This is a genomic window from Anaerococcus sp. mt242 (assembly GCF_016798225.1).
In the GTDB taxonomy this organism is placed as follows: Bacteria; Bacillota; Clostridia; order Tissierellales; family Peptoniphilaceae; genus Anaerococcus.
The window spans coordinates 1-107,587 of record NZ_JAEUYX010000005.1; the positions used below are offsets into that span (position 1 = coordinate 1).

The 107,587-nt window shown below is 32.2% G+C and carries 99 protein-coding genes and 2 pseudogenes; 53 read left to right on the forward strand and 48 right to left on the reverse strand.

All coding sequences use genetic code 11. From position 1 onward, the window contains the following. Positions 1-74: 74 nt before the first annotated feature. Both JNO63_RS03545 and JNO63_RS03550 read right to left on the reverse strand, forming a co-directional pair. Positions 75-368 carry a hypothetical protein gene (locus JNO63_RS03545; RefSeq protein WP_203127118.1) on the reverse strand — a complete coding sequence of 98 codons (294 nt, stop codon included), beginning with the start codon at positions 366-368 and terminating at the stop codon, positions 75-77. A gap of 144 nt (positions 369-512) precedes the next feature. Continuing rightward, entirely contained in the window at positions 513-902 is a 390-nt protein-coding gene (locus JNO63_RS03550) for a hypothetical protein (protein ID WP_203127119.1), read from the reverse strand. A 432-nt stretch (positions 903-1,334) separates the two neighbouring features. Here JNO63_RS03550 and JNO63_RS03555 point away from each other — a divergent pair, with 432 nt between their 5' ends. Continuing rightward, positions 1,335-1,658, forward strand: a complete 324-nt coding sequence (locus tag JNO63_RS03555) for a hypothetical protein (RefSeq protein WP_203127120.1) — start codon at positions 1,335-1,337, stop codon at positions 1,656-1,658. A gap of 85 nt (positions 1,659-1,743) precedes the next feature. Continuing rightward, on the forward strand, positions 1,744-2,289 hold the full coding sequence (locus tag JNO63_RS03560) for a hypothetical protein (RefSeq protein ID WP_203127121.1): 546 nt from the start codon (positions 1,744-1,746) through the stop codon (positions 2,287-2,289). Positions 2,290-2,699: 410 nt separating this feature from the next. Here the strand turns inward: JNO63_RS03560 and JNO63_RS03565 are convergent, their stop codons facing one another. After that, positions 2,700-2,957 carry a glutaredoxin family protein gene (locus JNO63_RS03565; protein WP_203127122.1) on the reverse strand — a complete coding sequence of 86 codons (258 nt, stop codon included), beginning with the start codon at positions 2,955-2,957 and terminating at the stop codon, positions 2,700-2,702. A 185-nt stretch (positions 2,958-3,142) separates the two neighbouring features. On the opposite strand from JNO63_RS03565, the gene JNO63_RS03570 reads away from it, so the two are divergent. Genes JNO63_RS03570 through JNO63_RS03580 form a run of 3 tightly spaced genes read left to right on the forward strand, consistent with a single transcriptional unit; the run spans position 3,143 to position 5,578 of the window. Beyond that, complete coding sequence (locus tag JNO63_RS03570) at positions 3,143-4,321, forward strand: M20 metallopeptidase family protein (RefSeq protein WP_203127123.1); 1,179 nt, start codon at positions 3,143-3,145, stop codon at positions 4,319-4,321. An 11-nt stretch (positions 4,322-4,332) separates the two neighbouring features. Beyond that, positions 4,333-5,142: a DUF3100 domain-containing protein gene (locus tag JNO63_RS03575; RefSeq protein ID WP_203127124.1), complete on the forward strand. Its 810-nt coding sequence runs from the start codon at positions 4,333-4,335 to the stop codon at positions 5,140-5,142. Next, the gene (locus JNO63_RS03580) at positions 5,123-5,578 is read left to right on the forward strand and encodes a hypothetical protein (protein ID WP_203127125.1); all 456 of its coding nucleotides are present in this window, start codon (positions 5,123-5,125) and stop codon (positions 5,576-5,578) included. Before JNO63_RS03575 ends, JNO63_RS03580 begins: the two co-directional genes overlap by 20 nt. 161 nt (positions 5,579-5,739) lie before the next feature. Here the strand turns inward: JNO63_RS03580 and JNO63_RS03585 are convergent, their stop codons facing one another. The 8 genes from JNO63_RS03585 to JNO63_RS03620 all read right to left on the reverse strand — a co-directional run bounded on the left by JNO63_RS03585 (position 5,740) and on the right by JNO63_RS03620 (position 11,217). Then, positions 5,740-5,904: a hypothetical protein gene (locus tag JNO63_RS03585; protein WP_203127126.1), complete on the reverse strand. Its 165-nt coding sequence runs from the start codon at positions 5,902-5,904 to the stop codon at positions 5,740-5,742. Further along, on the reverse strand, positions 5,897-6,523 hold the full coding sequence (locus JNO63_RS03590; RefSeq protein ID WP_203127127.1) for an ATP-binding cassette domain-containing protein: 627 nt from the start codon (positions 6,521-6,523) through the stop codon (positions 5,897-5,899). Before JNO63_RS03590 ends, JNO63_RS03585 begins: the two co-directional genes overlap by 8 nt. Next, on the reverse strand, positions 6,523-7,047 hold the full coding sequence (locus tag JNO63_RS03595; RefSeq protein WP_203127128.1) for a stage II sporulation protein M: 525 nt from the start codon (positions 7,045-7,047) through the stop codon (positions 6,523-6,525). Before JNO63_RS03595 ends, JNO63_RS03590 begins: the two co-directional genes overlap by 1 nt. Beyond that, a complete protein-coding gene (locus tag JNO63_RS03600) occupies positions 7,022-7,975 on the reverse strand; it encodes a hypothetical protein (RefSeq protein ID WP_203127129.1) in 954 nt (317 codons plus the stop codon). The genes JNO63_RS03595 and JNO63_RS03600 overlap by 26 nt, the downstream gene beginning before the upstream one ends. A 740-nt stretch (positions 7,976-8,715) precedes the next feature. Continuing rightward, positions 8,716-8,943 (reverse strand): uberolysin/carnocyclin family circular bacteriocin, encoded by a 228-nt coding sequence (locus JNO63_RS03605; protein ID WP_203127130.1) that lies wholly within the window; start codon positions 8,941-8,943, stop codon positions 8,716-8,718. 260 nt (positions 8,944-9,203) lie between these two features. Then, positions 9,204-10,103 carry a helix-turn-helix domain-containing protein gene (locus JNO63_RS03610; RefSeq protein WP_203127131.1) on the reverse strand — a complete coding sequence of 300 codons (900 nt, stop codon included), beginning with the start codon at positions 10,101-10,103 and terminating at the stop codon, positions 9,204-9,206. Positions 10,104-10,202: 99 nt separating this feature from the next. Further along, positions 10,203-10,415: a hypothetical protein gene (locus tag JNO63_RS03615; RefSeq protein ID WP_203127132.1), complete on the reverse strand. Its 213-nt coding sequence runs from the start codon at positions 10,413-10,415 to the stop codon at positions 10,203-10,205. A 40-nt stretch (positions 10,416-10,455) separates the two neighbouring features. Continuing rightward, positions 10,456-11,217, reverse strand: a complete 762-nt coding sequence (locus JNO63_RS03620; protein ID WP_203127133.1) for an AIM24 family protein — start codon at positions 11,215-11,217, stop codon at positions 10,456-10,458. Positions 11,218-11,357: 140 nt separating this feature from the next. Here JNO63_RS03620 and JNO63_RS03625 point away from each other — a divergent pair, with 140 nt between their 5' ends. Together JNO63_RS03625 and JNO63_RS03630 are read left to right on the forward strand one after the other, a co-directional pair. Continuing rightward, the gene (locus JNO63_RS03625) at positions 11,358-11,654 is read left to right on the forward strand and encodes a DUF2089 family protein (protein WP_238390468.1); all 297 of its coding nucleotides are present in this window, start codon (positions 11,358-11,360) and stop codon (positions 11,652-11,654) included. A 1-nt stretch (position 11,655) separates the two neighbouring features. After that, positions 11,656-11,973 carry a hypothetical protein gene (locus JNO63_RS03630; protein WP_203127134.1) on the forward strand — a complete coding sequence of 106 codons (318 nt, stop codon included), beginning with the start codon at positions 11,656-11,658 and terminating at the stop codon, positions 11,971-11,973. A 184-nt stretch (positions 11,974-12,157) separates the two neighbouring features. Here the strand turns inward: JNO63_RS03630 and JNO63_RS03635 are convergent, their stop codons facing one another. From JNO63_RS03635 to JNO63_RS03675, 9 genes are all read right to left on the reverse strand, one after another. After that, positions 12,158-12,580 (reverse strand): histidine kinase, encoded by a 423-nt coding sequence (locus JNO63_RS03635; RefSeq protein WP_203127135.1) that lies wholly within the window; start codon positions 12,578-12,580, stop codon positions 12,158-12,160. A 14-nt stretch (positions 12,581-12,594) separates the two neighbouring features. Continuing rightward, positions 12,595-12,810, reverse strand: a complete 216-nt coding sequence (locus tag JNO63_RS03640; RefSeq protein ID WP_238390469.1) for a helix-turn-helix transcriptional regulator — start codon at positions 12,808-12,810, stop codon at positions 12,595-12,597. 110 nt (positions 12,811-12,920) lie between these two features. Then, a complete protein-coding gene (locus JNO63_RS03645) occupies positions 12,921-13,109 on the reverse strand; it encodes a hypothetical protein (RefSeq protein ID WP_203127137.1) in 189 nt (62 codons plus the stop codon). Continuing rightward, the gene (locus tag JNO63_RS03650) at positions 13,106-14,725 is read right to left on the reverse strand and encodes an ABC transporter ATP-binding protein (RefSeq protein ID WP_203127138.1); all 1,620 of its coding nucleotides are present in this window, start codon (positions 14,723-14,725) and stop codon (positions 13,106-13,108) included. The genes JNO63_RS03645 and JNO63_RS03650 overlap by 4 nt, the downstream gene beginning before the upstream one ends. Next, positions 14,712-15,713, reverse strand: a complete 1,002-nt coding sequence (locus tag JNO63_RS03655; RefSeq protein ID WP_203127139.1) for an ABC transporter ATP-binding protein — start codon at positions 15,711-15,713, stop codon at positions 14,712-14,714. Before JNO63_RS03655 ends, JNO63_RS03650 begins: the two co-directional genes overlap by 14 nt. A 9-nt stretch (positions 15,714-15,722) precedes the next feature. Continuing rightward, positions 15,723-17,702, reverse strand: a complete 1,980-nt coding sequence (locus tag JNO63_RS03660) for an ABC transporter permease subunit (RefSeq protein WP_203127140.1) — start codon at positions 17,700-17,702, stop codon at positions 15,723-15,725. An 11-nt stretch (positions 17,703-17,713) separates the two neighbouring features. After that, entirely contained in the window at positions 17,714-18,676 is a 963-nt protein-coding gene (locus JNO63_RS03665; RefSeq protein WP_203127141.1) for an ABC transporter permease, read from the reverse strand. A 349-nt stretch (positions 18,677-19,025) separates the two neighbouring features. Beyond that, on the reverse strand, positions 19,026-21,230 hold the full coding sequence (locus JNO63_RS03670) for an ABC transporter substrate-binding protein (RefSeq protein WP_238390470.1): 2,205 nt from the start codon (positions 21,228-21,230) through the stop codon (positions 19,026-19,028). A gap of 437 nt (positions 21,231-21,667) precedes the next feature. Continuing rightward, positions 21,668-23,716 carry a peptidoglycan amidohydrolase family protein gene (locus JNO63_RS03675; protein ID WP_203127143.1) on the reverse strand — a complete coding sequence of 683 codons (2,049 nt, stop codon included), beginning with the start codon at positions 23,714-23,716 and terminating at the stop codon, positions 21,668-21,670. Between the two features lie 227 nt (positions 23,717-23,943). Between JNO63_RS03675 and JNO63_RS03680 the strand changes: the two genes are divergently transcribed. Beyond that, a complete protein-coding gene (locus tag JNO63_RS03680) occupies positions 23,944-24,918 on the forward strand; it encodes a hypothetical protein (protein WP_203127144.1) in 975 nt (324 codons plus the stop codon). A gap of 857 nt (positions 24,919-25,775) precedes the next feature. Then, positions 25,776-26,438, forward strand: a complete 663-nt coding sequence (locus JNO63_RS03685) for a deoxynucleoside kinase (RefSeq protein ID WP_203127145.1) — start codon at positions 25,776-25,778, stop codon at positions 26,436-26,438. A 110-nt stretch (positions 26,439-26,548) separates the two neighbouring features. Here the strand turns inward: JNO63_RS03685 and JNO63_RS03690 are convergent, their stop codons facing one another. Further along, on the reverse strand, positions 26,549-28,015 hold the full coding sequence (locus JNO63_RS03690) for a hypothetical protein (RefSeq protein WP_203127146.1): 1,467 nt from the start codon (positions 28,013-28,015) through the stop codon (positions 26,549-26,551). A 170-nt stretch (positions 28,016-28,185) separates the two neighbouring features. Then, positions 28,186-28,878: an MBL fold metallo-hydrolase gene (locus JNO63_RS03695; protein ID WP_203127147.1), complete on the reverse strand. Its 693-nt coding sequence runs from the start codon at positions 28,876-28,878 to the stop codon at positions 28,186-28,188. Between the two features lie 132 nt (positions 28,879-29,010). Here JNO63_RS03695 and JNO63_RS03700 point away from each other — a divergent pair, with 132 nt between their 5' ends. Continuing rightward, positions 29,011-29,268: a type II toxin-antitoxin system Phd/YefM family antitoxin gene (locus JNO63_RS03700; protein ID WP_203127148.1), complete on the forward strand. Its 258-nt coding sequence runs from the start codon at positions 29,011-29,013 to the stop codon at positions 29,266-29,268. A gap of 86 nt (positions 29,269-29,354) precedes the next feature. Then, positions 29,355-29,657, forward strand: a pseudogene (locus tag JNO63_RS03705) (type II toxin-antitoxin system death-on-curing family toxin); the annotation flags it as partial. A 26-nt stretch (positions 29,658-29,683) separates the two neighbouring features. Here the strand turns inward: JNO63_RS03705 and JNO63_RS03710 are convergent. The 25 genes and pseudogenes from JNO63_RS03710 to dnaA form a co-directional block, all read right to left on the reverse strand. Beyond that, a complete protein-coding gene (locus tag JNO63_RS03710; protein ID WP_203127150.1) occupies positions 29,684-31,156 on the reverse strand; it encodes an aldehyde dehydrogenase family protein in 1,473 nt (490 codons plus the stop codon). Positions 31,157-31,322: 166 nt separating this feature from the next. Beyond that, positions 31,323-32,288 carry a CAMP factor family pore-forming toxin gene (locus JNO63_RS03715; protein WP_203127151.1) on the reverse strand — a complete coding sequence of 322 codons (966 nt, stop codon included), beginning with the start codon at positions 32,286-32,288 and terminating at the stop codon, positions 31,323-31,325. 11 nt (positions 32,289-32,299) lie between these two features. Next, a complete protein-coding gene (locus JNO63_RS03720; protein WP_203127152.1) occupies positions 32,300-34,063 on the reverse strand; it encodes a CAMP factor family pore-forming toxin in 1,764 nt (587 codons plus the stop codon). A 51-nt stretch (positions 34,064-34,114) separates the two neighbouring features. Beyond that, complete coding sequence (locus tag JNO63_RS03725; RefSeq protein WP_203127153.1) at positions 34,115-36,943, reverse strand: lectin like domain-containing protein; 2,829 nt, start codon at positions 36,941-36,943, stop codon at positions 34,115-34,117. A 56-nt stretch (positions 36,944-36,999) separates the two neighbouring features. Continuing rightward, on the reverse strand, positions 37,000-40,044 hold the full coding sequence (locus tag JNO63_RS03730) for a lectin like domain-containing protein (RefSeq protein WP_203127154.1): 3,045 nt from the start codon (positions 40,042-40,044) through the stop codon (positions 37,000-37,002). A gap of 165 nt (positions 40,045-40,209) precedes the next feature. Then, positions 40,210-40,422, reverse strand: a complete 213-nt coding sequence (locus tag JNO63_RS03735) for a hypothetical protein (protein ID WP_203127155.1) — start codon at positions 40,420-40,422, stop codon at positions 40,210-40,212. A gap of 67 nt (positions 40,423-40,489) precedes the next feature. Next, positions 40,490-41,389: a helix-turn-helix domain-containing protein gene (locus tag JNO63_RS03740; RefSeq protein WP_203127156.1), complete on the reverse strand. Its 900-nt coding sequence runs from the start codon at positions 41,387-41,389 to the stop codon at positions 40,490-40,492. Between the two features lie 247 nt (positions 41,390-41,636). Continuing rightward, the gene (locus tag JNO63_RS03745) at positions 41,637-42,308 is read right to left on the reverse strand and encodes an ABC transporter ATP-binding protein (RefSeq protein ID WP_203127157.1); all 672 of its coding nucleotides are present in this window, start codon (positions 42,306-42,308) and stop codon (positions 41,637-41,639) included. Beyond that, the gene (locus JNO63_RS03750) at positions 42,295-43,818 is read right to left on the reverse strand and encodes a hypothetical protein (RefSeq protein WP_203127158.1); all 1,524 of its coding nucleotides are present in this window, start codon (positions 43,816-43,818) and stop codon (positions 42,295-42,297) included. Before JNO63_RS03750 ends, JNO63_RS03745 begins: the two co-directional genes overlap by 14 nt. A 69-nt stretch (positions 43,819-43,887) precedes the next feature. After that, the gene (locus JNO63_RS03755; protein ID WP_203127159.1) at positions 43,888-44,553 is read right to left on the reverse strand and encodes a hypothetical protein; all 666 of its coding nucleotides are present in this window, start codon (positions 44,551-44,553) and stop codon (positions 43,888-43,890) included. 136 nt (positions 44,554-44,689) lie between these two features. Further along, positions 44,690-44,950, reverse strand: a complete 261-nt coding sequence (locus JNO63_RS03760; RefSeq protein ID WP_203127160.1) for a hypothetical protein — start codon at positions 44,948-44,950, stop codon at positions 44,690-44,692. A 179-nt stretch (positions 44,951-45,129) separates the two neighbouring features. Beyond that, positions 45,130-46,296 carry a hypothetical protein gene (locus JNO63_RS03765; RefSeq protein ID WP_203127161.1) on the reverse strand — a complete coding sequence of 389 codons (1,167 nt, stop codon included), beginning with the start codon at positions 46,294-46,296 and terminating at the stop codon, positions 45,130-45,132. A 134-nt stretch (positions 46,297-46,430) separates the two neighbouring features. Further along, positions 46,431-46,967 carry a hypothetical protein gene (locus JNO63_RS03770; protein ID WP_203127162.1) on the reverse strand — a complete coding sequence of 179 codons (537 nt, stop codon included), beginning with the start codon at positions 46,965-46,967 and terminating at the stop codon, positions 46,431-46,433. A gap of 52 nt (positions 46,968-47,019) precedes the next feature. Next, positions 47,020-47,730, reverse strand: coding sequence for a C39 family peptidase (locus JNO63_RS03775; RefSeq protein ID WP_203127163.1), 711 nt, complete (start codon positions 47,728-47,730; stop codon positions 47,020-47,022). 500 nt (positions 47,731-48,230) lie between these two features. Further along, positions 48,231-49,706, reverse strand: coding sequence for a hypothetical protein (locus JNO63_RS03780; RefSeq protein WP_203127164.1), 1,476 nt, complete (start codon positions 49,704-49,706; stop codon positions 48,231-48,233). Between the two features lie 9 nt (positions 49,707-49,715). Further along, positions 49,716-49,928, reverse strand: a pseudogene (locus tag JNO63_RS03785) (ribonucleotide-diphosphate reductase subunit beta); the annotation flags it as partial. A 996-nt stretch (positions 49,929-50,924) separates the two neighbouring features. Further along, entirely contained in the window at positions 50,925-51,713 is a 789-nt protein-coding gene (locus tag JNO63_RS03790) for a SigB/SigF/SigG family RNA polymerase sigma factor (protein ID WP_203127165.1), read from the reverse strand. 2 nt (positions 51,714-51,715) lie between these two features. Beyond that, positions 51,716-52,051, reverse strand: a complete 336-nt coding sequence (locus JNO63_RS03795; RefSeq protein ID WP_203127166.1) for an anti-sigma regulatory factor — start codon at positions 52,049-52,051, stop codon at positions 51,716-51,718. Between the two features lie 3 nt (positions 52,052-52,054). Further along, entirely contained in the window at positions 52,055-52,357 is a 303-nt protein-coding gene (locus JNO63_RS03800) for an STAS domain-containing protein (protein ID WP_203127167.1), read from the reverse strand. Continuing rightward, on the reverse strand, positions 52,350-54,812 hold the full coding sequence (gene gyrA, locus JNO63_RS03805; protein WP_203127168.1) for a DNA gyrase subunit A: 2,463 nt from the start codon (positions 54,810-54,812) through the stop codon (positions 52,350-52,352). Before gyrA ends, JNO63_RS03800 begins: the two co-directional genes overlap by 8 nt. 8 nt (positions 54,813-54,820) lie before the next feature. Beyond that, entirely contained in the window at positions 54,821-56,722 is a 1,902-nt protein-coding gene (gene gyrB / locus JNO63_RS03810) for a DNA topoisomerase (ATP-hydrolyzing) subunit B (protein ID WP_203127169.1), read from the reverse strand. A gap of 16 nt (positions 56,723-56,738) precedes the next feature. Then, on the reverse strand, positions 56,739-57,818 hold the full coding sequence (recF, locus tag JNO63_RS03815) for a DNA replication/repair protein RecF (protein WP_203127170.1): 1,080 nt from the start codon (positions 57,816-57,818) through the stop codon (positions 56,739-56,741). Further along, positions 57,818-58,024 carry an RNA-binding S4 domain-containing protein gene (locus JNO63_RS03820; RefSeq protein WP_203127171.1) on the reverse strand — a complete coding sequence of 69 codons (207 nt, stop codon included), beginning with the start codon at positions 58,022-58,024 and terminating at the stop codon, positions 57,818-57,820. The genes recF and JNO63_RS03820 overlap by 1 nt, the downstream gene beginning before the upstream one ends. 17 nt (positions 58,025-58,041) lie before the next feature. Further along, on the reverse strand, positions 58,042-59,154 hold the full coding sequence (dnaN, locus tag JNO63_RS03825; RefSeq protein WP_203127172.1) for a DNA polymerase III subunit beta: 1,113 nt from the start codon (positions 59,152-59,154) through the stop codon (positions 58,042-58,044). Positions 59,155-59,378: 224 nt separating this feature from the next. Beyond that, a complete protein-coding gene (gene dnaA, locus JNO63_RS03830) occupies positions 59,379-60,779 on the reverse strand; it encodes a chromosomal replication initiator protein DnaA (RefSeq protein ID WP_203127173.1) in 1,401 nt (466 codons plus the stop codon). Between the two features lie 692 nt (positions 60,780-61,471). On the opposite strand from dnaA, the gene rpmH reads away from it, so the two are divergent. The 5 genes from rpmH to jag are packed head-to-tail and all read left to right on the forward strand — an operon-like array spanning position 61,472 to position 64,333. Then, entirely contained in the window at positions 61,472-61,606 is a 135-nt protein-coding gene (gene rpmH, locus JNO63_RS03835; RefSeq protein ID WP_019191371.1) for a 50S ribosomal protein L34, read from the forward strand. Positions 61,607-61,664: 58 nt separating this feature from the next. Next, positions 61,665-62,015: a ribonuclease P protein component gene (gene rnpA, locus JNO63_RS03840; RefSeq protein ID WP_203127174.1), complete on the forward strand. Its 351-nt coding sequence runs from the start codon at positions 61,665-61,667 to the stop codon at positions 62,013-62,015. Beyond that, positions 62,005-62,220 (forward strand): membrane protein insertion efficiency factor YidD, encoded by a 216-nt coding sequence (yidD, locus tag JNO63_RS03845; protein ID WP_203127175.1) that lies wholly within the window; start codon positions 62,005-62,007, stop codon positions 62,218-62,220. The genes rnpA and yidD overlap by 11 nt, the downstream gene beginning before the upstream one ends. Positions 62,221-62,265: 45 nt before the next feature. Next, positions 62,266-63,036, forward strand: coding sequence for a YidC/Oxa1 family membrane protein insertase (locus JNO63_RS03850; RefSeq protein ID WP_203127176.1), 771 nt, complete (start codon positions 62,266-62,268; stop codon positions 63,034-63,036). After that, a complete protein-coding gene (gene jag / locus JNO63_RS03860) occupies positions 62,996-64,333 on the forward strand; it encodes an RNA-binding cell elongation regulator Jag/EloR (protein WP_238390471.1) in 1,338 nt (445 codons plus the stop codon). The genes JNO63_RS03850 and jag overlap by 41 nt, the downstream gene beginning before the upstream one ends. Before the next feature lie 229 nt (positions 64,334-64,562). On the opposite strand, the gene JNO63_RS03865 is transcribed toward jag, so the two are convergent. Then, a complete protein-coding gene (locus JNO63_RS03865) occupies positions 64,563-65,663 on the reverse strand; it encodes a hypothetical protein (protein WP_203127177.1) in 1,101 nt (366 codons plus the stop codon). A gap of 494 nt (positions 65,664-66,157) precedes the next feature. On the opposite strand from JNO63_RS03865, the gene mnmE reads away from it, so the two are divergent. From mnmE to JNO63_RS04050, 37 genes are all read left to right on the forward strand, one after another. After that, complete coding sequence (gene mnmE, locus JNO63_RS03870) at positions 66,158-67,525, forward strand: tRNA uridine-5-carboxymethylaminomethyl(34) synthesis GTPase MnmE (protein WP_203127178.1); 1,368 nt, start codon at positions 66,158-66,160, stop codon at positions 67,523-67,525. Beyond that, positions 67,515-69,416: a tRNA uridine-5-carboxymethylaminomethyl(34) synthesis enzyme MnmG gene (gene mnmG / locus JNO63_RS03875; RefSeq protein ID WP_203127179.1), complete on the forward strand. Its 1,902-nt coding sequence runs from the start codon at positions 67,515-67,517 to the stop codon at positions 69,414-69,416. Before mnmE ends, mnmG begins: the two co-directional genes overlap by 11 nt. A gap of 1 nt (position 69,417) precedes the next feature. Next, positions 69,418-70,041: a 16S rRNA (guanine(527)-N(7))-methyltransferase RsmG gene (gene rsmG, locus JNO63_RS03880; RefSeq protein WP_203127215.1), complete on the forward strand. Its 624-nt coding sequence runs from the start codon at positions 69,418-69,420 to the stop codon at positions 70,039-70,041. 106 nt (positions 70,042-70,147) lie between these two features. Next, entirely contained in the window at positions 70,148-70,957 is an 810-nt protein-coding gene (locus tag JNO63_RS03885; protein ID WP_203127180.1) for a CPBP family intramembrane glutamic endopeptidase, read from the forward strand. Positions 70,958-70,995: 38 nt separating this feature from the next. Continuing rightward, a complete protein-coding gene (locus tag JNO63_RS03890; RefSeq protein ID WP_203127181.1) occupies positions 70,996-72,216 on the forward strand; it encodes a nicotinamide-nucleotide amidohydrolase family protein in 1,221 nt (406 codons plus the stop codon). Beyond that, a complete protein-coding gene (locus tag JNO63_RS03895) occupies positions 72,194-73,150 on the forward strand; it encodes a ParA family protein (RefSeq protein ID WP_203127182.1) in 957 nt (318 codons plus the stop codon). The genes JNO63_RS03890 and JNO63_RS03895 overlap by 23 nt, the downstream gene beginning before the upstream one ends. Continuing rightward, positions 73,151-74,116, forward strand: a complete 966-nt coding sequence (locus tag JNO63_RS03900; RefSeq protein ID WP_203127183.1) for a ParB/RepB/Spo0J family partition protein — start codon at positions 73,151-73,153, stop codon at positions 74,114-74,116. After that, the gene (locus JNO63_RS03905; RefSeq protein WP_203127184.1) at positions 74,103-74,666 is read left to right on the forward strand and encodes a cyclodeaminase/cyclohydrolase family protein; all 564 of its coding nucleotides are present in this window, start codon (positions 74,103-74,105) and stop codon (positions 74,664-74,666) included. The genes JNO63_RS03900 and JNO63_RS03905 overlap by 14 nt, the downstream gene beginning before the upstream one ends. Beyond that, positions 74,663-75,136 (forward strand): DUF4446 family protein, encoded by a 474-nt coding sequence (locus JNO63_RS03910; protein WP_203127185.1) that lies wholly within the window; start codon positions 74,663-74,665, stop codon positions 75,134-75,136. The genes JNO63_RS03905 and JNO63_RS03910 overlap by 4 nt, the downstream gene beginning before the upstream one ends. A gap of 101 nt (positions 75,137-75,237) precedes the next feature. Further along, on the forward strand, positions 75,238-76,221 hold the full coding sequence (pta, locus tag JNO63_RS03915; RefSeq protein WP_203127186.1) for a phosphate acetyltransferase: 984 nt from the start codon (positions 75,238-75,240) through the stop codon (positions 76,219-76,221). Positions 76,222-76,243: 22 nt separating this feature from the next. Then, entirely contained in the window at positions 76,244-77,689 is a 1,446-nt protein-coding gene (locus JNO63_RS03920; RefSeq protein WP_203127187.1) for a DUF1538 domain-containing protein, read from the forward strand. Beyond that, positions 77,689-78,297: a transcriptional regulator gene (locus JNO63_RS03925; protein ID WP_203127188.1), complete on the forward strand. Its 609-nt coding sequence runs from the start codon at positions 77,689-77,691 to the stop codon at positions 78,295-78,297. The genes JNO63_RS03920 and JNO63_RS03925 overlap by 1 nt, the downstream gene beginning before the upstream one ends. A 76-nt stretch (positions 78,298-78,373) precedes the next feature. Further along, positions 78,374-78,682 carry a thioredoxin gene (gene trxA / locus JNO63_RS03930; protein ID WP_203127189.1) on the forward strand — a complete coding sequence of 103 codons (309 nt, stop codon included), beginning with the start codon at positions 78,374-78,376 and terminating at the stop codon, positions 78,680-78,682. Then, positions 78,682-79,566 (forward strand): NAD(P)/FAD-dependent oxidoreductase, encoded by an 885-nt coding sequence (locus tag JNO63_RS03935; RefSeq protein WP_203127190.1) that lies wholly within the window; start codon positions 78,682-78,684, stop codon positions 79,564-79,566. Before trxA ends, JNO63_RS03935 begins: the two co-directional genes overlap by 1 nt. Positions 79,567-79,694: 128 nt before the next feature. After that, positions 79,695-80,165 carry a MarR family winged helix-turn-helix transcriptional regulator gene (locus JNO63_RS03940; protein WP_203127191.1) on the forward strand — a complete coding sequence of 157 codons (471 nt, stop codon included), beginning with the start codon at positions 79,695-79,697 and terminating at the stop codon, positions 80,163-80,165. 2 nt (positions 80,166-80,167) lie between these two features. After that, the gene (gene ftsH, locus JNO63_RS03945) at positions 80,168-82,171 is read left to right on the forward strand and encodes an ATP-dependent zinc metalloprotease FtsH (protein WP_203127192.1); all 2,004 of its coding nucleotides are present in this window, start codon (positions 80,168-80,170) and stop codon (positions 82,169-82,171) included. A gap of 219 nt (positions 82,172-82,390) precedes the next feature. Next, positions 82,391-83,377 carry a signal peptide peptidase SppA gene (gene sppA / locus JNO63_RS03950; protein WP_203127193.1) on the forward strand — a complete coding sequence of 329 codons (987 nt, stop codon included), beginning with the start codon at positions 82,391-82,393 and terminating at the stop codon, positions 83,375-83,377. Then, positions 83,370-83,852 carry an RDD family protein gene (locus JNO63_RS03955; RefSeq protein ID WP_203127194.1) on the forward strand — a complete coding sequence of 161 codons (483 nt, stop codon included), beginning with the start codon at positions 83,370-83,372 and terminating at the stop codon, positions 83,850-83,852. Before sppA ends, JNO63_RS03955 begins: the two co-directional genes overlap by 8 nt. Before the next feature lie 177 nt (positions 83,853-84,029). Continuing rightward, the gene (locus JNO63_RS03960) at positions 84,030-86,558 is read left to right on the forward strand and encodes a ribonucleoside-diphosphate reductase subunit alpha (protein ID WP_203127195.1); all 2,529 of its coding nucleotides are present in this window, start codon (positions 84,030-84,032) and stop codon (positions 86,556-86,558) included. Positions 86,559-86,630: 72 nt separating this feature from the next. Continuing rightward, positions 86,631-86,891: a type II toxin-antitoxin system RelB/DinJ family antitoxin gene (locus JNO63_RS03965; RefSeq protein ID WP_203127196.1), complete on the forward strand. Its 261-nt coding sequence runs from the start codon at positions 86,631-86,633 to the stop codon at positions 86,889-86,891. Between the two features lies 1 nt (position 86,892). Then, positions 86,893-87,153 carry a Txe/YoeB family addiction module toxin gene (locus JNO63_RS03970; protein WP_338014978.1) on the forward strand — a complete coding sequence of 87 codons (261 nt, stop codon included), beginning with the start codon at positions 86,893-86,895 and terminating at the stop codon, positions 87,151-87,153. A gap of 13 nt (positions 87,154-87,166) precedes the next feature. Further along, positions 87,167-88,225: a ribonucleotide-diphosphate reductase subunit beta gene (locus JNO63_RS03975; protein ID WP_203127197.1), complete on the forward strand. Its 1,059-nt coding sequence runs from the start codon at positions 87,167-87,169 to the stop codon at positions 88,223-88,225. A 157-nt stretch (positions 88,226-88,382) separates the two neighbouring features. Further along, on the forward strand, positions 88,383-88,982 hold the full coding sequence (locus tag JNO63_RS03980; RefSeq protein ID WP_203127198.1) for a TetR/AcrR family transcriptional regulator: 600 nt from the start codon (positions 88,383-88,385) through the stop codon (positions 88,980-88,982). Next, entirely contained in the window at positions 88,979-91,033 is a 2,055-nt protein-coding gene (locus JNO63_RS03985) for an efflux RND transporter permease subunit (protein ID WP_203127199.1), read from the forward strand. The genes JNO63_RS03980 and JNO63_RS03985 overlap by 4 nt, the downstream gene beginning before the upstream one ends. 9 nt (positions 91,034-91,042) lie before the next feature. Then, the gene (locus tag JNO63_RS03990) at positions 91,043-93,352 is read left to right on the forward strand and encodes a hypothetical protein (RefSeq protein ID WP_203127200.1); all 2,310 of its coding nucleotides are present in this window, start codon (positions 91,043-91,045) and stop codon (positions 93,350-93,352) included. 233 nt (positions 93,353-93,585) lie between these two features. Continuing rightward, complete coding sequence (locus JNO63_RS03995; protein WP_203127201.1) at positions 93,586-93,909, forward strand: ATPase V; 324 nt, start codon at positions 93,586-93,588, stop codon at positions 93,907-93,909. After that, complete coding sequence (locus tag JNO63_RS04000; protein ID WP_203127202.1) at positions 93,896-95,830, forward strand: V-type ATP synthase subunit I; 1,935 nt, start codon at positions 93,896-93,898, stop codon at positions 95,828-95,830. The genes JNO63_RS03995 and JNO63_RS04000 overlap by 14 nt, the downstream gene beginning before the upstream one ends. Further along, positions 95,830-96,303 carry a V-type ATP synthase subunit K gene (locus JNO63_RS04005; RefSeq protein WP_203127203.1) on the forward strand — a complete coding sequence of 158 codons (474 nt, stop codon included), beginning with the start codon at positions 95,830-95,832 and terminating at the stop codon, positions 96,301-96,303. The genes JNO63_RS04000 and JNO63_RS04005 overlap by 1 nt, the downstream gene beginning before the upstream one ends. Positions 96,304-96,318: 15 nt before the next feature. After that, positions 96,319-96,870 carry a V-type ATP synthase subunit E gene (locus JNO63_RS04010; RefSeq protein WP_203127204.1) on the forward strand — a complete coding sequence of 184 codons (552 nt, stop codon included), beginning with the start codon at positions 96,319-96,321 and terminating at the stop codon, positions 96,868-96,870. Between the two features lie 9 nt (positions 96,871-96,879). Further along, complete coding sequence (locus tag JNO63_RS04015; RefSeq protein WP_203127205.1) at positions 96,880-97,941, forward strand: V-type ATPase subunit; 1,062 nt, start codon at positions 96,880-96,882, stop codon at positions 97,939-97,941. Next, a complete protein-coding gene (locus JNO63_RS04020) occupies positions 97,934-98,245 on the forward strand; it encodes a V-type ATP synthase subunit F (protein ID WP_203127206.1) in 312 nt (103 codons plus the stop codon). The genes JNO63_RS04015 and JNO63_RS04020 overlap by 8 nt, the downstream gene beginning before the upstream one ends. Positions 98,246-98,256: 11 nt before the next feature. Beyond that, positions 98,257-100,014 carry a V-type ATP synthase subunit A gene (locus JNO63_RS04025; RefSeq protein ID WP_203127207.1) on the forward strand — a complete coding sequence of 586 codons (1,758 nt, stop codon included), beginning with the start codon at positions 98,257-98,259 and terminating at the stop codon, positions 100,012-100,014. Further along, a complete protein-coding gene (locus tag JNO63_RS04030; protein WP_203127208.1) occupies positions 100,014-101,381 on the forward strand; it encodes a V-type ATP synthase subunit B in 1,368 nt (455 codons plus the stop codon). Before JNO63_RS04025 ends, JNO63_RS04030 begins: the two co-directional genes overlap by 1 nt. Positions 101,382-101,390: 9 nt before the next feature. After that, positions 101,391-102,119 carry a V-type ATP synthase subunit D gene (locus JNO63_RS04035; protein ID WP_203127209.1) on the forward strand — a complete coding sequence of 243 codons (729 nt, stop codon included), beginning with the start codon at positions 101,391-101,393 and terminating at the stop codon, positions 102,117-102,119. Positions 102,120-103,169: 1,050 nt separating this feature from the next. Beyond that, on the forward strand, positions 103,170-103,793 hold the full coding sequence (locus JNO63_RS04040; protein ID WP_203127210.1) for a hypothetical protein: 624 nt from the start codon (positions 103,170-103,172) through the stop codon (positions 103,791-103,793). 659 nt (positions 103,794-104,452) lie between these two features. After that, entirely contained in the window at positions 104,453-106,057 is a 1,605-nt protein-coding gene (locus JNO63_RS04045; protein ID WP_203127211.1) for a Na+/H+ antiporter NhaC family protein, read from the forward strand. 98 nt (positions 106,058-106,155) lie between these two features. Then, entirely contained in the window at positions 106,156-107,520 is a 1,365-nt protein-coding gene (locus JNO63_RS04050; protein ID WP_203127212.1) for a hemolysin family protein, read from the forward strand. Positions 107,521-107,587 lie beyond the last annotated feature (67 nt).

A 107,587-nucleotide genomic window follows, 5' to 3' on the forward strand; every position in this document is an offset into this window, starting at 1 on the left:
CACAGATATAAATCTATGCCTGATGTTAAGTCCAACTTTTTGGGGTCACCTTAGAGGCTTGGGTTATTTTTATTTTAAAGACTTACTAGTATATTTAAAATTATAGCTAGAACTACTGATATAACAAACATTAAAGGAACTACAAGCCCTATAAATCTTTCTCCTTTAATCTTATCAAAGCTTTTATTTACTATATAATAAGAGGAAAAATAAGCTAGGGTAACTACTGTAAAAAACGAGCTTATAAATATCAGATCATAACCCCTCATCACATATCCTGATATTAAAAATATAAGTGTAGGTATGTAAAGATATCCTAGCCCATTTAAAAATGTCATGTTTTTCTTATTTACTTTTACTTCTTTCAATTCTTTCCCTCCTTTTGATTTTACTATTTTGCTCACTATCCTTAGTTACTTTGATTATTTCAAAGCATTTTTCTTTTGTTTTTATAGTTTTTGCTAATAATTCTTTCTATTATGGTTATAGCAACTATAAAAACTTAAACCAGGCTATGTAGACTGATTTAAGATGTGATTTTTTGTATATAAATATTTAATAAACTCTTCTATCAAAAACATTCCTGTAATGGCATATAGACCAATAAGTTTATTATATTCCCACAAAGATGCCTTATCTAAATTAAAAATCAATCCAGATTCAAAAATAAAAGATGAAACTAAAAAGATAAAGACTTCTATTACAAATGATGCTATACTTAGTAAAACTTTTTTCTTTAAATTAAGTTCAGGCCTAAATCCATTATTTAAAAGTAAAATAGGAATCCATGCTAAGATTATTAACGTTATTATCACAATATTATTCATTGGTATGTAATTTACAAAAAAGTTTACAAAAAGAAATATTACTCCAATTAATGATGTAAATATTTTTCTTACCATGCTTCTATATACCCGTTATTAGGATGAGCATCATTTATATTTACTATTTCTGCAATTATTGTTCCTGAATCAGCTGCCCACATTTTTTCCTCATAAATTCTCTTTTAATATTACAACTTTCTTTACATATTTAATATTATATATTTATAAAATATTGAATTCAATAAGGATTAATAATATGTATTTATAAAATATTAAACTATCAAAAATAGTATTACATATAAATTTGATAAATAAAAAATGTTTACATTTTATTCTTTTGATCTTTTTTGACTAAGTAGAGTATACCCTATTTAGTCTGTTAAAATATACATATAAAATAACTATTGTTTAAATAATCTATTAAAATTAATTAAATTTAGTATTTAAAACATATCTTTTTGGGTACATCTTGATTGAAAGGTGTTAATTAAACAATAACAAAGGAAGGTTATGGATAATAAAATTAGAGCAATAGCTGATGCTATATTAATAATTATATTTATTGCACAAGGTGTTTATTTGAGAGATAAATATAATATATTATCAAAAAAAGTAGATAATTTAAGTAAATTAATATCAGAAATGAGTGGCGATGTCGATTACAAAACCTTGAAAAAATTAAATTTAACAGATGAAGATATAGCAAAAATAATTAAACTCATTAATGATGGAAATAAATTAGAAGCAATAGAGTATCTGAATGATTTAAAAAATCTAAGCCATATCGAAGCATACAATATTATTAATAATTTAATTGGAAGTCAAGGTGAATAATTCTTTATCAATATTGAAAGACAAGTTACTTAAAATAGCATCTAGTATATTATTAATTGGATTTATATTCTAGTTTTCAAATCCATTGATCTCACAAGCTAAAGCTATAGATGAAATTGAAAAATGTACAAATGAATATTCTCAGATAGAAAATTTAAGTATGGATGATTTATCTGATTACGTTTACAGAGTAATTTTATCAGAAAAAGAAATATATGATAAAAACTTAGTAGATAATCAAAGCGAGATGGCATTAGTTTATAGAAATAATGGTATAGATGTTGGTCAAATCGAAGATAAAGCAAATGATAGCTTATCTGTAAGTACTAAATCAATCACTATTAATGGAAGTTGTGTTTGGGCTGTAACAAAAGCTTTAACAAAAATAGGTTTAATAGCTGCTGGCGGATATGCAATAGGTAAATTAACTACAATAGCAGAAACATTGGGCAGTTTAAAAGATGCCGCTTACTTAATAGCTTTAGCTATCAAAGATCGTAATTTAAAATCCTATTTACAAGGTGTTGGAATCTCAAATTCAGATAAAATAGATATTATAATTGGAGCTGCGACTCAAATAGCATTATCTGTTACTGGAGTAGGTGAAGTAAAGAAAAATTGTTGGAATTGATTTATAAACAACAATAATTTAAATATATGATAAAAATATAAGAGGGTAAAATGAGCTGAACCCCAAAATCCGGAATACGGATGGAGGGGTTCAGCTCATAAAATCCTGCTTTTTTTTGAAACTATCAATATACCCTTAGAATCAGGCAAATAAAAAACCCAAGTTTACGATAAAACTATTTTCTAATGGTTATTTTAAAATCGTCTGGTCTGTTACACGTGTTTGCGATTTTAAAAATTTCCTTATCCAATAGTCTTAAAAACTTGGGTTCAGTGTTTAATTTAAAAGCAAATTTCTTTAATTACTCTTATTATAAGCAAATTTTTGAAACTGGAGACGATACTCACTTTTTCTTTCGGAGTTTCAAAGCGAAATGCTTTTTATATTTATCTCAATATCTAATATTTTTATTAAAGAAGATTTTCTTTTGCGTATTCAATTATATCGTCAGATTCGTACATTGCTTTTCCATCTACAACTAGACATGGTACTTGTACCTTACCTCCGACTTCTTCTAATTTACGAGCATTTTCCTCGCCGCAGGTTACATCTTCTATATTATAGGATGGAAACTTGATGATGTCATTATCTCTAAAAAAGTCTAACACCTTCAAGCAGAATGGACAATCTGGCTTAAAGTAAAGTTCGAAATCGTGTTCTCTTTCCATTGGACTATCCTCCTATCTTTCTAGTTGAAAATATATTTTCTTATTAATATAATACCCAGGAGTTTTTATTCTAAACATCGTTTTCCTAGTTTTTTAATTTTTTAATGTTTTCGCTTAATTAAAATATTTGACAATATATTTTCAAAAACTATAATTTAAATATAGTTTTATTTATGGAGGTTATTATGGATTACATAGAACTTGCAAAGGCTAATGAAGACCTTTGTATAGAAATGAGACGCGAGCTACATAAAATTCCTGAATTGGAATTAGAATTACCAAAAACAGTTGCCTACGTAAAATCAAAATTAGATGATTTTGGCATCGAATACAAGGAATATGTAAATGGCAATGGTCTTTCTGCCCTAATAGAAGGAAGTGAAGCTGGCAAATGTCTTGCAATTAGAGCTGACATGGATGCTTTGCCAGTTGCTGAAGAAACAGGACTTGAGTTTGCATCTACCCACCCAGGCAAGATGCACGCATGTGGTCATGATTCTCACACAGCAATAGCCTTAACTGCTGCAAAAATTTTAAATGAAAACAAGGATAAATTAAAAGGATCTGTAAAATTTATCTTCCAACCAGGAGAAGAAATCCCAGGTGGTGCAAAACCAATGATTGATGAAGGAGTTTTAGAAAATCCAAAAGTTGATTTCATAATCGGTATGCACGGAGGACATTTGGCAGAAATTCCACGCGGATCTATTGCCTTTAAGGAAAATGAAATGATGGCTGCTATGGATAAGTTTACTATAGAAGTAAATGGTAAAGGCGGACATGGAGCAAGCCCACATCTTGCTATCGACCCAATAGTTATTTCTGGGGAAATCCTAATGGGACTTCAAAAAATTATTTCAAGAGAAATTGCCCCAGTAGATAGCGCCCTAGTTTCTGTTTGTAAAATAAACGGTGGTTTTACCCAAAATATCATCCCAGATAAGGTAGAAATGATGGGAACAGCTAGATCTCTTAGCGAAGATGTAAGAGATATTGTAGAAAAAAGAGTTATTGAAATTTCAGAGGGCATTGCCAAAACCTACGGTGGATCTGCTGATGTAAATTACGAAAGATTTTACCCAGTACTTAACAATGACCCAGAATTTACTGGCCAGGTTAAGTCTATAGTAAGTGATATCCTGCCAGAAGATGTATTTGACCTTAGAAAACCAGTTATGGGTGGAGAAGACATGGCCTTTTACCAACAAGAAGTTCCTGGCTGCTTTATGTTTTTATCAAACCTAGGAGAGCACTCAGATGGAGTTTGCTATCCAAACCACAACTCCAAATTTAACCTAGACGAGTCCCTATTCTACAAGGGTGTTGCTACATTTATTGCATCTGCCTTTGAAATATTAAAATAGAAAGAGATTTTATGCACAAATTTAAAATAAAAGATGACCTAGGCATGCATATTACAGTCCTGATTTTGGCTATAATAAGCATCCTAATCGGTCCAAAAAACTTAAATGTCGGAGGAATAACAATAGTATTTTCTCCCCTGATTTGGGCAATGGTTCTATCATTTGCCGTTTATATGTCACCAATTAAAACTTTAACAGAAAAAGAAGCTCCAGCAGCAAACTCCATGATGAGTATCATGCTTGCAATTTTAATTGCAAAACTAGGAGTAGCTAGTGGATCACAACTTGAAGCTATAAAAGAAGCAGGCCTTGCTCTTGTTTTACAAAACTTTGGTAACTTGGGTACAATTATTATTTCTCTACCAATTGCCATGCTACTTGGCCTAAAAAGAGAATCTATCGGTATGTGCCACGCCCTAAGTAGGGAATCAAATGTAGGTCTTATCCAAGATAATTACGGTGCCCAATCTCCAGAATTTAGAGGAGTAATGGCAGTTTATATTATAGGAACAATTTTAGGGCCTATAATTTTAAGTATTATTACATCAATTACAATTTCTCTAGGAATTGTAAGCCCACAGGCAGCAGCTATGGGTACTGGAGCAGGATCTGCATCTATGATGACAGCAGGACTTTCTGCACTGATTGCAAACTATCCGCAATATGAGGCAGAAATGACAGCCTTTGCTGGACTTTCAAACCTAATTTCCAGTGTAATTGCTCTGCCACTTGGTATATTTTTGGGATTGCCGCTTACAGAATTTTTATACAAGAGATTTGATAAGCTAAGAGGAGGAAAAAATGCAAAAGTTCAAAACTGATTTTCCATCCATAATCATAGCCCTATTTTTTACAATAATTGCTTGTACTGTTGCAAATATGATTGGCTATGAAAGTCTGGGCAATTCTCTACCAGGCATCTTAGTTTTGTCAGCTATTACCCTAGGAGGATATTTCTTATCCTATGTAGTGCCACTTAAAAAAGTTTCGGCAGTACTTTGGATTTCAATCATTGCAATCCTTATTTCAAGCCCAATCTCACCAATATCTGATTTTGTAATAAAAAGTGTCGATAGTCTAAATATCAACGCAATTATTACACCAATCCTAGCCTACGCCGGAGTTATAATCGGTAAAGACTGGGGAGCATTTAAGTCAGTTGGGATAAAGGGAGTGATAGTTTCTATTTTTGTAATCATAGGAACATTTTTAATCTCAGCCCTACTAGGTGACTTCTTTATGGGTATATTTAATTAATTGAATATTAAATCCAAGAATAACTCAAGTTTTTTATAAATTTTAACAAGCTTGAGTTATTTTTATCATATACATATAGAATGTTTTTAATATTACTAGTTCTTACTAATTCTTCTAGCAATACTTAAGACAGAGATTATATTAATTCTCGAATGATAAATCTATTTTCGTATTTGCTTTTTTTTAGTCATAATGCTTGAAATAATAATAGATGAAATTATTGCAAATACAGCAGTGGCTATTATTTGGGCTCTTTTATTATCTTTGAGGATAAATAAAGCTATAAGGTAAACTACTACAACTAATATTAAAATCTTCTTATTCATATTTTTCTCCTAAATTTATTGATCTTGTTGATAAGTCTAATATTGTATCTTTAACATGGCTTGAAAATATAGAAGCAGACTTATTATCCTCTATATTTTGCTTAATTAAAGCTATTGCTTTTTTTCGACTGGATATATCCAAACTGTTTAAAGGTTCATCCATAAGTATAATTTTCTTATCTAAGGCTAAAAATGTTGAGAAATATAGTTTATATTTCATCCCCAAAGAATAAGTCCCTATTTGATACTCTGGATTTATATCTAAATCTAAGTAATCTATATAATTATAAACCTTATCTACAAAAATTTGGTCTTTCTTCCACAAGGCCTTAACCCATAGGATAAAATCTTTTGCTGACATTATTTCAAAAAAATTTGGCTGAGAAGGTATGTAGCTAATATAATCTTTTAACATTGCCTGTGTTATCTTTTTATTATTTAGATAACACTCTAAATCTGGACAATAATTTAACCCGGATAAAATCTTTAGAAGTGTGGTTTTACCAGATCCATTTTTTCCGTTTATACATAAAATTTCTTTCTCATCTAGCTTAAAAGAAAATTTATCAAATATAAGTTTATCATCATATGAGAATGTTAAATCTTTTATTTCTAGCATTATATTCTAACTCCAATATTACTTTCTATTAATGCTGCAATTATTAGTAAAAATAATATTATAAGAATCCCTAAGAAAAAATATCTTAACTTAATAACTTTTGTATCATCATGGGTAACGTTATATATAAATTTAAATGTCTCATATGATAAAGCCGTAGCTAATAACAATGCACATGTTTCAAAAACAAAATGAGGAAGTATATGCTCAATTATAGGACTCATACCATATTGATTTATAACTCCTATAATAACTCTACCTAAAACTACGCTATTGCTGATTAATATAAAATTACCAAAAATACCAAAAGTAAAAATTCCTAATACTATAATCAATATGGCAGATATACTATTGTGGGCTAATAATTCCCAAAAGCCCATAATTTTAGGCTCTATACTTATTTTCTCATTTCTAAAAATTATAATTCCTAAAAAAAGAGTCAAAATATAAAGAACAGTTGCAAAAATAAATTGATTCTTGTAATAGGAAACTCCTTCTTTAATCGATAACATTAATCCTTTCAAGTATATTGCCTCCCTTTGTTATAGTAGCATCCATTTGTTTGTCTATTAAGCTTCCAGTAATTATAAATATCACAACTAGAAAAAGTAAGTAGTATATATTTAAAAACTCACTTATATATTCAATAATCAATATGAGCATAGGAATTATTGTAAAAGGTAACTTAAATAAATTTTGCATCTTCTCATCTATGAAAGAACTTTCTTCGCTATTATCTAAACTAGTGTCTAATTGGGAAGAAATAGCAAAGTTTAAAAATCTAGAAAATGTTGCTAGCTTACAATTGAATATTTGTATTCTCGGTGCAAGAAAGATAATTATAAATATAAGCATTAAAGCAAATATTTTATTATCAATATAAATAATGGAAAACACTGCCTGTAAGATTATCTGTACAAACAGCATTTTTTTTGTGTAATTATTTAAACAATTAACTCTATTATTATAAATATCTAGGATAGGCTTTGAAGCTAATCTAAAATAATATACGTCAGTTCTTATATCATAGTTCGTAAATTCATTAGCTAATGTTACATACAAGGATCTAATAAAATTGGAATTAGATATATAAAAAAGCCATATTATAAGGGTAATCTTAATCATATCATTTTTCTGATTATTTAGTATCATAAGCTCTATTAAGGTAACTACCATGTACTCTGGAATTTTTAAAACTTGACTAGCTAGATTATCTAGTGAAGCAGAATATATTCTTTTTATCAAAGGTAATTTATCATCTGATTTTATATATTTATTAGAAACTATATTACCATCTAAAATTAAAATTTTATTAAGCCAGATATCCCTATAATTTCTAAGATTATTTATTATATTAATAATTACATATAAAATTAAAACAAGTAAAATAAAAAATTTGTATTTAAAAAAATAATACTTGTAAATACTTATTGGTCTTTTAATTGATTCCATTAAGTCACTAAGTAAAACATCTTCCTCAAAAGAATTACTATTAATTATTAATTTTATAATATTTATTGTCTCCCCAACTAAAGAAAAAACGAGAGATACAATGAGATATGTAAATACTATAGCAAAAATAACTTTAATTACCTTAATAAATAAAGCAAGGCCTGAATTATAGTTTTTCTTAATTTCCTTATTAACTGATCCTATTTTTGAAAAATAGGATAATATAAATACAGGTACAATATAAAATACTAGCTTCCTATCCCATACCACTGCTCCTACTATAATAGGAATTAAACTAGATATATTAAATATAAAATCAATTATATATATGGGAGTGATTGTTTTTTTCAAAAAACTAGGATAAGTAGTAGAATTAATCCTATATAAATCCAAATTATTTTGTAAAAAATTTATATTAGTCTTATTAGTAGTTGATAAATTCACAAATATAACCATCAAGATTAATATTTTTACTAAGTTAATGTTTATATTAAAAATTTCTATGTTATTTAAAAAATAATATAGAAATATAGAGGTAAATAACAACGTAAGAAATTCTTTTGCAAAAAAAACTATGTAGCAAGGCTTTTGAGTTTCTAAAGAAAAGAACTTTTGATAAAAACTAAATTTACTTTTCAAATTAATTTTCCCAAGTATAGAAAAAAGTAGCAATTTAATCTCCTAAGGGTAAAAATATATAAATAGTGGTGCAGATTTTATTAAATTATTTTAAGTATTTTTTACCAAGCAACGGCTTTAACCATACTTTTTTTAGCTAATGTTTTTACAGTTTGTTTAAAGGTTGCCCACCCCATTGTCATAAGAGCAGTAGCCCCACCAGATGCTATACTTGAGATAATTCCTAAAACTGTTACTAATGTTCCTGCGCCTAGTACCACATTAACAACTGTAGTTGCTATTGCTGTTGGTACTCCTAAAGTTGCTGCTACAAGCATAATTAATTCCATATTTTTTCTCCTTATTATTATATTTTCTGCACCACTAGATATAACTAAGTTAAATAACTAAATATTATTTTATAAACTATATATTGATATTGGTATTTGTGATATATCTGAACGATTGTTAGGTATAACCATGACACAAAGCAGTAGTAAAGCTGCAATTAATTTATTTTTTCTTAATTTCATTTTTTATCCTTTCTTTACTTTTTACAATTCTATTATAATTTCTTTTACAATAAAAAAAAACCCACTTTTTTGTGGGCCTATGGAGCATTTATTATATTTTTTATGCTTTTTTCTATTAAAATTCTAACGTTATCTTTTAACAATAGACTACATAAATCTAGGGATTTATTAAGTTCTATCTCATAGTCAGGATCATTAAGTTGATACATAGATAATCCTTTTAGGTAATAAAATAACATAATTCTTTTAAAGTCATTGTTGGCTGAGCTTTGAGCTAAAGACTTATCACAAATTATTATTGAATTATTGTAATCTTTACATACATAATAGTATCTTGCCAAATTATACATCAGATTTATGTAATTAGGATCATATTTTTCTAATTTATCCATAAGATAATCTAATATTTCTTTGCATTTTTCTATCTTATCGATATATAGATAATATTCAGAAAGATTGATTAGTATCCTAGATCCAATTGTATTAGGACTTCTATTAGATTTTTCTTTTAAATCCTCATCTTTTAAGTTTAAGGCAAGCAGGAGGTACTCTTTAAATTTATCATAGTCTCCAGTAACTTCTTTTTCATAAATCCCTTTATAATAATATATGTACTGATTTAGATTTGTATAGTATAGCTCTGATAAATTTTCTCTGATAGATATTAGCTCTTTTATTTTTTCTTCTATTCTATGAAAATTTGTATTTTCTAAATCATAATCTATTTTTCTTATAATTTTACTAGCTTCCTCCCAACTAGATCCTTTATCTTTCATTAATACTATTTCAAAATCTATGTCTAAAGCATCTAATATTTCTATAAACGAATCAAGCCTAGGGTTGTTGTAATTGTTTTCTATTCTTCTAACTGATTCTATGTTTATTCCCGATAATTCAGCTAGCATTCGTTGGGACATATTCTTAGATTTTCTAATCCTCTTAATTTCATTACCAATATTTTTATAATTTTGATTCATATAGTTTCTCCATCTTAAAAAATATTTTTTAGATAACATTTACACATATATACTATATAAAAAAATCGCTAGATCACTACTATCAATCTTTTTACTTATTTATTCACTTTCAAATGTTCTAGAAAAATCAGAAAACCACTTTAATTCTTTTTCTGCAGTTTTCTCATCCCGGCCGTATTGGCCAATTAGAAATTCTTTAAAATTTTCTACACTTGATAAATCTGCGTCCAAAGGCTCACTTTTTAATGCGCCCCAATGATCTATGGCTAGCTGGCCATTTTTATTCCATATATCTCTTATTTTAAAATCCATATCATACACCTTTACTATAATATAGATACCCACATTAAATTTATAAATCTACTGGTGCCATAAGGACTTTTCCTGTACCGCGGTAAACATTTACAAAGCCTTCTCCGCTGGCAGCAGATCCTATTAATGACCTTGTTGTTCGCTCAACAGTAAATTTAAGTGAAGAAGACCAAGCAATAGCAAAAGATCCGTCTATCCTTAGTTCATCATTATCAAGTTCAACCTCAATTAACTCATTTCTTGCGACTGGTGATTCCAAAGCCACCACTCCATTACCAAATAAACCTAAGTTAAACAATCCTTCTCCACCAGCAACTGCAGATGAAATTGAAGATCTGGCTACTGTTTTGTGGTCTAGGGATGATTCGCAAGCTAGGAAATATCCGTCTTCTAAAACTAGGCCACCATCCCAATTATCAACATCTAGTAAAATTATGTATTTATAAGTTGGTTCTAAAACTACCATACCTGAGCCGTGGTATTCTGGCTTTATGGCAGATTCGTTAGTTACAGATGATCTTATACTTTTGCTAAAAAAATCTCCCACACCCTTGATACCTGTACCAGCATTTACATCACCAACCATCCATTGCATAGCTCCTTGTTGGAGGGTAACTGGATTTACTGATAAGTCACAAACTAATTGTTTGAGCCTAACCCCCATTTGGGCGGCAAAATATTCCTTTTGAGCAGTTTCCTTAGTAACTGATAAGTCTCTTTTGTATTCTGCTATCCTAAAAGCCCCCTGCTGGTCAGTAATCATTATGTCATCATTATCTATAAAATTATTAATCTTAAACACATCTGCCTCCTTTTGCTTTTATTGTACCAAAAATTTGTTAATTTTGTATATAACTTAACTTTAAATAAAAATGCATTTTACTTAATATTTGATTTTAATATTATTCAAGTGTATATTGAATATAATTAAAGGAGAGATATATGGCTATAGATGTAATTCCTGACTGGATGAGTAATTTAGATGATGAAGATATAAATTTTATTAAAAACTTTTTACTTGCATCGGGTTCTTTAAAAGAAATAGCAAAGCAGTATGAGGTTACTTACCCTACTGTAAGGCTTAGATTGGATAAACTTATTCAAAAGATTGAGATTAATGAAGATAATGCCCAAGATCCATATGTGGGTCTGGTTAAAAAACTTGCTGTAAATGACAAAATTGATTTTGATACAGCGAAGATTCTAATAAATGAATATAGGAAAAGGAAAGGAGTCTAGTATGCGAAATACTAATTTTTACTTATTGATAACTTTGTTAGTTTTTATAGGAGTTATATTTGTTCAAGTTAAACTTTCATCTACTGATAGTAAGTTCTTTGGTTTGATATTGCCTGGTATAAGCTTTATATTATTATCTTTAGGTTCACTAACCTACGATAGCATTGGAGTAAGTAATAATAGTAGTATTTTAAGTCAATTCTTTGGTTTTTTGATTGCAAATATCCCAACATTTATATTCTTAGCAATATACTTTGGAGTACGCGAGAAAAATCGTGTTAATAAGCAAATAGAAAAAATGAATATAAAAGATTTATAAATAAAAAAGACGAACCTTGAAGTTAGGGTTCGTCTTTTGTAATATCAAATAATAAGACTGGCAAAAGCACTCTATTATTGCTAATTTGTTCCTATAATATTATTCTTTACCTTTAAATCATAAGGATAAGTGGGATTTTTACTAGATATAAATATCTTTAAGTATATAATTTAGCGGCACCTTATTAGTCAATTATCATATACCAGTCGTTAGATTTAATATTTTCAAAATTTATTTTATTATTAGAAAAAATTTTACCATTAAATGGAATCTCATAGCTTAATTTTTTTCCAAGATGAACTATGTCTATGATAGCCTTGTTATCCTTGGTATCAAAATTTAAAGATTCTATTTCATTTGCTGGTAGCAAGCTGAAGTCTCCCTTAGTGGAATTAGAAATTTCTTTTTCGTATATGCCCTTATTAGTAAAATTTATTATAAAGGTTCTATTAGAATCAAAAACATTGTAGCTTGTTGAAGCTAAAAGTTTACCCAGTCCTTTGATTGGTCCATTGTGCTTTATAGCAACTAAGTAAGCATCATTTTTTCCAAAATTTTCTACCACTTTATTATCTATATTATTTTTGTCATTGAAAAAAAGTCCCATATTTCCTCCTCTTTTTAATCAAAAATAAATACTTGTTTGATATCTTTATCCAAAACTTTGCATATTTTGTAAGCTGTCTCTAAAGTTGGGCTTATAGTTTTATTTTCATAGGCCATAATCGATCTTCTTTTTAGACCAACAGCCTTGGCCAAGCTATGTTGAGATAGGCCTTTTTCCTTTCTAAATTCGGCAATTCTATTTTCTATTTTTACTTCAACTTGTTTTTGCAATACTAGCTCCATTATGGTTACATTTATAGTACTAAATTTGTTACATTTATAGTACCATTTTATATTTCTCTTGTCAAAAAAAGACTCCAACGTATATGGAGTCTTTGTCTTTATAAAAATATGGTCAGCATCAGCAAAGGACCTACTACCAAAAGTAACCCTGGTAAAAATACCTTCATTGCTGCTAAAAACATTGCTAATTTATCATCTTTTTCTAGATTATTTTCATCTAACAAGTTTTCTTTTTCATAGATTTCATCGGCGTTTTTGCCGCTAAATCTATCTATAGGCTTTTTCATAGAGCGCTCATTTCTTCTAGGTCGTGCTCTTCTTTATTTTTTAAAGCTTGATTTTTATCATAAGCTCTTTGTTTTTCTTCTTCGCTTACTTCCATCAAGTGACAAGCTACATAGTGGCCCTTGCCATAATCTTTTAGTTGTGGTTGGTAAGTTTTACATATATCCATAGCATATTGACATCTAGTGTGGAAACGGCATCCTGATGGTGGATTTACTGCTGAAGGAATGTCTCCCTCAATTGTTTGCAGTTCTTGACCTTGGTCCACATCTGTTCTAGGAATTGCTTGTAAAAGAGCTTTTGTATATGGATGCATTGGATTATCGAATATTTGCTCTGTGTTTGCAAGTTCTACCAAAACTCCTAGATACATTACCCCGATACGGTCAGAAATGTATTTTACAACTGAAAGGTCGTGGGTTATAAATAGGTAGGTCAAATTGTTTTGATCTTTTAAGTCTTGAAGTAGATTTATAATTTGTGATTGGATTGAAACGTCAAGGGCAGATACTGCCTCATCGCAAACTATAAAGCTTGGTTTTAAGGCTAGGGCTCTTGCAATACCGATTCTTTGTCTTTGTCCACCTGAGAATTGGTGAGGATATCTGTGTAAGAAATATGGTGCAAGTCCACATTTTTCCATAGTTTCTTGGATGTATTCGTTATATCCTTCATCTTTTCTTGATTTGAATAAATCGTGTCCTAGGACACCTTCACCTATGATATTTCCAACTGTCATCTTTGTATCTAGCGATCCATAGGGGTCTTGGAAAATCATTTGTAGGTCTTTTCTCATCTCACGCATTTCTTCATCGTTTAGTTTTGAAAGGTCGATACCATTGTCTTTTTGGCTTTCTAGCTCTTCAAAGCCTTCTTTTTCTTTTAGGGTATCTCTATATGCTTCGATATTGTTGTATTTTTCCCCAACTACTTTTGAAAGTTCAGTTCTTTTTGCAATTAATTCCTTATATCTTGGGTCGTTATCACGTTTATTGTAATATTCGTCCCATTCTCTAGATCTCATTTGGAGTTTTTGCTCAAATACATCTATATCAGCAATAATTTTTGCACGTTCACGAAGTCTTGTGTAGTAGTCATTTAACAGACTTTGAACCTTATCTAGGTCATCAGATGCTAAAAGTCCACCAGCAATTCTTATCATATTTAGATATTTTTCTTCGATCTCGCGGCGTTTAAACATTGCCTTTTCATTGGCTGCTGCACGAGCTTCATCGTCAGCTGCATTTTCAAGCTCAGCATAGATATCATTTAGCTCATCATTTGCATTTTTGTAGCTTGGAAACTGGCTAGATATATTTTTTATCATGGTGCCCATATATTCTGGGGCAACATCTTCTAAAGTTTTTCCGTAATATAGGGTTATTCCCTCTGTTTGGTCATAAATTTGTAAAAGTGTTCTACCAAATGTTGATTTACCACATCCGGATTCTCCTACTAGACCTAATGTTTCACCTTCATAGATGTCAATAGAAATTGATTCATTGGCATGAACATAGGAACTAGGTCCTTTGTTAAATAGACCTTTTTTCTTAAGAGGGAAATATTTTTTAAGATGTCTTATCTTAAATAGGACCTTTTTTTCGTTAGTATTTTCCATCTTCTCTTTCCTTTCTATTTGGATAGTGACATCTGATTCTTTGGTGTTCATTAACTGCGACTAATTCTGGCATTTGGTTTACACATTTTTCTGTGGCATATTTACATCTATCTGCAAATTTGCAACCCTTTGGTAAATTTAGTGGGTGTGGCACAGATCCAGGAATTATATCTAATCTTTGATTTTTATCACTTGTTATGGATGGGATAGAATTTAGTAATGCTACTGTGTAAGGATGGTTGTAGTCTGTAATATCTCTTTTAAAAATATATTCTACTGGAGATTGTTCTACAATTTGTCCTGAGTACATTACCGCAACTTCATCTGCCATTTGGTTAATAACACCAAGGTCGTGGGTGATAAATAGGATTGATGTGTTAAGTCTATGTTTTAAATCATTCATCAATCTTAAAATTTGCGCTTGGATAGTTACATCTAGGGCTGTTGTTGGCTCATCTGCGATTAATAATTTTGGCTCGCAAGCTAGCGCCATAGCGATCATTACCCTTTGGTTCATCCCACCTGAAAGTTCAAATGGATATTGTTTTGCTACTATGTGTGGGTTTGGGATTTTTACAGAAGCTAGTAGTTCTTCACATCTTTTAGCTGCTTGATGTTTATTCATATTTCTATGAAGCATAAGGACTTCTGAAATTTGTCTTTCTACTGTAAATACAGGATTTAGGGAGCTCATTGGCTCTTGGAAAATCATTGAGATTTCATTTCCCCTGATTTTTTCCATTTGGCTTGTCTTATATTTTACTAAATCTTCACCCTTATATATTATTTCACCATCATATATTTTTTGGTTTGGTTCAAATAATTGCAAAATACTCATAGCAGTTTGGCTTTTACCAGAACCAGACTCACCTACAAGTCCTAAAGTTTTACCCTCATCAACTGTAAATGATACACCATTTACAGCTTTGATAAGGCCTTTTCTTGTAGAAAAATATGTGTGAAGCTTGTTAATTTCTAATAAACTCATTCTTTTCCTCTATCTCTCATTTGCTCTAGGGTCTATTGCATCACGAATTGCATCCCCCATTAAGTTTACAGAAAATGATACTAAAAATACCGCAAGTGCTGGGAATACCCATCTCCACCAGTAAGTATTTAATACTTCTGAACTTTGGGCAGCAGATAGCATATTCCCCCATGATGGTGTTGGCTCTTGTACACCAAAACCTAAAAATGACAAACCTGATTCTGTTAGTAAGTTGCCTGCATAACCTAAGGTTGCGTTTACAATTACTATAGAAAGGATATTTGGCAAGATATGCTTAATCATTATTTGAGAATTTTTTACACCAAGTGCACGGGCAGCAGTGATGTAATCACGCTCACGTTCTGCAAGGATTTGTCCACGTACTAGACGAGCTAGTCCTGTCCAGCCTAGTAAACCTAAAAGCACCATCACCATAGTAATTCTTTGAGTTTGGCTTGCTCCTGGTGGCAATAATGCTGATAGTGAGATAAGCATTGGATAAAATGGGAATGATGAAATAATTTCAGATACCCTCATTAAAATATTATCCACACGACCACCTGCAAAACCTGCAATCATACCTATTATTACACCAAGTACAACTTGGATTACAGTTGAGATTAGGGAAATAAGCATGGTCATGCGACCACCATGAATTAATCTTGTAAAGATATCACGGCCTTGATCATCAGAACCAAATCTAAATCCATTTAGTCCCCAAGTTTTGATATTTCCTTCCTTATCTACTGCATATTGGTTAAAGTATGATGCATATATTTGGTCAAAATCTCCCTCTGGAGCATTTAGCTCACCGTAATTATCTTTTCCCCAAGTATAAAGTTTGCCGTTTTCATCTAAGGCAGTAAAAGTTGTATCTCCACCTTGGATATCTACAATTGGTGCTTCAAAATCTGGGACTTTGTCTCCAGAAATACCATCTCTGCTTGGACCCCAAACATAAAGTTTTCCTTTATCATCAAGGGCTGCTGCAGATGAGCTAGTAAGGGCAACTTTTTTTACAAACACAGATCCATCAGTAAGCTCTTTTGGCATAGTTGTTTGGTTTTCTGCACCAAGTACACCGATAAGTTGAACTGTACCATCAGTTTTTGCTACTAAAATATTGATTGGAGATGTATCAAAATCCTCTACCTTACCTTGTATATCAGATGGGATTAAGTTTAATCGACTGGCCATTGTTGATCCCCAAACCACAAGATTTTTTGCTTTTGTTTGGACAACAGAGTATTGAACACCTGCACCAAGTTTTTGGATGCCTTCAGTTTTAATTTGATTTTCTTGCATTGGAGGCATTTTGGTTTGTTCAAAGGAATTATTTCCCCAGCCATAAATTTCGTTATCATCAGTTGCAAGTAGGATATGTCTATCACCTGCTGCAACATCAGTTACTTTTTTGCCTTTGATAGATTCTTTTACACTATCTGGAATAGATAGTACATGATCTTCGTTATCAGATCCCCAAACATAAACATTATCTTCATTTGTAAGGCCTACTGCAAATGTGTTACCAATCGAAATTCTTCTTGTACCTTCTTTTTCCATTTCTTTTGGAAAATTCATGTATGCCCCACCGGGTGCTACATTTGTAAGGTTACCTTGAGAATAATATTGGTTAAATGGTAGGATAGCTGACCCTATAAAAACTATTAAAATAATAGTTATAAAAAGTATTAAACCAATAACACCAAGTGGGTTTCTAAAGAAGTTTTTAACTGCAACTTTTCCTGGAGAAAGGATTGCTTCTTCTTTTAAATCCTTGTTTTCGCTTGAAGGATCTGGTCCTTGGCCCACATTTGAATTTGGATTGTTAAGATTTTCTCTTATATTTTCATCTAATCTTTCATCCTCTGGAATTCTTGTTTCATTTTCTATATCTGGCGCATCATTTGCAAAGGTAAAAGCAGAACGGAAATAAGATTTTAAGAATCTTCCATAAGACTTTAGTGATTTATTAAAAGTTTTATTCATGATTTCACCTCTTAAGCTTCTAATTTAACTCTTGGATCAACTAGGGCATAAGCTATATCCATTATCAAGTTGCCTAAAAGGGTCAGTATGGCATAAAACATTGATAAAGCTAAAATTACGTTATAATCTTGGGCAATAACTGCAGTTATAAGCTCATTTCCTATTCCCCTGTATGCAAATATACGTTCTGTAATAGCAGATCCAGAAAACATACCAAGTACAGCCCAAGTAAGAGCAGTAACTACTGGGATAAGGGCATTTCTAAATGCGTGTGAGTAAATAACTGTTTTTTCTTTAAGTCCCTTAGATCTTGCAGTTCTAATATAATCTTGATTTAGGGCATCAAGCATAGAGTTTCTTACATATCTAGATAAAGATGCAAGAGATCCTACAGTTAGGGCAATGGTTGGTAATGTCAAATATCTTACCCATTGGCCAAATGTGTTTTCCCTAGGCATACCATTTGGAGGCAACCATCCTAATTTAAATGCAAAGAAATAAATCAAAAGTAAGCCTATAAAGAATATAGGAATGGACATACCTATTAGAGTAAGGGTCTGGAAAGTCTTATCAAAGACCCCGCCCCTATGGGTGGCCGACCTTATACCTATCAAAATAGATAATACAAATGAAATAATTGTAGATCCAATATTTAGATAAATAGTATTTTTAAGTGGTTCTCTTAAGTGGTCTTTTACTGGTTTTTTTACTCTAAGTGATTCTCCAAAATCTCCCTGTAAGGTTCTGCCTAGCCATCTTACATATTGCTCAGAATAGGATTTATCAAAACCATAACGTTCTTTTAAATTTTTATACATTTGAGCTTCTTGTGCCTTTGTCATCGCAGTACCTTGTGGCATCATAGCTTGGATAGGGTCTCCAGGCATGGCTTTAGAAAAAGCAAAAAGCATTATAGAAATGATTAAAGCTGTTGGGATCATGCTTAAAATTCTTTTTACTATATAACGAAACATAACTTTCCTTTCTATATTGTTACATAAAGAAATTTTTAAATAATTTTACATAATTTTTATTAATAATTCCTTAATAAATTCATATTTTAGGATTTTATTAAAAAGTTTGAAACTTCCAAAATAACAATTTTTATAAATAATATATTAATATAATCGCTAATTTTTGTCAACTTAAAAACACCTGTATTATCAGTAAAAATTGCCATTTTAGAGATAAAAATAATAAGTTTTTAGACTATATATTTATACAAACAAATTAATAATAATTTCAATTAAAAGATAATATTTATTTATAAATACTAAAAAAGCCCACTAGATGTGAGCTCATTTAGTTTTATAATTTATTTGACTATTTTAATTTAACAGCGTTAATTTGATCTTCGATACCCCATGATGGTGTATTTAGTTCAAATCCTTCTACCCTTGGTGTGTATCCTGTGTGGAACAAGTTTGAGTAAAGTGGGATTTGTGGTAGGTAATCATTGTACCAAAGTTGGAATTCTTCCCAGTTATCTAGGTATTGTTCTCTATCATCTGGTGGAGTTTGACGTAGTTTTACTGTCAATTCATCAGCTTTAGGGTCGTTTGTTCTAGATTTGTTGTCGTTACCTTTTGAGTTATATTGTGCCCATGGGTCATATACTTCATCGAATGTTTGTGCCATTGAGAATGCTGTGTATTCCGCATCTTCTTCTGGGAATACATAGTACTCTTGAAGTGTTGGGAATGATCCAGCTGTGATGTTATATTCCATACCTGCTTGTTTTGCATTTACCGGAAGTTGGCTATTCATTAAGCTTGTGATTGGTGATTCTTCAGAACCATATTGGTTTACTACAAGTTTTTCACCTTTGTCATTGTATCTATAGTAGTCAAAATTATCAGCGTCTTTGTTAAATGATTCATCAGCTTTTGCACGATCCCAAGGTGTTGTTCCATCTGCTTCAAATTTGTATGGTGAATTGTCAAGTAATTCGTTAGCTGTATCAATGTTTAATTGATAGTTTGTAAACTTTCCTTCTAGGTCAGCTCCTCGTTCTTGGTACATCCATTGGCTAAGACCATATGCACCGTTTGTTACTACCCCATATCCACCTGCAAATGATTGAACAAATGTGTTTCTATCCATTAGATGAGCAATTGCTTGGCGTACTTCTTTGTATTGAGTTGTTCCTCTATCTGTTAAGAAGTTAAGTGAACCGTAACCATTTCTTTCAAATGAGTTTAATTTGATTTTGCCAGCTTCTTCTGCTGCCTTCATTTTATCGATTTTGCCGCCGTCAGCTTCTTGTTGCCATACGTCGATGTCCCCATTTTCTAGTAGGTCTATAGATATATTATCATTTACGTATTGAACGATGATGTGTGGAATTGTAGCTTTATCCCCTTTGAAGTTACCTTGATATTCAGGGTTTAGAGAAAGTTTAACCATATTGTTGTTATATTCATCAAATTTGTATGGTCCTGGAACTACACTTGGTGCTGTTCTGTATTCGTTATATACATTTAGCATAGCTTGTTCGATAAGTTGTTCTGTTGGGTCAACATCACCGTCAAGTTTTTCTTGAAGACCTGCTATTTGTTTTTCATGAGCAGCTTTTTCTTCTTCTGATGCTTTATCTTCTACTTCTTTGAACTCTTCGTTTGCTCTATCGATTTGTTCTTGAACTGAGTCTTTGTATTTTTTAACTTCTTCTTCACTTGGTTGATAGCCATCTTTAGCAACTAATTTTTTACCATCTTCGCTTAATGCTAGGTTTTCAGAAACTGCATGCATTGGAAAAGCTGGTCTAGCTGCTAGGTATTTTTCGTAGTAGTAAGGAAGTTGTGATGCATCAATTGTGTACTTGAAAGTATGATCATCAACTTTTTCTACTGCTTCAAATGTATCAGATTCACCTGAGTGGTAAGCTTCATTGCCCTTACCAAATAGGTCCCCTGGGTTTATTGATCCTGTAAGTGGCATAAACTCTGGGTGAGTAAATAATAATGAATAGAAGATATAATCATCAGATGTTAACTCTTTACCATCTGACCATTTTAGACCTGGTTTGATTTTGAAAGTATAGGTTCTTGAACCATCTTCGTTATCTTTTGCTTCTGGTTCACCTTCTAGTACTGCTGAGTTTTCAATCCATTCACCATTTTCATCGATAATCATGGTGGTAAAACTGTTTGATCCTTCGATACCTAGTAATTTTCTGATTGTAACGTCATATGCTGAATTTTGCCAACCTTCAAAAAAGTCACCGGAAAATTCTGGAGAACCGATAACAAGGGTGTCATCACTTGTTTGTGTTTCGAAGTTTTTTAAATCTTCTGCACTTTCTTCATCTAATTCTTCTTCAGCATTGTCTGCTGTTTTGTCATCATCTTTTTTATCTTCACTTGAGTCTTGGCCGTCTTTATTTTCTTCAGCATTTTCTTCTGCTGCTTTATCTTCTGTTTTAGCTTCGTTATCTGTAGAAGTGGTTGCTGAATCTGTACTTCCTCCACAAGCTGTTAGGGTTGTTGCTAGTCCTAAAGCCATTAGGGAAGAGAAAACTTTTTTCATTTTCACTTTGCTTTCCTCCATTAAATTGTGATATGAGTTATTTTATGCCAAAAAAATATATTTGTCAACACTCTTATTATTTTTTATTAATCATCATGTATTTTTATACATACAAAACATTGAAAAAACTAAGCCTAAATATTGCCTATGTAAATATTTCCATATTTCTTTATCTTGATAAAGCATAAAATGTTTTGAAATTTCAATCTTTGTTAAATTTATTAACTATTGCTATATCATAGAAAGAGATAGAGTCTGTCTTATAAAATTTTTAGGAAAATATAAATTTTTTATTATAAAATTTATCTCTAAAATTTCTTATAAAATGCTTTTACATAAGAGTATAAAGGCAAAATTAAATTTTATAAGGATCTTTTTATTATTCTTGCCCACAAAAAAACAGCCTAAGTTTGTCTTAGACTGTTAAAATATTTTTCTTATTTTCTATTTAGATACATACCCTTAGAGTTAGCTCCTACTAGTCTGAAGTATTTTACTGGTAGGCCTCTGCTATCTCCCATGTATCCTTTTCTAGGTGTTACAGCAACACCGTTTTTGCCGTAAGTCATGTGGATGATTGTATCATTTTTGGGATTTAGGATAAATCCTGTATGTCCTGCGGCTCCTATAGATCCACCTGGTGTACCTGCTACAAAAATATCTCCGTATTGAAGTTCATTTTCTTTTACTTCATACATTACTTTTCCTTTTGCACCCATTTGGAAAAGAGTTTCTGTATTTCCAACCCATGTTCCCTTATTTAAGAAACCACCATGGATTAGTGATCTATAAACTGCTGATGAGCAGTCAGCTTGGCTGATGGAGTTTCTTCCAGCACCCATGTTATATGTCATTTTTTTATCTCTTGCGTTAAACATCCATTCCATTACCTTATCAATACTTTTCTCTCCTGGAATGTTGTTATCTTCTTTTGTTGCCACACCGTTTGCATCAACTGTGTAAACTACACCTTTTTGAGTAATAGTTTGGTTTGGTGTAAGTCCATTTTTTGTGAAATAATAATAATTTCCATCAATTTTCCAAACACCTTCTTTTACATAACCAGCCCCATTTGTGTGGTACTTTTTGCCATTTAGATTTACCCATGAGTTTTTAACAACTGTTGCTAGACCTTTGGCATTTGATTTGTAATATTTTCCAGCATAAATAGATGCTTTATTTAGGTTAAGTTTTCCGCTACCATCAAATACGTAAAGATTATTGTTGATAGTTTGAACACCTTTTACGATTTTTCCATTGTTATCTGATCTATATGTATTTCCAGCGATAGTAAACCATTTGTTTTTCTTATTTGTAGCTACACCATTTCTGTCAACTTCATAGTATCTTTCAGATGTAACTAGTTTTTTATTTGTTGTAAGTGTTCCCTTATTATCAAAATAGTATGATTTGTCGCCAATTTTAGCAATACCTTTTAAAAGTTTGCCGTTATTGTCATTGTAGTATTTGTTTTTGTTGATTGTAACCCAGCTATTTTTAGGCGCAGTCAAAGAACCATCATTAGCAAGTTCGTAATAAGATTGACCTGTTACAATTTTTTTGTTTCTTTGAAGTTGTCCTTCTTTGTTAAAGTAGTATTTTTTATCTTTGATTTGGGCAATACCTTTTGTTAGCTTACCCTCTTCATTCATGTAATAGATATTATTGCCAATACGTCCCCAAAGAGTTTTTGGGTTTGTAGCTTTACCTTCTTTGTCGATTTCGTAAAATTTATCTTTTACTATTACATTTGTGCCTTTTACTAGCTTATTATCTTCGTAATATTTTGTAGAATCTCCATCATGAACAAAATATCCTGTTCCCTTTGGAGCATAGTAGTTTTTTTGGTCAAGATTTGATTCTTCTTCGTCTGGGTTTGCTTGTTCTTGTTCTTGTTCTTTTTCTTGATTTTGAGTATCTTCTGCTTGTGCTTGACTTTGTTCTTTTTGAGCGTTTTGATCGTTTTGTTTTTCTTCTTTTACTTCAGTATTAGATGTGTTAGTTATATCTTGAGATTTTTCTTCGTTGTACTCAGTATTTAGTGCTTCATCTAAGTTTGAATCATCATAGTAGATAACTTCTTTTACATCTGCACTAGATGGGGTTTGTACTGGAGCTTCTTGTTCTACATTCTCTTCTTCATTTTTTTCAACGCTAAAATCAGCTTCTGTAATTTTAGAATCTGTATCTTGTAAGTCTGTAGTATTTTCTTGTGGTGTAAGGCTTTGGGATTGATCGATAGATTCATCAGTAGTTAAAGCTTGATTGTCGTAGTTGATAGTTTCGTTTGAATTAATTTCAGGATTTTCGTTTGTTGCTTCTAAATTTACGTCTGTTTCGGTTTCGTAATTATCTAAATTAGTCGACTTGCTCGGTTCAACATTTAGGTCATACCCCTCATCAGCATATGATTTATCGGCTGTACTTACAGCAGTGGATACAAATAATGTTGAGGCAAGTAACAATGTTTTGTTTAATTTTTTCATTATTCTTCCTCACTCTATATTACAATATTATTACAATTTCTATTGCTATTTTTAATCACTGACCTTATTATAAACTATTTTTTCAGCAATTGCAACAAAAAGGTTACAAATTTTGTAATATTTTTAAGATTTTTCAGGATAAAAAGTTAAAAATTAGTTACAATTGTCCCTACATCTACTAAAATATAGCTATATCTGGTAAAATATAGATTGATTAGGAGGCCCTTATGAAAAATAAAAAACTTATAATTGCACTTGGACTTGTCCTTACACTTACAGCTTGTAATCAAAATGCAAGCAAAGAAAACGCAGTTTCAGAAGAAACTATCTCCCAAGCCCTAGATGGACCTGTGGAAAATCAAGACATAGCTGGCGAAGATAAAGCAGAAAATGAAAACAAAGAAGAAAAACAAACAACAGAAGAAAACTCAAATGACGCCACAGATTTAAACAAATGGCGCGATATGATTATAAATGTCGGAGAATTCTCACCAACTCTTGTAAAAAATCTAACCGATGAACAATTACAAGAACTAATCGATCAGGCAAATGAACTAAGCGAAGAAACAGGATATTGGGACGCCAAAGACTTCCTTTTCCAAGAACTTGCAAAAATGTATCCAGAATTATCAAACAAATTCCCATTAGACTCCATAGAAAATAGATACAATCAACAATCCGCAGAAGAAGGCGATTATAAAGGAATGTTTGATCACGAAAGACAATTAATGATTGATATGGGATACCCATCATATGATGTATGGGCAGTAGATGACAAAACAGTTCAAGACGCATTTCATAAGGCCTATGAAGATGACATAGACCTATATTACGATGATTATATAGAAAATGCAGCAAAAATATTATTTGGCGAAGATGAAGAAGAAAGCCAAGAGCAAACACAGGACAGCAAAGATAATCAAGAAACAGAAAAAACAACAAACAAAAATAAAATCAGAAAATACGGATCAAACCAAACAGACTACGATGCAATCAAAACATCATTAGTCCAATACTATGAATTTAGCCCATCAAGTGTCAATCAAATGACAAATAAAGATATAGACATAGCCTACACAAGAGCAATGGCAAGACTAGAAGAAACAGGCACAGGCGATATAGGACTAATATTTGAAGAACTAGGAAAAATGTATCCAGGTTCAAGCAAAATGTACCCAGGAGAACAAACAGAAGAAAATTAGGGAAAAAACCCCAATCCTCTCTATATATAAATAGAGGGGATATTTTTATGGGTTAAATTAAAAAATAGTTGTAATAAAATACTCTTTATATGACGATAAAAAAAGATATCTCCATACCAAATCCAATAAATAATACAAATATAAAGGTATAGTAAAAACCAAGGCTAAATAAAGATTAAAAATTAAAATAAAAAGGATTTTTGAAATTCCAAACTTTCCCTCTTAGAACGGATAATGTGAAGCAATTCCTACTAAAACACCCCACACAGGGACCGTTTAGGGGAAAACAAGCTCGTTCGGTTAGTGGAGTGACTTCCAAAATCAAAATAGTAATTAAGCTACTGCACAAATTTAATTACTAAAATCTTTTAAACTAATGATTAAAGATTTGTTTCGGTAATCAAATGAATTATTAATTTAATTTATCACTCCGAATTCCAGGGAGCAGGGCCGTAGGGGCTGCAGAGGCCCCTTTGGCCCTTCCCCGGACCCCCGACCCATTTCACCCCCTCTGCTCCTGCGGAGAGCAATGATCAGTAGAAGTTCGCTCCGCGAATTCTTTTTTATTATTTTGTAGGCTTTTGAAAAAAGCCTATATTTTCCTCTACAAACGGATATCGCAAAGCGATTCCTACCAAAAAACGCACCCCGCGCAGGGGTCGTTTAGGGGTGAAGTTTGCGGGGTGGCTTGGAGGGTGCTTTGGAGGGGGTATCGGAACCCCCTTAAAGCGGCCCTCCAATAAACGAAGTAATAAAGTAAATTATTAAATAACATTTAATTACCAAACAGAAATTGATTACCAAAATAAAAATTTAATCGATAAATATTTAGCAAAATATTTAAACCAAGGAGACCTATGACAGTGATTGTATTAGCAGGCATGATAGGAGCTGGCAAGTCCACAGTATCAGCAAAACTTGCCCAAGAATTAGGCACAGACCTTATGATAGAGCCAGTAGATGAAAATCCCATCCTACCCCTCTATTACAACAATAAAGAAAAATACGCATTTTTGCTTCAAATATATTTTTTAAACGAAAGATTCAAATTAATAAAACAAGCCCTAAAAAATAATAAAAACGTCCTAGACCGCAGCATCTACGAAGATGAATTATTTACCAGGATAAATCTAATGGAAGATAACATCACCCAAGTAGAATATGATGTTTACAAAGATCTTTTAGACAATATGCTAGAAGAAATCGAAGACATGCCCAAAAAAGCCCCAGACTTGCTGGTTTATCTAGATATAACATTTGAAAAGTTTTTATCAAATCTGGCCAAACGCGGCCGTAGTTTTGAGCAAATAGATGAAAATACAGAAAAAGGCAAAAAAGACCTAGCCTACTTTAAGACCCTCCACACAGAATATGCCAAATGGTACGAAGAGTACAACTATTCCCCAAAAATCAAAATCGATATGAACAAATACGATGTAAACAAAAAAGAAGATTGGGATGAGGTTTTCAAATTAATAATGGATGCCTTTGATGAGAGTGTTACAAAAGAACTAGTATAGTAAATAAAGTTCAAAACTTATTTATTTGATTTTTACTAACTACTCACATTTCTTCTTTCAAGTCACTTAAAAAAAATAAAACCCAAAAGTTGTAGCTTTTGGGTTTTATTTTACAGTCCTTGGCCTGCCTTATAGGCTTGGTCGACAGATTTTTTAAGTTCTGCCTCATCATAGAGCCTTCTTTCATAAAATGTCTGGCTAAAGGTAACTAGCTTCTCTTTGCCTGCGAATTTTATATTATCATAGATTGGAAATGATATACCATCTATGCTATCCATAAATGGAATTTGCTTATCTAGTAATGTTTGCTCTAAGTCCTTATAATTTTTCTCGTTGATTTCTATGTCTTTATTTTTTACAGCAAATGGAATGTCTGGCAAAAATCCTATAGAATTTACCATATATCCCATATCTGGATTTGTTATCCAATCAGCAGGTGGATTTGAATTTTGATCTTGACGCTTAAACTCTACTAAATAATTTTTGTCACCAGCCTTTAAGACATTGTAGGCTAGGTATCTAACATTATTTATATCTATAGAGTCAGCAAAATCTGTAAAATTTTCTTCACTTATAGGTTCAAATTCTCCACCCAATTTTTCCTTAAGTTCGCCCAGAGTCATTGGGAAGGTCAATTCTTTACCGTCGATTTCAAAACTTCCTTTTTCTCTTTTTTGGTCTTTATCAATATAAATTTGGGTTAAAATCTGTTGGCTAAAGGGATTAGAATCAGGAATCTTGCCAATGCTAAAGTGGCTCAGCTTGCCATCATCTCCAAAGTTTAGCTCAAAGGAAGTCTTACCTGCTGCAAATTCTAAATGGCTGCCAAATTCACTAGGTGCAGTGATTTCTGCTCCATCAATTAGTTTTTTGCGTGCTGATTCAATTGTATCATCCATATCAATATCATATGGCAATTTTATATCAACATTATCAATCGGGTCGATTATAGTAGATATGCCATCACCGCTAGTACCAATACTTAAGACTTTACCAGCTGGAGTTTTATAATCGGATACATCCCCTACTATTCCAGTACTTGCTATTTTTTCTAGTTTAAAGGTATTTTCTAGCTCTTCCGCACTACTAGGAGCTGGTCCAGAATTATCTTCTATTGTAATATCATCCTTGATTTCACTTATTTTTGCCTCGTATTGGCTGGCAATTTTCTCATTTTTAGCAAGCCTATCCAAATCTCCCGTCTGCATGCTAGGAAGGCCCATAGCTTTTGGGTCAAATGTACTTTGATTTTGGAAATTTTCCATCATTTTTTCTGGATTTTCGAAATCTTCAAGGCTCATGCCAGTATTTTCTAATTCTTTTTCAAAAGCAGCACGTTCTTCCTCAGTCATATTTGCCATCATATCTTCTAGGGCTTTTTTATTTTCAGCTAGGGCCTTTTCTGCATCCTGCTGATATTTTTTTAATTCGTCTTCATCCATCTGATTAGGGTCAAAATTATTTTCAATCTGACTAGTATTTGCAGTCTGCTTGTCATTGTCAGTATTTTTTGCTGGTTGAGTAGAACATGCCACCATAAAAATCATCGAAGCAAGCAATAAAACTTTCCCTTTCATAATGTCCTCCCAAATATATTTGTTAGCATATTACCCCAAAATATTTGGGAAAAACAGGAAAATCACATATTATTGCTTTATGATAAATCATTGAAGAATTTCATAAGCGATTCTAAACTTTTCACTTAATTATCCTATGACTGCCAAGTGATATACTTTTATTAATCTAATCAAACAGAGATTGATTTAAGATAATTAAGTAAATCATTTTTTGATAAGGGATCTGTATGACCTAAAATGCAAGTTTTACAATCTATCTTTTCAATAGTATCTATCAATGAATTTAATTTATTTATATCCATATAGTTGTTATTAAAGAAATCTTCACTTGTAGAATCTCCTAAAAACAAGATTTTTTCTTCAGGGATATAAATTAAAACTGTATCTTCAGAATGAGGTGCTTGTGTGTGGAAGATTTCTGCTCTAAGACCGCCAAGATTAATTACAAGTTCATCTTCAAATTCAATATCCGATGAAGTAACAATAATATCCTTATTATTTGCATATTCTCTATCAAGATAAATATTTTCTTTTTTTATATTATCTAAATAAGAAGAATCTCTAAGTCTATTCTTTTCTTCTTTTAAAAATTCATTGGTTTTCTTATGGGCAATTGATAATCCATTAATATTGTGCATGCCAAAAGTATGATCCCAGTGCCAATGAGTAATCACTGTCAAGTCAGGTTTTTTTAAAGATTCTGATTCTAAAGCTTTATAAAAGTCATCCACATGGTCAGCAGAATTTCCTGCATCTATGGCAAGGGAAAATTCGTCTCCTTTTATATAAGTTAGAAGCGGTCTATCTGTATTAGGTTCATGTGGTAGATAAAATATTCTATTGTTAAATTTTATTAGTCCCATTTTCTATTCCAACTTTCTGCTAGTAAATCTTTAAATAACACTTATATTTATTATAGCATAGGTGAAAAGTCTCTCAATGCTAGTTTTAGGACTATAAGTAGGTATAATATATCCTAAATAAGGAGGCTCATGATGAAGATAGATACAAAAACTATGGTTTCTATTACAGAAGCAAACCAAAATTTTTCTAAAGTTGCTAGATTAGTAGATGAGATGGGATCTGCTGTTATTATGAAAAATAATGCTCCAAAGTATGTCTTAATAGAATATGAGGAAAATGATGATTTAGCTACCGATGATTTGAGTGAAGCTGATGATGAATTATTAAAAGAAATTTCTGATATGTTACTTAAGAAAAATGCAAAAGCTTATAAGAAGTTAGCTGAATGATTAGACTAAATAAAAGACAAATATTATGTTTGCATTCCCAACAAATTAATTTATTTGGATGAAGTGATGGAGTCAGGGATGAAAATTTATTGGATTTATCTATAAATTCTGCCTATCAAACTTTTGATGGTAAATACTTGTATGACAATTCAATAAAGCAATCTGTTCATTTAGGATTTTCTTTAATTATGAACCACCCATTTTTAGATGGTAATAAAAGAATAGGGGCTCATGCTATGCTTACAAGTCTTTTTTTAAACGGATTTGAAATAGATTATAGGCAAGATGAGCTAATAGATGTAATAATGGGCATTGCAAGTTCTAATTTGACTGAAAATGACTTATTAGAATGGGTAGAAGATCATATAAAAAAATCAGACCTCAATTGAGATCTGATTTTTGTTTGTTTATTTTCCTAAAACATACCCATTTTATCTTGTGATCCATCAATAATGATATTTTTAACTTGTGTGTATGCATCTAGGGCAAGTTTGTCTGTTTCACGGCCGATTCCTGATTCCTTGTAACCACCGAATGATGATCCTGCTGGGAATTGGTTGTAGGTATTTACCCAAACTCTTCCTGTTCTTACTCCATTTGCTACTTTCATGATTCTATAGATATCATTTGAGTAAATACCGCCTGCTAGACCATATCTAGAGTCATTTGCTTTTTTGATTACATCTTCTTCGTCTTTGAATTTTTCTACTACTACTACTGGTCCAAAAATTTCTTCTTGTACTGCATCATTATCTTCTGGCACGTTTGCAAGAATTGTTGGTGCAAAGAAGGCTCCTTTATCTAAGCCATTTTCTGTTAATGGTTGCCCCCCTGTTAGGACTTCACCACCTGCTGCTTTTGCTTTTTCGATAAATTCTTCTAATACTTCAAATCTTTGCTTATCTCTTAAAGCTCCCATTTGTGTTTCTGGGTCTAGTGGATCTCCTACTTTTACATTTTCAAAGGCTTTTACTAGTTTTTCTACAAATTCATCATAGATTGTTTCTTGAACAAATAATCTAGATCCTGCTGAGCAAACTTCTCCTTGGTTAAATAGGATACCTAATTGTGCTCCCTCAATTGCCTTATCCATATCGCAATCATCAAAGATTACGTGAGCTGATTTACCACCTAGCTCAAGGGTAACTGGGATTAGGGCTTCAGCTGCTGATACTGCTATGTGACGACCTACTGCTGTTGATCCTGTAAATGCAAGTTTGTCAAAGCCTGGGTGGTGTTGTAGGTATTCTCCTGTTACTGATCCTTTTCCTGTTACTAGGTTTATAACTCCTTTTGGCAATACATCTTCAATTATTCTCATTAGTTCTAAGATAGAAAGTGATGTATGGCTTGATGGAGAAATTACTACTGTATTTCCTCCGGCAATAGCTGGTGCTAGTTTCCAAGCTGCCATTAGTAATGGGAAGTTCCATGGGATCATTTGTCCAACAACTCCATATGGCTCACGTTTTCTAATTGAAACAAATCTTCCATCTAATTTACTAATTTCATCTTCATCAGCTCTTAGTACTGCTGCGAAATATTTAAAGTGATCAGAAACTAGAGGGATATCTCCATTTAGTGTTTCACGGATTGGTTTACCATTATCCATTGATTCTAGTTTTGCAAGATATTCTGTATTTTCATCAATTTTTGCTGCAATATCTAAAAGTAATTGTACTCTTTGTTCTTTACTCCAAGAACCGTATTCTCCCTCAAAGGCTGCTCTTGCAGCATCTACTGCCTTGTCTACATCAGCATCATTTGCTGCTGCAAACTCACCAAGTTTTTCTCCTGTTGATGGACTGATGATGTCTATATATTGGCCGCTTTCTGGCTTAATCCATTCGCCATTTATAAATAGCTCATATCTTTCTAGTCTTTCCATACTTCCTCCTATATATATTTGGTCTTTTAGCTCTGATATTCATTATCAATTTTACCCCTTAAAAACATTTAATAAACGATAGTTAAATATTTGATAAGAAAATGAACATAAAAAAATCCACAGCTAGGCTATGGATTTTTAAAATTATTTTAAAAGGATGTTTTTATTAATATTTTAGGGCTTCCATTGTTTGGATTAGACCGTTTACATTCATTTTTGATGGACGAGTGTATCCTAACTCTTCTTTTGCTCTATCAATTGCTTCTGCAACTTCTCTTCTGCTATCGCCACGTCTTTTTGCTTTTTTAAGGTCAGCTAAAAGTGCTTTTAATTGGTCAATTTCGTATGGCATAGCTTTTTCATCTTCATTGCTTAAGGCTACTGCTACTGCTTGGTCTAATCTATCTGATAGTTGATAAATCTCTAAAACTGTAGCTTGTGGACGTAGTCTGCCATTTGTGATTTCTGCTACTTCTTTGTCTAATTCTTTGATAATATAAGTAGGTTTGTTTTTTAATTCATTGTATTTCATGAATCTTGCTTTGTGTAATTTAACATCTAAATCAGCTCTTACATACATGTTCGCTGTATCATTTAGGCCCATTTCTGGGTATGATAAAAGTTTTGCTTTTAACACTTCAAATTTTGCCATATAAGCTTTCATATCGTCTACTGTGTGGAATGGTGAAGCTGCTATTACTAGTCCTTCAAATACGTATTCCGCGATTTCTGCGTGAGCATCATCAACTTTGTATCTTAGTTGAGTTGTTGCAAATCTTATTGCCCTACCAACTCTACCTAAAACTAAAAGTCTTTGTGGGATAGATGATAAATCGTATACATCTGCTACTCCAAAGCCTTGGGCAGATTTGTCGATGTTTTCTTCAATTTCTAGGGAAGATTTGTTAAATTCATCTATCATTTCTTGGTCTTGATCATCTGTGATATCTATTGAGTTAACCTCATCTCTCATAGATCTGATTTGTTGTTTGTAAACTTCTGCCTCATCCATGCTTAAAACAGTATTTTCTTCTGGTGTGTCAACTTCAATACTTGTTGCAAATGTTGGGGCTACATGTCCAAATGTTAATGTTACAGCTAAAACTGAAGCGAAAATTTTGTTAAGTTTCATTTATTTCTCCTTTAATTAAATGTTATTTCGATTTCTTGGCTAATATCTTTTATACTTACTGTGGCTAATGCTTGTTCTTGCCAGGTTGGTATATCAAATCCTGTGTATTTTTGAACTGCTTTACCATCTTTTAAGTAAATTCTCTTGCTTATAGTTTTGTCTCCATAAGAAAGTTTAATATCACATGGACCATTATAAGCTTTATCATTTTCTGTAGCCTCTACTCCAATAGTAAATACTCCTGCATTTCTTGGTGAAATTTCTACATTTGTGATAGCATAAGTTTTTTCTACTGGCTTATCAGCTACATTTACTTTTATAGTTTTTTTGATACCGTTGGCACTTGTTACACTTACTTCAGTTGTTCCAGGATTTAGGGCCTCAATATTTCCATTTTCATCGATATTTGCGATTTCTGGATTAGCTACTTGGTAAGTAAGAGTTTTATCTACAGCTCTTTCTGGGAATACTAAAACTTTTTGTCCTAGTGGATAAGTTTCTCCTAATTTCATTTCTACAGATTTAACAGAAAAAGTTATATCTTTTACTTCATCGGAAATATTTTGAACTGGATTAGCTGGTGTAACTGGATTTGCTTTTTCACCTAGGTATTGATCATTTGCTCCAGTTGGTTCTAGCATTGGTAGGCTAGATGATTCGCCTGGATTTAGGATTTGTAGTTCAAAATCTTTGGTAATTCCATTATCTAAAGCCATAACAGTGATTATTACATTACCAGTTTTTAGAGGAATGATTTCATTTCCAATAACGCGAGCTACATATGGATTTGATGAGTAAATTAAGAAATCTTTATTTTTTACTTCTGCTGGAAGTATTACAGGTCTAATTTTGGTTTTATTGTCTATATTGATAGCCCCAGCTTCACCTTCCATAAATTCGATTTTTTCTGCTCTTATTTTTGGACCAGCTACTTTTTCTATAGCGGCGATTAGTTTTTCTTCCTCAGCATCAAGCTCTCCACAAGTAACTGTGATTCTCCACCATAGGCTTGCTGCTTTTGAGATTTCTTTATCTAATACTTTTGCTTGGAACTTTCTACCAGTTCTGTTTGCTTCATTTCTTACCTTACGAGCCTCTCTTATTGTCCTATGATAAGCAGCCTTTTTGTAAATGGTTGCTATATCTTCTGGTGATAGGTCTGGATAAGCTAAGAGTTCTTGCTCTAGAGCCTCAAATCTATCGATATAATCCATAATTTGGCCTTCATTTGCAAATGGGTTTGCAGCGTATAAGATACCTGTTAAAATATATTCGGTTAATTTTGTATGTGCTGCTACAACCTTATTTGATAACTCAGTACTACCAAATCTTATGGCTCTACCTATCCTTATTAAAAGTTGGACTCTAACTGGAATTGTTGTTAGATCATAAATGCTACCACCAGCTACTCCTTTTTGTTGGGATAAGGACCCATTTTGTACACTTTGTTCGTAATCATCTATTTCTAGACTTACTGTTCTTACTGCCTCATCAAATTGTTTTAAGCATTCTTCATACTTTTCATCGGCAGCTTCTACTCCTTCAACTGACTTTTGTGCCTTGGTTAGTTCTCCTCTAACTTCTGCAATTTCTAGTTTTTGTTGGTCAGCGCTGACGTTTTCATCTATTTCGATATCTGGTTTTTTTTCTTTTATCAATGTATCTTCATTGACTTCAAGACCACTAGCATATGCAATAGAGTTTACGCCAGGAGCTACAGCCAAACTTGCCATCAAAATTGCAAGACTTAGGGCAAGTCTTTTGGTTCTTTTCATATTTCCCCCTTTAAATTTATTTATATTTAGTTTTACTAAATACCACAATCATTATTTGCTCATACCATAGGACACACTTGTTTCTGTGTTAATAACCTTTAGGGTAGTCGCAAAATCTTTTTTCCAGACTCCGAAATCTCCTCCAGAATATCTGATACTAGCTTGACCATCTATGAAATTAACTGTATTTATTCTTGTTGTCCCTTCAGAAGTAGTTTCTACGATACCCATACCAGTGTAAGGATTGCCATCTTCAAAGGCTTTAAAGGAAAGGGTAAAATATCCATTTTCTCTTTTGCCTACTTTTATGTCGCCTAAGTCATATTGTTTTGGATTTAGGTCTTTTACTTGGCTTGGATATTTTCTGATAAAGGCTTCTGACTTACTGTCTTTGGAAAATTCGTAGGCTATGCTATCTTCTATATCACGGAGTTTAAGATCAGTTTCAAAGTTTGTTCTCCAAACAGCAAATTCTCCGCCGTTATAGGTAATACTTGCTTCACCATTTTTAAAGTAAATGGTTGATTTTTTTTCAACTATGCCATTCTCTTCATTGCCTGCTCTAGTTGTAAGAGTTGCTGGCCCATTGTAGCCTGCTCCATTTTGGCTTGCTTTTAGATTTATAGTGAAATATCCACTTTCTCTTTGAGATACATCAAAGCTATCTAGCTCTACTGGATAATTTTCAAAATTTGGTAGGACTCTTATGTCGATAGATTTTTTTATATCGTTAGCTGTTTTTACCGTTAAAGTTGTTTTTCCTGCAGCATGGGCAGTCACGATTCCGTTTTCGTCTATACTTGCTACTTCAGGATTTTTTGACTCAAAGGTAAATTCTCTTTTGGCTGTATCTGGATATACACTTATTTTTTCATCTAAGTTTAAAGTCTCTCCCTCTTTTAAACTTGCTTGAGGGATTTTTATGGCTATATTTCTAATTGCAAATGGATCTTCATATGGTTTTGGAGGGTCTGGGAATTTTTCTCCTTCATCAGTTTCTCCATTTTCATATAATTCATTGTCCCCTACTACTGGTATTTCCTTTGATTTTTCATAACGTAAATCTGCTGGGATTATATCAAGGCTAAATCTTGTCCTTAAAATACCTCGTGAAACCCTTGTTTCTACTAAAATATTAGCTGTTCCAGTTTTTTTAGGGGTGATAATTCCATCAGAACTTACATCCACAATATCAGTATCTAGGGTGTAGATTTTAATAGCTACATCTTTTATATCTGCTGGCTCTATTACTGGAGTTAGTTTTCCTTTTTTATTTATTCTTAAGTGTCCACCAGCCCCTTCAGCTACAGAAATATTTTTTACTTCTTTAACTGGTTCTGGTAGGTTTGGATCTTCTGGCATTTCATCGTCAGATAAAACTTCGCCTGTTGTAGTAATTGCCTTTAAGCAGACATTGGCTCCCTTTAATTCACTGGATAAATCAGACCATTTTTTACCATCACTTGATACAAAAGATTGGCCAGGTTCAGAATCTGCCTTAGATGAGAAATTATTTATTTTTGCTTCAACTGCTAGAGGATATCTGTAATTTGCCTTTGATGAGTCCAGGTAAGCCATAACTGCAAATTGTTCGCCCTCTTCTAAATCTATATGTGAAATATCAATTGTATAATATCCTGGGTATTGCAATGTACCTGAAGCTACTTCTATTTTTTCAGTGTCTAATTGGCTGGTTTTTTCTATATTTCTTACAACATATAGTTTGTAGTCAGTAAACATACTTACATTGAAAATCCCAATTTCATGGAGGGTTTCTTTGCCCTCAGCCTTAAAGATGTTTGTCATATAACCTTGCTTGTTATAACCTACAGATCTGGTTGCTCCAAGTGGGTCGTATTGGTAAATGCGACCATTGGGATCTTTTTTCTTTGGTATAAAGCATGCATTAGACTTACCTGCGTAAACATCTTCATAGGATACATAGTAATATCCATTATCCATATAAGAAGGTCCCCAAGAGTTTTTACAAATCCATGCCCCATCTGCCTTTGGTTTTATAGAAAATAATTCTTTTGGGAAAGTATCATCCCAACCAACTATGGTAACAGCATGGTCATCTGTTCCCCCACCTGGGTTATAGTAGGATTTGTTTTGTGCATTTTCATAATATTTGGAACTATTTATAGTTGTATAAACACCACCATATTTCATAACCGCTTGTTTGATGTCTGTTGTATCTACAAAGTTATAAACATCTGGCAAATACAAAACTTTATCAATATCTAAAACCCTATCTACATCTGTTGGTGAAACAGATATTACAGGATCATACATATCATCTCTTTCATCGACAGGGCCTGACCATCTTGCCATGTAGGCTGCGGCAATATCTCTATTTCCACCATCATTTGGGCCCCAATCAAATCCATGAGTATTTCTAAGATGTTTTTCAGAAAAATCAAATTTACCGTATTTACTTAAAACTGATTCCATAGACCCGTATGTTGCAAAGGCCCAGCAAGATCCGTTTTTACCTTGATTTTTAACAGGAGATACTCTATTATAATCTCTTAGGTCATATTGCTTAGGTAAATTTTGAGATTTTGATCTAGTTCTAGTTTTTATATAGTCAAAATTGATATCTAAGGGAGATACCTTATTTCCAGATTTTTGTGCTGACTTAAAGTCTTTTGACAAAGGACTTATTTCTAAGTTTTGATTTTCATTAGCTGAGTCTTCATAAATATCTGTAGGGTCTGGAGCTATTTCTAATTGAGGAATTAGCTCTGCTTGTTGAGTTTCTTCGGCTGATGAGATATTTGTATCATTTTGCTCGCTAGCTAAAGCTAACTCTCCCGGAAAAATCATAGACCCGGTTATAATTAGGGCTAATAAATTTTTTATGTGTTTCTTTTTCAAATCTTCCTTCTTTCAATTAACTGTTAGGAGCTGCTAGGAGACACAGCCCACTCGTATTATTTACTTACTTTAAAGGTGTATTCCTCGTTTATGGACTTGTAGGAATCTCTACTTACACTTACTTTTAGTTTATAATCGCCTTCATTTAGCACTGATCCAGTAAAAGTTAATTTTCCTGTATAGGTTGTGGTAGCTGAACTCCTGCTTAAAACTTTTCCATTACTATCTTCTAGGCTAAAGTTAACCTTGGCATATCTTAGGTTTAAATTTTTCTCATCCTTGATATGGGCCGTAAAAGTTGGCCTAGTGCGTGCCTTGTAATTATCTTTTAAATCTATAATTTCAAGACTAAGTGGCCTATTATTTGGATCTATAAAGTCAAGATCAAATTTAGCATCAACTTTGCCAGATGATTCATCCATGGCTTTTACTTCTACTGTATAAAGACCTGGCTTCATTGTAGAATCTGGTTGTATATACATGCTGGCATTACCCTTATAATCGGTGATTTTTTCTATATCATAGACAAAATCATTTGGCCCAGTCACCCTTATATCAAGTTTTTGATTGCTCATTAAGCGGTAATCGGCATCTTTTAAGGTAAATCTTATACTTGCCCTATCGCCATAGTAGTAAACTTGCCTATCAGGTGTATAGGATAGCTTTAGGCTATTGTCTTTTTCCTTAACTACAAAGCTAGTTTCTTCGCTGCTTTTGTAATTACCATTGCTAGCGCTAACTTTTACCTTATACTCCCCTGCTGGTGCCTTGGCATCTGGTGAATAATTGTAGGTGGTAATACCGTTATATTTGGTCGTTCCAGAGTTTTTATGAACTATCCCATCGGGAGTAGTAATTTCTACATCGACCCTACTATTGCCAATAGGTTCTTTATCTAGGCTTGTTATGATTTTTATAGGAATTCTCTCACCTATTTCGTATTCTTCCTTTTTAAGGATAAGTCTTAGGGCAAAATCACCCTTATCATCTTTAACATCTTCATCTGTAATTTCTACATCATAGGAACTAGTAAAATCTTCAAAGCTATCGCCCGTAACCCTTACATTTAGCTTATAGATTCCAGGGTCTTTTATATGATCTGTTGCTAGGTCTACCTTAAAATTACCATTTTGGTCTGTGTAGGCTTCTTTGCTAGATCCACCTGCAAGATCTACCTTTACCAAGGCATTTTTGAGATTTCTTTGGTATTTATCTCGTACATTCACTGTTAGTGGCAGATTTTGAGTAAGTTTTATATTTTCTTTGGGTAAACTTACATTTACATTGAAAATATTGCCTGGAATATTGTCTGCCTTGGTTACTTTTACATTGACACTTGCACTGACTCCCGACCCATCTGTTGCTGAAACGGTAATGGTAGCTGTTCCTTCTCTTAATGCTCTTACTTCACCATCTGGACTTACACTTGCTACATAGCTATTAGATGAAGCGTAAGTTAAGTTTTTATTTGTAGCATCTTTTGGTAAGACATTGGCCTTGATATATTCTTTGCCTCCGATAGTAAGATTTATATAATCTTGACTAAGTTCTATATCTTGGACTTTTTTATCATTATTTATCGGTTTTTCATCTATATAAGATGATCCGCTTGCTTTTGTAAAGGCCTTTACACAAACATTTGTGTTATACATTTGATTAGTAATATCTGACCAGTTATAACCATCATAGGAAATATAAGACTGCCCGCTTGATGCAGTTGCCCTTGAAGAATAACCCCAAATTGGTTTTTCTACTGGGATTGGATAAGGATAGCCTGGAGTTGTAAATTTAATTATCGGCGCAAAATATGCTCCTCTTGGGATTTGCTGAGGCCTAAATTTTATGGTTTGATAGCCTGCAAAGTCTAAAGTTCCACTAGCAACTTTTACTCTATTATTAAAACCACTATTACCCCCAATATTTGTATTTACATATACTTCATAGGATACATTGTTAGTTGGAACAAAAACTCCAACTTCTGAAATTTCAAGATTTTGATTGGCTGGGCCAAAAACATTTGAAAACCAACCAATATTTCCTCGTCCAATATTTGAAGTCATTCCCAGATAATCGTGGTACCAAATAGATTTATTGGCTTCTTTATTTTTTAGAACAAAGATACAGTTATTTTTTCCTATATGGGCATCATAATAGGATACATAATAATATCCGCCTTGGCTTCCCCAGTAAGATCCCCAGGAGTTTTTAACTATCCAAGCTCCATTGCCTGGCGCTCCCCATTTAAAATTTGATGCGCTATAATTATCATCCCAACCTACTATAGTAACAGCATGATTAGCCCAGCCATCTCCAGGATTGTAATGACCCATGGTGTACATATTTGTATAATATTCGCTACCATTGACACTAGTATAGGCAGCACCATAATCCATTATTGCTTCTTTTAGAACTCTTTGGTCATTTATGTTTCTTACATCTGGTATGTACATTGCCTTTTCAAGTTCTTTTGCTGGTCTTAGGCCGTTTGGTGAATAAAAATCGTAGGGATGATATGGCTCATCTCTTTCAGTTATAGGACCAGACCATCTGGATAAATAAGCTGCTGATATTTGACAAGTCCCCCCATCTTTTGGACCCCAATCATAGCCGTGGGTATTTCTTAAATTTTTCTCAGAAAAATCTGTATTCTCGCGTGGTAATAAAACTGATTCGGCTGATCCATAAGAGGCAAAGGCCCAGCAAGAGCCATTTGGTCCTTGGTCTCTCATAGGAGTTACTCTTCCTTCATTACGTAAGTCGTAATAAGCTGGAATAAACGAAGCCTTTTGCCTATTTGGTAGCTGATTATTTAAAGATTCGTAATCAGTATAGATTTTTAAAGGGTCTACATTTAAACCAAATTTTTCTGCTTCTTCTTTAGTTTCTTGCCTGTTAAATTCTGGATTAATTGGTGCTTGGTCAATTTCTAAATCATCTACAAGCTGGTCCTCATCTAGGGCGAAACCGCTAGGAGAGATTTCAAGATTGCTCTGCTCACTACCAGCATCATTTTTAATAGCGAAGGCAGTAGGGCCTAAATTTACAGTCACTAGGCTAATGGCTAGGGCAAAGGATAAGATGTATTTTTTAAAATTTTTCATAGATTCCTCATCATTAGGTATATAAAAGCCTATTTATTAGAAATAATGATATAAAAATAATTTTGAAGTAAGGAGACAAATTCCTAGTAAAATAGTCTGGTATTTTCCCAAAAAGAGATAAAGACCAAAGTCTTTATCTATATAATGGCTAATTTTGTTATAAAGTTAATAAATAGAAATAGGTTCGATTTGAGAACCTGAGTTGCAAGCTGTGATTAATTCATGTGTTGGATCCTTGCTATAAATTGAAATAGGCTCAATTTGTGGTTTGCTTGCAAAAACATCTAAATTAGCTTGGTTTGGAAATCTTACCTTTGAAAAAACAGCAATACCAAAAACTAATATGGTACAAATTTTTCTTATATTTTTTCTTTTCATATTTAACTTCCTTTCAACTACATTATATAAAAGATCCATATAAAAGTAACCCCACAGTTTTGTGGGGTTACTTTTCTGCTAGGATACTACTTACACTTTGATTAATAATTATTTTCAATTCTGGTTTTTTTAGTAAATCACATAGGATGAGGGATTTTTCTATGTCTTCTTTGTAGGATTTTTTATTAAACTTAAACTTGCTGATACCTAGTAAATAGTAAATTAAAATTATTCTCTTATAGTTATTTGTCTTAGAGCTTAGATCTATCGCCTTTTGGCAAGTTTCTATGGCTTCATTGTAAGATTTTTGCATATAATTATACTTTGCAAGATTATATAGGATATCTATGTAGTTATTATCATTGATATCGACATTTTCTAATAGGTAGGTTAAAATCGCCCTAGAATTTTCCTTAGCATTGCTGTAATAATAATATTCTGATAATTTTATTAAGATACGTTTTTCTATATCACAATATGTATTATTAATGTCTTCATTAAGAGACTTGCCATTAATTTCTAGGGCCTTTAATAGACAATCTCTAAATTTTAAGTAATCTTTATTGATATCTTTTTCGTAGATGCCTTGGTAGTATAGGATATATTGCATAAGTTTTGTTTGATAGGATGCTGAGGTAAAGTCTTTTAAGCTTTCAAGCCTTTCGATATTAGTATGTAAATTGCTTAAGGATAAGTTTTCTAAATCATTGTCTATAGCCTTTATTTGTTCATTGATTAGATGCCAAGAAGACCCACAATCATCCATTAGGATGATTTCAAAATCTATACCTAAAACTTCTAGAATTTGCAAAAAATTATCCATCCTTGGGTTATTATGGTTATTTTCTATTCTACGCAAGCTCTCCTCAGATATGCCAACCATATCAGCCAAACTTTTTTGGGAAAGCTTTCTATTTTTCCTAATCCTTTTAATTTCACTGCCTATAAAACTATAATCATAAGACATCCGCCCCTCCTTTTTAAGCTATATCTTATAGTATAGTACTTTAATCATCATTATCTTACCGATATCAAACGTTTTTACAAATAATCCATCAAAGTATTTAATCCGTCATATAAATTTGTTACATTTTTATAATTAATCATTTACAAATTTAGGATGAAAAAACCACATCATAGTTTTCCTCTTAAAAGTCTAATAATACAATTTCAAGGCTAACTATTCTGATGTGGGCTTATCTTATATTATTTTATTAAAATATTTCAAAATATGTTTTTTTAAGATTTTCATCTAGTAACCTTAATTTATTATTTAATATGATATACATCCTATCTGTAAGCTTTTCCAAATACTCATGCTGGTGGGAGCTCATCAATATAGTTTTGTTTTGCTCTTTAAGTTTTTTTATTATATTAATAACATCTATATTTGACTTAAAGTCAAGAGCATTAAAAGGCTCATCTAGAAATATTAGGTCTTGACCTTCCATTATTGCTTGGCATATTCCAAGCTTTTGCTTCATACCCTGAGAATAGTTTTTAACTTTGGTCTTATCATTAGGGTTTAATCCCACGCTTAACATAGATTCTTTAATCTGATCATCTGTGATTAAGTTTTTTATATCTGCTAGCATTTTAAGATTTGTAAAGCCATCATAAAACTCTATATATCCTGGTTGGTTTACAAAGTAACCTATGTTTTCTGGAAAATCTAAGTTTTTACCTACTCTTTTTCCATTAACAAGTATCTGGCCACTATCATAATCTTCTATACCCGCTAGCATCTTAAATAGTACACTCTTTCCTGTACCATTACTTCCTACTATACCTATACATTCTCCTTTATTTATAGTAAATGATACATCTTCATAAAGGACTTTAGTTCCAAACTTCTTAGTTATATTATTTACTTTAATTGTTTCCATACTTATAACCCCTATTACGTTTTAAAATTGCTAATGCTAAATATAATAATACTGCTAATAACTCAATATAAATCACCCAGTTAATTCCACCTTCTTCCAACAAATTCACTATCCCGTAGTTAAATTTAAACAGGTCATAGGAAGCTAGGAAAAAGAAAATGAACTTACTTAGTAGGATTATAACCATCGAAAATATTTCCCCTATAAGGGATGATAGGATATAAAATACTCCAAAACAAAAGAGAAGATTTATAGCAAATCCTAAATTATATTTACTCAATATACCTATATCAAAAACCATTCCATACATTTCTCTAAGAAAACTAGTGTTTAGCTTAGATGATTGTCCTACAAAAAAGCATGCATAATTTATCAAAATTACTATTGCTATATAAAATACAATATAGGAAAAATGGATTTTTCTTATATTGTATTTAAAATTTTCCTTATTTTTAAACCTTATAAGCAAGGGCTCGTTAAAGTAATTCCTAAATCTGCTCTTAGATATACCAAGTATAAATATAGGACTAGTATTTATTATAGTCAAAGACAACCAAGATATAAAAGAATTCTCACTAGTAGAACTTCCAAACATGGTAAGTAGGGCCAGGTCTCTTATACTAAAGTCTATATTTCCTATATTTTTTATATAATTTAGCAAATATATAGCTAAAAGTACTATAAAACTTATAGATATATCTTTTCTATTTATTATCAGTTCTTTAAAAGATTTATTAGTCTTTGCTAGTGGCCTTAGCCTAACTACAGTAGAAAAAATAAGCAATATCCCCGTAACTATCACTAGTATAAATTTAAATAAACCATTTACCATTAGTCCATGGTGGAGCAGGATATAGTTATTAAAAAATAAAATAGGAATTTTGGTTTTTAAGCCAGTTTTAAAACCTATATATGTAAGTATATATATGATAATAGCTGCTATAATTGTATTTTTGTAGCCCCTAGACTGGTTAACCTTAGTTAGTAGGGCATACAATACTGTAAAACCAAATATATAATATATGCTAGCTATAATTACAGAAAAAATTATATTATCAAAGATATTTATATAACTATTATATAATTCGGCTATTTCACTGTATCCTTCTACTACTATAGGACTTAAACTAGCTTTAGTATTGAAGTTTAAAGCTCCTATTACTAAAAGTATAAGTATGTGGGCTAAAAGATATAAACTTATAAAGACTAGAAAATATCTTATCTTACTTAAATTGTAGGAAAAGATATTTTTATATCTGACTTGCTCAGCATAGTTTATGTCCTTGATATCTCTTGAAATTATTACAAGTATAGAAATTATCATGCAATACAAAACATAATAATGGTCTGATAGATTTAAAAGTATAAAATCCCACATACTGATATGGTATTGCTGGTAAGTAGAAATATTAGATCCTGCTATAAAGCATAGTACTATAAAATCTAAAAGTAATATAAGGTAATTTTCTTTGATTTTTGCAAGTATTATATCTTTATTCATTTTTTTCATACCTTAACCTTAACAGGCGGTAAGTTAGGTATATAACTAATGAGTATACCAATATCCCAATAATTATATTTATAGGTTCATAAAACTTTCATCTAGCCTATGTAATATCAAGGCTGTCGTAAAACTAAATTGAGGTATTCTAAGAACACCTGTTATAAAGTTTTCTAGCACACTGTATATGAAGGGACCTAGTAAAACTAGGAACAAATTCCCAGAATAAAGGGAAATCACCTGGCCAAATAAGCAAATAAGTGTAGCTACAAAAGCTTTGTATAAGGACCATATGATCCCAAATATAAGGGGACTATTCATCTGCAAATTCCCTAAAAGAAAGCCATCATAGGATGGTTTGCTAAATTCTTGGCTTATACTTGCTATATTGACAGAAAAAACTATAGCTAATAGATTAGCTACAAATACCATTACAAAACAGCTTATTAAAGATGATAGTATGTAGTAAGTTATGTATTTTTTCTTTGAAATCCTCACTCCAGCATAGTCTATAAAACCATTTTTAACTATATGGTAGGAATAAAAAGAAAAAGGAATGGTTACTAAGAGTGGCAAAAAGAAATCCACCGGAGAAGATCCATATACATATGGGTCTATAGGATAATAGATTATAGAATTGCCATTATAAATATAAATAAGTACAAATAAAGCCAGCACATATATAGCTGTAGTTATTAAACTTGTTATTAATTTTTCTTTAATAAATTTTTTTAGTATATTCATAGTTTTATTAACTAAAATAGCTTAGCATTACACTAAGCTATTTTATTTTTCCTTAATTTATAAATTTAGTTACTTCTCCAAGACCCTGAAACTTGAACAGCTACCGGTGTATCAAAATCATTTAAAAATTGTAGTCTTATTTTATCCCTTTTTTATGATTTACATTTCCATCTACATCACGATTTGATCCACTTTTTACATTCCTTGACCACACTCCTGCAGTTCCATTACTTTCTTGTATTCTAACATCTACTAAATATCCACCACCTACAGAATAAAAAGATAAATTTCCATTAGCTCCTGAAGTAGCTTCTGTTTGATAGACAGTATATTCGTTTCTATTAAATCTGCCTACAGTAGTGTTGTATCCTGAATAAGATGTACCTGCAAATACCATCGTTGTTCCTGGTAAAACTGGAAGTGCAGTAACAAATACAACTTTAGAAATATAATTCTAAGTCTGATTTTAAGTCACGCTTTATGGAGTCACTTTATTTTGTAGGGTTTATGAGTTTTTATTTAATTGTTTATAAACTTAAATTTATTTATAATATAAATTTAAAATAAAGTTATAAACTATTTGTTTTTATATCCAATGTATGTAGAATCTGTAGTACTTATAACTAATTTATCAGCTATAATAGATAAATCTCTACCAACAGTCGATATATTGTTGAGTTGATAATTCTCATTGTTATCTTCTAAATCTATGATGTAATGAGTACCCAAACCATCTTTAATAAGTAAATAATCTTTATTATCTTTATTTAAAATAGTCAAATCAATAAGTCTTTCTATAGGATTGTCCTTAAGAGAATAAAGAAGATTAAAATTATCATCATATATTTCTAAAAGTTCCTCATCTTCATTAAATGGTTTATGATGGCAAATAATATAAGAACCTAACTTTTCTATATAGTCATAATTGCTATCTCCAATATCTACTATTTTACTAGGATTTGATAAATATATTAACTTATTTGCATGGGGCTTATCCTCTCTAAAATATTGATTATTATATGTCGATAACTGATAAACTATTTGATCATCTTGTTTTGATATAAGAGTAATTATATCACCTTTATATTTATTATCTTTTTTTGTAAAATCATATTCCTTTAAATTAGAAAAACTATAATCATCTAAATTAATCATCCCAAGGACAGATTTTCCATCCATTGTATCTGATGAATAATAAAGTTTATTGTTATCATATACAAACAGAGGTTCTAAATAATTAATATTATCTAAAAGGATATTTTCTTGAATATTTCCATTAGTATCCAGGCTATGTAGCTCCAAATTTGAGGTATTTGAATCATCTATTGGTGTTGTAAGTGTATTAAGCTTTTTTTTATAAACATACCAAGCTGTTGACGGACTATCAGGAAACTTTTTTTCATCATATTTATTAATATCAACAAGATTACCATCTTGGTCTTCTATAACTCCATCTACAATCTCATCATTTTTTTCAAACTTAATATTGAATTTTTCAAAAAAACTTATAATATCTTCAGTGGACTTATCGTCAAACTGTAATACTTCAAGTTTTGGATTTTGTGCATCCTTTTTATTTGGAATAATAGTTACTTTCTGAGCTTTCTTATTTTTTTTATCATCTATTTTTTGACTTGTATCTTCTTGATTGTTCTTATTTTCAATAGATTTCTCATTAGTTTCATTAGAGCAAGAAGATAGTAAAAATACTATCATTATAATACTTAGTATCTTGGATAACATATTGGTCTCCTTATTAAAATTGGCTATTACACAAACAAAGAGTTATCAATGTTGCTTTGTGAATGTGCCACATTAAAATTCTATTTGTTTTGCAATAGCCAATTTATACTTTTAAATCTTTAAAATACTAAAAGCTAATTATCTATCCTTATTTTTTTAAATTTTAAATCCTCACTGTCGATCATATCTAAGGTTTCTTTTTCAGTGTAGTCTTCATCTACTAGTCCTAAATGATCAAAATATAAACGGACTTCTTGAAGACTGATTATAGTATCTTCATAAACTTTAACCCAGGTTTCTTTATTAATACTTCCAAAAACTGGATCAGTTAAATTTTTAACCTCTTTCCACCTATCCATGTGTTCGAGTCCATACTTATACCATCTTATAGCTAGTCTATAAGTTGAATTATAAAGTTTTATAAGCTCTTTTATATTAGTATCTTCTAAAATTTCTTTTTTTTCTTCTTGATTTAATTTCCCAGATAAAGATTCGCCATAAGGATTTTTTTGTAATCCCTTAGTCGAAGAAATAGTTTTTACGGGCATGATATAAAGACCATCTTCATATCCAATATCATCACTTACTTCTTCTGCTTTATCAGCAAAAGTACTAATGTTTGGACTTACTAATATAACGAGTAATGTAAAAATAAATAATTTTTTTTTCATAGATTCTCCTTTTATATAGAAAAAATCCAATTCATTAACTATACTTTAAAAATTAATGGATCATGACACCTTTATTAGCCAACATTACATTAAATATATGTGGATAAGTCTCTTGATATTGTCCATTACGATGCCAAGGATCTTTTATGTCTCCTACAAATTTTTTCATAGAACTATCATATCTCATACTTGAAACTACTATATAGTGTCCACTTACAGAATAAATCCAACTTCCTTTTCCTATTCCTACATCTGACCTCATATTTACAACGATAGGTGCTCTATTTTTAATAGAATAATAGGCACTATCTAGAAAATCTTGGAAATTATTATTAGACATGTACACGTCATATTTATAAGACCAAATATGTTCATTGAGGACTTTTTCAATCATATCATAAGCAGTACCTTGTTTTGTAGTGCCTAGTTTACTTGCATAGTAGTTTTGATCTTTATCAGGATTATGCTTATAATAGTCTACAACCATTTGTACAGAAGCTGGTCCACAATAATAACCATTAATTTGTCTTCTATACGGCACTGACAATGACCTATTAAAATCCCAAGGTACAAAATAAGGAACAATTTTATTATCATTTGAGTTTTCTATCAATTCATTTGAATCTGCTTTTTTATTAGCATTGTGATAAACATATCCTGGACTAGAGAAATTATTTCCATCTTTCAAAAATTCTTCATTTGCATAGGACTTTGGTAAGAGTAAAGTAAATATAGTAATAGTTGACAATATTATTTTTTTCATATTTAATCTCCAATTTTAATAAAATTCATCATTGTTCAAATCCTACTAAAGTTGCAACTTCACCATCATAATAGCACACTAAAGTGCACCTGTCAAGATTATTATAATATCTTTATACATTTATATCAGTTTAAACTTTTTGAATTAATTTAATAATATTTTTCTACAAGTTAAATATATGTGAAGATAATAAACTTTAAAATATCCCTATTTTTTTTATAGTTATAAATCTATAGGGAATAAAATTATATAGCTTTTCAGTTTAAAAACTCTGCTTATATGATTATTAATTTTAATATTCTTAGGAATGATTTTTGATTTTATAATAATTAAACTTTTTAAGAAATAAATTTAACAGTTGTCATATAAATATATGAAATTTAATAAAAATAGCCTCACAGTTTGAACTGACCTCCTTAATTTAGTTTTTAGGTCTAAATTTTGGATGTCAGTTCATTAATTATCTCATCTGATTTTTTTACTTAATAGTTATGTATAAGTCATTTTTTTAGCATTATTTTAATTTGTTCCCAGGTTCTTTTTGATACATGATCTTTAATATAATCTTGAATTTTGCCCTTAGTGCCCATTGGGTTTATAGGATGGGTCATAAGCTCTGGATCAAGCTTATTTATTATATCGGTAAACATTTTTTGATAATCAATGTTTTCCGCACGCCTTGCTTTCATAAGCCTTATAAAAAATTCCCTATTATTAAATGGAGAAAATTCATCGATTGCTATATCTTGATTGGCTATAAAGTTAGTTCCCCAGTTTGGGAGTCTGTGTTCCCAATAGAATAGATCCATCATATAAACTTGTGCTTCTTCTATCATATCTTTATTTTCCCATATCCATTGGTCAAATTCTTTATCAAATATCTTATATTTTTTAGGAATCCCAATAAGTTTGGAAATTTCTGCTCCATCTTTGGCAGTGTTCTTCTTATAATTATCCTTAATAACTGCTGAATAGTTACCGGTAATTTGCATAATATTATTCCCAAAATCATTATTTGATAAAAAATGCTGAATAGTTAGAGTTTTTGGGAGGATTCTTGAGTGATCGATGTTTTCCTTATAAAAATTTATAAATTCCGGGCTAAGATCTGCTAAGTCATCTATTATAACCAGGTCTTTATTAGAATCATTGAGTATATCTCTTGCAATTACAATATCTGGGTGATTTAAGGGTAGAACATTCATAGTAGATAGGAAAAATTTACTTTCAAAGCTAGCAGCAGAACTAGCTGCATAAACTACTCTTGAGTCAAACCCTGCTGTAAGTGACTGAATATAGTCATAATCACGATTTTTTAATGATTTAAAGCTATTTACAAGTAATTCTGTCACCCTATCAATTGTCTCTTTATAAGAATTGTAATCAAGATCTGTCCAAAATCTTTCTACGCTTTTTCTGTTTAAATCATAATAATGATTTGGCTTTAGCTTATATACTTGCTCTAAACAAGTCTTGTCAGAATACCATTCGTATTCGTTAATACTATAATATTTTGATGAGATATATTCTGAATAATCCTCAGATAAATCCTGCTGGTGTCGCTTGTAATAATTTATAATATTAGGATTAGTTCCTAGCATCAATTCATCATCTGAGTAATAAATCGACCTTGCAGTAGCTGGATCACTAAATACTATCTTTTCAGTATCTGATATATAGAAAAATATCCATCTACCTGTAAGTGATCCAGTATTGTTAATAAAATCATCAGCAGATAACGAATATGTAATTAAATGGTTCACTATGTCCTCATCTAAAAACTCAGGATTATCAGGATCTATTGTATAGCCTAACATAATAGCCCTCTTATCACCAGAGGTTTTATCAACTACCTGTAGATTGGGATGAGCATAGATTTTATAATCATCAAAGATAGGTATTTCTTGCCAGGATTCGATTCTTTTTTTTCTGTTTGTAAGTACAAATTGCCTTCTAAAAAGTAAGTTATTATCCATATTTAAACCTCACATATCATCTTCAATTATAGAAGACTTAGAATATACTGATACCTTTGCTTCAAAGAAGTCTGTTTTTACTTAATTTGGATCGGCGTATTCTTCTACCCACTTCATGGAGACTGGTACTTCGCTATATCCTTCGTATAGGTTGCCAAAGCCTAGTCCTTTGGCTCTAAGATTACCTAGGTATTTGATATAGTCTTCTATCTTCTTGCTATCTTCAATTGTCATATCCTTTTGATATATTAAAGGAATAACTAATAATAGCTCTAATTTCTTTTTTTATTATTATATTTCTACTATACAAGTCTATTTTAAAAAAACTATTATTTATTTCTTTTAACTAAAGCAAACACAGGAATTTTTGAGCTGAGCCTTTAAATACAGAATAACTTAATAATATTTTAAACAGAATATAATCTGTAATCAATTGGGGATATTCCGTTTAATTTTGCATTTATCCTTTCTTCGCTTTACCATTTGATATACAACTCTATTTCATTTATTAATCGCTTATAGTTCTTAAACCTCTCCCTATAATAACTATAATAAATTTCTTGGTTAGGTATCACAAAGAAATTCTCTATTGGTGAATTATCTAAACATTTTCTTTTTCTTGGAATACTTTGAGTTATTTTTAGTTTTCTTAGTCTAATAAACTATGAACTATATTTGTAATAAAATTCTTGGTCTGAGTGTGTTACTAGCAGATTATTTGTACATATTCTTTTAATATCCTTCTTCAGCATTATATTCGTTAATTCAATTGTCGGATAATACCTTAGTTCATAGCTAATTTTCTCACTTAGAAAGATTATATACTTTTAACTATTTACTCGCTCCTATTTTTGGATGTTTTTCTAGAAGTAAGTATTGTCTTCATTCTTTTCTTACTTATGCTTCTTCCAGTAACAAGGCTTGAAACTTTTTTTTCAAATAGTATCTGCATTTTCAGGTATATATTTTCTTAGACCTTTCTCTTTTATTCTCTAATCCAAATAAACCACTTTCTCAATACGCTTTCTCCCTTCTATACACAATTATTCTTTTACAAGATTGAAATACTCAATGGTTTTTCTAAGCTAAGTATTATTGAATTACCTATAATATATTACAGACATATAGGTTGAATTATTTTGTGTATTTTTCCATAAAAAATCCCTCAATCCATATTTGGATTGAGGGGTTCAGCTCAACTTAATCTAACGTATTTTCTTACATATCTGCCATTTTTTCTAGTTCTAGGGTGAACTTTTGGAGGATTTTTTTCTCTATTCTACTTACTGTCATTTGGGAAATATCTAGGGTATTTGCTATGTCTATCTGGGTGCGGCCTTCATAGTAGCGAAGTTCTAGGATTTCTTTTTCTAGGTCATTGAGCCTTGCTGTTGACTTATCTATAAGGTCTTGTAGCTCTACTGAATCGAAATTCTTATCTTCTTCTCCTATCATTTCTGCAAGGTCTATAGAGTTTTCTCCCTTTTGAACTTGATATTTCATATCCAAGGACTGGGGAGAATAAACTTTGCTTGCTTCCATGGTTTCTAGGATGGTTTCCTCATCTTCTCCTAAATAGTCTGCTATATCTTTGACTGTTGGGGTTCTTTGAAGTTCTTGAGGTAGGGTTTTTTTGGCGTTATTTATTTTTTTATAAAGGTTTTGGATACGTCTTGGGACTCTTATAACCCAACCCTTATCTCTAAAGTAACGTTTTAGCTCTCCCATAATTGTTGGAGTTGCAAAGGAAGAAAATTCATAACCCTTTGATGGGTCAAATCTATCTACCGCATAGATAAGGCCAAGGCTTGCTACTTGATAGAGATCTTCTTTTTCTATACCCTTTCCTACGTATTTGTTTGAAAGGATATCTACTATATACATATGCTCTTCGATTAGTTCATCGCGCAGTTTTTTATCACGAGTTTTAGCATACTCTTCAAATTTCCTTTTGATTTCTTCTTTGTATTCTTGATCATTTTTATCTGGCTGATTTTTATCTGTCATTATTACTTAGCCCTTTGTATGATTTTAATTTCTCCATCGTTTATATAAACTTCATATGCTAGTTCTTTTAAAATCAAATCACGCATTTTTAGTGCACGTTCATCTAGAGATTTATCATTGCCTAGGACACGGATTTCAAGATTTTTTTCTGCTGGAATAAATTCGATTGTCACATCCGTATCTGATAGTTTGTAGTTTATTGCTTCACTTACAACTACTCTTAGGTCTTCCACTTCTTCAATATTAAAACCTAGGTCACTTGCAAGAGATGCTGTAAATAGTCTGATTGATTTTATATAAAGTTTTTTTGGGGGAATTGTTATGCTGATTTTCTCCATTTTCTACTCCATATCAAATAGATCTGTTAAATCAGTAATCTTAAATAGTTTTTGGATATTATCTTTGGCATTGATGATTTTGATTTCTTTGCCATTGTCATTTACCATTTTGTAGATATTCATAAACATACCAAGACCTGTTGAGTCTAGGTAGTCTAATTCATTTAAATCGATTGTTACATCTTTGTTTGGATCGATTTTTTCATCTATAAATGATTTGAATTCATCTTCTGAATATACATCTAGGTCGCCGATTAATTTTATGGTTTGAATCTCGTCTGTTGTTTCTAATTTTTTATCAAACATTTTCTTCCTCTACTTCTACTCCAAGACTAGCATCATATTTAGCAACTGATACGATTTTATCTGATTCATCTTTTAGATTTTTTAATGTAACTCCCATGGTATTTCTACCTGTGGTTGAAATATCTTTTGCAGTTATTCTAATCATATCACCATTTAGAGATACCATCAATACATCATCATCAAGGTCTACTGGCAGAGTATCTACTACACAACCTGTTTTTTCTGTAACCTTATGGCATCTAATTCCTTTACCACCCCTGTTTTGGTTGTTGAAGTTGTTAAAGGATGTTTTCTTACCAAATCCATTTTCTGTTACAACAAGTAGGTAGGTTTCATCTCCCTTGATATTCATTGCTACTACTTCATCCTCATTACTTAATTTTATAGCACGAACACCACGAGCTTGACGGCCCATGCTTCTTACATCTTCGGTATTAAACTGAATGGTCATACCATTTTTGGTTGAAATAATTAATTCTTCTTCCTTGGCAATGTGGCGGGCAGATATTAACTTATCTCCCTCTTCTAGGCCAATGGCTATGATTCCATTTCTTTGGATAGATGTAAAGTTATTAGCATCTGTCTTTTTAATTTTACCATATTTTGTTTGAAGTACTATTTGATCCTCATCTTCTAGGTCAGAAAGTGGCATAATTTCTGTGATTTTTTCACCTGAGTTTAGGGATAAAATGTTTATTATGGCTTGTCCACGGCTAGTGCGGCTTCCTTCTGGGATTTCGTATCCTTTTAGGCTATAAACCCTACCAAATGAAGTGAAAAATAGTAAATCTTCGTGGGTATTTGTAGTCATTATGCGTTTGATAAAATCATCTTCTTTGGTATTTGCAGCTGAAATTCCTTTTCCGCCACGATTTTGTACCTTATAAGTATCTACTGGTAGACGCTTAATGTAGCCATCATTTGTAAGAGTGATTAGGATATCTTCTTCTTCGATTAATTCTTCAAGGTCTATTTCTCCCTCATCAGCTACAAGCTTAGTACGACGCTTATCACCGTATTTATCCTTAATTTCATTTAGTTCTTCTTCGATTAGTTCGATAAGTTTTTCTTCTGAGTCCAAAATACCCATCAAATAAGAAATAGTTTTTTCAAGTTCTTTGTTTTCGGCATTTAGCTTTTCAATTTCCAAACCTGATAGACGTTTTAATCTCATATCTAGGATTGCTTGAGATTGTAAGTCTGTTAGTCCAAATCTTTCTAGGAATATCCCCTTAATTTGATTATCATCATATGAAGAACGGATAATTTTAATTATTTCATCGATATTATCAATGGCAATTATCAAACCTTCTACAATATGCTTACGTGCTTTGGCACGATCTAGGTCAAATTGGGTTCTTCTTGTAACAACTTCTTTTTGGTGGTCTATATAATATTTGATTAATTCCTTAAGAGTTAAAATTTTTGGAATACCATCTACTAGGGCCAGGTTTATAATACCAAAAGTTGTTTCAAGTTGGGTGTATTTGTAAAGATTATTTAAAACAATATTTGCATTTGAATCGCGTTTGATTTCAATTACGATTCGCATACCCTTACGGTCTGATTCATCACGGATATCAGAAATACCATCGATTCTTTTTTCCTTTACCAAATCAGCAATTTTTTCAATTAATCTTGCCTTATTTACTTGGTAAGGAATTTCTGAGACTATAATTCTCTCACGATTTTTCTTAAATGGTTCTATTTCTGCAATACCGCGTAGTTTTACTTTTCCACGACCTGTTTCATAGGCATCTTTGATACCTTTTTTTCCTAAAATTTTCGCACCAGTTGGAAAATCTGGTCCTTTTATGATTTGATTTAGTTCTCCAATAGAGATTTCTGGATTTTTCATGTAGGCAATGGAAGCATCTATGGCTTCACTTAAATTGTGGGGAGCCATATTTGTTGCCATACCTACAGCAATACCGCTAGATCCATTTACCAAAAGATTTGGAAATCTAGATGGCAAGATGGTTGGTTCTAGTTCTTCTTCATCGAAGTTTGGCATAAAATCTACGGTGTTTTTGTTAATATCACGTAGCATTTCCTTGGCAATTTTAGACATACGTACTTCTGTATAACGCATTGCCGCTGGGTCATCACCATCTATTGAACCAAAGTTACCTTGTCCTTGGGCAAGAGGATATCTAGTTGAAAAATCTTGAGCAAGTCTTACTAGGGCATCATAAAGGGCTGTGTCACCGTGAGGGTGATATTTACCCATTACTTCCCCAACAACTCTGGCAGATTTTCTAGTTGGTTTGTTAGGATCAAGTCCCAGACCTTCCATACCATATAGAATTCTTCTATGAACTGGTTTTAGTCCATCGCGTACATCTGGAAGAGCACGAGATACTATAACTGACATAGAATAATCTAGGTAGGCATCCTTCATCTTATCTTCTAGATTAACATTTATAATATTATTATCATTTTTAATTTCTGTCATTTTGCCTCCTATACGTCAATATTTGTTACGTATTTGGCGTTTTCTTCGATAAATTCGCGACGTGGCTCAACTTTTTCTCCCATTAGTAGGGCAAAGGTATCATCAGTTGTTGTTGATTCGACATCTTCCACAACGCGCAATAAAATCCTATTATCTGGATTCATTGTTGTATCCCAAAGTTGTTCGGCATTCATCTCACCAAGACCCTTATATCTTTGGATTTTGTAAGATTCTCCGCCTATTTCTTTTAAGACCTTATCACGTTCTGCATCTGTATATACATAGCGTTCGCTACGGCCTTGGGAAATTTTATAAAGTGGTGGTTGGGCAACATATACGTGACCATCATCGATTAAATCCTTCATGTATCTATAAAGGAAAGTTAAAAGTAGGGTACGGATGTGGGCACCATCGACATCGGCATCTGTCATGATAATGATTTTGCCGTATCTTAGTTTTGAAATATCAAAATCTTTGCCTATCCCTGTACCAAAGGCTGTAATCATGGCCTTTATTTCCTCTGAATTTAGGATTCTATCAAGTTTTGCCTTTTCTACGTTTAAGATTTTTCCACGCAATGGCAGGATGGCTTGTGTTTTATTGTCACGTCCACCTTTTGCTGAACCACCAGCAGAGTTACCTTCGACGATAAAGATTTCATTTTCGCCAATATCTGTTGATTGGCAATCAGCAAGTTTACCTGGAAGGGTTGCGCTATCTAAAATTGATCTTTTACGGGTTAAATCTCTTGCTTTTCTTGCAGCTTCACGCGCTCTTCTTGAAGATAGGGCCTTATCTAGGATAGTTGCTGCAATTTTTGGATTTTCTTCTAAAAATGATTCTAATTTGTTAGAGAAAAATGTGTCAACAGCCCCTCTTACTTCTGAGTTACCAAGTTTGGCTTTTGTTTGCCCTTCAAATTGTGGTTCAGAAATTTTTACAGAAACTATAGCTGTCATTCCCTCGCGTACATCCTCACCTTGGAGATTGTCTTCATTTTCCTTAATGATTTTATATTTACGAGCATAATCATTTACTCCACGAGTTAGGGCTGACCTAAATCCTGATAAATGTGTACCACCTTCTGGTGTGTAAATATTATTTGCAAAAGTTAGGATATTTTCACTATATGAATCTGTATATTGGAAGGCAATTTCAATTTCAGTGTCCTCTTGGCTACCTACAAAATGTGGAATAGTTTCCATTATGGCATCTTTGCTGCGGTTTAGGTATTCTACAAATTCGCTAACTCCGCCGTCGTATTTAAATGTTTGAGTGGATTCATCACGTTCATCTTCAAAAATAATTTGTACACCAGAGTTTAAAAATGCCATTTCACGGAATCTACGTTCCAATGTTTTTTTATCAAATTCTGTTGTTTCAAATATCTCTGCATCTGGTTTAAAGGTGATAGTTGTACCAGTTTCTGATGTTTCTCCTAAAACTTCAAGATCACTTGTAGCTACGCCACGTTCAAAGCTCATTCTGTAGTGGTGGCCATCTCTTTTTACATCAGCGATTAGGTATTCTGATAGGGCATTTACTACTGAAACCCCTACACCGTGAAGACCTCCTGAAAATTGGTAGGCAGATGAGTCAAATTTACCACCAGCGTGAAGCACAGTTAAAACTGTTTCTAGAGTTGATTTTTTTGTTTGTGGGTGTTCCTTTACTGGGATACCTGATCCATCGTCTTCTACACTTATAATATTATCTTCTGATACAGTTACTTTTATGTAATCACAACGACCTGCTAGGGCTTCATCTATGGAGTTGTCTACAACTTCGTAAACCAAATGGTGAAGTCCTTTTTCGCTTGTCGAACCGATATACATACCAGGTCTTAGACGGACAGGTTCAAGCCCCTCTAAAACCTTAATATTACCGGCATCATAATTAGTTTCTGTCATATTTTTCCTTTCTCATTCAAACATTTAAAATCTTGCCTGCAGCAATTTTTTTGATGTTTGACTTATCTACCATATCCAAAGACTTGGTGTTGGTAGCTGTAATAATTGTCTGATAGCCCGCTAGATTTTCCAAAAGAAAATGAGATCTTTTTTCATCTAGTTCTGAGAAAACATCATCAAACAAAATGACAGATTTTTCACCTGTCACTTCCATAATTAGTTTTACTTGGGCAAGTTTTATATTTAAAATTGCTGACCTTTGCTGGCCTTGGGAGCCAAAATTTTTGATGAGTCTATCATTGATACTAATATCAATCTCATCCTTATGGACTCCCCTTTGGGTAGTCATATATCTTAGGTCATCACTTCTTGCACTTATGAATTTTTGATAATAATCTTCCAAAGAATCAGCATTTATATCTGGATTATAGCTAAGCCTTAAATCTTCCTTAGCCGCTGAAAGTTTGCTGTGATAGTTATTTGCAAATTGGTCGATTATTTTTATAAATTTGGCCCTACGTTTATAAATCCTAAAGCCATATTTAACAATCCCCTTATCAAAGGCATCTAACTGCTGGTTAAAATAAGGAGATTTTTGGTTTTTCAAAAGTTTATTTCTTTGATAAATTAATTTTTCGTACTCTTTTTTGCTAGTTTTGTAGGCAAAATCAATAGAGATTATGATTTCATCTATCAAATCACGTCTAAGATTCGGTCCTTCTTTTATAATTAGCAAATCTTCTGGAGTAAATAAAACCAAAGAAAAAAGTGCCTTTAAATCTTTGTTCCTTTCATATTTTACTCCATTTACACAAATTTTCTTTTCCCCATCCTCAATATCGATAGAAACCTTTTTAAAATACCTACCTTTTCTGATTAAGCCATTTAAATTCATATGCTCTTTGCTAAAGCTTATGATGTCTTTATCTCTAATTTTTTTAAAGGATGTGGCGTTTGCTAGATAGTATAAGGATTCTAAGAGATTAGTTTTGCCCTGGGCATTGTCTCCTAAAAAAATATTTATACCATCATTAAAATTTACCTTATCATTTTGGTAATTTCTAAAATTTTTAAGTTCTATTTCACTTATCCACATTATATAATTGTTATGCTGATATCATCAAAGATAACCCTATCGCCTTTGTATAATTTTTTGCCAGGGATAAAGCAAGGCTTATCATTAAGAAGAACTCCTTCTTCTTTTATGATTAGCTTTGCAAGGCCTCCTGAAGGGATTATTTGACTTGCTTTTAGCAAATCTTTTAGGGTTATCATTTCTGCTTCAAATTCTAAATTTTCCATAAAATTTCTTTCTTTTTTTAGTTTGCTAGTCTAACTGGTAATACAAGGTAGGTGAATTCTTCATCTTCATATTTGCTATCTACAGGATAGATGAGACAAGGATTGAGTGAAGATTTGAAAGTTAATTTTATCTTATCAGATTCATTGGCCTTTACACCCTCTTGCATGTAGCGAGCATTAAAAGCTATGTCTAGGTCTTCACCATTTTGTTCAGTTTCTACAACTTCTTTTACATCTCCTACTTCTGAATTTGATTTGATAATCATGTGATTTTCAGCAATTTCTATCCTAATTAGATTTGCCTTACCAGGATCAGAAAGTACTTGGGCGCGGTCTAGGGCACGAGCAAGACTATCTCTACTTAAAATAACAGATGTATCCGAAATATCATTTATAATATTTCTGTAATCTATAAAGTTTTTATCTATTACTCTGCAATACATAGTAGTGGATTCGCTTTTAAATACTATGTCATTTTCATTTTTATAAATATATGTTGTATTGTCATCTGAAATTATCCTTGACCACTCCATAAGAGATCTTTTTGGTATGATAAACTCGCTATCTTCAAAGGCTGATGGATAGTCAATCTTATTTTTCTTAAGGGCAACCCTATAACCATCTAAGGCTACCATATTTAGATAATTTTCTTTTAATTCAAAAAGGATTCCTGTTAGGGCAAGCTTTGTTTCATCAAGGCTTGTTGCAAATTCTGTTTGTAGGATAGATCTTTTTAATTTGTCATTGGCAATTTCTAGAGGCTCAGAGTCTGGCAATGACAAATCTTGTTTTTCAAAATATTCAAAGGCTATTAGATTAAAGTTTGAGTTTTGGCTTTTGATATTTATCTTGCCATCTTTGATTTCAATTTTTACAGTATCATTTGGAAGTTTTCTAATAATTCCTGAAAATAGATTTGCCTTTACTGCCATCTCACCCTCTTCTTTTACTAGGGCTGGGATAGAAGTTAAAATTGTTATCTCCCCATCAAAAGCAGTCAGTAAGAGTCTATCTTCTTTTGCCTCAAAGTATATTAATTCATGAATTTGAATATTGGTATTTTTGCTTACTGCCTTGCTTGCTATATTAATAGCATTCATTAGCTCATTTTGTTTTACTTCAATTTTCATAAAGTGCTCCTCATATAACTATATATATTTAGTAGTATTAGTAGTAGGGGGTGTACATATGTGGATAAGTAAACTTATTGTTTAAAATAGGCCAATTATTTTCCAAAATCGCCTAAGGATAAGTCTTGGATAACTTTAGGCTTTATCCACATATCCTTTTTAGAAGTGTTAAAAAATAAAAATTTTGACTTATCCACAATAATATCCACCAAGTTATACACATTTTACTCTGTAATTGCTTTTTTTAGAGTTTCTATCTCATCCTTAAAATCAGGATCTAGGGTCATTTCATCTTTTACTTTATCTATCCCATGCATAACTGTGGTATGATCACGTTCAAAGGCATTGGATATTGTAACTAAGCTATCATCTAGGATGTCACGGGCCAGATACATTGAAATATGTCTTGGACGGACCAAGTCTTTTTTTCTGGATTTTCCCTTTATATCAGAAACTTTTACATTGTATCTCTCGCCTACAAATCTTTGTATATCCTCTATACTAACGTGTTTTTTCTTATGGAGACTTCTGGTATTTACACCTTTTTTGGCATCATCCATATTTATGGTATTTCTATTATCACCCTTTGCATAGGCAATTGCTGTTGATAAGGCTCCTTCTAAGTCTCTGATATTTGTATCAATATTTTCTGCTATATAAGTTAAGATTTCATTATCTATATAGGCTCCTAATTCATCGGATTTTTTTTGGAGAATTGCTACACGGGTTTCAAAATCTGGTTTGCCAATATCTACGGTAATCCCCCAAGAAAATCTGGATAATAATCTATCTTCCAGGTCTTTTATTTCAAGTGGTGGACGATCAGATGATAGGACGATTTGCTTATCAGCATAATAAAGGTCATTAAAGGTGTGGAATAATTCTGTTTGTGTACCTTCCTTATTAGATAAGAATTGGATATCATCTATTAGTAATATGTCAGCTGATCTATATTTATTTCTAAATTCTTGATTTAGGTTTTGGTTTTTATTTTTGCTTGATGGTTGGATACTGGCAATTAGCTCATTTGTAAAGCGTTCACTAGAAATATACATAACATATAAGTCATCACGCTCTTCTAAAATCTTATGAGCAATGGCTTGCATCAAGTGAGTTTTCCCAAGTCCTGATTCCCCATATATAAATAGAGGGTTATAAATTTTAGTTGGATTGTCATTTATAATATTTTGAGTAACTGCACTTGCAATAGCATGGGCATATTGGTTTGACTTACCTTGGACAAAATTTTCAAAGGTATAGTTGCGATCAAGAATTGGTTTTGGAAACTTATTTACTTCCTTTAAACGCATTTGGCCATTGGCCTCATAATTCTTGCCCATTTCCATTACCCTATTGTAGCTATCACTATCTTTTGCAATAACTACAACCCTAAGATTAGAGTCATTTTCTTTATTTATCTTATCTAGGGCATCTTGGAGGGATGGTGTCCAAATCTTTTCGTAAACAAACATCATTTCTGACTTTGGAATCTCCAAATAAAGCGTGTTTTCATAAAGATTTAAGGGTTTTAGTATATCTATCCATGTATCATATTGCGATTGATCGGCAATATTCATTTTCATTTCATTTTTTAATTCATCTGTAATGTATTCTAAACTAATCATTACCGTGCCTTTCATAAGAAAATCTATCCACATAGTTAAAAGCCTATATTTCATGTCTTAGATAGGATTTTAATACTTATCCACCGCTGTGGATTAAATTGTGGATAAGTCTATGTTTATAACAATTTTCCTTACAATTTGGGGATTTTTCCTAAAAATATGCTCAAAAAATTTAATTATTTGAAACTTTTCCACAAATAAATTTATGGTGAAAAGAAATTTTTAGCTTTTCCCCTGGGTTTTACACCTCAAATTATACTACAAATTAGAGGGTTTGACAACTTATCCACATTCTCTTGATAAGTTTTGGGAAAACTTATAAGATGTTAAAAAAGAATTCTATAAATTTTGTGCATATGTGGATAAGTCTGTGTATTTATAAAATTTACTTATATTTTTTTATGGATTATCCCTATATTTTGGGATAAGTATTTTTTAACAATCACTTTTACTAATATTTATCCAAGGATAACTAATGTTTAAAAGCTGTGCATAAAAATTATTATTAAAAACTTATCCACATTGTAAGTTTATTAGTTAATCAGGTGTGTTTTTGCATATTTATTAATTTTTATATACAAGACTTATTCATTCGTCTATTTTTCTATATAAAAAGACTAATTATTCTTGACAGAATGGCTCTTTATCCATATAATAGTATGAGTCTAAAATTATAAGTAGGAGGTGGAAGTATGAAAAGAACCTATCAACCAAATAGAAGAAAAAGAGCTAAAGATCACGGTTTTAGAAAAAGAATGTCTTCTCCAGGTGGAAGAAGAGTACTAAAAGCTCGCCGCAAAAAAAATAGAAAAAGATTATCTGCTTAATATAGTAGCTAGTAATCCTAGCTTTTTAAGCATACGTTATTAGAAATTTAGGACGTAGATGGAAAAGCGACTTAGTTTAAGAAAAGATACTGACTTTCAAAGAGTTTACAGAAAAAGTGATGCTTTTTATAACAGAGACTTTACTATATTAATAAAAAAAAATGGCTTAGACCATCCCAGATTTGGCTTTTCTATTAGCAAAAAAATTGGCAAGGCCAACCAACGCAATGCCTTAAAAAGAAGATTGCGTGATATAGTTAGGATCAATTACAAAAACCTCAATGGGGTTGATATTGTAATTATCCCTAAAAAACATCTTACATCTTATGACTATATAGCCTTAAAAAAGACTTTTGGTCATGTTATGAGCATTGCTTTTAAAAAGAATAAGATTTTTTATGTTAAATAAAATATTTATAAAAATTATAAATTTTTACAAGACTTACATTTCTCCACAATTAGGCTTTGGAAAATGCAAATATTATCCTTCTTGCTCAACATATGCAGTTGAGTGTTTTACAAAATATGGATTTTTTAAAGCATTTTTTATGTCTTTGTGGAGAATTTTAAGATGTAATCCTTTTTCCAAGGGTGGCTATGACCCTGTAAAATAACCCAATTAGTCCTACACAAGAATTTATTAGAAAAATGGAGAATATATGTTAAACTTTTTAGCTTCTTTATTAGGCCAACTCATGAGATGGATATATGATTCTTTGGCAGCTAGCCAAGTTGAACCTAGTAATATTAGTTTTTATGCAATTTCAATTATCCTTATGACCCTGCTTGTCAACCTTCTTATTATCCCTGTTACAGTTTCCCAACAAAAGACAGCAGAAAAAACCCAAAAGATTAAACCTAAAATTGATGAAATAAAGAAAAAATATTCTTATGATCCTCAAATCATGCAACAAAAAATGCAAGAGCTAAATAAAGAGGAAAATTTAAATCCAGGTCTTTCATCATGCCTTATGATGATTTTTCAAGTTTTAATCATCTTTGCCCTATTTAGAGTGATGCAAGATACTACAAAGTACGTATTTCCTGAAGGCATTGAAGGAATTAGAAAAGACTTTTATTGGATCAGCGATCTAACCCAAAAAGATCCATATTGGTTTGGTTTACCACTAGCAACAAGTGTTTCTCAAATTTTAGTGCAATTATTTTCAATGAAAACCAATCCACAAATGAGTGAAGGCCCTATGGCAAGCATGAATAAAACATTTTTAATGATGCCAATTCTTTATTTCTTTATGTTTAGAGGCTTACCAGCAGGTCTACCACTTTATTACACAATGAGTTCTGTAATTAGACTTTTAATTATGGTTATCATGCATTTTACTATTAAAAAACCTAACCAAGTTCAAAGACAAACATATGAGGTAAAAAATGAGAAAGTCAATAATAAAACAAGCAAAAACAAAAGATGAGGCTATAAGAAAAGGCCTTTTAGAAATTGGCAAAAATAGATCTGATGTTGATATAGAAGTTATAGAAGAAGGTTCAGCTGGATTTCTAGGACTTGGAGCTAAGGATGCAGTTGTTCGTATTAGCTTTGATGAAGATATCAATGAAGCTATGATTGACTTAGAAAATGAAATCAGATACGATTCCCTACAATCAGGCGAATTTGACAAAGAATATAATATAAATGATCGCAGCAAATACTACGCAGATGAAGCTCGTGCAAATTATCAAAGTGATAATAAGGATCTATTAGAAGATGATTCTCATGAACTTATTGAAAAAGAAGGCAGAGACTTTGAAGAAAGCATCCATCAAATAACTGATGATGACGAAAATCACGGTGAATACGAAAGACTTCAAAAAATAAATTCTTATGAAGAAAATTCTAAAGGATACAAAAGCGAAAATGTAGATTTAACTAAGGAATTAGATGAAAGAATAAGTCAAATTGACTCAACTGAACATCTAGAAACAAAAGTAGTAGATCCTTGGGAAGAAAGTAGCACTAAAGAAAATAGCAATAAAAATGAAGAAATTCCTACAAAAAGATTTGAAAATGTAGAATTTGCCAAAGAAGAAAGTCATGAAGACAATACTGAAGCTAACGACTACAAGGTAATTAGCAGATCCTCAAAAATGACTTTTGAATCTACTCCATCAGAAAATATTGAAAATCCAACAAAAGATATCGAAAATCAAGATCTTATTCAAGGCAAGGAAGAAACTAATAGTGTAGAAAACTTCAAAGTAGAAGCAAAAGCAAATATTGCCCAAGAAAAACAACAAACAGACATAGAAAAATTCTACAAGGCCAAAGAATTTTTAGAAAATATCCTAAAAGAAATGCACTTTGAAAACCCAAGTGTCTATGGCAACCTAGAAGGTTCTATTATAAAACTTGATGCAAAAGTGGCTGAAGAAGATACAGGAATAGCAATCGGTAAAGGTGGAGCAACCCTAGATGCAATCGAGCTTTTAGTTAGAAAATCCATCGACTCAAGAGCAAATAACCTAAGAGTAAATGTAGATATCAACAACTACAAAAAGCGCAGAGACGAAAAAATTGTAGAACTTGCAGCAGATACAGCAAGAAAAGTTCAAAGAAGCAAAAAACCTTGGAACTTAAAATACATGAACTCCTATGAAAGAAGATTAGCCCACGAAGAAATCAGCAAATATCCAAACATAACAAGCCACTCAGAAGGCATGGAACCAAAAAGATATGTAGTAGTTTCCTATGTTGGAGATGAAGAAGAATAAATTTTAAAGGAGCTGTTGCTAAGATTGAAACAGCTCCTTTTTTTAATTTATAAACTTTTTTCTAGTTCTTTTATAGTTTCTTCTGCTTGTTTTTGATATTTGCTTGATTCATCAATTAATTTTTTGAGTTTATCCTTAACGCTTTTTACTGTTTTTGGTTATTTATCTAATAACAATTTTGCAGCTTCGCATTTAACTCTGTTCTCATCTGAAGATGATTTTAAATCATCTATAATTTTTTTGTATTTGCTTTTTTATAGTCTTTAATATCAGTTTCACTAGGTGTTTTGCCATTTACTGTATAGTCAATGAAATTAGCGCTTGCTATATCATCTATTACTTGATCTAATTCTGGATTAGTTTTTTCTTCGTGGTTTGCAAGGTTAAGGTAGATATCTAAAATCTTCTCTCTATAGTTTTGGTAAGGCTCACCTAATATATTTAAATCTTTATCCATCATATAAATTTCGTAAAAACGATAGCTTGGGTCGTAATTTCCATTCTTCTCGTTTATATATTTGTTGATTTCATCAGTTTGACCAAAAACTGTCCACTGTGGACCTTTAGAACCGTATAAATTTTTGATGTCATCTTTGGTGAAATTTTCGTAATCTGTAACAAGTCCAATTACACCTACATCGTAATTTTCTTGTTTCTTCAAGTATTCAACATATTTTTCCATAGCTAAAATTTTATAGTTATTAACTGATGGATTTTCTGTTTTAATAGCTTTGTATGGAAAAATGACTGTATAATCGTGCTTTTGCACTTCTTTTTTAAATTCGTTAAAGCTTGGACTAGCTATATCACTCTTATCAGAATTTAAGACAAAAACCATATTTTCATAGGTTTGATAATTATTTTCCAAAGAATAAGCTCTAAAACCTAATTTATGAACAAAATCTAGTAAATCGATGAATTTTTTTCCATCGTGTGTTTGTTTTCCTATTTTGTATGAATTTGTATCACTTGAATTCGTCTTTTTTATTTCAATTTCGTTTTCATCTTCTCTGATGATTTCGAAGCCAAAATTAGTATCTTTAGCGGCATCTTTGAATTCATCTAGATTTACTAGGTGATAATCATATCCAGATCCAGGAATAAGATCTGCTATTATTGTATCTAGTATACAATCTTTTCCATCTAATTTATAAGCTATTTTATAGTTTGTATACTTCCAATCTCTCTTACCTACATTTATTGGTTCTTCTGCTTCTGTTTTTTCTTCATTGTCGGCTTTTTCACTTTGGTCGGCAAATGAGTTGTTTATGGAAAAAATTATTCCTGCTGCTAATGCTATAGCTAGAGCTTTCTTTAAATTATTTTTCATATAAACCTCCTATTTATCCGCTCTTTTCATATAAAATTATACCCACTAATTTTAATTTGAACTTTTTTTATTAAGATTTATACTTAGTAATAATATTTGCATCATAAAAGAACTGATTAGCGGAAAGTTAGCATAAGGCCCTTTAATTATTATTCTCTTTTAGTTTTTTTAGAACAGTTCTTGCAAAGGGTTCAATGACAATGACTTCTGATACACTTTCTACTCCTTTTTTGGGGTTTTAGTAATGTTTTTCTTTGGAGTTTTTTTGCTTTAACTTCATTTTTCTGGTCTTTTTTATCCTAACTAGTCATGAAAAGTTCACGATATTTTTTCTAGTAATATCAGAATTCTTCCTCGACTTTATTGCTATTTTGATTTACCCAATATCAAAAGCCCTACAAACATTGACATTTAAAGATTTTCGCTTATAATCTTTATGTTACAAACCACTAGTCAAAGTAGTGGATACAATCGTACTATGAAAGGAAAATATTATGAGTGATGCTACAATCGCAGCTATTTCCACTCCAACAGGTACTGGTGGTATATCCATTGTTAGGATGAGTGGAGATAAAAGCAAGGAAATAATCGATCAAATTTTTGAGCCTATAAATGGTGGTTCAATTGATCGCAAAAAAGATAACCGTAGGATGCGTTATGGAAATATAGTCGATAATGGGGAAATTATCGATGAAGTTATGGTAAATTTTATGGCAGGTCCTGGGACTTATACTAGAGAAGATATAGTAGAGGTTAATTGCCACGGGTCTTTTATATCTGTAAAAAAGATTTTAAATCTTCTTTTAGATAAGGGAGCAATTTTGGCTGAGCCTGGAGAATTTACCAAGCGTGCTTTTTTAAATGGCCGTATAGATTTGTCTCAAGCGGAGGCTGTTTTAGATATTATTAATTCTACAAATGATCTTTCCCAAGCCCAAGGAATTAACCAATTAAATGGGTCTTTGAGAAATGAAATCGAAACAATTCGTAAATCTCTACTAGAAGCCCTATCTCGTGTGGAATATTCTATAAACTTCACAGAAGATGGCGAAGACCTATCCCCTGATGAAATTATAAAATATATGGACCAAGCTAAGGCTAGAATTGATAAACTACTTAATACTTCAAATAAAGGGAAAATTATCAGAGAAGGCATAAATACAACTATTTTGGGAAAACCAAATGTTGGTAAGTCTTCCCTACTTAATGCCCTTTTAAAAGAAAATCGTGCTATTGTTACCGATATTCCTGGAACAACCCGTGATTTGATTAGTGAATATATAAATCTAGGGTCCTTCACCCTAAAAATAAATGATACAGCAGGTATCCGCGATACTGATGATATTGTTGAAAAAATCGGTGTGGATAAGTCAATAGAAATTTCAAAATCTTCTGATTTAATTATTGCCCTATTCGATACGTCAAGAGAATTTGATAAGGAAGATCAAAAAATCATTGATCTTATTGAGGGCAAAAATTCTATCATCATCTTAAATAAAACTGACCTAGACCAAAAATTTGATAGGGCAATTTTTGATAATATTGACCTACCTATCATAGAAACATCTATGACAGAAAATATTGGTATAGATAAATTAGAAGAAACAATTACAGAAATTTTTGATACAAGCGAAATTAATCGTGAATCCATTTTAATTACTAATACCCGCCACGAAAGATTATTAAATCAAGCTGGCAAAAAACTTGATGACTCGCTTACTGACATTAAAATGGGTATACCCCTTGATGCAGTAGAAGTAGATTTGCGCGGGTCCTATGACGATTTGGGACTTATAATTGGTGAGTCAGTTTCAGATGAAATAATGGATAAGGTCTTTAAGGAGTTTTGCGTTGGAAAATAATAAATATATACAAGATAGCTATGATGTCGTAGTCATCGGTGCTGGCCATGCAGGTTGTGAAGCTGGACTTGCTGCAGCAAGACTTGGCATGAAAACTTTATTACTAACTACATCCTTGGAATCAATTGCAGATATGCCTTGCAATCCCAATATTGGTGGAACAGGAAAAGGCCACTTGGTGCGTGAATTAGATGCCTTGGGAGGAGAAATGGCAAAGGTGATTGATAAAACCTTTATCCAATCCCGTATGTTAAATACTTCCAAAGGACCAGCAGTACACTCACTTCGTGTTCAAGCGGATAAAAGAAAATACCATGAAGAAATGAAAAAAGTTTTAGAAAATGAACCAAATCTTGATATCTTTGAGCAAGAAGTAGATAAGATAAATTATAAAGACGGTAAAATTGTTTCATGTGAAACAATCGAGGGAGCAATTTTTCCTTGCAAGGCTCTTATAGTTTGTACAGGTACTTACCTAAACGGAAAAATACTTATGGGAGATTTTGAAAAAGTTTCTGGTCCTCATGGTTTATCAGCAGCAACCTACCTATCTGATTGCCTAGAAAACATGGGTTTTTTCTTACGCCGTTTCAAAACTGGTACACCAGCTAGAATTGACCGTAAGACTATAGATTTTACAAAAACTGAAGTTCAGGCTGGTGATGCAGAAATCATCCCATTTTCTTTTGAAAACGAGGGCAAAGATTTTTCCGATCACAAGCAATATGATTGCTATCTAACTTACACCACCCTTGCAACAAAAGAAATCATAATGGCAAATATTAATCGCTCACCTATTTATGGTGGAAAAGTTGATGGTGTAGGCCCAAGATATTGCCCATCAATTGAAGATAAGATGATTCGTTTTGAAGACCGCAATATTCACCAAGTTTTCCTAGAACCAGAATCCCTATCTACTGATGAGATTTATGTTCAAGGTGTTTCCTCTTCTCTACCTCAAGAAGTGCAAATGGATTTTTATAAGACTATTAAGGGTCTGGAAAATGTAAAAATTATGCGCCCAGCCTACGCTATTGAATACGATATGATTGATACTAGGGAATTAAATTTAACTCTAGAATCTAAAGCATATTCGGGTCTTTATTTTGCGGGACAAATAAATGGATCATCTGGCTATGAAGAGGCAGCTGGCCAAGGGCTTATAGCAGGCATAAATGCAGCCTTAAAAATAAAAGGAGAAGTTCCATTTATCCTAGATAGATCTGATGCATACATTGGTGTATTGATTGATGACCTTGTTACAAAAGGTACAAACGAACCTTACAGGATGATGACTTCTAGATGTGAGTACAGACTTACAATGCGCCAAGATAATGCTGACCAAAGATTAACTGAAAAGTCCTATAAAATTGGCTTGGCAAGTGAAGAAAGATATCAAAAAATGGTTGAAAAATATAAGGCCATAACTGCTGAAAAAGAGAGACTTAAAAATATTATTCTAACCCCAACCGATGAAACCAATCAAAAGCTTTCATCAATTGGCACAAATCCTATTTTAACAGGTGTTAGTCTTTATAGTCTTATTAAGCGCCCTGAGCTTGACTATGAATCAGTAGCAATTTTTGATAAAGATAGACCAAAACTTCCAAAATTTCAACAAATTCAAGTACAAACTGAAATCAAATATGAAGGCTATATTGCAAAACAAATGGCTGACATTGACAAGTTTAAAAAGCTTGAAAATAAAAAATTACCGGCTGATTTTGACTACAATAAAATAGAAGGTCTTAAAAAAGAAGCGGCTTCAAAGCTCAACGATATAAAACCATCTTCAGTTGGTCAAGCAAGCAGGATTTCTGGGGTTACACCAGCTGATATAAACGTACTTTTAATAAGACTAAAGACAGGAGAAGTAAGTGGACAAAAATAAAATGTATGAAGTTTATAGCGATTATCTAATCGAGGTAAATTCTCACACAAATCTAACAACTATCACAGATCCAACAGAAATAAAAATAAAACACTTCGAAGATTCACTTTCAGTCCTACCCTATATAAAAGAAGGAAATAAGGTTTTGGATATAGGAGCAGGTGCAGGATTTCCTGGTATCCCCCTTCGTATCGAAAAAAACTTTGACCTAACCCTAGTTGATAGTGTAAATAAAAAAGTAAATTTCATGAATGAAGTTATAGAAAAATTAGAACTAGAAAATGCTCGCGCTATCCATACTAGGGCAGAAGACTTTGCCAAAGAAAATAGGGAAAGTTTTGATGTAGTAGTAAGCCGTGCCGTGGCAAACATGTCTACCCTATCTGAATTGTGTTTACCATTTTTAAAAGTAGGTGGGATATTTATAGCTCTTAAGGGACCAAAGGCTGATGAAGAATTAGAAGTGGCAAAAAATGCCATTAATATCTTAGGTGGCCAAGTCAAAGAAATTGAAAGATTTAAAATCGATGATAATGATAGAGTAAATATTATTGTAGAAAAAGTCCACCCAACTAAAAAAATATATCCAAGGGGCAAAAATCAACCAAAAAAGAATCCACTTTAGGATTCTTTTTTTATAATGAAAATTAATATTCTACAAAATAAAAGTAATCTATGATAAAATATTTCTATAAAGATTTGTTTCACATGAAACATAGGAGGGAAAATTGATGAAAAAAGTTTTAAAATTCGTAGGTATCAGCATACTAGTTATGCTATTTATTTTTGCAACAGAAATTGCCTCTAGCACTGTGCTATTTGCAATAATGTCAAAATCAAATCCAGCTGGAACCCAATCTAGCCTATTAACAGATGTAGTTAAATATCAGATAGTGGTAGGCCAGTTACTAAGATTAATTTTACTGTGGTTATTCTTCTTAATAATGAAAAAGGCCCAGCCAAATAAATTTAAAAACCCAATTAAAAATCGAGGATTTTTGTCAGATTCTTGGAAGATGGTAATTATAGGATTAGGTGTGGCTGCTTTTGGAAATATTGTTATATCTCTAATATTGACTCTAATGGGTGATTCGCCAATGGTTTCTGATGTATTGGATCAATTTAGTCAAGCTTTCCAAGTAACATCTAGCCTTGATATTATTATAATGATAATTGGTGTAGTAATTTTAGCGCCTATTTGCGAGGAGTTAATTTTTAGAGGGATAGTTTTTGAAAAATTTACCACAATCTACTCTATAAAAACTGCAATTATCCTAAATGGAATATTATTTGGAATTTATCATATGAATTTGCTTCAAGGAATTAATACATTTTTTATGGGTATGGTTTTAGCTTATGTTTATTATTATAGAAGAAATATCACCGATGCAATCCTCATCCATATGGTAAACAATTCGATTGCCATTTTGATAGAATTAAATGAAAATTTGTCTGGCATAATTATGATTGTATCTGTAATCGCTATGTTAATCAGTATTAAATTATTAATAGATTTTAGAAAAGAAAGAAATGCTTTATAAATAAAGTTTAAAATAAGTTATATATATAGAAGGGTTTTATGAACGCACAAATATTTTCAATAGGAACTGAAATATTACTTGGCAATATTGTCGATACCAATTCCCAATTTATTGCACAAAGATTAATGGAATTTGGGATTGATTTATTTAAAATGGAAACAATAGGGGACAATCCAAAAAGATTATATGATGCCTTTAAAGCTTGTGATGGAAAAGTGGATTATGTTATAACAAGTGGTGGGCTTGGACCGACGCCAGATGATCTTTCAAAAGAAGTAGCAATTGAAGTCTGCGAACTTGAAAGTGAAGTTCATGTCGATCAAAAATCATATGAAGCCTTAATTTCTTTTTTTAATGGAGATGAAGAGTCGGCAAAAGCCAATATAAAACAAGCCAAATTTCCAAAATCTGCAATCATTTTAGAAAATCCAATAGGTACCGCACCAGGATGTATATTAACTAGTAAAAAAGGGACAAAATATATTTTAATGCCTGGTCCACCAAATGAAATGAAAACAATGCTTGATAATGAATCTGTTAAATATTTATCAAGAAATGCTATCATTAAATCTAAAATCGCTAAAATCGGCTTGCTTGGTGAATGGGATATGGCTAGGAGAATAGACCTAGATAGGACTAAGCCTACCATAAGTCCATATATAACTGATGAGGGCCCAATACTTAGAATAACTGCTAAGGCAGATAATGAAGTTGAAGTTGATAGACAATTAGAATACGGTGTAGATTTGGTTAATAAATATTTAAGTCCCTTTGTAATAACAACAGAAGATATTCGTAAGGAAGAAGTACTTATTAATATTCTTAAAGAAAGAAATGAAAAAGTAACAACTGCTGAATCTATAACTGGTGGATTAATCGCTTCCTCTATAATTGATATACCGGGTGCATCGGATGTAATCTCAGAAGCCTATGTAACTTACGCAGATGAAGTTAAAGAAAATATATTAAATGTTTCACGTGAAACAATTAAAGAGTACAGTGTAGTAAGTGAAGAAGTCTTAAATGAAATGTTAGATGGTTTGTTCTCAAGAACAAATGCAAATTTATGTTTGGCTACAACTGGCTATGCCCATACTGGAGAAGTTTGGATTGGAGTACTTTATAATGGTCAAAAATTTACAAATCATTTGCAGTTAAATGGAGATAGAAATAGAGTAAGGCTTCGTACAAAAATGAAAATCATAGATACAGCAATACTTGTAATGAGAGGTGAATATGAGAGTAATATCAGTTTTTAATCAAAAAGGGGGAGTTGGCAAAACTACTACTGTAGTAAATCTAGCTGTCGCTTTAAATTACCTTGATAAAAAAGTTTTGGTAATAGATATAGACCCACAATCAAATACTACAACTGGCTTAGGTTTAGATAAGTATAAAATAGATAATTCTTTATATGAATTATTTTATGCTAATGAAGAAAATCCAGAATTAGTTCAAGAAGCATTATCAGATGATGAAGAAAATAAAGAAGTTATAGATGAAAAATCTAAGATAGATGATGAAAACACAGATGAAAGCTTAGATAAAGAAAATGGGGAAGAATCTTCTACGGATGAAGCTTCAAATGATGAAGTTCATTCTGAGCCTATTAATATAGAAGATTTTATAACAAAAACAAAATCTGGAGTAGATCTAATTCCTTCAGAATCTGCACTTTCAGGACTCGAGGTAGAATTAGTTGAACTAGATGCTCTAGAACGCACCCAACAATTAAAAAATATTATGGGACAAATAGATCCTGATAAATATGATTTTGTACTAATAGACTGTCCACCATCCTTGGGGTTATTGTCAATAAATGCCTTAGTTGCAAGTAACTCAATAATCATTCCTATTCAGACTGAATATTATGCCCTAGAGGGTGTAAGCGAGCTTATGAATACATATAATATGGTCAAAAAGCAACTAAACACAGATTTAGAAATTGAAGGGGTACTTTTATCGATGTTTGATAAAAGAGCTGTCCTATCATATGAGGTAGTAGAAGAGGTAAAATCATATTTTAAAACAAATGTATTTAAAGTTATGATTCCAAGAAATCCACGTCTAGCAGAAGCACCAAGCCATGGATTATCTACTATTGAATATGATTCCAAATCGCAAGGTTCAGTTGCATATATTGCCCTTGCAAATGAAATTATAAATAATACAGAAAATAGAAAGGGAGAGTAGATGTCAAATAAAAGAACCCTAGGACGCGGTTTAAATTCGCTGATACCAGAAGTGAATGATAATGAGAAGAAAATTCAAAAAGCAAATTCAACTTTCAATTACAACAAAGCTTATGACAATGATATCAAAAAAGAAATCGAAAATATAGATAAAGTGAAAGCCGGCGAGAAACTAGAAAAAATTTCTTTAGATAAAATCAAGGCTCGTTCTAACCAACCTAGAAAACATTTTGATCAAGAAGCAATAAATGATCTAGCTGCTTCAATAAAAGAATATGGTCTACTAAATCCAATTGTCCTTACAAAGGTAAATGATGGGTATGAAATAATAGCTGGAGAACGTAGATTTAGAGCTAGTAAGTTAGCAGGCCTAAAAGAAATTGATGCGATTGTTCGTGATTATGAAAAGAAAGATGTAGAAATCTTATCTTTAATAGAAAATGTACAAAGAGAAGACTTAAAGGCTCTAGAAGAGGCAAGAGCATATAAAAAACTATCCGATGATCACAATATGACCCAAGAACAAATAGCAAAAACTATGGGTAAATCAAGATCATATATAGCAAATACTTTAAGACTTTTAAATCTAACTGAAGTAGAAAAAAAGGCATTAGATGATGGTAAGATTTCTCCAAGCCAAGCAAGATCACTTTTATCAATCACAGATAATAATGAAAGAGGCTTAACACTAAATGATTTTATAAATGGTAAAACCAATATCCGTAAGGTAGAAAAGAAAACTACTAAGAAAAAAATCTATGACTCAAAAGAAGAAGCTAGTAAAAAAACTTATGGGCCAAATATAGATCAAATATTAGTAGAAGACCTAGAAGAAAAATTTATGGACGAAGTTGGATCAAAAGTAGCTATCAATAAAGATGGTAAATCATACAAAGTAACTTTTGATTGCTTCTCAATAGAAGATATAGAAAGTCTATATAATAGGATAAAAAATGAAACTAATTGATATGGATTTATCTACCCTTATAAATCAAACTAGAAAGCCTGAGGCCAACCCAGGTGGAGGAGCGGTTTTAATCCTATCATCTAATCTTGCTATAAATTTATGTCTGATGATGGATAAAGAAAACTTTGTTGGTGAATTAGAAAATAAAGCTAGCGTTTCACATGAAACATTATTAAAAATATCCGAGTCTTATAAAACTACTATGCAAGAAGATGTAGATAATTTTAATACATTGATGGATAAAATTAAATCTAAAAATGAATCAGAAAATGATTATAAAATCGCAGCCCAGCCCTTACTAGACATGGTGGAAAATAATCTAAAAGCTCTAAATGAAATAAGTTTTTTCCTAAAAAATGGGAAAAAATCTACACTTACAGATGGACAGATAGCTAATGATATGCTTTACAATGCAATCATATCATCTTTTCCTACTATAAAAATTAATTTAGATAAAACTAATGTAAAGTATGATTATGAGGATAAAAGCGAAAGAGCTAAATCACTATATCAAAAAAACCTAGATATTATCGAAAGAAGGAATAAATGACAGTAGTTTATGTATTATTAGGAATTTTGGCAATTCTTGTTGTAGTGGAATTCGCCATGATTCAATCAATGAACAATAGAATAAGAAGACAAAAACACCGTTATGATCATCTTTTAAGGGGAACTAGCGAAGAGGTCAACCTAGAAGAATTACTTTTAAAACTTAATGATCAAATAGAAACATCAAATCAACAATTAAAATCAGTAGACCAAAGATCTCTAGAAGCCAAGGATACAACTATGGGTGCTATAAGCAATATGTCAGTTGTACATTTTAATGCCTTTGATGGGGATACAAATGAACTTTCATTTTGTCTTTGCATGTTGGATAATTTTCATAACGGAATTATTTTAACAAGCATATACGGTAAAGATGGATCAACAATTTATTTAAAAGAAATTTCAAACGGACAAACTCGAGGAGAAATTTCCCAACAAGAGGATGCAGCATTACAAAAAGCTCGTAATTAAATTTTTTGATGCAAATATCAATTTTTTTTAAAATAAATGATATTTGCATCTTTTTTTGGGTATAAATTAATAAAAGACAATTGAATCAATTAGGAGGAATAATGAGCTCAACAATTTTAGAACAAGCTAGAAAAGCAGTTGAAGGTAAAAATTTAACAATAGTATTTCCAGAAGGAACTGATAAAAGAATATTAGAAGCAGCTACTCGTCACCAAGAAGAAGGATTAATAAAACCTATCGTTCTAGGTAATAAAGAAGAAATTCAAAAAACAGCTGATGAAAATGGACTTACACTTGGAGATTTAGAAATCATAGATCCATCAAATGATGAACACTTTGATGAGTTTGTAGAAAAATTTGTAGAACTTAGAAAAGGTAAAAACACAAAAGAAGATGCAGAAAAAATGCTTCAAGATACAAACTACTATGGTGTTATGATGGTAAAAACTGGTCTTGCAAATGGTATGGTATCAGGTGCTGTTGGTACAACAGGTGATACAATCAGACCAGCTCTACAACTTATAAAAACAAAACCAGGTGTATCAAGAGTATCAGGTGTGATGATTATGGTAGGACCAAATGGAGAACAATATGTATTCTCTGATGTAGCTGTAAATATTACTCTTGAAGCTCAAGAAATGGCTGAGGTTGCAGTAGAATCAGCAAACACAGCAAAACTATTTGGCATCGATCCAAAAGTAGCTCTACTATCATTCTCAACAAAGGGTTCTGCAAAACACGAACTAGTTGATAAGGTAGCTGAAGCGGCAAAAATTGCTAACGAACTTGCTCCAGACCTAGCAATCGATGGTGAATTACAATTTGATGCTGCAATTGATGAAACAACAGCTAGCAAAAAAGCTCCTGATTCAAATGTAGCAGGAAAAGCAAATGTATTTATTTTCCCAGACCTACAAGCAGGAAATATTGGATATAAAATTGCACAAAGACTTGGTGGATATAAAGCAATAGGACCTATCCTTCAAGGATTAAATGCTCCCGTAAATGACCTATCTCGTGGATGCTCAGCAGATGATGCATACGAAACAGCAATCATTACAGCAAGTCAAGCAGCTGCAGAATAAGACAAGACGAAACTAAACAATTATGTTAAAAGAGACAATCGCAAGATTGCCTCTTTTTTTAACACAATATAAGGAGGCGCCTATATTTCTAGATTATATTAAAGAAAACACTAAGGCAGTTTTGCCTATAGTTTTCTTGGTATTTATCCTCAATTTTTTTGTGGGACTTGCAAGTGATTTGCTAATAAAATTTGTCCTAGGAGCTTTTGGAGTCATAGTAGGTCTATCTGTATTTTTATCTGGAATTGACCTTTCTATTTCAAAAATTGGAAGCATGATGGGAGATTTTTTAGGAAGATTTGATAAAATTATAAAAGTAATTTTATTTGGTATTTTTATTGGCTTTGTAATTTCTATGGCAGAACCAGATCTATTAATTTTGGCCAATCAAATTACCCATGCCATAGGGCTTTCCCCATGGCTTATAGTTGCTGTTATTTCTCTTGGGGTTGGGCTTATGATTGCAATGGGTCTATTTAGAATTTTTAATGAGATTTTCATTTCAAAACTCATGTGGATTCTTTATATTATCATTTTTGCTTTGATGTTTATATCAAATGATACAGGCCATGCTATTGCCTTTGATGCATCAGGAGCTACAACTGGAGCAATGACAACTCCATTTATTATTGCCCTTGGTCTAGGTGTTGCAAACTTAAAAGGTGATTACAGTGAAGATAACTCTTTTGGATTAGTAGGAATTGCCTCAGCAGGTCCTATTATTGCAGGATTATTGATGAGCTTATCTGTTGGAGAAAATACTTTTGAAATCGAATCAGCAGCCCACACTTCGGCTATTCTTAGTGGAATTAAAAATGCAAGTTTTGCTATAATTCCAATAGCTCTTGTATTTTTATTAATGAATACTAAGTATTTTAAAACACCAAAAGATGAATTAACAGAAATTTTACTTGGATTGTTGTATACTTATTTGGGCTTAATTATATTTTTAAGCTCAGTTGAAGCAGGATTTATGGAACTTGCCCGTGTTTTGGGTGAAGGACTTAGAGAATCTAAATTACTACCACTAATTGGATTTGTAATGGGACTGCTTGTAGTCCTAGCAGAACCAGCCGTCGCAGTACTTGCCGAGCAGGTTGAAGATGTAACTGGTGGTTCTATAAAAAGAAAAAGTATTTTAAGGGCCTTGTCAATTGGAGTTGCAAGTGCAGTTATGCTTGCAATTATCAGAATAAATTCAGAAAATTTTGCCCTTTGGATGGTTATTGTCCCAGGATTTTTGCTTTCATTATTGCTATCACTTAAAATTCCGCAAATTTTTGTAGGAATTGCCTTTGACTCAGGAGGAGTTGCTTCAGGACCGATGACTGCGACATTTATATTGGCCTTTTGCCAGGGAGTGGCAGGCAATGTAGCAGATGGTTTTGGAGTTATTTCTTTTGTAGCCATGATGCCAGTTCTTACAATAATGATCTTGGGCTACCTTTATAAGAAAGGAAGTAGATAATGCAGTTTTTACGAGTAATTTTGCCAAGAGGCCTTGGCAGCGATTTTATGAAAGTTTTAAAAGATGATGGGGCAAAGGCAATTTCCTGTATGTATGGCTATGGTTCAGCCCCTGATGCTATTTCAAATTTACTCCATGTAGATAAAGTAAAAAAAGAAGTTGTAATGGCCATTTTGGATGATGAGAGTGTAAAAAAAATACTTGATGATTTAAGTGAAAAGTTGGATAAAACCAATACAGGTATAGCATTTACATCACCACTTGATTATAAAGGAGAAGATGATTTGAATTTTGATATAGATTATGTAGCCCTATATGTAATTGTAGACCGCCATGAAGGACAAAAAGCAGTACACATTGCCCAAGAAAATGGTGCAAGGGGTGCTACACTTGTTCACGGACGCGGTTCTGCAAAAGAAGTAAAATCGATATTATTAAATATGAACATAGAGCCAGAAAAGGATATCGTAATAATGCTGGTTAAAAAAGACCTAGTAGAAAAAATCCGAGATGCTATATATGAACAGATGAATTTAATAGAAGAAAATAAGGGTATAATATACTCACTACCGGTTATGGAAGTGAGAGGTTTAGTCGAACAAAACTAGCCTTTGTTAATTATTAGCAGGAAAAATTCAATATAAAATTTCCTGCGGATACATAACAAAAATAAAGGAGAAAAAAATGCGTGAATTAGACACATTAGGATTTAGAGATGAAGTAGAAGCTGGCAAAGGACTTTGCCTAGTAGATTTTAATGCAACATGGTGTGGACCTTGCAAAATGCAAGCACCAGTATTAGAAGAATTATCAAATGAAGTAGACTATCCAATCTATGGAGTAGATGTAGATGAGGCAGAAGAAATAGCAAGCCAATACAATGTAAATGCTGTTCCAAGCCTTATGATTTTTAAAGATGGTAAGTTACAAGAAACTCTAGTAGGCTTTCAATCAAAAGATGTCCTAGAAGAAGCAATGGGAAAATATTTATAATGAGATATAATTTAGCAGTAATCGGCGCAGGTCCAGCAGGACTTAGCGCCGCTGTTAATGCAAGCATAAGAAATAAAAGTGTTATAGTATTTGGAAGCGATTCCCCAGCAATTTCAAAAACCGAAGGTGTAAAAAATTATCTTGGTTTTGGGACAATAAGTGGAGCAGAATTAAATAAAAACTTCAAAAAAACTCTTGAAGGCCATGATATAGAAAGATCAAATGAAAAAGTCCAGCAAATATATGCCATGGGAGATTATTTTGCAATTATCCTAAAGGGGGATAAAATGATTGAAGCTACATCTGTGATTGTAGCAACAGGCATAGAACTGAAAAAAGACTTGATCGGAGAAGATAGATTTTTTGGTAAGGGCGTTTCATATTGTGCTACCTGCGATGCAAGTTTTTATAAAGGCAAAAAAGTTGTACTAATCGGCTACAACGAAGAATCAGTCGAGGAAGCAAATTACACTTCAGAAGTAGTGGATAAACTTATTTATGTAAATATGTATAAGGAAAATCCAGAGTTAAATGAAGATATTGAAGTAATAAATGGAGAAGTCCCAGTGGAATTTATAGGAGAAAAAAATCCTACAAAGCTTAAATTTAAATCTGGTAAAGAGATAGAAGCGGATGGATTTTTTATTATCCGTGATTCAGCAAGACCAGAAAGATTAGTTCCATCTATAAAAACAGATAATGAACACATCATTATTGATAAAAACTGCCGCACAAATATCCGTGGTCTTTATGCTGCAGGAGATGTAGCAGGTAGACCATATCAAATAAATAAGGCGGCAGGAGAGGGTCAAGTTGCAGCATTAGATGCAGCAAAATACATAAGTTTAATTGAAAGTAGGAAATTTTCCAAAGACTTGTGGTAAATAAGATATATAAAAATATAAAAAATATTATTTTCAATTAAAAGAATATAAAAAATAGTATTTTTTTGATTGAAAATTCTAAAATTATATGTAAAATGAATAAAAAGATAAAAAATCCAGGAGGAGTTATGGCAACGGAACATATTGATTTTTTTGAATTCAATAATTCAATTTTCTCTATGATTAGAGAAATTTCACATAAAATTGATATATTATTGCAAGATACAGCTCAAGAATTGGGCATTACTACCTTGCAATTAAAAATGCTAATTACCCTTTATGCTAATAAAGATGCTGTTTCTATAGGAAACTTAGGAAAAGCAATTGGGGTAACAGGCGGTAATATTTCAAACATTTGTAAAAAATTAGAAAAACAAGGGTTTGTAACTAGAATAAGATCTGATGAAGATGAAAGAGTAGTAAATGTAGAACTAACTGAAAAAGGGAGCAAAGCAGCTGATAAGGTTGGAACATATTTTGACAAAATCAGAACAGACATCCCAACAGATGAGATAGATGTTAATTTACAAACAATAATTGATGAACTAGGAGCCCTTGATGTACTTTTAGATAATTATATCTCAAGGAGCGGACTATAAAGATGAGCGATAAAAAAAACAAATCTAATAGACCTCTTTTGTATTATTGGATAATTGCAATCATACTTTATATTGTAATTAGATTTGCAGTTAACCCAGTTATCAACCAAGACGCTGCAAAAGAGGTAAGCTATAGCCAATTTGTTACTATGATTGAAAAAGATCAAGTAACAGAAGTTTTCAAAGATGAAACAAAATATACTTTCAAAGCAGTAGTAGATGGCAAAGAGCAAACTTATGAAACAGGTTTGTGGGCTGATACTGATCTAACAGATAGACTTTTAGAGGCTAAGAAAAATAACGATAAGCTAACATTTAGTAGAAAAATAGAAACAACTATGAATCCATGGTTGACTATATTCCTAACATCAATCTTGCCTTTATTATTCCTATATGCAATATTTATTTTTGCGTCAAGATCTCTTACAAAGACCATGGGAGGCCGTGGTGGCGCAGACTTTATGAACTTTGGAAAATCAAATGCCAAAGTTTATGTGGAAAATAAAACAGGAAAGACTTTTAAGGATGTAGCTGGTCAAGAAGAAGCAAAAGATTCCTTATTTGAAATCGTAGACTTCCTTCACAATCCAGGAAAATACAAAGAAATTGGTGCTAAAGTACCAAAAGGTGTACTTTTAGTAGGACCTCCAGGAACTGGTAAGACACTTTTAGCAAAAGCAGTTGCTGGTGAAGCAAGTGTGCCATTTTTTACAATTTCTGGATCAGAATTCGTAGAAATGTTTGTAGGTCTTGGTGCAAGTAAGGTACGTGATTTATTTAAGCAAGCCAAAGAAAAAGCTCCATGTATTGTATTTATCGATGAGATTGATGCTATTGGTAAAAAACGTGATACAGGTGGTTTTTCTGGAAATGATGAACGTGAACAAACACTAAATCAATTATTAAACGAAATGGATGGTTTTGATGCAACTGAGGGGGTAGTACTTTTAGCTGCAACAAACAGACCAGAAATCTTAGACCCAGCCCTTACACGACCAGGACGTTTTGATAGACAAGTTGAAGTAGAACTTCCTGACAAACAAGGTCGTGAAGATATTTTAAAAGTACACGCTAAAAATATTAAACGCGAAGATAATATCGACTATGAAGAAATAGCAAGAAGAACAGCAGGAACATCTGGTGCAGATCTTGCAAATATCGTAAATGAAGGTGCCTTGCGAGCAGTGCGTGAAGGCCGCAAAAAATTAACCCAAGAGGACCTTGAAGAATCAATCGAAGTTGTAATTGCAGGTCAACAAAAGAAAAATGCAGTAATTTCTGATGACCAAAAGAAAATTATTGCCTATCACGAAGTTGGCCACGCCCTAGTAGCAGCAATTCAAACCCACAAGACCCCAGTTACAAAAATTACAATTGTACCAAGAACTGGTGGAGCATTGGGTTACACAATGACAGTTGATAAAGATGAAAAATATATTATGACCAAGCAAGAGCTATTTGATGAAATTTGTACTTTTGCCGGTGGTCGTTCTGCAGAAGAGTTAGTATTTAATACAAAAACTACTGGTGCAAGCAATGATATAGAACGTGCAACAGCCATGGCAAGATCTATGGTTACTATATACGGTATGGATGAAGACTTTGACTTTATGCAACTAGAACAAATCCAAGGAAAATACCTAGGTGGAGAAAGAGGACTAATTGTATCAAGTGGAACAGGAAATAAAATTGATGAAAAAGTTCAATCAATTATAAACCAAGCCCACATGAGAGCAATTGAAATCTTAAAAGAAAATATGGATAAGCTTCATGAAATTTCTGACTTCTTATTAAAAGAAGAAACTATAACAGGTGAAGAATTTATGGAAATATTAAACCGTAAAGAAGTAGATTCTATAGATAAGGAAGAAATCAGACAAAACACTGATGTCGACCTAAATGACTTAGATGATGAAGATACAGAAATAAATGATTTGCCACCAATAAATGAAAATCTAGATGATATGCCAAAGGATAATACTGAGGGCAATCAAGAAGATGAATAATAAAAAAACTGCCCAAAATAATGGGCAGTTTTTTATTTGGATATAATATTACATATGATATGTAAAATAGGCCGTGAGGCCTATACATTACAATTATTCTTAGTGTTAACGATAACTGTCATGCAATATAATTATACTTAAAATAAAAAATAAAACAATACATTGCAATCTATGTTATAATTATGACATAAATTGTTATAAGAAATAAAAGGAGGAAAAATGGAGACCAGTAACAAAAAAAGATGGTTAGCAGGAGGCCTTGCCCTCATAGTATTTTTGCTTTCACTTTTCACAGGAGAAAGCAAAGTAAAAGATTTTAATGAGGCAAATGTTTATGAAGAAGCCCGTCAAAGATTTATGGGGGCTGAAGATGAAGTCCTATATGGATCAAACCCTAATCAAAGAATTATGGTTCTTGATGTAGATGGAATGATAGCAAAAGATGATGCAAATGACTTTTTAGCAGAAAAACTTGATGAAGTCCTAGATGATGCTACAATCAGGGCAGTAATCTTGCATGTAAATTCTCCAGGTGGATCGGTTTATGCTAGTGAACGTATAGCAAAAAAAGTTGAGAAGATACAAGAGAAAAATATCCCAGTTTATTCAGTTATGCAAGAAGTAGCCGCTAGTGGTGGATATTACATATCTGCTCCATGTGATAAAATATACGCTTCAAATGAAACCTTTACAGGATCTATTGGGGTTATTATGCAATCTTATTCCCTAGAAGGTTTATTTGAAGAACATGGTATCAAAGAACAAAATGTTACAACTGGTAAAATGAAAGATGCAGGTACATTTGGCCGTGATATGAATAAGGAAGAAAAAGAATATCTTCAAGCCTTAGTAGACAGTGCCTTTGGTAGGTTTGTAAAAGTAGTAGCAGATGGTCGTGACATGAGTGAGTCAGAAGTTAGAAAACTTGCTGATGGAAGAATTTATGATGGTAGCCAAGCTGTAGAAAATGGTTTGGTAGATGAAATAGGTGATTTGGATGATGCAGTTGCAGATATCAGCGAAAAATATGAACTTACAGATCCAGTGGTATTTGAGAAAAATGAATTTGCAAGTGCTTTTGCAAAATACTTACCATACTTTAAATCAAATACTGATAATCCAAAATCAGACCTACAAATTTTAAAAGAGCTTATGGAAAGCGAAAAAAATAAACCTATGTACCTTTACGGGGGCTACTATGAGTGAGATTCAAGTAGTAGATAGGAAAGAAGTTCGAACTGATTTTTACTATGCAGGTTTTTTTATTAGACTTTTAGCCTTTGCTATTGATATGATAGTTGTCAATGCTATAGCTAGCATTATAAAAGGCATAATTGGAAGTGATGTAGATATTTTTAACAGTATCACATTATTTACTATTATAAGCTGGCTGATTACTCTAGCATACTTTACTCTCATGACTTATTTTAATAAGGGACAGACCTTGGGAAAAATGATTACAAATATAAGAGTGATTCCTACAAGAGGAGATAAATTAACTTTAGGTCAAGTTGTTTCACGTGAAACATTCGGCAGATATGTACAAAACAAATATATGATTTTATATCTACTAATAGCTTTTGTTCCAAAAAAGCAATCGCTAATTGATTTGTTGTGTGACACTGTCGTAGTTAAGAATCGTGAGTATGAATATTATTTAAACACAAGAGAAATTTTATAAATATATGTAAATATATCTAAAACATTGTAAAATCTAGCCTATATTTTGCTTAAAGCGCAGAATATAGGCTTTGTTAAATTTATGTATTTCTTTTCAAATAAATACTATATATGGTATCATAATTATCAGTTGATATAAATATACACAAGATATAGTATTAGAAAAATAGAGGAAATTATGGAAATTATTAAAAGAGATGGGACCCGTGTTCCATTTGAAAAATCAAAAATTGAAATAGCTATTTCAAAAGCCTTCGCCTCAGTAGATAGTTTAGTATCTGATGAAAAACTATCTGAAATGAGCGATAAGATTGCAGCTACTATCAATGAAAAATACCCAAAAGATCACACTGTGACAGTTGAGGAAGTGCAAGATTTAGTAGAATTAACCCTAATAGATGAAAACTATTATAGGGAAGTAAAATCATTTATACTTTACCGTGCAAAACACAATATGGATCGCAAGGTAATGACTGATTTTGAACAATATATCAGTGACAAAGAAATTTTAGATATTATTTCAAAAGTTCAAAATGAATTTGATAACCAAAGATATCCAATCGATTCACTTTATTTAAAATTTGAGTCATTTACCAAAGCAAATATGACTGACGATGAGCTTTTAAAAGCCTTAACTCGTGCAGCTAGTGAGCTTACCAGCAAGGAAACTCCAGATTGGGAAATCATTGCAGCAAGATTTTTAATGTATGAAATCGACCGTGAAATAAAGAGAAATGAAGAAAGATACGACATTGTAGATTTTAAATCAAAAATCGACTACCTAACTAATGCTGGCCTTTATGGAGCATATATCAAAGAAAACTACTCGCCAGAAGATTTTGATGAGCTAGAAAGCTATCTTAAAAAAGAACGTGATGATTTATTTACCTATTCTGGTTTAGATTTGGTTAAAAAACGCTATTTAATCCGTACATTTACAGGTGATATCATCGAAAGTGTCCAAGAAATGTTTATGGGCATTGCCATGCACTTAGCAATTCCAGAAAAAGATAGTGTTGCCTTTGCAAAAAGACTTTATGACATTCTTTCAACATTAAAAGCAACTATGGCGACCCCTACCATGACAAATGCTAGAAAGCCATTCAACCAACTTTCATCATGCTTTATAGATACAGTTCCAGATACTTTAAAAGGAATTTATCGTTCAATAACAAATTTTGCTGAAGTTTCTAAGCACGGCGGCGGCATGGGTTTATATTTTGGAAAAGTCCGTGCAAATGGATCTGACATTCGAGGTTTTGAAGGAGTTGCAGGTGGAGTTATCCGCTGGATAAGACTTGCAAACGACACTGCAGTTGCAGTTGACCAACTAGGTGTCCGCCAAGGAGCAGTTGCTTGTTACCTAGATATTTGGCATAAAGATATGCCAGAATTTTTGGGACTTAAAACAAATAACGGCGATGATAGGATGAAAGCCCATGATATTTTCCCTGGAGTTTGTGTTCCAGATTATTTCTGGGAATTGACCCGTGATGATATAAATGCAACTTGGTATATGTTTGACCCACATGAAATTGTAAAAAAATATGGCAAATCATTAGAAGACACCTATGGTGAGGAATGGAAAGAATTTTATTTAAAACTCATTGAGGATAAAGAAATCTCAAGAAGAACAATGCCAGTAAAAGAAATGGTGCGTTTATTAATCAAATCCTGGACAGAAACAGGAACACCATTTGTATTTAACAGAGATGCAGTAAATAAGTTTAATCCAAATAAACACAAGGGCATGATTTATTCATCAAATCTATGTACAGAAATTGCCCAAAATATGAGTTCATCAGAAACAATTTCAACAGAAATAGTTGATGAAAACGGCGATACAATTATAGTTAACAAAACAAAACCGGGTGACTTTGTAGAATGTAACCTAGCAAGTCTAACCCTTGGTAAATTTGATGTAACCGACCAAGCAGTCCTAGAAGAAACTGTAAGAACAATAGTTAGAGCCCTAGATAATGTAATCGACCTAAACTACTATCCAACCCCATATGCAGAAGTAACAAACAAAAAATACCGTGCAATTGGACTTGGAACAAGCGGTTACCATCATATGCTAGTTAAAAATGACATCAAATGGACAAATCGTGAGGCCCACGCAGAATTCGTAGACAAGGTTTATGAAGATATAAACTACTATGCAATTCTAGAATCAAAGGAAATTGCCAAAGAAAAAGGTGCTTACAAAGAGTTTGAAGGATCAGACTGGCAAACAGGCGATTATTTTGCTTTAAGAGATTACAATAGCGAGCGTTGGGAAGAATTAAAAAATCAAGTAGCTAAAAACGGTCTAAGAAATGGTTATCTAATGGCAATCGCTCCAACGGGCTCTACATCAATTATCTCAGGAACATCTGCAGGAGTTGATCCAATTATGAGCAGATACTTCCTGGAAGAGAAAAAAGGAGCCATAGTACCAAGAGTAGCCCCAGGACTAACCACAAAAACATTCTGGCTTTACGAAAACGCCCACGACATTGACCAAAATATCTCAATGGAAATGGCAGGAGTAAGACAAAGACACATAGACCAAGCCCAATCAATAAATATCTACATCACCAACGAATACACCATGCGCCAAATATTAAACGTATATATTAAAGCATGGGAATCAGGAGTAAAAAGTATTTACTACGTAAGAGGCAAGAGCCTTGAAGTAGAAGATTGCGATTCTTGTGCAAGTTAGATAATAAAAAAAACTCCTTTGATTATATGCATATACATTGTATAGTATTTGTATATAAAAAGGAGATTAATTATGACCCAATCACAAATAAATGTAAGAGTTGACTCTGATACAAAAAAGGATGCTGAAAGGATATGCTCAGAAATAGGGATATCTTTATCATCAGCAATTAATGTATATCTAAAAAAAATCGTAAGAGAAAATAAAATTCCTTTTGAATTAGAAGCAGATCCTTTTTATAGTCCCAAAAATCTCGAAAAAATTGATCAATTGATAGAAGACTATGAAAAAGGTAAATTAGAAATCGTAAACCATAGCTTAATTGAGGAGTGATTTGAGAAACATCGAGTGGACTATGCCTGCATGGGAAGAATACCTATCTTGGCAGAAAGAAAATAAAAACAACTTTAAAAAAATAAATAAACTTATAAAAATTACTATAAGAACACCTTTTGAGGGGCTTGGTAAACCTGAGCCTTTAAAATCTAACTATTCAGGTTATTGGAGTAGAAGGATAGATCAGGAACATAGAATTGTTTATAAAGTTTTTGATGAAAAAATAGTTATCATATCTTGCAAAGGGCATTATGAGTAAAAAGGAGCATACAATGGAAGATAGCAAAAAAAAAGAAGTTGAAAAACGTGGAATTTTCAATGAAGATGGAGATGTAGATCTTGCTAAGAGAAAAATCATCCAAGGAAATACCACAAATTTAAATGATTTTAACAACTTAAAATACACTTGGACCAGTGATTGGTACCGCCAAGCTATGAATAACTTTTGGATACCAGAAGAAATTAACCTAAATCAAGATATAAAAGATTATAGAAATCTTGATGAGCATGAAAAATTTGCCTTTGATAGGATAATTTCATTTTTAACATATCTTGACTCAATCCAAACTGCAAATCTCCCAAATTTGCAAACCTATGTTACAGCAAATGAAATCAACCTTTGCCTATCAATTCAAACCTACCAAGAGTCCATCCACTCTCAATCATATTCATATATCCTAGATACAATTTGTTCACCAGAAGAACGTACAAATATCCTTTATATGTGGAAGGATGACGAACATTTACTTCACAGAAATGAATACATCGGGGAGCAATACAATGATTTCTTAGAAAAAGATGACGAATTTAACTTTATGAAAGCCCTAATTGCAAATTATATTCTAGAAGGAATTTATTTCTACTCAGGATTTTCATTTTTCTATAATCTAGGACGTAACGGCAAAATGCCAGGAACTGTTCAAGAAATCAGATACATCAACCGTGACGAAAATACCCACCTATGGTTATTTAGGTCTCTTATAAATGATCTTAAAAAGGAAAGACCAGATTTATTTACCCAAGAGCACATCAAATACTACACAGAAATGCTAAAAGAAGGTGTAGAGCAAGAAATTGCTTGGGGAAAATATGCTATTGGTGATAATATTTCAGGACTAAATGGCAAAATGATAGAAGATTATATCAAGTATTTAGGAAACCTAAGAGCGAAAGGTCTTGGATTTGGAAATCTATATGAAGGCTATAACGAAGTGCCAGATTCTATGAAATGGGTTGAAGAATACGCTGACCCTAACCAAGTAAAAACAGACTTTTTTGAGGCAAAAGTTTCTGCATACTCCAAATCTTCAATTATCGAAGACGATTTATAAAATTAGAACCCTTAGGGGTTCTTTTCTTGTGCCTAAATTTCAATAATTTTTACTAATTGATAAAATTTTTTAAAAATAGTTGAACATTGTTCATTTGAGTGTAGAATATAAACTGTAACAACAAATGAACGATGTTCATTTTTATATAGGAGGTTTTATGGCATCGGATAGATTAGGTGGGAAAAAAGCAAAAATTATGGAAGCGGCTCTTAAAGTTTTTAAGAAAAAGGGTCCTGATAAGGCTTCTGTACGTGAAATCATGGCTGAGTCTGGTTTTGGACTTGGAACTTTTTATCTATATTACACTGATAAAAATGATTTGAAGGAAAAAATCGTCCTTGATAAGGCCATGGATATCATAATCAAAGCTGAGGAAAACTGTAAGGGTGAAGATCCAGTTGAAAGATACATTTCTTTTGTGGATTACATAATAGATTATTTAATTGCTAATCCCTTTGAGCTTGACCTTTTAAGTAACAATATTACCTGGGCCCTATATACAAAAATTGAGCATGATGAAAGGCTGACTGAGGCTGATTCGACTCTGCAATTTATTCTAAGTAGGTATGAAAATTTATTTTCCAAATCTTACAGCCAGTCTCAGCAACTTTACATCCTCGCTATGACATTTGATATTATGATGTCCACTTGTAAGAGTGCCCTTATGGAAGATTCAACTTTATCTATCGATGAAATGAAACCAGTTTTATTTGCTGTTATAGGAAAAATTTTTAATGGAACAGGAGAAATTAAATGAAAAAAATATCAAAATTTATTTCATACCATCCAAAATTAGTCTTACTTATTATGACCTTATTACTTATACCTTCTTGGATTGGCTATGAAAAAACTGATGTAAATTATGACATTCTCTCCTACTTACCTGCTGACCTTGAGTCTACCCAAGGCCAAGAAATTCTAGATAAAGATTTTAAAAACGCTGCAACTGGCATGCTGATTTTAAAGGGCGATGACCATGATGCAGATGAACTTAAAAACAAAATTCTAGAAGTTGATGGTGTAGAAGATGTTATTTCAAAATCTTCTATTGTGGGAGATACAGTACCAAATGACTTTTTGCCAGATGAGATAAGGGATACTTTTTATGCAGAAGATTCTACTCTTTTGATGGTTAAATTTAGCGAATCATCCTCCTCATTTAGGACTATGGAGGCCATTGATCAGATAAAGGCAATTGAGTCTAAGGAAAAATTCTTATCAGGTATTTCATCTTTAGTAAAAGATACCAAGGACCTAATAGACCATGAAACACCAATATATGTGGCACTGGCAGTAATTCTTGCCCTTATAGTTTTAAGTTTGGCCAATGAATCAACTATCATACCATTTTTGTTTATGCTAAATATTGGTTATGCAATTTTATATAACTTTGGTACAAATATTTTCCTAGGGGAGATTTCATATATTACCAAGGCAATTGCAGCAGTACTCCAACTAGCTGTAACTACAGACTATTCAATTTTCTTATATCACAGATATGTAGAGAAAAAACAAACAAATGAAGACAATCGTGAAGCAATGTCAAAGGCAATTACAAGTACAGTTGCATCTATATTTGCATCATCACTTACTACCTTTGCAGGATTTTTAGTATTGATTTTAATGAGACTAGGTCTTGGTAAAGATATCGGTCTTGTAATGAGTAAGGGTGTGCTTTTAGGATTAATCTCAACAGTAGTTGTCCTTCCACCAATGCTATTGCTTACAGAAAAATGGGTTAATAAATATAATCACAAAGTATTATTACCATCATTTGAAAAAACTGCAGATTTTACCTTAAAATACAGAAAAGCTTTATTTATTGTATTTTTAGCCCTATTTGTCCCAGCAGTTTATGGATCAAATAATACTGAACTTTATTACAACCTAGATAGGTCCTTACCACAAGATCTTGACTCAATAGTTGCCCTAAACAAAATGAAAAAAGATTATGACATGGCATCTACTGACTTTATAGTGGTAAAAGATGATTTGAGTAAGCAATCTATAAATGGCATGATAGATGATCTTGAAAAAGTAGATGGTGTAAACAATGTCCTTAGCGTAAATTCTATGACTGGACTTACCTTGCCATCTAGTGTTTTACCAGATAAATTAAAAGATAATTTTGTAAAAAACGGCTACCAAATGATTATGCTAAATTCGAAATACCAAACAGCATCACCAGAAGTTAATAAACAAATTGAAGAAATAAATAAGATTGTAAAAGCCCACGACCCAGATGGCTACTTAACAGGTGAAGCAGTCCTTACTGATGACCTAACAGAAATATCTGATAGGGACTTCCAAATGGTAAATATAGCCTCTATTGTCGTTGTATTTTTAATTATAGCAGTGGTATTTAAATCTTTTGCACTTCCAGTTGTACTAATTGCAGCAATAGAACTAGCCATTTTTATAAATATGGGAATTCCATTTTATATGGGCCAAACAATACCATTTATCACATCAATAATCATTGGTGTAGTCCAATTAGGATCAACAATTGACTACTCAATCCTAATGACAGATAGGTTTTTATATGAATATAAGCAAACAAAAGACAAAGATGAGGCCTTAATGATAGCTACAAAAGAAACTGCAAAATCAATCGTAACATCAGCCCTATCATTTTTTGCAGCAACAATCGGTGTAGGTATCTACTCAAAAATGGAGATTGTATCTACCATATGTATATTTTTGGCAAGAGGAGCAATAATTTCTATGCTAGTAATTATTATCTTCCTACCTGCAATAATTAGTGTGACATTCCCATTCATAAAGAAAACAACAAAAGGATTAAACTAGGAGGATTTTATGAATAAAAAATTTGTAAAAGTACTTGCAGCAGTAACTGTAAGCTCAGTGCTAGGAGCAAATGTATCATATGCAGCCACAGAACCTGTAAGAAAAAGCGAAACCATTTACGTAACCAAAGAAGATAATAAAATCGTAGATGAAACAGCATCTATATGGCTAAATGGCGATGAAAATATAAAAACAAAAGATAAAACAAACTTAAAAGACATTAAAAATCTAGAAACAGATGAAGCCATTGATGCAAATAATGGATATATAGACTGGAAGACAGAAGAAAAAGACATTTATTACCAAGGAAAAACAAACGGTGAACTACCAATAGATGTGTCTGTAAAATATTTTCTAGATGGTAGGGAAGTAAAAGCAAGTGAACTAGAAGGAAAATCTGGCCACTTAAAAATAGTAGCAGAATCTACAAACAAAAAATCAACATCAGCAAAAATTGATGGCAAAGAAACAAATATTTTCTCCCCATATGCAGTAGCAACAGCAATGATTTTTGATGGAGACAAGGTTTCAAATATCACAAGTGATAGCGGAAAAATCGTAAAAGACGGTAAAAACCAAGTTGTAACTGGACTTTTGACACCAGGATTAAAAGAAAATTTTGCTGATGTTCTTGATGCTGACAAACTTGATAAGTTTAAAGACAAAATCGAAGTAGAGATGGATGTCACTGCCTACAAACAAAGTGAAATTTATACCCTAATTACAAATGAATTTTTCCAAGAAGATACAAATTTAGCTTCCTTAGATGATTTAAATGAAGGTATCGATAAACTAGAAAACAATATGACAAAACTTGTAGATGCATCAGATGAATTAGAAAATGGTGGCAAACAAATTAACGATGGTATCAGCCAATTAAACGCTGGTGCTGGCAAATTATCAGATGGATCAGCAAAAATTTTGGCAAACTTTGAAAAACTTGGCGATGCCTTTGCAGATTTACCAGGCAAAGTTTCAGTAATGAACAAAGCAGTAAATCAATTAAGCGATGGATCAAGCAATCTAAATGCCGGTATTAATAAATACACTTCTGGTGTCAACCAAGTAAATAAAAATATGCCAGCTCTAAATCAAGGCGCAAAACAATTGCAAAATGGTGCAACAGAACTAGATAACGGTATTGCCCAATTAAATCAAGCAACAAGTGAATTAAAAGAAAAAACTGCTATGAGTTCAAAAGCGGGAGATCAAAAATCATCTTCGCTTACAGATTCTCTAGGCCAATTACAAAAAGGACTTGATGACTTTGGCGAAAGCATTACTCCACTTGCAAATAGTGTCGATGAGTTAAATGGAGGTCTTACAAAACTTTCTGATGCATCAGCAAATATGAATGCAAATATAGAAAAGCTAAGTGAAAGTGCAAATGGTATAAATGTCGAAACAAGTCTTGAAAATATTTATGCTCAAGCAAATGCAATAGATAACGTAATTGCAAATTTAGAAGGAAATAACGAAGATGGCACACTAAGTGAGCAAATTGAAAATTTAGCTGCAATTAAAAATGGACTTTATGGCGAAGCTGAAAATCTTAAAGCTAGTGCACAAATTAGTTCAGGAGTAAAAGCAGGACTTAATGAGTTAAACCAAGCATCTGGCGAACTTACTGCAGGCATAAATCAAGCTAATGCTGGTTCAAAAGAAATTTCTACAAAAGTATCAGCTTCAAAAGATGAATTAGCAAAAGCATCAACTAGCCTATCAGCTGGTGTAGAAAAAATTAATAAGGGATTCTCAGAATCAAATCTTGCAAAACTCCAAGAATCAATTGCTATGCTTGATGGAGCAACAAGCAAAATTAAAGCTGGATCAAGCAAACTAAAAGAAGGAGCTATCCAAAATACAGCAGGTGTTGAAAAATTATCAGGCGCTATCAATGAACTTGACCAAAACTCTGCACAGCTAGCTAATGGTTCACAAAAACTTTCAAATGGCTTAGAAGAATTTAAAAATAAATCACAATCACTAAATCAACTATCTAACATCAATGAAACAGCAATCAACCCATTAGCAGATGCACTTAGACAATTAAATACAGGATTAAACGAACTTAATCAATCAACAGGCAAATTAAAAGAAGGAAGCGATAAATATGAAGCTGGCTACCACGAATTTGCCCAAGGATTAAAAGATTATAAATCTCAAGGTATTGATGAACTAACAAATAAAACAGGCGATGTTCAAAAAGTAAGTGATATCCTAGATCAAATGTCAAAACTTGCCAAAGAAAATAATTCAATATCTGGAAGCACAGATGACTTTGAAACAAGATCAAGAATTATAGAAAAAATAAAATAGAAAATTGCATGAGTGGACCTAGAATAATTTATTTTGGGTTCACTTATATTTTTTATAAAAAATTTTTAAATATTTTTCATATTGGGTATTTAAAAAATATGTATGAAAAATACAGGTAACCATTTTCAAATATACTATAAAGTCCAAAGGAAATTTGATAAAAATTTAATTAGTCCTATTTTCTGGGCTTATTTTATGGTATAATTTAATTAATGTTATCTAGGGGGTGAAAAATGGCAGATGATATTTTACTAAAAATCAAAGAGGCTGAAGAAGCTGCTTCAAAAAGTGTCAGTGATGCAAAAATAAAATCACAAGACATTTTATCAGAAGCTAAGTCTAATGCTGAAAGTGAGTATAAGAGAATAATCTCTGATGCAAACCAAAAAGCAAAAGGTCTCATTGATGAAGCAAATCGCAATGCTCAAAGCAGTAAAGAACCTATTTTGCAAAAGGCACGCGAGGCTTCAAATAATATTTTAAACACCGATAACAAAAATGTTAAAACTATTATCGATGCTTTAACAGAAAGGATTGTAAGAGATGGCAATAGTTAAAATGGATAAGTTTAACTTGCTAAGTTTCGACTCTGATAGAGAAAATCTTCTTAACAGCTTACAAAGTTTTAACTATGTACATTTTAACGATTTGGTAAAAGAAAATGATGAAAATTATATAAGTGAAGTACGCGAGACTGAAAGGCTTGCTCATATTGATGAATCACTTAATAAGGTAAATTATGCGATAGATGTCATAAGAGACTACACAAAAGATTTACCAGAAGAACTTGATGAGAAAGTAAGTGACTTATCTTTAGAAGAGGTCAACAGACGTGGATCAAACTTCACTTTTGATTTAATTTATGAGAAATTAAGAGATCTTATAACCAAACGTGAAAAACTTGTACAAAGTAGAGATGGACTAAACCAAAAACAAAGCGACTTATCTCCATGGCAAGATATAGATGTCAACATGGATCAGCTTTATAGGTCTGATAGGTTTTTTATGGAAACTGGAACTATCTCAAGCAGATTCTATGAAGATTTGCAAAAGGCTCTAGTAGAAAGAAATCTAGATGGCACTTTGGTTTATAAGCTAAGCGAAAGAGATGGCAATTATTATGTTGTAGCCCTTTCAACCAACAAAGAAGCGGAAAATTTCTCTGAGATACTTAGAGAATTTGGATTTAGCAGAGTAAAAATTGCTGCAGATAGTGAGGTTAATAATTACTTAACAGACCTTAGTGGGCAAGAAGATCAGATAAATAAGGAAATTCAAGCAGTAGACAATGAAATAATTGACTTTAAAAAATATTTGGAAGACTTATATATCTATCAAGCCTATATCATCAACTGCAGGAAAAAAGAAGCTTCAAGTGAGAACTTCCTAAAAACTCGTCAAATGAATATCGTAGAAGGCTATGTGCCAAGCGATAAAAGTGAAGAATTTAAGGCAGATTTAAATCAAATATTGGGAGATAAATACATACTTGATGTAATACCAGCCCAAAAAGATGACCCAAATGTGCCAATTATTCTAAAAAACAACAAATTAGTTGAACCTTACGAAAATGTTGTTGAAACTTATGCGCTACCAAAATATAGCGAACTAGATCCAACCAGTATTGTTGCTCCATTTTATACAATCTTTACAGGATTTATGATTGGGGACTTAGGTTATGGACTTCTTGGAGTTATTGCAATATTACTTGCCCTAAAACTAAAAGATTTCCCTAAAGATACTCAAAAAACTCTAAAACTTTTCCTAAGAATTTCCATATCAGCATGTGTATTTGGATTTATCTTTGGATCAGTATTTGGAGGTATAATCGATGTGCCATTTGGCTGGATTGATACAACTACTGATATCAATGAGCTTATTGTAATGAGTCTGGTAATCGGTGGTGTTAGCTTATTCTTTGCTCTTGGAGTAAAAGGATATATGGCAATCCGTGATGGTCGCTTTGATGGAGTAATCTTTGATGTACTTAGCTGGTATATGGCAGTAGGTGGAGCAATTGCTCTAGTCCTTACAAAAAATCCAATTGCAAAATACATCATGATTGCTGGAATGATAATGATTGTATTATTTGCAGGACGTGCTATAAAATCATGGCCTGGTAGACTTGCAAGTGGTGCTTATGAATTATATGGAATCACATCTTGGATTGGAGATTTCGTATCATTCTTAAGACTTATGGCCCTTGTACTTTCAGGTGGATTCGTAGCTTATTCTGTAAACTTAATTGTAAAAATGATGGCAGGCAGTGGCATAGGCGGACTAATAGGTGGCATAATCATATTTGTAGTTTTCCAATTATTTAATATGTTCTTATCCTACCTATCAGCATATGTGCACTCACTAAGGTTAATTTATGTAGAAATGTTTAACAAATTCTACGAAGGTGGCGGTATCAAATTCCGCGAAATGACAGAAGATACTAATAATATAAATATCATTAGAAGAGGAGAAAAATAATGAGCGATTTTTTTATTGAAAACGGTGGAACAGTTTTAGCAGTTTTAGCAGCAGCAATAGCAACACTACTATCAGGTATTGGTTCAGCTAAGGGTGTAGGTATGGCAGGTGAAGCAACAGCAGCACTAACAGTAGATCAACCAGAAAAATTTGGTAAATCACTTATCCTACAACTACTTCCAGGTACACAAGGACTTTACGGATTCGTAATCGGATTCTTTATCCTACAACAAATTACAGGTGGAGATCAAATCACATTTGAAAAAGGACTTTACCTACTAATGGCAGCTCTTCCAGTAGCAATCGTTGGTTATGCTTCAGCACAAAGACAAGCTAGAGTAGCTATTGCAGGTGTAAACATCCTTGCTAAAAACGAAGATGAATTCGTTAAAGGTGTTGTTTACTCAGTAATGGTTGAGTTATACGCAATCTTAGGCTTTGTAATCTCTCTACTACTAGTACTAAACGCATAATATTAGGAAAAGATTATGAATAATCTTGAAGTAATATTAGAATCAATAATTAGCGAAGGAAATACTGAAAGTCAAAATATAATAAACGATGCTACAGATAAAGCCAACAGAATAGTTAGCGAGAAAAAAACTGAAGCAGAAAAAAAGGCACAAGAAATAATTGAAAGTGCAAAAAAAGAAGCCGCAACAATCGAAAAAAACGAAGCGGTATCAACAGAAAGACAATCACGTGATATAGAAATCAATGCAAAAAATAAAGTAATCGATGGAGTAGTAGAAAAACTTCTAGAAAACTTAAAAAATCTAGACGAAAACTCATACAAAGCCTACATTGAAAACACTTTAAATAAATCAAATATCACAAACGGCGAGATTTTACTAGCAGAAAACTTCAAAAATACTATTAAGGACAATGAATTTAATGGTATAAAAGTAGCTGATGAAACAGTAGAAGATGGTTTTGTAGTAAGATCAGGCAAAATCGAATACGACAACAGATTTTCTTCAATATTAAAATACAACATTGATGATATAAGAAAAGAAATTTCAGATGAAATCTTTAAATAAGGAGGGCTTATGAATAGAGATAACTATATAGGTGGATCTATCTCAACTAGAATACGCGAAAATAACCTCCTTACTAGCAATGACCTAGAAAGATTAAATGATTATAATTCAGTAGAAGATGTGCTAAACGCTTTAAGTGACTCATCATATAGGGATGCTATTCAAAATCTAAATCGTCCTGAAGAATACGAAAAAATATTAGATGAGGAACTTAAAAATTCCTATGATCTTATAGAAAATACAGCAGGTGATGACAATATTCTTCAATACTTTAGAGAAAGATATAATTTTCACAATCTAAAAGTATTAGTAAGAGAAATTGCCCAAGACGAATCTTATGCAAATTTGTATAACGACATAGGAAATATAGACCTAGCTTACATCAAAAGACACTTATCAAACGATAATATCGAAGTTGGATTTTTAGAAGGCCTAGAAATCGAAGGCTATGAACCATTTAACAAGTCAGTAAATGAAAATGACACTTATGTTGAATATGGCAAAAAAGCCCTTGCAAAATTTAGAGAAACTAACAATCCAAAAGACATAGATATCACTCTTGATAAGGCATATTACGAAAAACTTTTAATAGATGCTAAGGAAATAGATCTAGAAGAGCTTACAAAATATACAAAAGAACGTATTGACCTAATCAATATCAAAACTCTTCTGCGTATCAAAGCTCAAGGAAATGAAGCAAGTGATTTATCTGAGGCACTAATCGATGGCGGATATATTGAACCAGAAAGATTAGTAGAACTTGCCCCAGCAGATATAAATCACATTGTGGTTAAGCTTTCCAATGAAAATATCAACAAGTATATAGTAAGGGCTTTGGATGATGAAAAAACTCTTGACCAAAACCTACTAGACCTTGAAAAAGCAATTGATGATCACCAAATGGATTATTCAAGACTTGCAAAATCTATGACCTATGGCCCTGAAGTTTTGATGAATTATATAATCTCCAAAGAAGCTGAGATTAAAAACCTAAGGATCATTCTAGTATCAAAACTAAATTCATTACCAAAAGAATTTACATTAGAAAGGTTGCGTGAAACTTATGCATAGAGTAGCAGTAATCGGAGATAAGGACAGTGTTCTTGCCTTTAAGGCACTCGGTGTAGAAGTATATACAGTTATAGATGGTGAAGAAGCAGCAAATACTATAAATAGCCTTGCCAAAGAAGAAGTTGGCGTAATATTTATAACAGAAAAATTTGCAAAAGAAATCCCATCTACAATTGATAAATATAGAGACCAAATGACTCCAGCTATCATTTTAATCCCTGGAAATAAGGGATCAATGGGCATAGGCCTTGCTGACATTAACAAATCAGTAGAAAAGGCTGTTGGAGCCAATATTCTAAATTAAAGGAGCTTAATTTGAAACAAGGTAAAATTACTAAAGTATCAGGGCCATTGATAGAAGCTAGCGGATTATCTGATGCTAACATCTATGACGTGGTTGAGGTATCAAAAGATAAGCTCATCGGCGAAATAATTGAGATGAGAGGAGATGTTGCAAGTATTCAGGTTTATGAAGAAACAACAGGTATCGGACCTGGAGACCCAGTAGTTTCTACAGGACATCCCCTATCAGTTGAACTTGGACCTGGTATGCTTCGTCACATGTATGACGGTATCCAAAGACCTCTAGAAAAACTTGAAGACCTTGCAGGATCATTTTTAACTAGAGGAGTTACAGCACCACCACTAAATCGTGAAACAAAATGGGAATTTGTTCCAACAAAAAATGCAGGCGATGAAGTAGTGGCAGGTGATGTTATTGGTACAGTTGAAGAAACAAATGTACTTACACACAAAATCATGGTACCATACGGAATCAGCGGTAGACTTAAAGATATAAAATCTGGAGAATTTACAGTAGATAGCACAATTGCTGTTATTGAAACTGAAAATGGCGATAAAGAAGTCAATATGATTCAAAAATGGCCAGTAAGACAAGCACGTCCATCAAGAAGAAAACTTGATCCAAACGAACCACTTGTTACAGGCCAAAGAGTTATCGATACATTCTTCCCAGTTGCAAAAGGTGGTACATCTGCAATCCCTGGACCATTTGGATCTGGTAAAACAGTAGTACAACACCAAATTGCAAAATTTGCCGATGCAGACATGGTAGTTTATGTAGGTTGTGGTGAACGTGGTAACGAAATGACTGACGTACTTAACGAATTCCCAGAACTGATCGACCCAAAAACAGGCGAATCAATAATGGAGAGAACAATCCTTATTGCAAATACATCCAACATGCCAGTAGCAGCTCGTGAGGCAAGTATCTATACAGGAATTACTCTTGGAGAATACTTCCGCGATATGGGCTATAACGTAGCTATGATGGCTGACTCAACAAGCCGTTGGGCAGAGGCCCTTCGTGAAATGTCTGGTCGTCTAGAAGAGATGCCAGGGGATGAAGGTTTCCCAGCATATCTTGCATCTAGAATCGCAGATTTCTACGAAAGAAGTGGTAAAGTTGAAGTTTTAGGAAATAGAGATGAAATAGGATCACTTACAGTAATCGGTGCTGTATCTCCTCCAGGTGGGGACCTTTCAGAACCAGTTACCCAAGCTACATTACGTATAGTAAAAGTATTCTGGGGACTAGATTACGATTTATCTTACCAACGTCACTTCCCAGCTATCAACTGGTTAAACTCATATTCTCTATACCAAGACAAAATGGATAGATATATTGATAATAACTTTGATGAAAGTTTCTCAACTATGAGAAAACGTGCCATGAGTCTATTACAACAAGAATCTTCACTAGTAGAAGTTGTAAGACTAGTTGGTCGTGATGCCCTAAGTGATGATGATAAATTAAAACTAAATGTAACAAAATCTATCAGAGAAGACTACTTACAACAAAACGCCTTCCATGATGTAGATACTTATTGTTCACTTAAAAAACAAAACATCATGCTTGATTTAATACTTCATAATTACGATAGATCACTAGAAGCTTTATCAAATGGTGTTGAGCTTGAAAAACTAGAAAATCTTCCAGTTCACGAAAAAATTACAAGAGCAAAATTCGTTCACGAAGATGAAATAGGCAAACTAACAGACATCAAAAATGAAATTGACCAAGAAATTGGACAATTAACAAGGGAGGCATAATGTTAAAAGAATATAAAACAGTAACCGAAGTTGTTGGGCCTCTAATGCTTGTTGAAGGTGTTGAAGGTGTAAGCTTCGATGAACTAGTAGATATAGAAATGCAAACTGGCGAACGCCGCCGTGGTCGTGTTATAGAAATCGAAGAAGGCCGCGCTATGGTCCAACTTTTCGAGGGATCAACAGGTATTAACCTTGAATCTACTTCTGTAAGATTTTTAGGCCGTCCACTAGAACTTGGCGTTTCTGAAGATATGGTTGGTCGTGCATTTAACGGTCTTGGCGAACCAATCGATGATGGCCCAGCTATCATTCCAGAAGAAAAACGTGATGTAAACGGAACTGCTATTAACCCAGTAAGCCGTGACTACCCATCAGAATTTATCCAAACAGGTATTTCTACAATTGACGGACTAAATACCCTTGTACGTGGACAAAAGCTTCCTATTTTCTCAGGAAACGGACTTCCACACAATCAAGTAGCAGCACAAATTGCCCGTCAAGCTCGTGTATTAAACGATGATGAAGGATTTGCGGTAGTATTTGCAGCTATCGGTATTACCTTTGAAGAAGCACAATTTTTCCTAGAAGACTTTAGAAAAACTGGGGCCCTCGACCGTTCAGTATTATTTATGAACCTTGCAGATGACCCAGCTATCGAACGTCTATCTACACCAAAAATGGCTTTAACTTGTGCAGAATACCTAGCATATGAAAAAGACATGCAAGTACTAGTAATCATGACAGATATGACCAACTACGCAGAAGCGTTACGTGAAGTATCAGCTGCTCGTAAGGAAGTACCAGGTCGTCGTGGTTACCCAGGATATCTATATACAGACCTTTCTACAATTTATGAAAGAGCTGGTAAACTTCGTGGCAAACCAGGAACTATTACACAAATTCCTATCCTTTCAATGCCAGAAGATGATATTACTCACCCAATCCCAGACCTTACAGGATATATCACAGAAGGACAAATTATCCTAAACCGTGAATTATATAACCAAGGTGTAGAACCACCAGTTTCAATATTACCATCTCTTTCTCGTCTAAAAGATAAGGGTATAGGTAAGGGCAAAACTCGTGAAGACCATGCTGGTACTATGAACCAAATTTATGCAGCATACGCATCAGGGGTTGATGCTCGTGAGCTACAAAAAATCTTAGGGGATTCAGCACTTTCAGATGCAGACCTTGCTTTTGCTGAATTTGCTAAACAATTTGAAGAAAAATATATCAACCAAGGATATTACACAAATAGAACTATCGAGGAAACTTTAAATCTAGGTTGGGAATTATTAAAACTAATTCCAAAATCAGAACTTAAGAGAATTGATGATAACCTTATTGAAAAATATATGGGTTAGGTGATAAAGATGGCAAGACTAAAAGTAACGCCAACTAGGATGAATCTTAACACCTTAAAAGAAAGGCTTGGCACAAGCAAACGTGGTTATAAATTATTAAAAGATAAGCAAGATGAGCTTATGCGTCAATTTATGATTTTAATCCGTGAAAATAAAACTTTAAGAGAAGAAGTAGAAAAAGAACTTTCTGATTCTTTTTCTGATTTTCTTATTGCAAGTGCCTTTATGAGCCCAGAGTCAATGGAAGCAGCAGTTAGCTTTCCTACTCAAAAAGTTGGTGTTGATATAGGTGTTAAAAATGTCATGAGTGTTAGAATTCCACAAATGGAATTTAAGGTAGATCAAAATGAGGATGCAAGCATGTATTCTTATGGTTATGCAGAAACATCAGCAGGCCTTGACCAAGCAATCGCAGGGCTAAATGATGTTATGGAAAAACTTTTAAAACTTGCAGAGCTAGAAAAAACTACCCAGCTAATGGCAGATGAAATTGAATCTACACGTAGACGTGTAAATGCTCTAGAATACCGTACTATTCCAGACTTGGAAGAAACAATTAAGTATATTAGAGCAAAACTAGAAGAAAACGAAAGAGCAACTATCGCAAGACTGATGAAAGTAAAAGATATTATCTCAGATCCTGATGTTACAGATACTTTAGATGAACCAGGATTTAGAGAAGGTCAAGATCCAATTGGTCCAAAAGGCGATAGCAGGCCCACTCTATCTAAGGAGTAATAAGCCTATATAGTATAAAAAATGTAATTACGGTAGCCATTTTAAAAGTATCAATACTATCGTAGTTGCTATATAAACTGGACTTATTTCCCTTAATACAAAATTCAAAATTAATGAGAGGTTGTTGCAAATCAATGGATTTCTATCCTTCCATCATTGGGGTGCCTAATGATATTGGAATGATTTATCTATTTTGCAACAGCCTCTTTTTGTCTATACAATTTCACTCTAATAATTTAAATAGAATCACTATTTTAAATACTACAAGTAAAAATTTCTTCTAACATATAAGAAAAAATATAATTATTATAAATTCTAAATAAAAATTGAAAAAAAGATAGTCAAGTCCATAATCTTGTGTAAATATATCTAGTAAAATATTCACCATACAATTCATTTATATCAATAAATCTTGAACTCAATCAGATAATAGGTTTTAATCATTCGTATGACTGAATCATAATTATAAGATATCTCGTATCTTTTACTTTTTCATTTAATTTTTCCAAAAAGCTTAAATAATTACATAGAGAAATTACAGTCAAGAGTTCCAAGTACTTTTAGGGTTAGAGTACCTATTTCATGGTGTAGTCACATTGATAGTATCCGTTGTTTCTTTAATAACGTTTGTATAGTTTTATTATCTAAATATTATTTTTCCATAAGTTCATTAAATTCTTTAATTAAAATAGATTTAGCAACTTTATTGACTACTGATTCGTTAATTAAATTTTGTACTTTGTCATCAATTGCAAACTATATTATATTATTCGATTCCTCTTAGTTTCGTTTGCTCATTAAAACATTGTATTAGTTAAGTTTTCAAATAACCTTTTTAATTTTATAGAATTACACATATACTATCAATTTTTTATAAACTAGATGTTTTAAAAAAAATTTTGTGGGTACATTGTATAATAATTGTATAATACAAGAGTACTTTTGAATGTTGGAAATTATGTGTTAATATATTAACCTTATAGTTTGTCAATTTTGTGTAATGGAATATAAAAAATCAAATAAAAATTTATAAAAGAAAAGGAGATTAATATGAATAAGACTTCAAAGAAGATAATATCAATGTTTTTAACACTCGCATTATGCTTGCCAATTTTTTCGAACGTAGCTTATGCATCTGAATCTAAAGAGGTCAAAAATGAAGTTGTATTACATAAAGAAACTTACTTATCAGAATTAACAAATGAGAGTGATTTTTTAAATAATAAAATTAAAGAGTTGGAGAAAAATGATTTTATTATAGATCCGAATGTAAGATCAATAAAAGATTTAGATTTCATTTATTATCATAATAAAGATGAATCTACTACAGGATTAATTCAAGTAAATAAAAATCTTAATTCTGAGATTAGAGTGCATTCAATAAATAATAATCCAGAAACTATAGAATTTATTAAAGAAAACGGTTCTAAAATGATTGTAGGCAAAGATAATAACGGTGAATTTAATAAAATTTTATATGTATCTCCAAATATCAGTACTTATAAAACTGATGCCGCCTCTTGGTGTCCTTATGTAGTTGGTTTAGTAGGACATAGTATAGGTAGTTTATACGCGGCAATTGCCGGAATGGTAGGCGGTCCTCTTGCAGCCTTTATAGTAGGTGGTGTAAATACTGTAGGCTGGACTTGGGTAAGTGAACAGTGTGGTAAATAATTATGAAAAAGCCAAAAAATGTATCAATATCACAACTTTATATTTACAACTTAATATTATTTATTTGTTATGTTATCTCAATAAATTTACTACAGGCCTCTTTAAATATTTGGTATATTCTTGCGATATCGTTGGGAATATCTGCTATTGAGACTATAATCTTTTATAAAAAGAGTAATAATAGCTTTAAACCAATAACATATGAAGATGGCTTGGAAACTGTTATCTTATCTGTAGGTATAACTTTAGTATTAGGTGGTATTATTTTGTTCATTCTTTATATAATAAAATAACATTACAAAACTAATCTATACTTTCAAAAGTCAAGTCCATAATATTGTGCTAGTTATTTTTACACAATATTATGGACTTGACTCTTTCTCTCTGTAGTAATAAATAATTTATAATAAAGGTCATAAATGTAATTATTTTACATTATTTATAACGAAGAGACTTAAATCTCTTAGCTATTAGATCAATATAACCAATAAATATTTTAAGATTTTTTGCTTTTATATATCTTAAGCTTCTGTTGGTGAATAAAAGGATTTTCATATATGAAAAAAATAAGTATAATGTAAGACATACGTCAAAATATTTGAGTTTAATTATATAAAGTACAGACTTATAAATATTTAAAACTCATAGAGAGGTTTTTTATGGATACCAAAAAGTTAAAACCAGCCCTGGCAATTGCCTTGTTGTCTCTAGGGCTTGCTATATATATTGCAATTACTGGAAAAGCTACTGAGGCGAGTGTTTGGTCACTTTTTCCACCTTTAGTAGCTATTTTTGTGGCATTATTTACAAAAGAAGTTTTTTCATCTTTATTTTTAGGAATTGTTACTGGTGCTATTTTATCATCAGGAGGATCACTGGGAGTTTTTCTAAATAATTTAGTAGAAGAAGGATTTATTTCTTCTATTTCAGCAAGTTCAGGAATTTTTATATTTTTAGTAGTTCTTGGAATAATTGTTGTACTTATAAATTATTCAGGCGGATCCAAAGCCTTTGGAGATTGGGCTAATTCAAGAATAAAAACTAGAAAAGGATCACAACTTGCTACATTTTGCTTGTGTATAATGCTATTTATTGATGATTATTTTAATTGTTTAACAAGTGGATCTGTTATGAAATCTATAACTGATTCCCACAAAGTATCAAGAGCGAAACTTGCTTACATAATAGATGCAACTGCTGCTCCTGTTTGCATGATAGCACCTATATCTTCATGGGCAGCTGCTGTTTCAGGATATGCCGAAAGTAGCCATATGTCAGGCATAGAGTTATTTGTAAGAGCCATTCCCTTTAATTTTTATTCTCTTTTGACTTTGGTTTTTGTAATAAATATTATAGCCTTTGATAATGATTTTGGGCCAATGAAAAAATATGAGCAAAGGGCTATGAATGAGGGATATCTAGGTATTAGGAAAGATGCTTCTACTTATGATTCAGATCAAAATTCAAATGGGTCTGTAATTGACTTGGTTTTTCCTGTATTGGTTTTGATTATCTCTTGTGTTACTAGCTTAATTAATGTAGGCGGATTTTTTGATTTACAAAGTCCTTTTTATCACGATTTTGTAAATGCTTTTGCCAACACCGATTCATCAATAGCTCTTGCCATGGGATCTATTATTGCGTTAATAATCACTATAATATTTTTTGTAGCAAAAAAGGCCTTAACATTTGAAAAATCGATGGATGCTATTTCTGAAGGATTTTCTTCAATGGTAGCAGCTATTTTGATTTTGACAATGGCTACCAGCCTAAAAAATATATCAAACGACCTATTGGGATCGACACAATATGTAGGTGGACTTATGGAAAATGTAGCAGGAAGTTTAAATTCATTTTTACCAGTTGTAATTTTTATAGTTGCAATATTTCTTGCCTTTGCTACAGGAACAAGCTGGGGAACTTTTGGAATTTTGATACCAATTGTAGTATCTATGTTTGAACCGACAGATCCATTATTTTTTATAGGCATATCAGCTACTCTTTCAGGAGCAGTTTGTGGAGATCATCTATCTCCAATATCTGATACAACTATAATGTCATCTACAGGGGCAGGGTGCATTCATATTGACCATGTTAAAACTCAATTACCATATGGTATGAGTGTTGCAGCTATATCTGCACTAGCATATGTCATAGCAGGATTTACTCATTCCGCAATTATTTCTTTAACTTTTGGGGTGATAGTAATTTTTGTTTTGATGTATGTATTAAAATTAAAAAATAAAAAAGAGTTCAGCTCATAATGGGAGTTGAACTCTTTTTTTGTACATAATTGCTTTGACAATAGCTAAAATAATGTATATAGTCATTCTTAGATAAAGAAAGAACGGAGAGAATATAAATGGACCAAGGCCCCTATTTTAGTGTACAAAATGTAATTACAACAGCAATATTAATAATCCTAAATGCTGTCTTAATTGCAATTCATACTGGACTTATTTCCCTCAATATTGAAAAGCTTAAGGAATTAGAAGAAGAGGGAGACAGTAAAGCTAAATCACTTTTAAAAATAATAAGCGATCAGGATAGGCTAAATCAATCCTTTGAAATGATAGACTTATTTTTGACCTTGCTAATAGTTACTTTTTTTGTAAGACGTATAAGAATTGCGGTAAGTGATGCCACAATATTTGGTCAAAACTTTAGCACAAACACATATATATTTCTATCACTCATATTATTTGTCATAATAAAAATAATTTTTATAGACAAAATTCCAAAAAGAATTGGAGTTAGAAATCCAATGGACCTTGCAATGAATACGATATTTGTATCACGTATTATCCTTGCTATAACTAATCCATTTGTAAAATTCACACGATTTGTAACAAATTTATTTATGAAAATCTTTGGCATAGAAGCCAAGGGCATCGAAAAAGCAGTTACCAGTGAGCAAATCAAATCTATAGTTCAAGTTGGAGAAGATCAAGGAATCATTCGCCCTATGGAATCAAAAATGATCCACTCTATTATGGGATTTGATGACTTGATTGCTGAAGAAATAATGACAGCGAGAACTGATGTTTTTATGATAGACATAAATGATGAAGATAGGACTTGGTTAGATGAATTTACAAAGATAAAACACTCCCGTATCCCAGTTTATGAAGACGAAGTGGATAATATATTAGGTATTCTTTATACCAAAGACTATCTACTAGAAGCAACTAGGGTTGGGATAAAAAATGTCCATATCAAAAGTCTGATAAAGCCTGCTTACTACGCACCTGATAAGATTGAAACTGACAAATTATTTGCAGATATGCAGATAAAACACATTCATATGGCAGTTTTAATCGACGAATATGGTGGATTTGCAGGGGTAGTAACAATCGATGACCTCCTAGAAGAAATCGTAGGAGATTTAGATGAGGGAGCAAACTTATACAGCGAATTTAGAGAAAATCGCAAGGGAGTTTATGTTGTAAAAGCTTCGATGAATATCAAAGACCTAAACGAAAAAATCCCTATTGAAATAGATGAGGATAACGAAAATTTTGATTCGCTGGGTGGATTTATAATAGATAAACTAGGCTACATCCCAGAAGAAGGAGCAAACGAAACAATAATCTATAACGGCTACGAAATAAAAATCCTCTACATCGAGGATAACAGGATAAAGGCATGCAGGATTAGAAAACTAAAAGATCAAGTAAATGCCAATGACAATGAAGTAATAATTGGCGAAGATTCTGATGAAAATTAAAATCACTCGATGTAAGGTGACCCCAAAAAGTTGGACTTAACATCAGGCATAGATTTATATCTGTGTC

Excerpts from the sequence above, each read along its gene's own strand:
- JNO63_RS03550 (WP_203127119.1), bottom strand. The coding sequence starts at position 902 with ATGGTAAGAAAAATATTTACATCATTAATTGGAGTAATATTTCTTTTT.
- JNO63_RS03555 (WP_203127120.1), top strand. The coding sequence starts at position 1,335 with ATGGATAATAAAATTAGAGCAATAGCTGATGCTATATTAATAATTATA.
- JNO63_RS03565 (WP_203127122.1), bottom strand. The coding sequence starts at position 2,957 with ATGGAAAGAGAACACGATTTCGAACTTTACTTTAAGCCAGATTGTCCA.
- JNO63_RS03570 (WP_203127123.1), top strand. The coding sequence starts at position 3,143 with ATGGATTACATAGAACTTGCAAAGGCTAATGAAGACCTTTGTATAGAA.
- JNO63_RS03575 (WP_203127124.1), top strand. The coding sequence starts at position 4,333 with ATGCACAAATTTAAAATAAAAGATGACCTAGGCATGCATATTACAGTC.
- JNO63_RS03580 (WP_203127125.1), top strand. The coding sequence starts at position 5,123 with ATGCAAAAGTTCAAAACTGATTTTCCATCCATAATCATAGCCCTATTT.
- JNO63_RS03585 (WP_203127126.1), bottom strand. The coding sequence starts at position 5,904 with ATGAATAAGAAGATTTTAATATTAGTTGTAGTAGTTTACCTTATAGCT.
- JNO63_RS03590 (WP_203127127.1), bottom strand. The coding sequence starts at position 6,523 with ATGCTAGAAATAAAAGATTTAACATTCTCATATGATGATAAACTTATA.
- JNO63_RS03600 (WP_203127129.1), bottom strand. The coding sequence starts at position 7,975 with ATGGAATCAATTAAAAGACCAATAAGTATTTACAAGTATTATTTTTTT.
- JNO63_RS03605 (WP_203127130.1), bottom strand. The coding sequence starts at position 8,943 with ATGGAATTAATTATGCTTGTAGCAGCAACTTTAGGAGTACCAACAGCA.
- JNO63_RS03610 (WP_203127131.1), bottom strand. The coding sequence starts at position 10,103 with ATGAATCAAAATTATAAAAATATTGGTAATGAAATTAAGAGGATTAGA.
- JNO63_RS03615 (WP_203127132.1), bottom strand. The coding sequence starts at position 10,415 with ATGGATTTTAAAATAAGAGATATATGGAATAAAAATGGCCAGCTAGCC.
- JNO63_RS03625 (WP_238390468.1), top strand. The coding sequence starts at position 11,358 with ATGGCTATAGATGTAATTCCTGACTGGATGAGTAATTTAGATGATGAA.
- JNO63_RS03630 (WP_203127134.1), top strand. The coding sequence starts at position 11,656 with ATGCGAAATACTAATTTTTACTTATTGATAACTTTGTTAGTTTTTATA.
- JNO63_RS03635 (WP_203127135.1), bottom strand. The coding sequence starts at position 12,580 with ATGGGACTTTTTTTCAATGACAAAAATAATATAGATAATAAAGTGGTA.
- JNO63_RS03645 (WP_203127137.1), bottom strand. The coding sequence starts at position 13,109 with ATGAAAAAGCCTATAGATAGATTTAGCGGCAAAAACGCCGATGAAATC.
- JNO63_RS03650 (WP_203127138.1), bottom strand. The coding sequence starts at position 14,725 with ATGGAAAATACTAACGAAAAAAAGGTCCTATTTAAGATAAGACATCTT.
- JNO63_RS03655 (WP_203127139.1), bottom strand. The coding sequence starts at position 15,713 with ATGAGTTTATTAGAAATTAACAAGCTTCACACATATTTTTCTACAAGA.
- JNO63_RS03660 (WP_203127140.1), bottom strand. The coding sequence starts at position 17,702 with ATGAATAAAACTTTTAATAAATCACTAAAGTCTTATGGAAGATTCTTA.
- JNO63_RS03665 (WP_203127141.1), bottom strand. The coding sequence starts at position 18,676 with ATGTTTCGTTATATAGTAAAAAGAATTTTAAGCATGATCCCAACAGCT.
- JNO63_RS03670 (WP_238390470.1), bottom strand. The coding sequence starts at position 21,230 with ATGAAAAAAGTTTTCTCTTCCCTAATGGCTTTAGGACTAGCAACAACC.
- JNO63_RS03675 (WP_203127143.1), bottom strand. The coding sequence starts at position 23,716 with ATGAAAAAATTAAACAAAACATTGTTACTTGCCTCAACATTATTTGTA.
- JNO63_RS03680 (WP_203127144.1), top strand. The coding sequence starts at position 23,944 with ATGAAAAATAAAAAACTTATAATTGCACTTGGACTTGTCCTTACACTT.
- JNO63_RS03685 (WP_203127145.1), top strand. The coding sequence starts at position 25,776 with ATGACAGTGATTGTATTAGCAGGCATGATAGGAGCTGGCAAGTCCACA.
- JNO63_RS03690 (WP_203127146.1), bottom strand. The coding sequence starts at position 28,015 with ATGAAAGGGAAAGTTTTATTGCTTGCTTCGATGATTTTTATGGTGGCA.
- JNO63_RS03695 (WP_203127147.1), bottom strand. The coding sequence starts at position 28,878 with ATGGGACTAATAAAATTTAACAATAGAATATTTTATCTACCACATGAA.
- JNO63_RS03700 (WP_203127148.1), top strand. The coding sequence starts at position 29,011 with ATGAAGATAGATACAAAAACTATGGTTTCTATTACAGAAGCAAACCAA.
- JNO63_RS03710 (WP_203127150.1), bottom strand. The coding sequence starts at position 31,156 with ATGGAAAGACTAGAAAGATATGAGCTATTTATAAATGGCGAATGGATT.
- JNO63_RS03715 (WP_203127151.1), bottom strand. The coding sequence starts at position 32,288 with ATGAAACTTAACAAAATTTTCGCTTCAGTTTTAGCTGTAACATTAACA.
- JNO63_RS03720 (WP_203127152.1), bottom strand. The coding sequence starts at position 34,063 with ATGAAAAGAACCAAAAGACTTGCCCTAAGTCTTGCAATTTTGATGGCA.
- JNO63_RS03730 (WP_203127154.1), bottom strand. The coding sequence starts at position 40,044 with ATGAAAAATTTTAAAAAATACATCTTATCCTTTGCCCTAGCCATTAGC.
- JNO63_RS03735 (WP_203127155.1), bottom strand. The coding sequence starts at position 40,422 with ATGAAAAGAAAAAATATAAGAAAAATTTGTACCATATTAGTTTTTGGT.
- JNO63_RS03740 (WP_203127156.1), bottom strand. The coding sequence starts at position 41,389 with ATGTCTTATGATTATAGTTTTATAGGCAGTGAAATTAAAAGGATTAGG.
- JNO63_RS03745 (WP_203127157.1), bottom strand. The coding sequence starts at position 42,308 with ATGGAAACAATTAAAGTAAATAATATAACTAAGAAGTTTGGAACTAAA.
- JNO63_RS03750 (WP_203127158.1), bottom strand. The coding sequence starts at position 43,818 with ATGAAAAAAATGAATAAAGATATAATACTTGCAAAAATCAAAGAAAAT.
- JNO63_RS03755 (WP_203127159.1), bottom strand. The coding sequence starts at position 44,553 with ATGAATATACTAAAAAAATTTATTAAAGAAAAATTAATAACAAGTTTA.
- JNO63_RS03760 (WP_203127160.1), bottom strand. The coding sequence starts at position 44,950 with ATGGTATTTGCAGGTACATCTTATTCAGGATACAACACTACTGTAGGC.
- JNO63_RS03765 (WP_203127161.1), bottom strand. The coding sequence starts at position 46,296 with ATGTTATCCAAGATACTAAGTATTATAATGATAGTATTTTTACTATCT.
- JNO63_RS03770 (WP_203127162.1), bottom strand. The coding sequence starts at position 46,967 with ATGAAAAAAAAATTATTTATTTTTACATTACTCGTTATATTAGTAAGT.
- JNO63_RS03775 (WP_203127163.1), bottom strand. The coding sequence starts at position 47,730 with ATGAAAAAAATAATATTGTCAACTATTACTATATTTACTTTACTCTTA.
- JNO63_RS03780 (WP_203127164.1), bottom strand. The coding sequence starts at position 49,706 with ATGGATAATAACTTACTTTTTAGAAGGCAATTTGTACTTACAAACAGA.
- JNO63_RS03790 (WP_203127165.1), bottom strand. The coding sequence starts at position 51,713 with ATGACAGATAAAAATCAGCCAGATAAAAATGATCAAGAATACAAAGAA.
- JNO63_RS03795 (WP_203127166.1), bottom strand. The coding sequence starts at position 52,051 with ATGGAGAAAATCAGCATAACAATTCCCCCAAAAAAACTTTATATAAAA.
- JNO63_RS03800 (WP_203127167.1), bottom strand. The coding sequence starts at position 52,357 with ATGTTTGATAAAAAATTAGAAACAACAGACGAGATTCAAACCATAAAA.
- gyrA (WP_203127168.1), bottom strand. The coding sequence starts at position 54,812 with ATGACAGAAATTAAAAATGATAATAATATTATAAATGTTAATCTAGAA.
- gyrB (WP_203127169.1), bottom strand. The coding sequence starts at position 56,722 with ATGACAGAAACTAATTATGATGCCGGTAATATTAAGGTTTTAGAGGGG.
- recF (WP_203127170.1), bottom strand. The coding sequence starts at position 57,818 with ATGTGGATAAGTGAAATAGAACTTAAAAATTTTAGAAATTACCAAAAT.
- JNO63_RS03820 (WP_203127171.1), bottom strand. The coding sequence starts at position 58,024 with ATGGAAAATTTAGAATTTGAAGCAGAAATGATAACCCTAAAAGATTTG.
- dnaN (WP_203127172.1), bottom strand. The coding sequence starts at position 59,154 with ATGAAAATTGAAGTAAAACAAAATGAGCTAATGAATGCTATTAATATA.
- dnaA (WP_203127173.1), bottom strand. The coding sequence starts at position 60,779 with ATGATTAGTTTAGAATACATTACAGATGAATTAAAAAATGAAATGAAA.
- rpmH (WP_019191371.1), top strand. The coding sequence starts at position 61,472 with ATGAAAAGAACCTATCAACCAAATAGAAGAAAAAGAGCTAAAGATCAC.
- rnpA (WP_203127174.1), top strand. The coding sequence starts at position 61,665 with ATGGAAAAGCGACTTAGTTTAAGAAAAGATACTGACTTTCAAAGAGTT.
- yidD (WP_203127175.1), top strand. The coding sequence starts at position 62,005 with ATGTTAAATAAAATATTTATAAAAATTATAAATTTTTACAAGACTTAC.
- JNO63_RS03850 (WP_203127176.1), top strand. The coding sequence starts at position 62,266 with ATGTTAAACTTTTTAGCTTCTTTATTAGGCCAACTCATGAGATGGATA.
- jag (WP_238390471.1), top strand. The coding sequence starts at position 62,996 with ATGAGAAAGTCAATAATAAAACAAGCAAAAACAAAAGATGAGGCTATA.
- JNO63_RS03865 (WP_203127177.1), bottom strand. The coding sequence starts at position 65,663 with ATGAAAAATAATTTAAAGAAAGCTCTAGCTATAGCATTAGCAGCAGGA.
- mnmE (WP_203127178.1), top strand. The coding sequence starts at position 66,158 with ATGAGTGATGCTACAATCGCAGCTATTTCCACTCCAACAGGTACTGGT.
- rsmG (WP_203127215.1), top strand. The coding sequence starts at position 69,418 with ATGTATGAAGTTTATAGCGATTATCTAATCGAGGTAAATTCTCACACA.
- JNO63_RS03885 (WP_203127180.1), top strand. The coding sequence starts at position 70,148 with ATGAAAAAAGTTTTAAAATTCGTAGGTATCAGCATACTAGTTATGCTA.
- JNO63_RS03890 (WP_203127181.1), top strand. The coding sequence starts at position 70,996 with ATGAACGCACAAATATTTTCAATAGGAACTGAAATATTACTTGGCAAT.
- JNO63_RS03895 (WP_203127182.1), top strand. The coding sequence starts at position 72,194 with ATGAGAGTAATATCAGTTTTTAATCAAAAAGGGGGAGTTGGCAAAACT.
- JNO63_RS03900 (WP_203127183.1), top strand. The coding sequence starts at position 73,151 with ATGTCAAATAAAAGAACCCTAGGACGCGGTTTAAATTCGCTGATACCA.
- JNO63_RS03905 (WP_203127184.1), top strand. The coding sequence starts at position 74,103 with ATGAAACTAATTGATATGGATTTATCTACCCTTATAAATCAAACTAGA.
- JNO63_RS03910 (WP_203127185.1), top strand. The coding sequence starts at position 74,663 with ATGACAGTAGTTTATGTATTATTAGGAATTTTGGCAATTCTTGTTGTA.
- pta (WP_203127186.1), top strand. The coding sequence starts at position 75,238 with ATGAGCTCAACAATTTTAGAACAAGCTAGAAAAGCAGTTGAAGGTAAA.
- JNO63_RS03920 (WP_203127187.1), top strand. The coding sequence starts at position 76,244 with ATGTTAAAAGAGACAATCGCAAGATTGCCTCTTTTTTTAACACAATAT.
- JNO63_RS03925 (WP_203127188.1), top strand. The coding sequence starts at position 77,689 with ATGCAGTTTTTACGAGTAATTTTGCCAAGAGGCCTTGGCAGCGATTTT.
- trxA (WP_203127189.1), top strand. The coding sequence starts at position 78,374 with ATGCGTGAATTAGACACATTAGGATTTAGAGATGAAGTAGAAGCTGGC.
- JNO63_RS03935 (WP_203127190.1), top strand. The coding sequence starts at position 78,682 with ATGAGATATAATTTAGCAGTAATCGGCGCAGGTCCAGCAGGACTTAGC.
- JNO63_RS03940 (WP_203127191.1), top strand. The coding sequence starts at position 79,695 with ATGGCAACGGAACATATTGATTTTTTTGAATTCAATAATTCAATTTTC.
- ftsH (WP_203127192.1), top strand. The coding sequence starts at position 80,168 with ATGAGCGATAAAAAAAACAAATCTAATAGACCTCTTTTGTATTATTGG.
- sppA (WP_203127193.1), top strand. The coding sequence starts at position 82,391 with ATGGAGACCAGTAACAAAAAAAGATGGTTAGCAGGAGGCCTTGCCCTC.
- JNO63_RS03955 (WP_203127194.1), top strand. The coding sequence starts at position 83,370 with ATGAGTGAGATTCAAGTAGTAGATAGGAAAGAAGTTCGAACTGATTTT.
- JNO63_RS03960 (WP_203127195.1), top strand. The coding sequence starts at position 84,030 with ATGGAAATTATTAAAAGAGATGGGACCCGTGTTCCATTTGAAAAATCA.
- JNO63_RS03965 (WP_203127196.1), top strand. The coding sequence starts at position 86,631 with ATGACCCAATCACAAATAAATGTAAGAGTTGACTCTGATACAAAAAAG.
- JNO63_RS03975 (WP_203127197.1), top strand. The coding sequence starts at position 87,167 with ATGGAAGATAGCAAAAAAAAAGAAGTTGAAAAACGTGGAATTTTCAAT.
- JNO63_RS03980 (WP_203127198.1), top strand. The coding sequence starts at position 88,383 with ATGGCATCGGATAGATTAGGTGGGAAAAAAGCAAAAATTATGGAAGCG.
- JNO63_RS03985 (WP_203127199.1), top strand. The coding sequence starts at position 88,979 with ATGAAAAAAATATCAAAATTTATTTCATACCATCCAAAATTAGTCTTA.
- JNO63_RS03990 (WP_203127200.1), top strand. The coding sequence starts at position 91,043 with ATGAATAAAAAATTTGTAAAAGTACTTGCAGCAGTAACTGTAAGCTCA.
- JNO63_RS03995 (WP_203127201.1), top strand. The coding sequence starts at position 93,586 with ATGGCAGATGATATTTTACTAAAAATCAAAGAGGCTGAAGAAGCTGCT.
- JNO63_RS04000 (WP_203127202.1), top strand. The coding sequence starts at position 93,896 with ATGGCAATAGTTAAAATGGATAAGTTTAACTTGCTAAGTTTCGACTCT.
- JNO63_RS04005 (WP_203127203.1), top strand. The coding sequence starts at position 95,830 with ATGAGCGATTTTTTTATTGAAAACGGTGGAACAGTTTTAGCAGTTTTA.
- JNO63_RS04010 (WP_203127204.1), top strand. The coding sequence starts at position 96,319 with ATGAATAATCTTGAAGTAATATTAGAATCAATAATTAGCGAAGGAAAT.
- JNO63_RS04015 (WP_203127205.1), top strand. The coding sequence starts at position 96,880 with ATGAATAGAGATAACTATATAGGTGGATCTATCTCAACTAGAATACGC.
- JNO63_RS04020 (WP_203127206.1), top strand. The coding sequence starts at position 97,934 with ATGCATAGAGTAGCAGTAATCGGAGATAAGGACAGTGTTCTTGCCTTT.
- JNO63_RS04030 (WP_203127208.1), top strand. The coding sequence starts at position 100,014 with ATGTTAAAAGAATATAAAACAGTAACCGAAGTTGTTGGGCCTCTAATG.
- JNO63_RS04035 (WP_203127209.1), top strand. The coding sequence starts at position 101,391 with ATGGCAAGACTAAAAGTAACGCCAACTAGGATGAATCTTAACACCTTA.
- JNO63_RS04040 (WP_203127210.1), top strand. The coding sequence starts at position 103,170 with ATGAATAAGACTTCAAAGAAGATAATATCAATGTTTTTAACACTCGCA.
- JNO63_RS04045 (WP_203127211.1), top strand. The coding sequence starts at position 104,453 with ATGGATACCAAAAAGTTAAAACCAGCCCTGGCAATTGCCTTGTTGTCT.
- JNO63_RS04050 (WP_203127212.1), top strand. The coding sequence starts at position 106,156 with ATGGACCAAGGCCCCTATTTTAGTGTACAAAATGTAATTACAACAGCA.